Consider the following 110,000-nt stretch of genomic DNA (forward strand, 5'->3'; position numbering starts at 1 on the left):
CGGCCCCCACGCCCGGTCCAATCGTCGAGGGAGAGCGCCCCAAGGACCTCCGCGATGTGAAGGGCCAGGAGCACGCCAAGCGGGCGTTGGAAATCGCCGCCGCGGGCGGGCACAACCTCCTTTTCTGTGGCCCGCCGGGCTCGGGCAAGTCGATGCTGGCTCAGCGCCTTCCCGGCCTGTTGCCGCCCCTGACCTCGGCCGAGTTGCTGGAGACCTCGATGGTCCATTCGGTGGCCGGGCTGATCGCTCGTGGGACGCTGAGTCGGTCCCGGCCTTTCCGCTCTCCTCATCATAGCGCCAGCATGGCCGCCCTAACGGGTGGCGGCCATCGCGCCAAGCCTGGCGAGGTCTCGCTCGCCCACAACGGCGTGCTGTTCCTGGACGAATTGCCAGAGTTCGGCGTCCAGGCGCTGGACAGCCTGCGCGCGCCTCTGGAAACCGGCGAGGTCATGGTCGCCCGCGCCAACGCCCACATCCGTTATCCGGCCCGGGTCCAGTTGGTCGCGGCGATGAACCCCTGTGGCCGTGTTGCCCTATGTGGATCACTTCCGCGAAGCGGGAGATGGAGCAGAGCTATCTCGACGTCTTCGGTTCCGATGGTGATGCGGTCGGTTATGGCTTCCACCATGAGCCGCTTCTCTTCCGAAGGAAGATCGTTCCAACGGGAGGTTAGGTCTCTCGCTTCAACCACCGCCTCCTCTCGGGAGAGAGTGCTTATGCGCAGCACATCAAGGGAGGCCTGGAGGCGCGGCAACTCGTCTTCGAGCTGGGCGCGGCGCTCCGAGAGCGGCGTGTGCCGGCGGCTGAAATCTTCCTGCGTGATGGCCTTCTGAACGTAGAGCTGAAAGGCGGTCTCATCCTCGGTCTCGATGCGCTTGAGTTCCGCCTCGGCGCTTTTGATGAGGCGCTCCTTCTCCTGCATCGCATCCTCGGCCGCGCGGTTGTGCGCACTGATCTCCTCTGGAGAGATGAGGAAATGGCGGAGCTGCTCTCGATAGACGGCTTCGAGATCCTCCACGGGGATCTTGTTGCGGCAACCCTCGCAGACGTACTTCGGCGACTTCGCGCGGACGTACATTTTCTGCCCGCAGACGCAGTATGCGTACCCAGCAAAGAGATGGATCGCGCGCTTGGTTACGGGCGTCTGACGCTCCTTCTGAGCGGCCAGGATGCGGGCTCCAGCGTCCCACAGCTCTTCGGATAGGATGGGCTCGACGCTGCTGTACACCCACTCGCTTTTGGGCTTCAGGGACCACGCTTTGGCGCTGTCCTCTGTGCGCGTGTAGTTCGCGCGATGGAGGCCCTTGGCCGTAGGGTCTTCGAGGAGGCGCGAGACCGTGGTGTCGGAGAACGGCGAGCCGTTGCGGGTCCGATAGCCGCGCTCGTTGAGGATGCGGGCCACGGTCTTCTTGCGCTGATGCTCGACGAACAGCTCATGCAGCAGGACGCGAACCGGCGCTTCCTTCGGATCGGGGACGAGTTGCTTGTCCTTCCACTGGTAGCCGAACGGAGCCGCGCCCCCGAGAGGCTTGCCGAGCTGCGCGCGGATCGGCACCGACGCCTGGACGCGGCTCGCGATCTCTTCTCGCTCCCAGGCAGCCATAGCCGCGATCATCGTGAAGAAGAGGCGACCGGCGGGACTTGAGGTGTCGATAGTTTCTTGGAGCGAGACGAGGTCCGCGCCTTCCGCGCGGAAGATCTCGGCGAAGTCGAGTAGCTCGCGGGTGTTGCGGGCCAGGCGCGCGAGCTTCGAGAAGACGAGGCCGGTTATGCGGCCGGCGCGGACGTCGGCAAGCATCCGCTGGGCCTCCGGGTGTCCCATGACGGACTTCCCGCTTACGGCGTCGAGGCGATAGACCTCAGCGACGTTCCAGCCCTTGGCCTCAGCATAAGCGCGGGCGCGGCGCTCGTGATGCTCGGGGCTTTCGCCGCGCACCTGGTCTTCAGTTGAAACCCGTATCCAGATGCCAACTTCCTTCAGGGACCGCTCATGCATCGCGCCGTCTCCAAGCTGAGACGAGAGTCTACCTCCGTTGATTCATAAGGTGAATCTCGGCTCGCGTGATCGTGTAGCTATTTTTCCCAGCCCTTACGCTGGATGGCTTCGGTCGTGAGTGCGAGGAGCAGGCAAACGCCATTGTGCTCGACGCCCGTCTTCTTCCGTTCGCGCCCGTCGAGGCCTTCGAGCGCATCGGTCAATGCAGAAATAAGTTCTCGCCCCCGGCCTTCCCGATAGAGGCTCATATCCACATCGTTCGGAAACTGCTGCTCCAGCCACGCAAACAGATTGCCCGAACGGACGGCGGCTTTCACGTCCCCAAACGATACGCCTTGATGGCTTCCCGCATCGATAACGGCAATGAGGTTGAACTGGAGATAGGTTAGGTCGACGAGCGTCATGAACTAGTCTCGAAAGAGGTGGTCGGCGCTCACCGTGAGCCTCGTCCATTCCTCGTGGTTGGTCTGCACTTTGACGTCGCGGCACGCCCTCATCAAGGGCGGTTTTCCATATAGACTCCTTATGGTTGTGATGCTTCTCTTTGTGCAGGGGAGGCAAATCGATGAAACTCTTACTCCGCCGCGAGCAGCGCTCCGGCATGCTCGGCAAGCAGACCTTCAGCCTCGATGTGCGGGCGCAGCTCTCCGACGAGGAACGCGCTAACATCGCTAAATACAAGCTTGGCGAAACCATCCTTTTCCAGCGCTACCCGGACGAGGATCGGCACGGCGAGACGAGGGCAGCAGCCTTCGCGCGATGGCTCCACGATGTGACGATCTACGCGCGCGACCTCGAAGGCGGGCGTCGCTTCGACTGTAGCAGCATCACGGAAATGCTCGGGGTCGAGGCCGCGATCAAGGATGCCGCGCTGAACTTCAAAGCCGTGCTCGACGCCGCCACGACCTTCGGCGGCGAGGAAGTCCTTGAGTTCTAGGCCGTGGGCCTCTTCGACGGCTGGTTTGAGAGCGGACTAGAACGCGAACTGCGGGAAACGCGCGAGGGCTGGGACCTAGCCCAGGCGGCGCTTGCGCGGACACCGGTTGGACGGGATGGGGTAGCACTCATCGCCCTGTCCCTGCTCGGCGATCTGCACACGCTCACCGGCCGGCTCCCGGCCTCGACCGGCATGATGGCGATGCTGAAAGCGACGAGCGACCTCCTCGACCTCGAAGAGATCGGCCCTATCGAGCCGCTCTGGCCTTTGATCGAAAGCGACATGTCGGCGGCCGTCGATTTCCGCCGCATGACGGCACACCGCCTGCGCTGGGCGCGGGAGTTCGATGCGCGGCATATGCTCCTGCGCACGCACCTCCTCCCGGTCTGGCGCTACATCCAAGAGAACCTGCCGGAGCGGTGCTTCGACGAGAACGCGGGCGACGCGCTGTTTGAGATCCCGCTCATAGAGCTCATCGACCGCCCGGCCATCCTCATCGAGCACCTCACCCGGTTTACCTATGCCGCCGACCTTACGCGGGCGGGCCTATTCACGAACCTCCGCCAGCGGCTTGAGCGAAACCTCCTCGTCGCGTCGGGGATGCCCGCGACTGCCTCGCTCACGAGCGCCAAGCAGCGGCTCGTGTGGCCGGGCGCGGCGCGGGATCTCTCGCCTACCGAACTGTCCGAACGCTATCTCGCCGGCACGCCGTTCACACAGCTCCTCGAAATGCCCGTGCCGTTCCAGGTCAACGAGGAGACCCGGTTCGAGCATTGCCACGTGGTCGGGGGCAGCGGGCACGGCAAGACCCAGTTCCTCCAACGTATGATCCACGCGGACTTGCTTGCGGCCCAGCGGGAAAAGCGGTCCGTCGTGGTGATCGACAGCCAGGGCGACATGATCAGCCGGCTCCTGCGGCTCGACCTCTTCAGCCCGGATCATCCCGAGAGCCTCGCCGATCGCCTCGTCCTCATCGACCCGGCCGACGTCGAGTTCCCGGCGTCGCTGAACCTCTTCGACGTCAAGCTTGATCGCCTGGCCGCATACCGGCCCGTAGATCAGGAACGCGTGCTGAACGGGGTCGTCGAGCTGTACGAGACGTTCTTCGGGGCCTTGCTCGGCGCGGAGCTGACACAGAAGCAGGGCGTGATTTTCAAGTACCTAGCCCGCCTCCTCCTCACCGTCCCCAACGCCACGATCCACACGCTCATGCAGCTCATGGAGGACGGGAGGCCCTTCAAGCCGTACATGGAGAAGCTCGACGGCTCCGCTCGCTACTTCTTCCAGACCGAGTTCTTCCAGCCGTCGTTCGCCGCAACTAAAAAGCAGATCCTCCGCCGGCTCTGGGGCGTGCTCGCGACGCCTGCCTTCGAGCGGATGTTCGCGCAGACGAAGAACAAGCTCGACCTCTTCCAGGCGATGCAGGACGGGAAGATCATCCTCGTCTCGACCGCCAAAGATCTCCTGAAGCAGGAGGGCTCGCAGCTCTTCGGCCGGTTCTTCATCGCCATGCTGGCGCAGGCGGCGCTTGAGCGCTCCACCGTCGCCGCGCCCGACCGGACGCCGACGTACGTCTACGTGGACGAAGCGCAGGAGTATTTCGACGACACGGTGGAGACGATCCTCAACCAGGCGCGCAAGTACCGCGTCTCGCTCACCGTAGCGCACCAGGCGCTCGACCAGCTCTCGCCCCGCCTGCGGGCCATCTTCCACGCGAACACGGCCATGAAGTGCGCGGGCGGGGTCTCAGCGAAGGACGCCCGCGCGTTCGCTGACGAACTCCACACCACCGCCGATTTCATCGAAGGCATGAAGCGCGGCCGGGGCCGCACGGAGTTCGCCGCGTGGATACGGCACCAGACGCCCCAGGCGCTTCGCCTCTCCATCCCGCTCGGTCATGTGGAGCGCCAGCCCACCCTCACCGAAGAACAGTTCGACACGCTACTTGCCCGCAACCGCGAGCGGTACTGCGGCACGCTCACGGACATCCCGGTGCTGTCTCCGGCGTCCACGTTCGACGAGCCGCCGCCTACGCCTCGCCCGACACACCCGCCGCCGACGGAGCCGCCCTCAGAGCCCGTGCGTCCTGCCGCGACGGCGGTTCCCGAAACTCCCACGCAACTACCGCCCCCGCCGCCTCCAAGGGAGGCGGGCAAGGGCGGACAGAAGCATCGCTATCTCCAGAGCCTCGTGAAGGAGCTAGGCGAGCAACAGGGGTTCCGCGCCGTTGTTGAGGCACCGCTTCCGGATGGAGGCCAGGTTGACGTCCTGCTCACCCGCGACGGCATGCGGGCCGCCTTCGAGGTGTCGGTCTCGACCCCGGCTGCCTGGGAACAGGAGAACGTGCGCAAATGCCTTGCGGCGGGATACGAGCGCGTAGCGCTCGTGCTCGCGAAGTCACCCCGCACGCAAGGCACCTTCCGCGCCACCATCACCGAGGGTCTCTCTGCTGAGGATCGCGAGCGTGTCTCGTTCCTCGCGCCAGAAGACTTGCCCGACTACATCACGGGGCTCGCACCGCCGCCGGAGCCCACAGAGACAATGGTGAAGGGGTATCGGGTAAGGGTGTCGCAGACCACCGTGTCACCCGAGGAGGCACGGCTGCGGCGAGAACAGCTTGCGGCAGTGATAGCGCGGTCTATGGCGCAAAACTAACTGCGCGCGAGATTGATCGAGAAATACTACGCATCGCACATCATGACGAACTTGAATGCGTTAGCGATCAATATGATCCGTGATCAAGCGACCAAAGAGGTCACCGACTAATGCTAACAGCGGGAATGGTCGGTAGACATGATTGCGCGATCACTTGGCTGGTAATGTTGATCCATTTATCAATGGTCAAATGGAAAGCCGCTCTCAGGTTTAAAACGTTGAGAGCGGCCATCGTATTCGCGCCCGCTGTAGTCATATTTACTAAAAAGTAACCATCTAGGTTGACTATCCGTTAAGAACTCGGTAACATCTTCTTGGAATGTTCCATCCGCGTCATTATGAGCATTGCGGCAAGCGCAAGCACCCCAATCCACGGAGCTAATGGCCCAAGCGCGGCGAGAATGGCGCGGCAAGCTGGTTCAGCCATTTCGTGAAGTAGGGCGTTTACCCACCAGGGAAACGTTATGACTACGATGGTAAGAAGTTGTTGCTTCGTCCAGCGGACGAAGTGCGCACCGGTTCCGGAGCGCGGATGCAGGGGAGACATTGGAGGTTCCTTTCCTTCAGTCGTAGACCACCCCGACATCTAGGACCTGGCGACGGCACATCGCCTGGTCCCCGGAGCACTTATAGCATGACACGGACCACTACCGAGTCAAATGCAAATAGATAACGGCTCGAAACCATGCGTTTCGGGCCGTTTTTCTTAATACATTTTTAATCATCGAGCCGTGTTCTTAATGAGTTTCTTGGTTAATGGATGGTCAATTCACTAATTCTGAAAACCACCCCCCCAATTGCCCTGAAGATCCACCTCAACCTCACAAGAACCTGACTATCTCGTGGATAGTCGGGCAATTGTCTGAACCGAACCGGTAGTGCTAACGCCGTGCTAGACTATCGAGAAAGGTCTGAGCATCCCGCTGAAAGTGGGTTAGCACCGCCGCCACCGCGTTGAAGATACCAAGCCGCTGATCGTCAGCAGCCCAGGCGGACCGCCTCGCCGGCAGGGTCGGGCGGAGCGGCTCGAAGAGCGTGGCAATCACCTGCGCCGTCTCGTAGCGGCTCACCGCGCCCAGATGCGCGAAGGAAGCCCGGATGTCCCCGCGAGAATAGACAGCCACCTCGATCCCGCGCACGGCGGTAGCGGCGACCATCGCGCGGCACAGCCGCACCACCCGAGGCGACCGCATGGCACCACGCCCTTCGAACGCTTCGAACACGACGGTCAACGGCGCGAGGCGATCCAGCAACCGCTCAAATCGTTGAAACGCGACCTCGTTCTTGTTGCCACGGGCGCGAGCGGTCTCCCAATCATAGAGGCTGAGCGGCCCGTCGAACGCGGCCCACCCAAAACCGTGCGCATGGGGATGTACCCCGAGGACAAGCCCCAGGCGCGCCGTCGTGACGGCTGTCATGCGCTTGCTGTATTACCTGCCCGGCTCATCATATCCGCCAGCAGCTCGCGCTTGATCGCACCTTCGGGGTCGCGCGCCGCTTCGATCTCGATGGAAAGCCCTGCCGCCCGCCGCATCACCCGTTCTTCGATCTCTGCATAGATACGAGGGACGAGTGCACGGGCGGAGAGCCCGAAAACGACCTCCAGCGCCAACAGCGTCCGCACGGGCGGCGCGAAGTCGCCCCGCTCCAGTCGCGAGATTGTCGACTTCGAGGTGCCGATAAGGTGGCCGAGTTCAACCTGACTAAGCGCCCAGCGTTTGCGGTGTAGCTTCATGGAAAGGGAGCATGAGGGAATAAGGGCGGGCTCGCGCAAACCACGCCGCTTCATGATGGCGGTGATCGGCGTCCATTGGGAGGCGGCCTTTGGACCAGCCGTGAGAATGACATGGGGATAGTATCGCTCGCGAGATAAGAGAAAGCTGGAGCAGAGATAAAATCTTCCTCAAGCTCGCTGCGCAGGGAGGGCGGCGTGGACGCCACATATTTTCTTCGTCAGCGCACGAGCTTTATTCGCCGCTTCTACGATCAGGCGGCGGAGCCGTTCAGGACGATCAAGGCGCAGATCGAGTGCGAGTTGCCGCCCTTCGACAGCCCTCCCTATAGCGAGAGCGGGGAACCTGCCTACCAGATAGAATGGGAGGAGGCGGATACCTCGCTAGAGATGATCGGGCGCGCATGCGTGTCGATCCTATCCGACACGCTCAAGCTCTACTTCCAAACTCTGGCTGGTCTTGTGATCGGCTTTTCGCTGACCGACAAAGGAAACGCGATCGCGCAGAAGGACGGCTTTGTGACCGCTTATCTCGCCGCGCTGGCGAGCATTTTTGAGGACGACGGGGCGGACGCGGGCGTGCGGTTCGACGTGATTGACCAAGTCGTGCGGGCGCGCAACCGCGTTCAACATGGCGACCACCTGGCAAGCTTCACTGCGACCCATGACCGGGCGACACTGCGCAAGCACCCCCGCCCGATATTCGCGTCAGAGGCCGAGGTCAGGAACTTGCCTGAAGGGGACACGCTCCTGTCGCCCTTTCTCACCGTCAGTCGCGGAAGCCTCTTTGCTGCGCTGGAGGAGACTGAGAAGCTCGCGGACTGGATTGAAAGTCGAATGGATCGGGTTCGAGACTGGCGCATGAAAACGCAGGAGGGCGACGCCATGGATGAACTCACGTTCCGGGGCGTGATCACCGGCGGCATGCACTGCTTCGCGAAGGATATGCGGGTTCCAGGGCGATCGGATATCTCGGATGCTCCCGACGACTGGCCCGAGACGCTCGCTCCCGGCACGCTGAACTTCAGATACCAAAAACTGCCGTCGGCGTTGGCAACGCGCGGTTGGGCCAACATCAGCGAACTTGATCACCGACAGTTCGTCGCGTTGTTCGAAATTCCGCAGGACGCGATCGTCGGCAACACCCTGCGTCCGGGCAGTGCTGGCGGAGAAAAGGGGCGTGCGCAGGTGTGGCGTGCCCGTCTTGAGACCGATAACGGCAGCGTCGACTGCTGGGTGCTTCGCCGGATCGGGTCCGGCTATCTGGAAGTGCTAGAACTCGTGTCTGCCGTCCGTATCCGCGAAGCACTTTCGCTCACGGAGGATCGGCTTTGGCCCGCGACGCTCCATATACAAGGATCGTGGCGATGAGTGGCGCGAGTTAGCGCATAGCTTGGCTAGGGTGTCCGGCAGCGATGGTGTTTACCCGTTCTCGCTCTGTCGCCGGCACGACATAGAGGCCCCGCGTCTTCGTGGTGGCTAGACCAAATCGGGTCCGGAGGTACGCTCCGATCCACTTGTTCGTCATCGGCGTGGCGAAGCGCTCAATCGTCTTGGCGTTGAACCGGTCGGCGATGTCGCGGACCGCCGCGTGCGCGCCGGAGCCGGTGGCAAAGGTCTCCGCGACCGCCTCAATCATCAGGGCGTCAAGCGAGGCCCGAGGCGCGATGGCGCGGGGCGCGGTATCCGCCAAGCGCGCCGCGACTTCGCTGCGCATCTCGGCGTCGTCGATGACGGAGAGGAGAGCAAGCGCGGTCTGATTCGTACGGGCCGAAACGCCTTCAATGAGGCGCGCTGGGTCGGGTGCCACGTCTCCCCAATGCCGGAGGCGATAGGTGAGCAGCAGATTGCGTAGCTCTTGCGCCTCGGCGCGGTAGATGTGGGGCAGGTGTATCGGGATGATCGGGTCAAGCGGACGGCCACCCATCGTCTCGGTGATGAAGCGGGTTTCGAGCGCGTCGTCCGCGAACGGGCCACGCATCCCGACGATCTTCGGCCCGAAGACCCGGAACGCCGTGGGGTTCAGCTCGCGGTGGCGATTAGCCATGGTGCGCAGGACCGGCAGGCCGCGCACGTTGCCGTTGTTCAAGACCTTGGTCAGCTCGGCCGTTGTGTCGCTAAACCGGAAGTCCGCTTCGTCCAGGATGAGCGTCCCCTGGAAGCCGTCGAGGATATGGAAGATCGGGCTGACGGTGGACGCGCCGGAGGCGAAGAAGGGCTTGTAGCAAATGGCTCCGAGCACCAGCAGGAAGCGCGTCTTGCCCGAGCCGGGCGTACCCTGGACCCTGAGGTAAGGCAGCTCGTTGAAGGCGTCATAGACCCACGTGAGCAGCACGTAGTGCGCGGCAATTTCCGCGAAGGTTGGGGACAGGCTGACGTAGCGGCCGAGATACGCGCGTATAGTGCTGAGCAAGTCCCCCTTCTCCACCTCGTCCCCGATGGCCGACGGCAGGAGCACGCAGCCGGAGGTGAGGAGGTTGTTGGTGGGGGAGTACGGGGTCAGCAGGCCCTCGGCCGCGACGACCGTCTCTTCGACCCGGAGGGTGCCGTCAGCGGCGCGCACGGCGAACGCCGTGGTGCGAGCATCCGGATCATAGAGCAGCTCGACCAGGGTGCCGTCGTCGAAGACGCGCGACACCGTAGGCGTGCCTATCGGTCGTTTTTCCTTCTCTGGCGGGGGCATATCCCCACGCTACCGGACCTCGGCTATGCCGCACGGCGGCCTTTGGCCCGACCGTGAGCCAAGGGCCGCCGTGCCGCGCGCCGGCGCTTCGCGCATCCTAACTGCGTATGCCGGCCAAGCGCGGACAGCGGGACACGGGGGACGAGCGGGACATCAGGGACGTGCACAGCGCCCTTGGCGCAGATGCAGAAATCGGCCTGGCGCCCCATACTTGGGATGGCCTCGTTTCCGTCGCCGAGTACCGCGACATGATGAGCGATTTCGTCAGCTCCGACGCGATCATCATCCAGCGCCTCGACTACATTGAGCGGCTCTGCCGCTCGATCGTACGAGCCCGGTTCGAGCGCCTCTACCCCCCTATCCATGACCCCTAGTCAACGCACCATCCAGGGCGCACCGCCTACCTCGCCCTACGCTGGGCGGGTGGGTCTGACCTATTCGCGCGTATCGACGAAGGGGCAGGACGGCGAGGCGCAGGATCTCCGATGCCAGCAGTTCCTGGCGGCCGCACAGGTGCCGTTCGATCGCGCGTTCGCCGACCGGTTCACCGGAGGCGGCGACTTCCTTCAACGGCCGGCCATGCGCGAGATGCTCGCCCACATCGACGCCTCGCCTGGGAAGTCGTTCGTCGTCGTGTTCGACGATCTCAAGCGGTTCGCCCGCGACACCGAATTCCACATTCGGCTGCGCCACTCCTTCCGCGCCCGCGACGTGCAACTTGCCTGTCTCAATTACAATTTCGATGAGAGCCCGGAGGGGCGGTTCGCCGAGGTGGTGATTGCCGCACAAGGCGAGCTAGAGCGGCTCCAGAACCGCCGGCAAGTGATCCAGAAGACCAAGGCCCGCCTGGAGCGCGGATACTGGGCGTTCTCGGGGAAGAAGGGCTATGACATCGTAAGCACGAAGGAGCACGGCAAGCTCTGTGTGCCGAACGCCGAGGGAAAGGTACTCGCCGAGGCGCTGAACGGGTTCGCGAACGGTCGGTTCGCCAGGCCAGCGGACTTCTGCCGCTTCCTCGCGGAGAAATCATTCTGGCGCACGGCCAATCCGAAGAAGTATCTGACGCAAGCCTCGGCGCTGCTGCGCGATCCATTTTACTGCGGCGATCTTGAATACCCGCCGTGGGATGTCTCACGCCGGCGCGGGCACCATAAGCCACTCATCACCCGCCAGACGTTCGCGCGCATCCAGGCGCGCCTAGAGCCGGCCCGCACCTCCCGTATCCGGCAGGATCTCTCCGATGATTTCCCCCTGCGGGGCCTGATCGTGTGTGGCGGCTGTCAGAAGAAGCTCACCGGGGCGTTCTCCCGTGGCCGCAGCCACCACTATCCCTACTATTACTGCTGCAATCGCACGTGCCCGCGCCGCTCGAAAATGTTCCGGAAGGCTGACCTGGAAGAGGCGTTCGCCGACACGCTTAAGCGCAACCGCCTCAAGCGCAGCGTCGGTCGCGTTGTTGTGGCGACCTTCGACCGCGCCTGGCGGGAGGAGCTGACGGATTGGCGCAACTCCGTCGCCGACTGCGTACGCGAGAAGGCAGCGCTGGAATTGGAGATCGGGGAGTACGCGGCGCTCGCACGCGCTGCCACGAGCGCGGCCGTGCGCCAGTCGTACGAGGCGCAGATCGAAAGGGCCGACGCGCGGCTCGCCGAAATCACCCAACAAGCGGCGATCAACGCCGACCTAGAGGTGGACTATCGAACCGCCCTTCATGGGGCCATTCAGATGCTCGAAAGCCCAATATCCATTTGGGTTTCTGCCGATGCTGCCGCCAAGCACCAGCTGTTTTTCCTGCTGTTTGAGGGGCGGCTGGAATACAGCGCCGAAGAGGGCTTTCGAACCGGCAAATCGCTAAGCAGCACAAGGATTTTCGAGGAGTATTCGCACTCGGAACCCAACTCAGTGCACCGAGGCCAAAAAACTTCGAACCATTCCCACCAGCGACCCAAGGCCGGACCTGCTGCTCCCGAGCAGCATCGGGCGGATCGTCTGAAAGCCTATCTCCGGAAGGTCTGGACGCATCGGGACCTACTCCACGGCGGGGAGCTTGCTTCGGGCGAGTACCTCTCTCACTAGAGGCCTACGCTTAAGGGCCAGAGTTTGCGAACTGACGGGCAAGCGCTACCATGGCGGAGAGCTGAGGCATATCGCCCTCACTGGTTGCCCCTATGATCACGAAAATCTACATCGAGAACTTCAAAGGATTTCGAGCCTTTGAAATGGATCTGAACGATGACTTGAACATCATCGTTGGCAATAACGAGGCGGGTAAGTCCTCAATCCTTGAAGCCATAGGCCTGGTACTTACGAAGCGCATCGGTGGCCGCCTCCTTGAGGGAGAGCTTGCAGCGTTCCTATTCAACAAAAAGGTGGTCGATGAGTACCTGGGTCGCATCTGGAAAGGGGAGCGCCCACCGTTACCTCGTATCGCGATTGAGGCGTATCTCGCTGAAACCGAGGCCGTGAGCGCTTTCAGGGGCAGTCACAATCACGAAAAGTCTGATGCCATTGGTGTCCGATTGGAAGTCGCCTTCAACGACGAGTTTGCATCGGATTATGGAGCGCTACTCGCCCATCCGGCTGAGATAAAAGCCCTCCCTACTGAATTCTACACCGTCCACTGGCGCACTTTTGGAGGCGCACCTCTCACCCCAAGGGGTATGCCGCTGGGGCTGTCATATATCGACGCCACGGCAATCCGACTGCAAAGCGGCACCGACTTCTACCTCCAAAGCATTATCAATAGCGGGATGGAGGCGAAGGAACGTGCCGCCCTATCCGTTGCGTATCGCGGCCTGAAAGAGAAGTTCGCCGACGAAGCGGCCATCAAAGCCATCAACGAGAAGCTCACGCAGCGCAAGGGAGCTATAACTGATAAAGATCTCGCCATCGGAATTGATGTCTCCCAGAAGAGTAATTGGGAGGCAAGCCTCATACCACATCTTGACGATCTTCCATTTCACCTCATCGGGAAGGGTGAACAGAGCGCACTGAAGATAATGCTCGCGCTAGAACGACAGGCGAGCGATGCACATATTATTCTGATCGAAGAGCCTGAAAATCATCTCTCGTTTTCCTCGATGCAGAAGCTCATCGCCAAGATCCAGGAGAAGTGCAAAGGCAAGCAGATCATCTTAACGACCCACAGCGCCTACGTGCTCAATAAATTGGGCATGGAAAAGACAATCCTGTTGCACAACGGCTCAACTACATCTCTAAACAGGTTGCCGCCCGAAACTGAGAAGTACTTCAAAAAGCTCTCGGGCTACGACACGCTGAGGATCATCCTCGCGGAGCGCAGCATCCTTGTTGAGGGGCCGTCTGACGAATTGATCGTGCAGCGCGCCTACCGCGCCAAGCACGGGCATCCTCCCGCTGACGACGGCGTCGACATCATCAATGTACGAGGCCTTTCTTTCCCACGCTTCCTCGATATTGCCAAAGAACTAGGGAAGAGCGTCTGCGTCGTCACGGATAACGATGGCGACTATCAGGGCAAGATTGTTGAACGATATCGTCCGTATGACGATTGCAAAACGATCGCGATCCACGCCGATGCTGATGAGGACGCGCGCACACTCGAACTGCAAATTGTGAAGTGCAACAAGCTCGAGATCTTAAACAAGATCCTGGGAACGGCCCATGCTGACAAGACCGCACTAGGGGAGTTCATGGTCAAAAACGAGAACAAGACCGAAAGTGCACTCAAGATATTCGAAAGCGACGAGGAGATAGTTTATCCGAAGTATATTCAGGACGCGCTCTAGACTATGGCCGGCCTCGTACTTATCGCTAGTGCCGGTTCTGGAAAGACCACGCGCTTAGTATCCGAGGCGGCGTCGCTCCCAAAAGCGCGGATCTTGATTACCACGTTCACAAACGAGAACACCGATCATATCCGCAACTGCCTGATTGAGCGGTTCGGCTACGTTCCCACGAACATCACAGTCTCGACATGGTTCAGCTTCTTATTTAGCGAGGGCGTACGACCGTACCAGAACTTGGCCTCAAGGGTTGAGCTCTCTCCTTCGGTGGCCTTGATCGACCTACCTCCTGTTGCTCGCTTCCGCAGGGACGACGGTGGCGGTTACTTCTTTACCTCTGCCGGAGACATCTTTCGTGACCGTGTTTCCGATTTCGTTTGCTTTGCAGACGAGAAGACCGGGGGGCGAGTAGTTCGCCGCCTCGAAGGTATCTACAGCCATATATTTATTGATGAGCTCCAAGATATGGCTGGATACGACCTTATATTGCTGGAAAAACTCTTCCAGTCTCGGATAGACGTTCGCGCGGTGGGCGATCCACGCCAGGCAACTTACAGCACCAACCGTGGCCAGAAAAACAAAGGGGTAGCCCGCGCTAAGATTATTGAGTGGGTCGAAGCTCTAGTGCGTGCCGATAAAGTGCGGATGGAAGAGCTGACAGACACCTGGCGCTCAAACCAGGTCATCTGCAATTTTGCGGATGCTCTGTATCCCCACCTCCCAAAGGCCGTTTCAAAAAACGATGAGGTGACGGACCACGATGGCGTCTTTGAAATAACGCCGAAGGAAGTACCCGACTACTACGCGAAATATAATCCGACCATCCTTCGTTGGAACAGAAACTCCGATACGCTGGGGCTCCCCGCCATGAATATTGGTATTTCGAAAGGGCGAACCTTTGACCGCGTTCTTATTTTCCCCACAAACCCCATGAAGCAATACCTAAAGAAGAAGGATATCGCCGTCGCCGGAGATATATCTAAATTCTACGTAGCCACTACGCGCGCTAGGTATAGCGTAACGTTTGTGGTCTAGTTTTCCCAAGGTCGAACAAAAGGCCGCCGTGCGGTCACACCCGAGGCGGGGGAGCATGGGAACATGCTCGACCCGGACATCTCGTACTTTGGTCAGACCGTCGGGCGCGGCGGTGGACGCCAGTTTGGCATCCGCCAGGCGGATCGCCGGTTCCACATGATGCTGCTGGGCCGGACTGGCGCGGGCAAGAGCAGCCTCATAGAGCTGCTCGCCCGTGGCGACCTCGCTGCCGGCCGCGGCTTCGCCCTTCTCGATCCGCACGGGGACTTGGCCGATCGCGTCTGGCGCGCAACGGCGGGGGAGGCGCGCGAACGCGTCCACTACCTGGACGCCGCCGACCTCTCCCAGCCCTACGGGTACAACCCGCTGCGCCGTGTGCGCGCGGACCGCATCCCGCTGGCCGCCTCCGGTCTCCTCGAGACGCTCCGGAAGCTCTGGCCGGAGGCCTGGGGCGTACGCATGGAGCACGTGCTGCGGAACACCCTGTACGCCCTCCTGGAGCGGGAAGGCTCCACCCTCCCTGACATCCTGCGCCTCTATCGCGATCCGGTCTTCCGGGTGCAGGTCTCCGCACGCCTGGAGAACCAGGTAGTACGCGCGTTCTGGCGTGAGGAATTCGAACGAGCCACGCCGGCCCGACAGGCGGAGCTTACCGGGCCAATCGTGAACAAGGTCGGCGCGCTCCTGTCAGACCCCCGTCTCCTGCGCATTCTGGCCGCACCCCCGATAGACCTGCGGTTCCGCAGCCTCATGGACGAGGGCCGCTCGCTCATCGTGAACCTGGCGAAGGGGCAGATCGGGGAAGACAGCGCGGCGACCCTGGGGAGCATGCTCGTCTCGACCCTCGGCCTCGCCGCGCTCTCGCGGGCAGACCTGCCGCCCGCGTCGCGCCGACCGTTCACTCTCTACGTGGACGAGTTTCCGACCTTCACCACCCAGGCCCTAGCGGGGATGCTGGCCGAACTCCGTAAGACGGGCCTGGCGTTGGTGCTCGCGGCCCAGCATCTCGCGCAGATCGAACCTGCGACCCGTCACGCGGTGCTTGGAAACGTGGGGACCTTGATAGCCTTTCGGCTCGGGGTAGAAGACGCCCCGTTGGTGGCGCGGGAGTTTGTATCGACGTTCAGCGCGGAAGACCTAGTGTCGCTGCCACACCGCCATTTTTATCTGAAGCTCATGATCGACGGGACACCGAGCCGACCGTTCAGCGCGTACACGCTCGATAGTTCGCGCGAGCCTAGCATGGAGAGACTAGCGCCTTATATCTGACCTAGGAGCTTCTGATGCCCAAATTCTTCATTCCGTTTGCTGAAACCGCAGAGATTGCGGACCAGGTATACAGCGAAGTGCGAAAGTATCTTTCGAAAGTCGCTTTCACCCCAACTGACCGCAAAATCTACAGTGTGCACTACCGCCACAATGGTCGCTCATACGTCTCCACTGTTGGAGAAGTGGAGGCAGGTGAGCGCGAGAAAGTGATCGCGATTTTCGAAACTTTCAACCCCGACCCCCTCTATATGATTTGCACGCCGAGTCGCGGAGCGGTCTGGGGCGACCCAATCCTTGCGGGAGATGTTCAGCAAGTGATTGATTTTGACCCAACGCGGGACGCTGAATTTCCGACGAAGCAGTGAGTTCGGCTATCCGAACAATCGACCACCCTGTCCGTCCATTCGATGCGCCTTTTCTAAAACTTCGTCGACCACGGTTCGCAGGGGACCAAACGCGTGCCTCTCGCCAAGCAGCACGAAGATCTCGTCCCGAGGATCAACCAAACGGAAGATGAAGCCCAGAGCATCGTCGTTCAGGCTCGCGTCGTCCACCATCGGGCTTGGGAAGAAGAAGCCCGCCATGTCCTGAAGCAGGAACTCGTCGAGGCGTTCGTCGAAATGTTCCAGAACATTCCGGAGGCTGCGGTCCGCGAGCGGAGAGGCATCGTCGAGCCCGAATGCCTTCCGGAGCGTTTCCGCTCGGGCCTTATGAAGCGGCTTATCACGCCCCGGCCAAAAGAACCGGGACAGGGCGGCGACGTGGGTCAGCGCCTCGTGCGCCGTTGCGACGATTGTCGCCGCGTCCTTCTCTTCCTCGACGGCCTGGTCGAACCGTTCGAAGGCGTCCTTCGCGCGCCCGGCTGAGTACGTCAGCGCCTCAAGATAGAAGACCTCGTACATCGGCTGGATACCGCCGAGCTTGGTCATTTGGGCGGCTCGCTCGCGTTTCTGGTCGTCCGTTAGCTTCATGAAATTGTTCCGATCACCCCTAGCTAAAAGTAGACGGCTTGTAGAAGAAGGTAAGCGGCGACGACCGTATCTGTCGCATCATTATCGCACGCTGCGCGTCACTCGCCGCACAGCTAACGTTCGCACGCGATCTCACGAGGACATGGGGGCTCATGCCGAAGTTCGACGACATGAACGAGACCGACGTGCGCGAGATGATCGTGCGACCGCTGCTAACCAGCCTGGGCTACGCACACGGAACCGAAGCCAGCATCCGAACGGAACAGACCTTCAGGTACGGCAAGGCGTTTCTGGGCCGAAAGAACGCCAAGAAGGACCCCGACCTCGCCGGGCGTGCCGACTATATTCTTGAGGTCGCCTCCTATGGCCGATGGGTTGCCGAAGTCAAAGCACCCTCCGAGGAGATCACCCGCGACGCGGTGGAACAGGCCCACACCTATGCGGCGCATCCCGAGGTCGCGGCGCTGTTCTTCCTGGTAACGAACGGCCGCAAGTTCCACCTCTACCGAACCAGCTCACTCGATGCGCCGCTGATGGCGTGGGCCTTTGAGGAGATGGATGAGATCTTTCTGGCGCTCGGCAACCTCGTCTCGCCCGACGCGATCAAGCGCAAGGTCAAGCTGTTGGTCCCTGACGCCGGCAAACCGCTCGCGGCTGGCGTCGCGTCAAACGTCCAGATTATCGGCGGGTTCGTGCGGTACGAGGACCATGAGAGCAATCATGCCCTCCTCGCCATGGATAGCATCAACGGGCTGGAGTTGCCGATCACCTCCGGCCGGGTAAGCCGAGCGTCAGATGGACGCCTGCACGCCCAGCTCAATATGGCCAAGGCCGCCCCCATGATGGGCGAACTCAATGCGCTCCTCCAACGGGAGGATGATTATGATTTCTATTCGAGCGACGAGTACGTTTCAACGGATCGCGATCGGCCGACCATCTTCCAGAACTTCGTGGAGAACTACACGCCGGCTGGGGCCCTGGTTGCATTTCCTGGTTTCGGGAAAGCGCCGATGCCATTTGGTATCCGCATGGCGGCGCGAACCGAGGCGGTCGGCTACATCGACGGCGACACCTTCAAGGGCACCATGCAGCTGTCCTACGAGTTCGCGTTCGATAGCATCCCGCCGATGGTCCGCCGCGCCCTGGAGGCGCAGATCGGACCGATCCCCGCAACGCCCCGCGCCCAAGGCGGCGGGGTATTCGAAGTGAAGCTACTTAACCTCTAGAAGGGATGCTCCAAGATGGTTCAGACGAAGAGCGTTGAGTTCGGCTATGGACGGGTCAGCTTCAATCTCGAAGTGGAGCCGGTGCCCGCATCGACGCAGCGCAACGGCAATGTGACCATCAACAACGCGGCTATTCCTGGCCGACCCGCCTATTTCGAAATCTCCACGATGATCCGTGTGCAGCACGAAGAGGAGGGTATCGCCTTCGCCAACGTCCTTCATCTGGACGTGGTGTTGACCGGGCTCCCGAAGGATACGCCCTACGCGGAGGTGGACGCACAGGCTGCCAGAAAACTCGCCCCGCTTCTGCGCGAGATCGCTGACCGTATCGAGCAACAGGTGACGGAGTATGATGCCAGCGAAGCCGCGCCGGCCTGAGACATTGCACGCACGATGATCGCCCCTGGTCGCCAATGGTTGAACTCGCATCACAGACTTGCGACGTGTGGCTCGGTTCCAGGGTCCATAGATTCTAGTCGGGCGCGCGTGCCTCCGCCTGAGCCTTCGTCACAGCAGTCCTAATGATCTCCGTCAGCTGATCATTCCGGCTCTGTACCGCAGCGTGCGCCGCCTCGAATTCCGTCCGCAGCGCTTCCATGCGTTCGATCAGATCCGCCGCTGCGGTCGAGAGGTCAACGAGTTCCTGCACGGTAAGGAGCGGGGCTGCCTTTCCCTGAGAAAGCAGCTTCGCGCCAGCCATACGGTGGACGACCCAGCCTTGCTCCTTGGTTTTGCCGATGACGCCATGCGCCGCGTCATTGCGGCCCTTGCCGATTTTCTCGGCCAGGTCCGCGATCTTGCGAATGCGGGCCTTCTCGTTCGGAAATTGCCCTGCAAAGCCCTTCAAAAGCTCGCATTTCCGGTTGTAGTCGAGGGCGCTAATGATCGGGAAGCTCATGCCGTGCCCGTGAACGCCGGCTACCGCTGAGAGCAGCATCGACAGGCCGACTTCGAGCATGTTGTGCAGGACGATCAATTGCCCGAGCTTGTCGTAGGGCACGTCGTTGCCGCTAGGATCTCCCTCTAGGTGCGCGATCACCGTCCGTGGCGCTGGCGTCCACACCACCTGTGGCGCGGGTGTCTCCGAGCTGCGCCGGGTACCCTTAGCCATTCGCCTGCTCCTCCCTGAATATGAGGAACGTGCCCCGCCTGGCGATCGGACGCAAACAGCCGACGCTGAAGATAGCGATCCTCCGCTCGGCGCTCAGGTCACACGCATCCATCCGCGCTCGGTCTTGCGGAGCGGGATCGTGCTGTCGAACTTGACGGTCGCGCCGGCAGGCTGCGGCGGGAGCCCGAAGAGCCCCGCGTTATAGCAATTCCATCCGACGAACCGGCCGCCCGCGCTCACGCACTCCGGCCGGATGCCTTGCGGGAATGTCACCGTCGCCTTGTACGAGACGACATAGAACTCGGTGCCGTAGACGGACTGGATCTGGCCGTTGGTCTTCTCGAACCGCTGTATCCGATACGGCGTCGCGCCCAGCCTCGACTTGAGCTGCTCGTCGAACGCGCGCCGCGCCTGGGACGAGGACGGCTTGTCGCTGCACGCGACGAGCGTGACGGCCATGGCGGCGAGTACGGCGAGCCGAAGGCCCGTTCGAACCGTGCGCGGGCATGAGGTCTGCATGAGCTGTCTCCCGTAGCTAGTCGAGGATGAGTGAGGGCGACGCGCGGGAGGGACGCACATCCTTCCGCTGCGCAGCCACTCGCCGGAAATGAGGAGTGAGGAGGGGCCAGCGGTGCCGAAGGACAGCCACTGGCAGGAACTGGATCGCCCGCACCACGCCCCGGCAACTCGCCGCGCCGCAGCGGCAATCCATGCGCCAGAGCGCCTCGTACTCGGTCAGGGAGTAGTCGAAGGTTAGCTCTTCGCCGGCCGCAACATCCCGGATCGCCACGAACTCGCGCGGCTCGCGGAACGCGAGGTTCGGCTCGCATGAATGGTTCAGGAAGCGCGCGGGACCTATAGGGTCGATCCAGCGATGCTCGCCTATGCAGATCCAGTTCGGGTTCGCGAGGGCGTCATCGTCATCGACACTCTGCCAGATGCGCTCCGCCCCCTCGATCACGAACACCCGCTCCCCAGCCATGAGCGGCCGGAGGGTGTAGACGCCAAGGCCGATACGCCCGGTGTCGATGATGGCGAGAAAGCCGTCCTCCTCACTCCGCAAGCCCGCGCTCATCCGGCCACGTGACCCGCTGCCAACGCGCCGACATTCCGGCGGACGCTCAGCGCTGCCACGAGCGCATGCAGCAGGAGATTGATGCCGGGATAGATGAGCAGGGCCGATGGTGCCGACGCCATAAGCGTCGCGAGGGCGAGCGCGCCATATGCGGCGGTCCATACTATCCACGGCCACGGGCGCTCTTGGTCCGGCGCGCGGTATGTGCCGCGCAGGATCGGTATGAAGGAGGTTATGCTCGTGCCGGCCGCTCCGGCGAGGAGCAGTACCGCCGCAAGCTCGAACAGATCCGGCCGCACCAGACCGCCCGCGCGTGCGGCCCAGACCGCGAGGTATGCGAGCGTACAGCCGACATCGAGCACGAACGCGAGGAAGTCTGCACGGTCCAGGTCGCGCAGCGTCGCCCCACGCAGAAACGCCAGCGCCGCAACGAAGATACTCGATGCTGCGCAGACCGCCGGAAGCAGCAGCATCGGCCACGATGCGCCGGCCGCCGCCTCAAGCACGACGACGAGCGCGGTCCCATACGCGAACATGAGCCAGCTCGCGGGATTGGGGCGAGTTTCGGCGCGGAGCGCGTGGCGGACATACAGGCCATACCCCGCCGCCTGGAGCGCACCCGCCAAAAGGCCCGTCAATGCCGCCGGAGACAGCTCCATCACTGCACGGCGCGAGTGGCTTCCGCCATTGAGGCCCATGTCGAAGCCCGCACTCGGTCCATAGCCGCCCCGCCCTTTTGTCGATCGCCTCAACACCGAAAACACATGTACTGAAAAAGTATGTATCGCAATTTCCGGTATAGCGGAAGGGCTGGTCCAGCGAGTTCCAGCCCATATGTCGAAGTCGGCCTTTACCGACGCCTATGCTTCCGTGGTCGCAGCCGTCCGCGAGCTACGTCTTGAGAAGGGCGTGAGCCAGGTGGAACTCGCTCGCCGCTTGGGGCGGCCTCAGCAGTTCGTCTCGTATTTCGAGACCGGCGTTCGCCGGATTGATCTAGTGGAGTTCGTGGTTATCGTCCGGGCGCTGGGTGGCGACCCCAAAGAGCTGTTCACGGAGCTGGCCGACGCCATGCCGATGGATACGACTATCTGACAAAGCGAAGCTTTGCTTTACAGGCTGTGCGTGAATAGCGCTAAATTCTCGCGAGAAGGTTGGGGGAACCAATGTCGACCGAGAGCTACTCGCGCGAAACGCTCTTTACCTATCGATATGAAGACGGAACCGATCGCCATCTTTTGCCGGCGGATGAGGGTTCGTGGAGCCTCGAAGGCATCGCACATGCTGCCACCCTAGCGACGCATTTCCTGGTCGAAGGAAAGGTGCGACACCGGGCTCCCTACAGCGACAAATTTCGTATCTACATTGCGCCGCCAACTGCGGGGAGTTGGGAGACGCAGTTTGTATTGGCGTTAGCGAGCCCTGAAGCATGGGCCGGGGCTATTGTTGGCGGCGCGATCGGCATTCCAACACTGGCCTTCAAGTTGCTCCGACGCATAGGCAATCGGGCTACCGGCGTTACACCTAAGAACGACGAGACGAAGGCTATCGAAGAAAGGCACCAGGGCAGCTTTGATGCGTTGGTTGAAGCGGCTGAGCCGTCCCTAATACGAGCGCATAGGGTCATAACTTCCGACCGCACGACGCTCGATTTCTCCGCTGGCAGCTTTAAGTTCTCCTTTAACAAAGAGACGAAGACTTACATCGAGACCAATGTCGTTGACGACCAGCCGAGCGCAGCCGTTGGCAACGTCGCCAGCTTCAACGTGAATAGGCGTACTGGCCGAATTTTCATCGACAATCTTGGCCGCAGCGTCCCGTTCCTCGTCCACAAGGACGCTGATCACGGGACTTCGATAGCGCTGGCTCGCAGCTTGGAAAATTATGCTTCGACCCGACTTGCAAATAGCGATCTTCGTTTGAGGTTCCGTGCCACCAGAGCGCCCGATGGGTCCGTCAAACGGGTTGTCATCTACTCGGCACAATTCCTCTTTGGCATTCATCGGCCTTAGCAGCATGTATGCATTTCTGAGCTACCAGACTGCGGACAAGATAGTCGCCGGACACGTACAGAAGCTCTTGGATGGGATCGGGATCAAAGCGTTCCTCGCTCACGAGGACATTCAAGTCTCGCACGAATGGCGCACTACGATCCTCGAGGAGATCGGCAAGGCGGACGTCTTCATTCCCATCCTGAGCAAGCATTATTTCCTGTCTCCCTGGTGCGTACAGGAATCCGGCATCGCGGCGTTTCGGGACGGCCTGTGCATCATCCCGCTATCGCTCGACGGCTCCATCCCGCCGGGGTTCATCTCGAACATTCAATCGACGAAGGTCGATCCCGAGAACATCCTTCTGAAAGACCTCCTTCCAGGACTGGCAAAGAAGGATTTCGCGCTCGTCTTCGACATCCTGACGCGCGCAATTAAAAGCTCTGGCTCGTATCGAGGCGCAGAAGCGAATTTCGAGCGCATCCTCCCCTTCATTCCCAGAGCTACCGATGAGCAGATCGCGGCACTGCTGAAGGCCTCCACGGTGAATGGTGAGGTTATGCATGCAAGCCTGTGCGCCACAAAATACCTGCCGCCGCTACTCGCGAGCCACGGGCACCTGCTCGACGACGAAACTAGGGCCGAGCTGGGGGAAGTTCTCGCTCGATACGCTTAGAGAAGTGCGCAACGCATTCAACGAACCTCGGACAAGAGCTATTCCCGCATTGGTCGGCTGACAGGCTCCAGAAAGCCTTCGACAAGAGTGCCAAAACGCAGCTGAGGCTTCCATACACCACTCTCCCACCGCCCGTACGTCCCCTCATCCACACCCACGGCTTTGGCCGTTTCCTGGATCGTAAGGCCTCTCCGCCGACGCTCCGCGAGGAGCTGTTCCGGAAGCGTCACTGGCTGAGGCCACGGCTCTCTTCCGAGAAACCGGATGATAGCCGGATAGAACCGTGGCAGCGGCTCCCGCGCGTCCTGCTCCCACCACATCAGGCTCTTCCAACTCGTGCCGAGCATTGCCGCCACGTCTATCCGGCGTAAGTGCAGTTCGTGCCGCCGCCGCCGGAGCTGCATGCCGAGGCTCTCACCTTGCAGAGCAAGGATCTCAGGCTTTCTCGCCCGCAGCAGCACCGGAACCCCGGCTAACAATAGGGCAACGCGGCCATGCCGCTGTGGTCACGGCGGCGCGGGTCGCGGCGCGTGCGGAAAGGCCCCTCGCTGCCAGAAGGATTACCAGGGGCGCGTATCTGGCCCGCTGATGGATCGGATCGACCTGGCGGTCGACATGCCGGCCGTGACGGCGGCCGATCTGTCCCTACCGCCCCCTTCCGAAGGGTCCGCCGAGGCCGCCGCGCGGGTGGCCCGCGCCCGCCGCCTGCAGGCGGAGCGCGCCGCGGATCTCGATGGCGGCGAGGCGCTGAATGGCCGGGCGGAAGGCGCCTTTCTTGAAAAGATCACCGCGCTGGACGAGCCTGGTCGCGCGTTACTGGCTCGCGCGGCTGAGGCGGGGCGCATCAGCGCGCGCGGCTGGACCCGTGTCTTGCGGCTAGCCCGCACCATCGCCGACCTCGAGGGCGCCGACGCTGTCCGGCGCGTGCACGTGGCCGAGGCGCTCGCCTACCGCCGGACGGCGAGCGTCGGCGAGGAAGCCTTACAGGGTTGACCCCCCGTTAATTCGCACCGGCTAAGGTCGCGTCTCATGAGCGACCCCAAAGCGACGGTTGGGCGACCCGGCGTCACGCCCGAGCAGCTGGCCACCCTGAGCCATGAATTCCGCACGCCCCTGAACGGCGTGCTGGGCATGGCGCGCCTGCTCGAGAACACCAAGCTGACGGCCGAGCAACGGTCCTATGTCACCGCCCTGCGCGAAAGCGGCGACCATCTGCTCGCCCTGGTCAACGACGTCCTTCACTTCGCGCGCCTCGGGGCCGCCTCCATCGAACTGAGCCTGGCGCCGGTCGATGTCGAAGGCCTGCTGCGCCAGGTCGCCGAACTGATGAGCCCCCGCGCCCACGAAAAGGGCGTGGAGATCGCCTGGGCGCTGACCGCGCCTCTTCCTGTGATCCAGGCCGACGAAGGCCGTTTGCGGCAAATCCTGCTGAACTTCGCCGGAAACGCCGTGAAGTTCACGGAGGCTGGCGGCGTCCTGCTATCCGCCTCGGCCGGCGAGAACGGTCGGCTGCGCTTCTCCGTGGCGGATACGGGGCCGGGTGTCGCGCCCGAAGCCCGCGCCCGCATCTTCGAAGCCTTCGTCCAGACCGATATCACCCATAGCACCCAGCTGGGTGGCGCTGGCCTGGGCCTGGCCATCGTTTCGCGCCTCGCCACGGCCATGGGCGGAGAGGTCGGCGTCGGCGGCGAGTTGGGACATGGCGCCGAGTTTTGGTTTGAAGCCCCCTTCGAGACGGCCGCCCCCGCCCCCCGCGACACCCCTCTTGCTGGCCGCAACGTGGCGATCGCCTCGCCCAACGCCATTGTCCGCATCGCCACGGCTCGCCAGATCGAGGCCGCCGGCGGCCGAGCCTTCACCGCCGTCGACGTCAACGCGGCCCTGACCGGCGCGCCCGCCGACGCCGTACTGCTGATCGACGCGGCGCTGTCTGGTTCGCGCGGCGGGCTCAAGCCGCCGTCCGGTCGCAAGGCCGTGGTGTTGCTGACGCCCGAGCAGCGCGACCGCATCGATCCGCTCAAGGCCGTCGGCTTCAGCGGCTACCTCATCAAACCGCTTCGGACCGCGTCGCTGGTCGCCCAGGTGCTTCAGGCCGACGCCGTCGAGGCCGCGCCCGGCCCAAATCCGCACCATGACGACGACCGCATCGCCGGCGCCGTGGCCCACGGCGTTCGCGTGCTGCTGGCCGAGGACAACCCGATCAACGCCTTGCTGGCCCGCACCCTGCTGGAACGCGAAGGCTGCAAGGTCGACCGTGTCGCCGATGGCGAACAGGCGATCGCCGCCGCCGTGGCCGGATCCTACGACCTGATCCTGATGGACGTGCGCATGCCTGGCATGTCGGGGGTCGACGCCGCCCGCGCGCTCCGCGCCAAGGGCGTGGCCGCTCCCATAGCCGCCCTGACCGCCGACGCCTTCGACGAGGACAAGCGCGCCTGCCTGGCCGCCGGCATGGACGATTTCCTGGTCAAGCCATTGACCCAGGAAGCCCTGCGCGACGTGCTGAGACGTTGGACCACGACGGGCGTCTCGGGCTCCGGCTGGACGAAAGGCGCGACGCGATCCAAGGTCGCCGGCTGAAGCGAGGGCGGTCCCCTCGCCTGGGATTTCGCCGCATGACCGAGCAGACCAAGGACGCCAAGGCCAAGCCCGAGAAGAAGAGCCTGCTTGAGACGCTTGCCTTCTTCGGCGAGCGGCGCAGCCTGGTGATGTTGGGTCTCGGTTTCGCATCCGGCCTGCCCTACATGCTGATCTTCGACACCCTGTCGCTGTGGCTGCGCGACGCGGGCCTGTCGCTGGCGGTGATCGGCTTCTTCAGCCTCGCCACTCTGTCCTTCTCGTTCAAGTTCCTTTGGGCGCCGCTGATCGACCGCGCCAAGGTTCCCGTGCTGCACGGCGTTCTGGGGCACCGCCGAGCCTGGATGCTCGTCTTCCAGACGACGATGATCCTAGGGCTCTGGATGATCTCGGGCCTCAACCCGGCCGCGAATCTGGCTCTGCTCGGCGCCGTCGCCGTCGCCGTGGGCTTCGCGACCGCATCGCACGACATCGTCATCGACGCTTGGCGCATCGAGGTCGCCAACGACGAAGAGCAAGGACCGATGGTCGTCGCCTACCAGTGGGGCTTCCGGGTGGCGATGATCGCGGCCGGCGCCGTCCCGCTTCTGCTCGCGGAACGCTATGGTTGGAACATCTCCTACGCGGTCATGGGCGTGGTGGTCGGTGTCGGCCTGCTGGCCACGCTCTGCGCGCCCCGCGAAGCCGAACACACCATCCGCCCCATTCCCACCGGCGACGTCAAGCAACCCAAGGCGCTGGAAATCGCTGAGTGGCTAGCGCGTCTGGCGATCCTGCTGATCGGCGCCTTGGCGCTGGGATCGGGCCTCGCAGGCGACGCCACCCTTCTTTCCAAGCTCGTCGGAGGCGAAGCGCTGGCGGAGGCCTGGACCGCGAAACCGAACGGCGTCTGGCTGCAGTTGCTCGGCGTGGCCGTGGGCCTGGGCATCGTCGTGATCGCGGCCTGGCCCATTCCCAAGGTGCGCACCAAGCCCGGCGTCTACATGTCGAAGGCGTTCGGCGAACCCCTGGGCGAATTTCTCACCCGATTCAAAGGCGTCGCCGGCCTGATCCTGGCCGCCATCTGCGTCTACCGCGTCTCCGACTTCGTGCTGAACATCATGAACCCATTCTACCGGGACATGGGCTTCTCGCTGACCGAGATCGCCGAGATTCGAAAGGTGTTCGGCATCATCGCGTCGATGGTCGGGGTGTTCCTGGGCGGCGTGGTCGTCGCGAGGCTAGGCCTCATGAAGGCGCTCGTGATTGGCGCTTTCGCCCAGCCGATCAGCAACCTCATGTTCGCCCTGTTGGCCATGAGCGGCCACAACATCCCCATGCTGTTTATCTCGATCTGCCTGGACAACGTGGCCGGCGGCGTCGCCGGCACGGCCCTGATCGCCTACATGTCGAGCCTGACGTCGGCGGGCTTCACGGCGACCCAATACGCCCTGTTCTCGTCCCTCTACGCTCTGCCGGGCAAGCTGGTGGCCTCGCAGTCGGGACGCATCGTCGAAGCTTCGGCCCGGGCGGCCGAACAGGGCGGGCCGATCGGCATGCTGAAGAGCCTGTTCACGCGCCTCCCGCCCGAGAGCTTCACCGCCGCCGGGGCGAAGCTGGGCGTCAGCGCCCCGGCGCTCGCCGCGGGCTACACGGCCTTCTTCATCTACACCGCGTTGATCGGCGTGGTGGCGATCGTGCTGTCGTTCATGGTCGCGTCCCGCCAGAAGCCAGACGAGACGCCGGCTCAGGCCTAGACTCCCAGGCACACCACCTGGGCCACCCGCAGATCGCGGCGAAGGCCGTCGGCCACGCGGCCATAGTTCTCGGTGGTGATCGGCTCGCTCGGCGTGAACTCCGAGGGCGAGGGATGGCGGCGAGGGCCAAGCAGGGTCTTCAGGGTCTCCGGCGCGGTCGTGTAGATACGGCCGCGACGCGGCGCCTCGGCGACGGTGACGCCGATCACCCGACCCGCCGCGTCCAGCGCCGGAGCGCCAGACAGACCCGAGAGCGTGCCCTTCAGGGTGTCGGTGCGCCCGACCTCCGCCCAGACCAGCACCGGCTCGGTGCGGGCGCCGCGACCATGGACCACCAGATTTTCGCGCCCCAGCAGCCGCGACGCCGCCTCGCCCGGATGGCCCTGAGGGAAACCCGGATGGTAGGCCCGAGCGCCCCGACGCAGGGGCTGGTCGATGCCCAAGGGCACGGCGGGCGCGCCACCCTCGGTGGTCAAGATAGCCGCGTCGGCGCGCGGATCGACATGAACCCTGGCCGCGACGCCCCGGCCGTCGGCGACGACGATCGCGGCTTGCTTGCAGCCATCGACGACATGGCGGGCGGTGAGCCAGGCGCCGTCGTCGCCGATCGAGAAGGCCGTACCAGATCCCGGCTCTGGCCGGTCGGGCACCTGCACGACGATGGAAGGATCAAAAGGCGAAGACGGCCCCAAGGGCAGGCCTTCCTCGCCCGGCACCGGCGGCGGCGGCGGCGGCGCGTCGGATCGCTCCTGCCTGCCGACAGCGACGATCAGCAGAGCGCTGACCACCGCCGCGTAGACCAGCCAGTCGGGGAGCTTGGGGAAATGCACCAGGACGCTCCGCGCCCGCTCAGCCCGCCACGGCGGCGGCTAGGATCAGGGCCGTGCTCAGCTTCGCCCCGACCAGCAAGGCGGCGGCCGAGATTTCACCGTCGTTGATGCGCTCGGGAAGGCCCTTCAGCACCATGTCAGTGCAGCGGAAGACGAGCAGTTGCACGGCCGTCGTCGCCGCGCCCCAGATCACGATCTCGACGACCGACGTGGCGGCGCTCAGGGACACGGCCAGCGGGATCGCCAGACCCACCATCACCCCGCCGAGGGACAGGGCGGCCGCCGAGTTGCCTTCGCGGATCAGGGTGATCTCCTTGTGCGGCGTCATGAGCGCGTAGAGCGTCGCGCCCAGGATCAGCATGATCAGCGTCACGCCCGCGTGCAGCAGGGTGATCGGGAAGCCCGTGGCGAAAGCCTGGACCTCGGGCGACTGGAGCTGGGACGGCATGGACGCGAACTACCCCCGGAAAGGTGCGGCTCACTGACTAACACGGCAGGCCAAGGCTTGCGTAGGGGGCGCGTGCATCGACGAACTACTTGTAGAATCCGTCGCGGAGATTCAGGCCGTGCTCGACGAAGACCTTCAGGGCGCAGAGCATGCCAGTCCAGCCCTCGCAATTGCCGAACGCGGCCTTTTCGCCCTCCGTCGTCTCCCGCCAGCCTGTCTCATGGATGCGGACGAGGGTCCGACCATCGCCGGTATCGGAGAAGGTCATGGTGACGGTCGTCGTGTCGCCCGTTGGAGACCCCCAGCGGAGCACGATCCTCTCGTTCTGGACGACCTCCACCACATCGACCGGAAAGGCGCCGGGAAAGTCGTGGAAATCCCAAGTGACGACGGCGCCGGTTTCAAGCCGGCCCTTCGCGCCGCCCGTGGTGAAGTAGCCCGAGAGCTTCCTGGGGTCGGCCACGGCCTCGAACACCTCGGCCACCGGGCGGGCGATGCGGCCGCCAACCGTGAATTCGTGCGCCATGGGACGCCTCCATCCTTGCTGCCGAGGACAATATGTTATAATTTTATAACATGTCAAACGAAGACGAGGCCGACCTGATCTTCAAGGCGCTGGGACATCGCGTCCGTCGCGCCATGCTGGATCTGTTGAAGGCCGAGTCCCTGACCACCGGGATGCTGTGCGCCCGCTTCCCCACGCTGGACCGTTGCACGGTGATGCAGCACCTCGGCGTATTGGAAGAAGCCGGCCTGGTTGTCGCCGACCGCCGCGGGCGAGAGCGGTGGAACCACCTGGACGCCCTGCCGATCCACGCCATCCACGAGCGCTGGATTGGTCCCTACGCGGCCTATGCGGCGAGCATGCTCAGCCGACTGAAGAAGAGGGTCGAGGAAGGCGAAGAGGCTTAAGCCGCCTCGTCGTCATCCTCGCTGAGCACGCCGGCCATCGCCGCGAGCGACAGCTTGCGCAGCGCCGACGCGCGGACCTTCTCGCTCTCGCTCTTCAGCTGGCCGCAGGCGGCGAGAATGTCGCGGCCACGCGGAGTGCGGATCGGCGAGGAATAGCCGGCCTTGTTCAAGATGGCGGCGAAGGCCTCGATCGTCGCCCAGTCCGAGCACTGATAGTCGCTGCCAGGCCACGGATTGAACGGGATCAGGTTGATCTTGGCCGGGATGCCCTTGATCAGCTTGACGAGGGCGCGGGCTTCCTCGGGGCTGTCGTTGACGCCCTTCAGCATCACGTACTCGAACGTGACGCGACGGGCGTTCGACAGGCCCGGATAGGCGCGGATACCGGCCATAAGCTCGGCGATCGGATACTTCTTGTTCAGAGGCACCAGCACGTCGCGCAGGGCGTCGTTGGTGGCGTGCAGGCTGATCGCCAGCATGGCCTGGGTCGTCGAGCCCAGCTTCTCCAGCATCGGCACGACGCCCGAGGTCGAGACGGTGATCCGACGACGCGAGATGCCGATGCCCTCGTTGTCGCTGATGATCTCGATCGCGTCGGCGACCTGGCCCAGATTGTAGAGCGGCTCGCCCATGCCCATGAACACGATGTTCGAGAGCTTGCGGTCTTCCTTGTCCGAAGGCCATTCGTCCAGATCGTCCTTGGCGACCTGCACCTGGGCGACGATCTCGGCCGTGGTCAGGTTGCGGACCAGCGGCTGGGTGCCGGTATGGCAGAAGCTGCAGTTCAGGGTGCAGCCGACCTGGCTGGAGACGCACAGGGCGCCGGCGCGGCCGACGCCCGGAATGAAGACGCTCTCGACCTCGATGCCCGGCGCCATGCGGATCAGCCATTTACGGGTGCCGTCCTGGCTGACCTGACGCTCGACGATCTCAGGCCGGGCGATCGTGAAGGCCTCGGCCAAACGCGCGCGGGTTTCCTTGGCGACATCGCTCATGGCCGCGAAATCGGTGACGCCGCGATGGTGAATCCAGCGGAAGATCTGGGTCGCCCGCATCTTGGCCTTGCCGTGCTCGACCACGCCGCTCTCGACCAGGGCGGCGACCAGCTGCGGGCGCGTGAGGCCCGACAGGTTGACCAGCGGCTTGGTGACGGAGGTTGCGGGCGCGGCGTCGGACGAGACGCGCGACAGGTCGAGGGTGACGCTCAAGGGGATGTCCGGATCTTCGGGGTGCGGGCGGACATATAGCAGGTCCGAGCCGGTTTTCCAAAAGGACCAGGCGCCGCGGCGCGTCAGACCTTGCGGAACCGGCCGCCCTGGTTGGCCATCAGCGCCAGGGCCCAATCGTCCGGCAGCAGCTTGGCGACGGCGGCGATGGCCTTGTTCGGCGAGCCCGGCACGCAGATCGGACGGTTGGCCTCGGCCGCCTCGTACCCCGCCGCCGCGACCTCGTCCGCGCCCAGCCACATCCACTCCGGCACGCCCTGACTGACCTGGGCGCGGGTGCCGTTGACGTCGTGGAATTCCGAATAGGTGAAGCCCGGGCAGAGCGCGCTGACATGCACGCCCGTCGACAGGTTCTCCAGATGCAAGCTCTGGGAGAACTTCACGAGGAACCCCTTGGTCGCCGCGTACAGCGTGTGCCCCGCCGCGCCAGGGACCAGACCCGCCAGCGAGGCGACATTGGTGATCCGGCCAAACCGCCGCTCGACCATGCCCGGCAGCACCTTGTGGGTCATTTCGCAGACGGAGGTCAGCATCACCCGCAGGAAGGTCGCCTGGTCCGCCCAGCTCGTCGCCGCATAGGTTCCCGGCAAGCCATAGCCGGCATTGTTGATCAGCGCGTCCACCACCCGCCCTTGCTCGGCCACCGCGGCGAGCACCGTGTCGACACCGGTCGGTTCGGCGAGGTCGGCGGCGACCACATAGGCTTCGCCGCCAGACCGTAGCTTGATCTCGGCCGCCAGGGCCTCGAGACGGTCGGCGCGACGCGCGGTCAGAACCACGTCATAGCCATGGCTGGCGTAGATGCGGGCGGAGGCGGCGCCGATGCCGGCGGAGGCGCCGGTGATCAAGGCGAGACGGCGGGCCATGCGATCGATCCGTTAAGAGCCAAAACTTCGCCGGACAGCAGCACGGCCAATGATTTGGTTCAAGCCGCGCCGCCGCGCGCCACGAACCAACCATTACGGAACCCCTGATCCGCCTTGCCATAGGTGAAGGGCGAGCCGTCGGGTTGGGTGAAGCTTCCGCCGGCCGCGACCAGCACCGCGTGGGCGGCGGCGGTGTCCCATTCGGACGTCGGGCCATGGCGCGGATAGATGTCGGCCGAACCTTCGGCGATCCGGCACATCTTGATCGAGGAATCCATCGCCGTGCGGAGGTCGAACCCATATTCCGCGGCCAGCTCGGTGGCCTTTTCCTCGCGCATCGTGTGACTGATCAAGCCCAAGGCTTGACCGGTCGGCCAGGGCCTGACGCGAGCCGGCGCTTCCGGGGCGTCGGGACCCGTGCGCTTCATCGCGCCCTCGGCGGTGGTGTACCAGATCTCGCCCGTGGCCGGGGCGCAGACCGCGCCGGCGACTGGAAGCCCGTTCTCGATTAGGCCGATATTCACCGTGAAGTTCAGGTCGCCGCGTACGAAGGCCTTGGTGCCGTCGACGGGGTCAACGAGGAAGAAACGCGACCCGATGGCGTCGGGCGTCCCGAACTCGCTGGCGTGCTCCTCCGAGATGACGGTGACATCTGGAAACGCCTCGGCCAGGCGTCGCAGGATCAGGCGCTCGCCGGCCCGATCGGCCTCGGTGACAGGACTCTCGTCGGCCTTTTGGGCCACGGCGAGCTCGGTTCTCCAGAATGGCAGGATGACCGTCGCGGCCTCTTCGGTGATCCGGGCCAGGGCGCGACCCCAGTCGGCCAGATTTTCGGTCGTCGCGGTATCGCTCATGCCTGTCCTCGAGGGTCGTCGCCGACGAACTCCAGCCGGACACGCCGACCGTCGATCGTCCGCTTGCCCGCCTCTTCGAAATTGACGGTGACCCGATGTCCGATCACGGACTGAACCTGCCCCAAGCCCCAGTCGGGCTGGTCGGGGTGGCGCACCAGGACGCCCGGCTCTAGAAACGGATCCATAACGGCCTTCCTGTAGAGGCTTGGGCCAGTTTGCCAAAGCCTCAAATCACGGCAAAGTCCGCCGCCATGACCGATATCGTCCCCGAGACCGTCTCCGCGCCCCCGACGTCCCCCCAAGCGGACGTGCAGGGCCCAGACTTCGCCGCCATGCTGGCCGCGCGGCTGTGCCACGACTTCATCAGCCCGGCCAGCGCCATCGTCTCGGGCCTGGATTTACTGGAAGATCCGTCCGCTCAGGACATGCGCGACGACGCCATGAACCTGATCGCCTCCTCCGCGCGCAAGCTGGCGGACCTCCTGCAGTTCACGCGCGTGGCTTTTGGCGCCTCGGCCTCGGCCGAGAACTTCGACAGCCGCGAACTGGAGAAGCTGGCGCAGGGCGTCTTCGCCCACGTGCGTCCGACCTTGAACTGGGCGATCGAGTCTCAGGCGATGAACAAGCCGTCCGCTCGGGCCGTGCTCAACATCGCCCAGATCGCCGCCAGCGCCCTGCCCGCCGGCGGCGTGGCGACGGTCAAGGGCGTGGCCGCCGATGGCCGCTTCTCGATCATCGCCGAGGCGATCGGTCCTCGCGCCCGCCTTCGCCCCGAGGTGCTCGCTGGCCTGAAGGGCGAGCCGTTGGCCGAGGGCCTGGGCGGCCCGTGGGTCCAGGCGGCCTATCTGAACGCCCTTGTCCGCGCCGCGGGCGGGCAGATCGCGTGCGAGGTGGGCGAGGACCGCGCCTCGATCGCCGCCTGGGTGCCGGCCTAGATCTTCATCTCCCGTCGAAATGCGGCAAACCGCTCCTTAACCAGAAGCCCTCATGGTGGTCCTCTGGATTGGAGCACGCCGTGAAGACCTGCCTGGTGGTCGACGACAGCCGGGTGATCCGCAAGGTCGCCCGCCGAGTCCTCGAGGACATCGGCTTCGACATCGCCGAGGCTTCCGATGGCATGGAGGCTCTGGCCTGGTGTCGCGCGGCCATGCCCGACGCCGTGCTGCTGGACTGGAACATGCCGGTGATGAACGGCCTGGAATTCCTGCGCCACCTCCGCAAGGAGCGCGGGGGTGATACGCCGAAGGTCATCTTCTGCACGGTTGAAAACAGCATCGACCGCATCCGCGAGGCGCTCGACGCCGGCGCGGACGAGTACATCATGAAGCCGTTCGACGGCGACATCATCCAGGCGAAGTTCGCCGAGGCGGGTCTTCTGTGACCCCCGAACACATCGACCTCCTAGCGGCGCTTGGACGCGCCCGCGCCGGCGTGCGGGTCGAGGTCGAAAAGCCCTACCTCGTCGAGAGCCGCCTGACTCCGCTGACGCGGCGCGAGGGCTTCGAGAGCATCGAGGCCCTGATCGACGAACTGCGCGCCAAACGAGAGGAAAGGCTGATCTGGGCGGTCGTGGAATCGCTTTGCCGCACCGAGACGACCTTCTTCCGGGGACGGGAGGCTTTCGCGGCCCTTCGTGATGGCGTGTTGCCATCGCTCTCCCACCGTCGCGAGGCGCCGCTGCGGATATGGAGCGCCGCCTGCGCCACCGGGCAGGAAGTCTATTCCGTCGCCATGGCGGCCGCCGAGGCGACCGGACTCGCCCCGGGCGCGCGGTTCGAGTTCTTCGGTTCGGACCTCTCCGAACGGTGTCTGGAGAAGGCCCAGAGCGGCCTCTACACCCAGTTCGAGGTCCAGCGAGGGCTGCCGATACGCATGCTCGTCAAGTATTTCGAGAACCAGGACGACACCTGGACGATCTCGCCCCGCATCCGCCAGATGGTGCGCTGGCGGCGGATCAATCTGCTGTCCGACCTGTCGGCGCTCGGCGTCTTCGACGTGATCCTGCTGCGCAACGTCCTGCGCAACATGGTCCCGGCGCTGCGTGGCAAGGTCGTCCGCGGTCTGGCGGCCCGACTGGCGACGGACGGCGTTCTGGTTCTGGATCCCGAGGACGACGTCTCCGAACTCAACGATATCCTCGTCGCCGCCCCCGGCGGGGCCGGCCTCTATCTGCGCGACCCGAGCATCGGAAGCGCCGTCGCGGCCTAGAACCTAGGCCTTTCGGAGCTTACCCCGCGGGCGCGCCAGGGCCACGCCCCCGGTCAAGCTGGCAAGGATCTCGATCATCCGCGCCATGATCCCGACCTTGGTCGGCGGAAGCGCCGCGAAGGCGGGCGCGAGCTTGCGAAACAGGATCGGCGGCGCTCCGGGGCCGACAATGGCTTCGCGCAGGCCCATGACTTCCACCACCGCGCGCGCCGCCCTCCGCCATTCGATGGGCGGGGCCGCCCAGTGCGGCGCCGGGGCGCGACAGTCGGAAAAATCGGGCGCCAGCCCGCAGCCCTCCGCGATGGCGGCCTCGATCTCACGCGCATAGGCCTGGTCGCGCGCCAGCCGATCGACATCGATCACGAGATCGGCGTGCGGCAAGGCCTTGAGGAGCGACGCCAGCCAGACGGCGAGGAAGGCTTGGAAGGACAGGCTGGCCGGACGGCGCTTGAACGCCCGACGCACGGCCGACAAGCGCTGGGATAGCGGTCCGACGCCATCGAAACGCCGGCCAAGAATCCGCTCGGCGGCGTCTCGCCATCCGTCCATTTCGGAAAGCAACACGTAGTGGCACAGCTCGAAATAGGTGGGTCTAGGACGGCGGCGGAGCGAGTAGAACGACAGCCATTGCTGCACGGGGTCGCGCACCAGCACGATATGGAATCCGCCAAACCGCTTCCTGAGCCATCCCGCGCGCCCAAGCGTGCGGCAGCAAGCCAGCAAGGGCGTTTCCCCTCGACTCCGCGCCGCGTCGATCAAGCCTTCGACATAAGCCTGCTGGGCCAGGTCGCTGGCCTCGGGCTCGATCCAGAAGCGGTCCAGCGCGAAACCGGCGTCAAAGCCTCGGACACCGCCCGCCGGGTCGAGGACAACCGCGAACTCCTTTAGGTAGGGTTCGCTCCCGCCGGGATGCCGCAGGCCGCTATTGTCAGGTGTTTCAGCCCCGATCGTCTCAGCGGTCAGACGCGCCAACTGCTCGTGCCAAGGCTCGTAATAGGCTCGAACGTCCGGCACGGCTCGAAAGCGATGCCATATGTAGGTGCTGGAACACCGCCAGCCGCTATGAATGAAAACAGCGCCGCTCGACAAACGCCACATCCCTCTATCAGAGGGACTACGATCCACCGGCTGTTTTTCAGGCGTGTCTCTGGCCAGCGGTTCAGGATTTCGCCGCGGAAATACTCCGAGATGATTGAAAGAAAAAGGCCCGCTGTTTCCAGCGGGCCTCCAACTCCATCGCTCCAGGAACGTCAGTTGTTCTTGACGTCCTTGGCCGTGTCCGTCACGGCCCGCCCCGCCGACGAGACGTCCTTGCCGGCGCCTTCGACCGTATTGCAGGCCGCGACCGACAGGCTGGCGGCGAGGGCGGCCAGGATCACCAGTTTACGCATGGTCTTCTCCGCTGTTCGCCTTCCAGCATCGTGGGAAGGCTGTGAAACAATCGCCCCGAAAGAACGTCAGCGGCGAAGCTCGGTTCCGGTCTAGATTTCAGGTTTCAGATTCAGGCGAGACCGCCCGCCTGAGGCGTGGGAAAGACAAGACGCACCGTCAGGCCGCGGGGCTCTCGCGTTTCGAACGCGACCTGTCCTCGCAACTGCCTGGCGAACGCGGTCATCAGCGTTCGGCCGACGCCGCCGCCCAGGCTTTCGGCCGCGCCGGGGCCATCGTCGCTGATCGAAAGCTCGGCCTCTTCGCCGCGAACATGGAAGCCCACCCGTAGGGTTCCGCCCGCCGGCCCAAAGGCGTGCTTCTGAGCGTTCGTGATCGCCTCGACCGCGAAGAGGGCGATGGGCGCCAGGCGATCGGGATCGATGACCAGCGGGTCGGCGTGGACCTCGGTGCGAACGAGGCTGGACGTTCCCATGTCGTTCGCCAGCAGTTGAGCGGTGAGCTCCTCGAGGAACGGACGCAGATCCACCCGCTTCAGATCGGGGCCCTGATAGAGCGCCCGATAGATCTGGGCCAGGGCCGTGATCCGTTGGCGCGTGTCGTTCATCGCCGCCTTCGCCGCGGGGTCGGCCAGGGCGCGTTGCTGCATGTTCAACAGCGACGTGATGATCTGCAGGTTGTTCTTCACGCGGTGATGGATCTCGCGCATGAGCGCGTCCTTCTCCGCCAGGCTGTCCATCAGCGAGGCGTCCCGGGCCACGATCGCGCCCGCCATGGCGTCGAGGGTGGCGGCCAACTCCCGGATTTCCGGCGGGGCGCGTTCGGCTTGCAGAGGCCGCACCGTGAAGCGCCCACGGGCGTAGATCGCCGCCACGCGTTGCAGATAGACGATCCAGCGGATGACGCCTCGCTCCGCGGTGAACCAGACGGCGCCCAAGCCGAGCACGAACGCCAGGAGCGGCAGGAAGAGGCGTGAGATCGGGTTGATCCAGGCCCAAGACAGCAGTCGCGGCGCCGGCGCCGACAGGATGACGAACACGTCGTCATTGACCAAGGGCGCGGCCGAAAAGGTCCTGTCCCGGCGCTGCCCGTCGCGCGCGGTCCACAACGCCGCGCCGCGCCGCGCGGCCTCCTCGCGCCAGCCGCTCGGCGGCGCGCCAAAAGCCGCTGGATCGGTGGCGGCGAAGACGCGGCCGTTCGAGTCGGCCAGCGCCACTTCCGCTCCGCCGGGCAGGAAACGGTTCGCGGTCTCCACCTTTAAATCGTCAAGCGTCAGGACCGCGGCCATGGCGCCTTCGAACTCTTCCGGAGAGCCCGCGCGAACCGCCGCCAGGACCGACGGCTCGTTGGCGTAGGTCGCCCCTGGATTGGCGGCCACGACGAGAGTCGCCCCGCCCCTCAAGGACTGGAACCAAGTCCGCGCGCCGCGTTGCGGATCATAGGGCGTCGTAGCGGCGGCGCAGGCCACGCGACCGCGAGAGTCAAAGCGGATCAGATTGGCGTAGCCTGGCAATCTCGCCCGGACATCGGCCAAGCGCTGGGCGCACTCCAGGCCCACCGAACGAGGGCCCAGGGTCTGCAGAAGCACGCCAGCGGCCTCGATGCGCGCGCGCGCGATCGCCGCGCTGCGCCCCGCCGCCAGTTCCAAGCTCTGGCGGCGAGAGTCGGCTTCCGCGCGAAACGCGAAAATCGACTGCATGCCGCCGAGGATGAGCACAGGCAAGAGCGCCACGCACAGGGCGATGGCGAGGCGAACGCGGATGGACGTGACGGCCCGCGCGGCGTGGCCGGCGAACACATTCACCGCAGAGAGCTCAACCGCTCCGCGTCGGCCAGGATGGCGTGCATCGCATCTCCGGCGGCCGCGCCATCGCGGTCATAAGCGCCCGCCTCTAGAATGGCCTGCAGGGCGCGACGAGCGCGGCTGACGCGGCTCTTCACCGTGCCGACGGCGCAGCCGCAGATGTCAGCCGCCTCTTCGTAAGCGAAACCGCCAGCGCCCACGAGTATCAGCGCTTCCCGCTGCTCGGCGGGCAGCATGGCCAGACCCAGGCGGAGCTCGTCCAACGCGACGGGCGCCTCCGGGTCGTCCACGGCGACCAGGGTCCGCTCGGCGGCCTCCTGATCGAGCTGACTTTGGCGCCAGCTACGACGCTTCTCGGAATAAAACTGATTGCGCAGGATCATGAAGGTCCAGGCCTTCATGTTGGTGCCCAACTGGAAGCTGGCGCGCGCGTCCCACGCCTTCATCATGGCGTCCTGCGCCAGATCGTCGGCGGCGGTCGGATCGCCCGTCAGGGTGCGGGCGAAGGCGCGCAGATGCGGGATGAGGGTGACCAGCTCGCGCTTGAACAGAGCGTCGCGCGCCGGATCGGGCGCCGAACGCCCCACTTTTTCCTCGGCCATCGTTATTGGCCTCCCGCCGGCGGCTCTGCCTTGCGCAGAATATCGAGGAATTCGTCAGGAACAGGTTCGTTGACGACCTCGTCGAACATCTGGCGCAGCTTCACGCCGATGGCCTGTTGGCGCAGACGCGCCTCGTCAAGCGCCGCGGCGCTCTTGCGTTTGTCTTCCATGGGTACGTGTTCGATCATGTCCTCGACACCGAAGTGCATCGGCGTCCGCCCCCTTTGGCCGAATGTCTTTCCGCCGAATGACAACGTGCTTTTCCGTATCGGGTTCCATAAGCTTGGGCATAAGATGGCAAAAATCCTCGACCGGCGGAACCGGTCTGTTGAGGAGGCGTTATCGAGCTTCGACGGAACGGCGCAGCTTGACTGTGCGTTCTAACGTTTTCGAGACACCGCATCGGGAGGGGTCATGAGTCTTCTTGCTCGGCTGGCGCCGCATCTGCCTTACATCCGCCGTTACGCTCGCGCCCTGACCGGCGACCAAACCACCGGGGATCATTATGTCCGCGTGGCCTTGGAAGCGCTGGCGGCCGGAGAGCGCTCGCTGGACGACGACCTGTCGCCCCGCGTGGCGCTGTACCGTGTGTTCCACGCCATTTGGCTAAGCTCCGGCGCTCAGCTCGAGGCTCGGCGCGATGAAAGCGTGAGCTCCGCGGATGACGCGGCGCAGCGCCTGATGCGCATCGCGCCCCGGTCGCGCCAGGCTTTTCTTTTGACGGCTCTGGAGGGCTTCACCCCGACCGAAGCCGCGCAGATCCTGGGCTGCGACTTCGGCGAGATCGAGCGACTTATCGCCGACGCCCAAGCCGAGATCGACGCTGAACTGGCCACCGAAGTGCTCATCATCGAGGACGAACCTGTGATCGCGGCCGACATCGAGGCGCTCGTTCGCGAACTGGGTCATGACGTCACCGATATCGCCGCCACGCGTGGCGAAGCCGTGGAGGCGGTCGCTCGCCGCACGCCCGGTCTCGTGCTCGCCGACATTCAGCTGGCGGACGGCTCCTCGGGCATCGACGCGGTGAAGGACATCCTTGGCCGCCTGGACGTTCCGGTCATCTTCATCACGGCCTTCCCGGAGCGGCTGCTGACGGGGGAGCGTCCCGAGCCCACGTTCCTGATCACCAAGCCGTTCCAGCCGGAAACGGTGAAGGCGGCGATCGGTCAGGCCCTGTTCTTCCACCCTCGGCGTACGCGCAAGGCCGCCTGACGCTCGCGGATCGAATGATGAGAACGGCCTCCCGATTGGGAGGCCGTTTTTATTTGGCCGCGAGCACGCGCGACCCATGGCGCTTTAGGGTGTCTGGTTAGGGGGTCTGGCGCGCCGGCTGTTGCGGCGTGGTGCCCGCGCGAGCTTCCGCCGGCGTGTTCGCGCCCGTGTTGTCATCCACGGCCGCGAGGTCACCGGCGCGGAAACTCCAGGCGCCGAACAAGGCCAGGGCGGCCAGCACCGTCGAGACGATGAGGATCCAGAAGATGTGGCGCCCAAAGCGCCCCTGGCGAGCGCGCGTCGCGTTGATCGAAGACGTGGGCGGCGCCTGATCGGCCGTGTTGTGGATGTCGGTGGGCATGGGGTCCTACCTCCTGAAAAGTCCTAGGGAGCCCAGGACGTGGTGACATCGGCGCGCGCCAACGCGGCGGCGCGATGATTGAAGCTCATCACCGTGGCGGTGGAGATCGCGGTCACGGCGATGACGACCAGGGCCAGGAGCCGATCGCGCCGACGGCGCTGACGCTCGGTGAGCGCCTGGACAAAAGCCGTTCCGCCATGTTCGGCCTGATAGGTCCGGATCACGACGCATCTCCCCTCGTACGACGGCTTTCGCGCCGCCTGGGAAATCAACGTCCCGTCAACTCCGCCGTTCCCTCTTGAGCGCGCTCACGACGTTCGCGAAAAAAAATCGCGCCTAGCGGGAACTCTTCCAGGGGAGCGTCGTTTCTATCTTCGCGAAGGCGGCGACGCCCCCCCCGACTTGAGGCTGGCGAGAGCCAGCCTGCCGCCTTCGCACCCCCCTTTGTTGATGCGAACTCTTAGGCGGACCGGTTATCCGGCCCGCCTTTCTTCGTTTTCTCAACGGGCCTTGGGCGTTAGATCGAAAATGATGTCCGCGCGTCGGCGCAGGGGCGCGGCGGCGCCTGACACCGTCGTCGCGCCAGCGTCTCCGACGGCCGTCAAATCGAAATCGGCCTTGCCTAGTCCATGCGCCGCGAGCGCGCCGGACACCGCGTCGGCCCTTCGTTTTGAAAGCGCGAGATTGGCGGGCGAGGCTCCAACCGCGTCAGCCAGGCCTATGACCCTCACGGACCTAACCTGGCACCCACGGGCCTGAGCTCGCGCGTTCGCGAGCACCATCCTCGCCTCGGGCGTCAAGGCGGCGCTGTCCTGATCGAAATAGATCGACGAGGTGAAGCCCGCGCAGTTGGCGCCAGCCGCGGCGACCGGTCTCTTCAAGGTTCTCCACGGCCCGCCGGTCTCGGCGCAGGCCGTCAGCGCCAGAACAGCGCCGATCAGGATCGTGACTCTCGTCGTCTTCATGGCTTCCCTCCTCCATTTGCGCGAATACGAAAAAGGCGACCGGCACCGCCGATCGCCTTTCGAAATGAGCGTGACGTCCACCGCCTAGTAGCGGGGAGCGCCGTCTTCCCAATAGTAACGACCGCTGCGGGAGTCATAGTAATAATAGCGACCCGCGCGCTCGTCGTAATACTGGCGGCGATTGACCGAGTTCGCGCCGCAGCCGCCGTCCTCGCGACAGCCCTTGACCGCGCCCACGGTGCCGCCCAGCGCCGCGCCAACGGCCGCGCCGGTGCTAGCGCTGCCGCCGCCGACGTTGTTGCCGATCACCGCGCCGGCGAGCGCGCCGAGCGCCGCGCCGCCGGCGGCGTTGCGTTCCACATTGCCGGTCGAGGTGCACGCCGCGGCGAGCACACCCACGCCCATCAGGGCGATCATGGTCATCTTCATCTTGGCTCTCCGTTCCGAGCTTGTCCCCTGCGCAGCAAACGGCCACCGTCCGGGAGGGTTCCGCGAGAAGCGGAACCATGGCTGGCTTAGGACCGTTGCCTCGGCGAGTTCTGAAGACAGGGGGCGCCCGTGCGGCGGATCGATATCGTCGTCAACACCGCCTCGGGATCGGTCGGTCCCGATGCGCCAGCCATCGCCGAGCGCTTGCTCGCCGAATATGGCGTCGCTGGGCGGGTGCACGCGCCAACCACCGGTGAACTCGAGATGCGCCTTCGAGAGGTCATCGACGCCGCGCCGGACGCCGTCCTGGTTCTGGCCGGCGACGGCACGGCGCGAGCGGCGGCGGAGCTCGCGGGCCCCCAGGGTCCGATGATCGCCCCCCTGCCCGGCGGCACGATGAACATGTTGCCTCACGCCATCTACGGTGAACGCCCCTGGCAAGAGGTGATGAGCGACTGCCTCCAAGCCGGCGAAGCGCGGATGATCTCCGGCGGCGAGGTGGGCGGCCGCCTGTTCTTCGTCGCCGCCATCCTCGGCAGCCCCGCCCTGTGGGCGACAGCGCGCGAGGCCGCTCGGGACGGTCGCTTCGACCTGGCGATCGCGCGAGCCCGGCGGGCGTTCCAACGCGCCTTCTCGGGCCGACTGCGTTTTGTCCTGGACGGGCGTCCCAAGCAGAGAGCCGAGGCGCTGACTCTGATGTGTCCGCTGGTCTCGACGGCGCTGGACGCCGAGGAGCGCGCCCTGGAAGCGGCCGCGCTGGATCCGTCGAGCGCCCTGGACGTCTTCCGCCTCGGCTTTAACGCCGCGCGCGGCCAGTGGCGCGACGACCCATCCGTGTCCGTCGGCAGATGCCGAACGGGGAGCGTCTGGGCGGGCGGACGCATTCCGGCGATCCTCGATGGCGAACCCGCCCGTTTCGACTCGAACGTTTCGATCCGTTTCCGCCCCAAAGCCTTCCGCGCCCTGGTCCCCCCCGCATGAAGCTGGTCCAGATTTCGGACATCCATTTCGGTGGCGAGAACCGCGAGGCCATGGAGGCCGCCGCGCATCGCATCGAGGACGAGGCGCCGGATCTCGTCGTGGTGGCTGGCGACCTGACCTTGGACGGCAAGACGCCGGAGTTCGACGCGGCGGCGGCTTGGCTTTCACGGTTTTCCAGCCCGAGGCTTGTCGTCCCCGGCAATCACGACACGCCTTTCGTGGGGCCCCGCGAGCTTTACACCCGCTTTAGCCGGCCATGGCGGCGGTTCAGAGACCGGTTTGGCCCGGAGGACGGCGCCGCATGGCGAGGACCGGGGATCACCATTACCTCGCTCAACACGGCCCGCGCCGCGCAGCTGCGTTGGAACTGGTCGAAGGGCGCGGTGTCTCGGAGCCAGATCCGCCGAGTCCGCGGCGACCTGGAAGCCGCTCCCGCGTCGGACCTCAAGGTTGTGGTTTGCCATCATCCGCTGATGGAGGTGCTGGGGGGACCGATGACCGCCAGGGTTCGCGGCGGCGTCGACGCCGCCAACCAATTTGTTCAGGCTGGCGCCGACGTCGTGCTGTCGGGGCACATCCACCTGCCGTTCGTCACCGCCATTCCATTCGGCGATGGCAAGACTCAGATCGTCGGTTCCGGCACCCTATCCCTGCGCGAACGCGGCGCGGCGCCGGGCTTCAACTTGGTCGAAGTGGATCCAGGCTGCGTCCGCGTGAAGGCGCTCGCCTATGAGCGCGGCCGCTTCGACGTCTGGCGCAGCTGGGCGTTCGACCGGCGCTGAAACGAAAAACGGCGCGGCCGAAGCCGCGCCGTCTGGATCGTCCTGGCGTCTCGATTAGGGAGCGCGGCGTCCCCTGAACAGGTGGCTTACCAGCGACACCAGGAACAGGATCAGGAAGACATAGAACAGGATCTTGGCGATCCCCATCGCCGCGCCCGCGATACTGGTGAAGCCCAGCAGGGCGGCGATCAGGGCGATCACCAGGAAGGTCAGGGCCCAATTCAGCATTGGCCTCTCCGGATTGGTCCGGCGGATCGCCGGGACGGTTTGTCCATTATCAAGACCCTATGGCCTCGCTTGGGGACAACGCGTCCGGCGCGCCGGACGTTCCGGATGGCCGAGCTATTCGGGAGCCGGGTAGGCCCAGCCCTGGGCGCCGGCCTTGGCGGCGGCGTATTGGCTGTCGGCCAGGGTCCAGTTGGCCAGGTTGTCGAAGAAGGCTTCGAGGAAGGCCTTCCGCAGGTTCTGGTAGTCCAGATAGTAGGCGTGCTCCCACACGTCGGCGACCAGGAGGGCCGTCAGGTCTTGGGTGACGGGGCTCTCGGCGTCGTGGGTCGAGATGATCTTCAGCGCGCCCGAAGCGTCCGAGACGAGCCACACCCAGCCCGAACCGAAGTGGCCGATACCTTCGGCGACGAACTTTTCCTTCAGTTCGGCCAGGCCGCCGAAGGTGCTGTCGATGGCGGCGGCGAGCTCGGCGCCCGGAGCGGTCTTGGTCGGGCTCATGCCGTCCCAGAAGAACGCGTGGTTCCAGGCTTGAGCCGCGTTGTTGAACACCTTGCCCGGACCAGCGGACTTGATGACCGCTTCCAGCGAGCCCTTGTCGTCGCCATTCAGCAGCCCGTTCAGAGCCGTGACGTAGGCCGCGTGGTGCTTGTCATGGTGGAAGTGGAGCGTGTTGGCCGAGATGGTCGGTTCCAGCGCGTCATAGGCGTAGGGCAGGTCCGGCAGCTTGTACATGTTCACTCCATGGGAAGGCGTTCCCATGAAGGGAGGAGCGGGAACGCGAGGTGGCATCTAGAGGCGTCGGCGCGAAAGTGTAAGTCGCCACACGCATGATCTTGGTCAAATTTTAGAGATAGATTCCCTTTGAAATTTGGGGTTTCCCGCCCCTTACAAGACATCGCCGCCACCAGACCTCCCTGGCGGCGGCACCTTGTTTCTCATCGGGCTTCAGCGCTGGGGGGGCTTGGGGTCCAAGAAGGCCTTGGCCAGCGAGGCGGTGAGGGTGGGATTTTTGAGCGCGATGATCCCCGCCGCCAAGCCGATGCCCAACGACATCAGCGGGCGCTCCCGCACGATATCGACCACCTTGCCGGTGAGGTCGAAGCCGCCCTGTGGGATCTCTTGATAGCTCGTTCGGCGGTTCTCGGCCTTGCGAGCGGCGATCATGCCGGCGACGGCGACGATCAAGGCGGCGACCGCGGCGACAATGGCCGAGGCGCCCGCCGCGCCGACAAGCGGTAGGAGGATCGCATACACCGCGAAGGCGGCGGATACGACACTGACCGCGGCGGCCGCGGCGATCGCCGCGGCCGCCGCCAGGGTCATGAGGGTTTTCTCGAACATCACCGGTTGTTGCTACGGCCGCCGGCGATCAGAAGACCGATCAGGAGGCCAACGCCGACGCCGGCCAGCGTGGCGGCGATCGGACGTTCACGAACCCGCTCGGACACATAGCGCTGAGCTTCTTCGATCTGTTGGCCGGCGGTGTCGGTATACGCCCGGCTTTGAGCGCGCAGGGTGTCGAAACCCTCGGCCACGGACTTTTCCACGCGCTTGGCGGCCTCGGTCAAGGAAATCCGAGCGGCGTGGGCGGCCTCGGCGAAGCTGCGTTCGGCGTGCTCCACGGCTTCCAGCGTGGCGCCCTTGGCCTTGTCGGCTTCCTTGGCGGCGGGGTTCAGGGAATTGGCGGGCATGGTCATCTCCTGGTTCGCGACGCGACCGACCGGGACGCGGGAAGCGACGTCCCGACAACGCCGCACTCGTCGCAGCGGTTCCAAGATACCCAAGGACCCCAAGCTTCACCACTCGGAATCCATGGCGAAGCGGCGCCTGATTCAAAGGCGCTCGCGCCGGAGGCGAACCAAGTTTAAGGTCGAATCATGGACGACGCCCCAATCGTCAACGACGACCGTCAGGAAACCGCCCGCCTCAAGGCATTGCGCGCGCTTGGAGTTCTGGACGGCGAGGTCAACGAGCCACGTTTGCTGCGAGTGGCGCGACTGGCGGCTCGAATGTTCGACGCTCCGAAAGCCGCCGTCGCCCTGGTCGACGAGGATCGCATCTGGCGTAAGGCCTTCGTCGGTTATTCTGGCCCGGAAGCGCCAAGACGCGGCGACGTGGCCGACCGGGTCGTGGCGGCCGGACACGGCGTCGATCTCGCCGCGCCCATTCGTGACGGCCAGGGCTGCATTCTCGGCGCCTTGGTGATCGAAGGACCAGGCGCGAGCGCGCCCCTTCAACCGGAAGATTCGCGGGCGCTCGAGGATCTGGCCGATCTCGCGGCCGAGATCCTGACCTCGAAGCCTGAAGCCGATCGCACGCTCGAGGGCGAGCGCCTCAACCTCGCCATAACCGCCGCCGCGCTCGGCGAGTTCGAATGGGACATCAAGCGAGATGTCTTCAAGATCAGCCCTCGCCTGGCCAAGGTCGCCGGCATCGCGCCAGGCGTGATCCCGTCCGAAAACGGCGCGGCGCTGTTTCCCTACATCCATCCCGATGATCGCGAAGCCGCGCGGGAGACGATCAACAAACAGCTGGCCGAAACAGGCCGCTACAGCCTCGAATATCGCCGCCTTCCCGACGCGGATGGAAACGCGGTCTGGTATCACGGTTCGGGCGTCATGCTGTTCGACCCGGACCACCAGCCGACCCATCTGATCGGTGTCGTTCAGGACATCAGCGAACGAAAGGCGGAAGAAGAACAGCGCGAGAATCTGGTCGCCGAGCTTGATCATAGGATCAAGAATCTTTTGGCGGTCGTGCAATCCGTCGCCGCCCAATCGGCGCGGAAGTCCGCCTCGCTCGACGTGTTCCTAAAAACCTTCGCCGCGCGCCTGAAGTCGATGAGCTCGGCGCACGATTTGCTGACCGCCGCCCGTTGGCGCGGCGCGACCCTGGCGCGGATCGCCGCCGCCGAGCTTGGGGGCCTCGCGCCCACGCAGACGCGCTGGGATGGCCCTGAACTTTTCCTGACCCCCCGCGCGGCGTCGGCTCTATCGCTGGCCTTGCACGAGCTGGCGGTCAACGCCGTGCGCTACGGCTCGCTATCGACCGAGAATGGCAAGGTGGAGGTCGTCTGGCGGCGCTCGCCAGAGGGCGGCTTCGCGCTCGAATGGCTCGAGACCGGCGGTCCGCCGGCGGTCGCGCCCCTAACCAAGGGCTTCGGCGCGACCTTGATCGAGGAAGTGGCCGGCCGTGAGTTGGGCGGCTCGGCCAAGATCAACTACCGCTCGAGCGGCGTCACCGCCATGATCGTGGGCGCGGCCGAGGCCCTGGCCGACGCCCCGCCCATGGAGCCGGTCAGCGCCGAGCCCGAGCGCATCGTCGAGACCGTGGTCGCCGCCGATGAAACCGTGAGGCCCGGCGCCATCGCGGGGTTGAAGGTCCTGATCGTCGAGGACTCCCTGCTCCTGGCGTTGGAGTTGGAGGCGGGCCTGGAAGACGCCGGCGTCGAGGTCGTGGGCTGCGCCGCCGAACTCGGCGAGGCCTTGGCGATGGTCGAGAAGGACTTCGACGTCGCGGTCCTGGACGCCGACCTCAACGGTCAGTCGGTCGCCCCGGTGGCGGAAATCCTGCGCGGCATGGGCCGCCCGTTCGTGTTCGCCACCGGTTATGCCGACAAAGCCGCCCCCATGGGCTTCGACGCCCCGATCGTCCGCAAGCCCTACAACGTGCACCAGATCGCTCGCGCCGTGGCGGGAGTGACCGGCCGAGCATAGCGCTCGCGAACTGGCCTACGGCGCCTTGGCGGACAATCGGGAAAGCCATGCCTTCCACCAGGCCGTCGGCTCCGAGGAAACCGAGCGGGTCGTTTATTTCCGCGAGGCGCTCTGACGCCTAGATCACGTTCCGCGTTCTCAAATCCGCCAGGGCCTCGACACCGACACCCGCCAGTTCGGTCAGCACCGCGTCGGTATGCTCGCCGAGAGTCGGTCCTGGCCAGCGCACGCCGCCCGGGGTGTCGGTCAGGCGCGGGAACGCGTTCTGCATCTTCAGCTCGCCAAAGACCGGGTGGGAAACCGTGACGATGGATTCGCGCGCCTGGAACTGCGGGTCCTTCAGCATGTCGGGCGCGCGATAGATCCGTCCCGTCGCCAGGCCCGCGGCCTCTAGCTTCGGCAGCAGATCCTCGATGTCCTGATCGGCGGTCCACGCGGCGATCCGGGCGTCCAGTTCGGCCTGGTGAGCGCCCCGGGCGGCATGGTCGCGATAGCGCGGATCGTCGGCGAGGTCGGGACGGCCCATCAGGTCGCAAAGGCGCTTGAAAAGCGTGTCTTGGTTCGCCCCGATCAACACCAGCTCGCCGGACTTGGTCGGATAGACGTTCGACGGCGCGATGCCGGGCAGCACGGCGCCGGAACGCTCGCGGATGTAGCCGGTCAGGTCATACTCGGTGATCAGGTTTTCCATCACCGTCAGCACGCTCTCATAGATCGCCGCGTCGACCACCTGGCCCCGTCCGGTCCGTTGGCGAGCGTGCAGGGCCATCATGACGCCCAGCGCGGCGTTCAGGCCTGAAAGGCTGTCGCCGATGGAGATGCCGGCGCGGGCCGGCGGGCGGTCGGGCTCGCCGGTGATGTGGCGCAGACCGCCCATGGCTTCGCCCACCAGCGCGTAGCCGGCGCGCTTGGCGTACGGTCCGGTCTGACCGAAGCCAGAAACCCGCGCCATCACGAGACCAGGATTGGTCTTGGCCAAGGCCTCGTAGCCCATGCCCCACTTTTCCAGGGTGCCCGGCCGGAAGTTCTCGACCACGACGTCGGCCTTGGCGATCAGCGCGCGGGCGATATCGCGGCCCTCATCGGTGCGCAGGTCGATCGTGACCGACTTCTTGTTGCGGCCAATCACCGGCCACCAGGGCGACAGCCCCTTGGGCTTGGACCGCCCCCATTGACGCATGGGGTCGCCGACCTTGGGATCCTCGAGCTTGATCACCTCCGCACCGAAGTCGCCCAACACCTGGCCGCAGAAGGGGCCGGCGATCAGCGAGCCCATCTCGATCACGCGCAATCCAGAAAGCGGGCCCTCGGCCATCGGCATGTTTCCCAGCTTCACGGGAACCGATCACGGCCCCGTGATGTTCTTTGTGGCACGACGGCGAACCGCGGCGCCGAAGTTTGATCCCTCTCTAACAAAAAAGAACCCAGGGAAAGACAGAGCCATGAACCGTCACATCATGATTGTCGGCGCCGCCGTTGCAGCGCTGAGCCTGGCCGCTTGCGGCCAAAAGACCGACGAAACCAAGGGCGCCGCGACGCCGGCCGAGCAAGCCGCCACGCCGGACGCCAACCCCGCCGCGACCGTGCCGACCATGGCCGACGAGACCAAGGCCGACGTCTTCGTCGCCAAGGCCGCCGCCACCGACATGTTCGAGATCGAGGCCGCCAAGATCGCGGCCAAGCGCTCCACGAACCCGTCGGTCAAGACGTTCGCGGCCAATATGCAAAAGGCGCACATGAAGACGACCGAGGAGCTGAAGGCCGCCATCGCCGCCTCGGGCGCTTCGATCACGCCGCCGACGATGCTGCCGCAAGACCTTCAGGAGGACCTGGACGACCTGAACAAGGCCGACGCCAAGGACTTCGACAAGAAGTACGCCGACAGCCAAGTCGACGCCCACCAGGCGGCTCTGAACCTGCTGCAGCGCTACGCTCAGGACGGCGACACCGCGGCCCTGAAGTCGTTCGCCGCCGCCACGGCGCCGAAGGTCCAGGAGCACCTGAACATGGCCGAGGGCCTGAAGAAGGGCTTCGACACCGGCGAAGAGGTCGCCAAGGACAACGCCAACCGCTAAGTCGGCGCCGTCTTGAAGACATGGCCCGCCGCCCCAATGGGACGGCGGGCTTCTTCTTATCAGTTGCCGACCGCGACCGTGTTATCGTCGCCGTTGCGGTCGATCACGGTGTTGTACGGATCGATCCCGGCGAATTTCGGCTTCCTGGCCACCGTGAAGGTGAAGGTCTGCACGCCGGAACGGATCGGACGCCGGGCGTAGATCAGGACGTCCTTGGCGGCGAAACCCTTGTCGCCCGGCTTGGCGCCGAAGAGGCCGATCTCCATGGTCTCGTTCAGGGAGGCCGGGGTCTCCTTGCCCTTGCCGTCGGCGTACTTCTTTTGGGCGTCCACCGTGACCGTGACGTCGAACTTGCCATCGGGCCTGGCCTTCGCCGAGGCGCTCTTCGTCTTCAGGTCGTAGAGGGTGATCTTCTCGAACAGATCCGTGATCAGAGCCTGCTTGTCCGCCGGCGCCTCGGCGCGGAGGGTCGTCAGGAAATCAGTGGTGATCGGATAGGGCGCGCCCTTGAAGGCATATTGGGCGATCAGCTTGCGCAGCGCCCGATTGACCACCTCCTCGCCCACCTCGTTCTGCAGGCGATACATCACCAGCGAGCCCTTCCGGTAGTAGACGTAGGGCTGGCCCTCGACCTTGGCCAAGGGCTGTTCGTCGATCACATCGCCGCCGCGGGCGCGCAGATAGCTGTCGAGCTCGAACTTCAGGAACTTGCGGATCTGGTCCTCGCCGTAGGCGTGCTTCATGACCATCAAGGCCGAGTACTGGGCGAAGGTCTCGCTCAGCATCGCCCCGCCCTGCTGGTCGGCGCCAATCACCTGGTGCGCCCACCATTGGTGGCCGATCTCATGGGCGCCGACATAGGTGACCATGTCGATCTTGGACGGGTCGCGATAGTCGGAGATGAAGAACAGGCCCTCCGACCACGGAATGGTGTTGGCGAAGGACTGAGCGAACTGCGCGTAGTCCGGGAATTCCTGGAAGCGCAGCTGGCGGAACTGGTAGGGGCTGAAATTGGCCTGGAAGTAGTCCAGAGACCGCTTCATCCCCGTCTTCATGCGCTCGATGTTCCAGGGGTGCTGGGCGTCGTAATAGACCGCCAGCTCGACGCCCTTGTAGGTCTCGCGGGAGACTTGGTAGCGCGCCGACTGGATGGACACGAACGGCATGATCGGCGCCTCGGTGACGAAGCGGGCGACACGGCGTCCGTTCTTCACCGTGTCCGAGACCTTATAGCCGGGCGCGATCGGGGTCTGGTCCGCCTCGGTCGAGACCGTGATGTCGGAGCTGATGAAGTCGGCGTCCTTGCGAAGACCGTTGAACTGGCGAGAAGGGATATCTCCCAACTTGGCCATTCGTTGCTCGGGCGGCAGACCGTACTTGCGCCGCTTGGCGCGGTCCTGCAGCAGGCCGTCACGCGCCATGCCCAAAAGCGGCGCGATCTCAAGGTTGTTCACGAATGTGCCGTTATCGACGACGCGGCGTTCCTGGTCGCTGTTGGGGAAACCGCGCTGGGCGCGCAGGGTAATGAAGCTCATCTTGCGACGCTCGCCCGGCCGCATCGGCGTATCGAAGGCGAAGATCCGGTAGTTGAAGGCCTCGAACGTCTTCTTGGGCCTCGCCCCTTGGATCGACAGCCCCCTGACCTGGAGATCGCGATCGAAGCGCACATGGATCTCTTTCAACGGCGCGCCGGTCTTGTTCTCGAGGACGTAAGAGCCCTTGGTCTCGACGCTGGGCGCGTGCGGACGCAGATCCACATCCAACGTCATCGCCACGATCTTCGGCTGCGGCGTGTTCTCGAACGGCAGCAGGGTCTTCTCGTAATCGGCCTGCCATTTCTCGTTGTCGATGCTGGTTCGATAGGTGTTCCAGACGTTGGTGTTCACATAGATATAGCCGCCGACGGTCGCGAAGACCGCCAGAGACAGACCCATCAGCACGCCGGCGCCCCCGTTCAGGCGCAGCGGCAGACGACGTAGGCGCGGCAGGAGCCGGCTCTCGGTCCCCCGACGCCACAAGGCGTGGGCGAGCACCAACAGCGCGAGGGCGAAGGCGCTCCAGTATAGGCGGAGCCACCAGGCTCCGATCCAGAACTTGCCCTGACCGTTCATGTCGGAGAACGGCGTCGAGGTCACCGCGCCGAAGTTGTAGAGCTTGTGCTCGAAACCCAAGTTCACGAACGTAATGGTCGTGATCAGATAGAGCACCATCAGACCCCAGCCGATGAACTTGTGGGGGCTCAGCGCCTGCAGGAACACGGCCAGCGCCGCCAGAAGGATCCAATCGACCGACTGCGGCAGCAGGTACCAGAGCAGGTACTTCTGAAGCTCGAAATTGAAGTATCCGTGCAGCGCTTGGCTCAGCACGCCCGCCAGCACGCTGACAAAGAGCGTCGAGATCAGCACCAAGCTGATCGCCAGGGTCTTGGGCGCGACGAAAGCCCAGTCGGGCACGGGCGTGGCGTCGATGATCTCGTGAGTTTTGCGCTCCCGCTCGCGCCAGACCAGCTCGCCCGAATAGTAGATGGCGATGATGATCGGGATCAGGCTGAAGGACCCCATCAACGGCTCGAGCAGAACCCGGGTGACAGGATAGATCACCCCGCCGTAGGTCCCGGCCTCGGTCGCGAACCACAGGGAGCCCATCGCGTTCGCAAGGCCCAGGAACAGCAGAACGAAATAGGCGGGGCTCTTGAACACTTGGCCCATGTCGAGCCGGGTGCGGACCACCAACTGCGCCCAGGCGGTTCGCCGATCGAACCTTGGCGTGGGCAGGGGGCCGGCCAACGCGGGGGGCGCCGCGTCTTCGTTTTTGCCCTTCGCCACCTTCACCTTCCGCCGCCCCGAAAGGTCCGCCGACTGGAACCGGAAGAGACCGTAGGCCAGCGCCAGGAAGCCCGCCGTCAGGGCGAGGGCGAGGCCGCGATTGAAGAGAAGCGCCCCGGTCAGCGCTGGAACGAGGCTGTTGCGCTCGCTGGCGGTCCAATAGCGCGTGGCCTGACCGAAGGCGGAGGCTCCCAACGGCTCCCAATAGGCGGCGATCTTGGCGTATTCCGGCCGGCGCAGGGCGATGCCAGCGACGATCCAGAGCACGAGGAAAGCGATCACGCCCACATACGTCCACATCATCGATCGCGTGACCGTGGCCAGGGCGAAGAACAGCGCCGAGGTCAGCAGGATCGTGGGCAGCGCCAGGACGAAATACGAGAAAAGATAGGCGTGCAGGTCGTTGGGGCCGAGGCGCTCTGGATCGATCCAGGGCATGAACGAGCCCAGCCAGATGGCCAGGGGCACGACCAAGAACGAGATCGCCGCCGCCAGGAACGCGCCTATGAAGCGACCGTAGAGGTAGTCGAACTTGCGCACCCGCGTGGAGCGCAGGATCGGCCCGAAACCGGTCTCGTCGTCGCGGACCACCACGTTGGCCACGAAGGCCGTGGTCACGAACATGTAGAAGATGGACAGGATGATGTGCGTCTGCGCGATGGCGAACGGCGCGTTCTTGTGGATGTTGCCACCACCGCCGATGCGGATCTGGTCGATCGTCGCCGCCCCGAAGGTCAGCAGGAAGAAGACGGTCGCCACCACCCAGAAGACAGGCGACTTCAGTTGGTAGCGGAGCTCGAAGCCCGCGATCTTGCGAAACATCGTCCGCCCCCCGTCAGGCCGCGCGCCGGGTCGTCGAGAGGGTGGAGAAATAGACATCCTCCAGACCTCCTTCGACCGGCGTGAAGCCGTCGCCTGGATTGTCGTCGGACTCGATATGGATGACGGTGCGCCCCGCCAGCAGGCGGGTGGAGATGACCTTGTAGCGGGCCTTGGCGGCTTCGAGCTCGCTCTTGTCGATGATCTTCTTCCAGATCCGGCCCTTCAGCTTGGCGACCAGGTCGGCTGGCGCGCCTTCGCTGACGATGCGGCCATCGCAGATGATCGCCATGGCGGGGCAAAGGTCGGAAACATCCTCGACGATATGGGTCGAGAGGATCACCACCACGTTCTCGCCGATCTCGGCGAGCAGATTCAGGAAGCGATTACGCTCTTCCGGGTCGAGGCCGGCCGTGGGCTCGTCGACGATGATCAGGCGCGGATCGCCGATCAGGGCCTGGGCGATGCCGAAGCGCTGGCGCATGCCGCCGGAGAAGCCGGCGATGGCTTTCTTCCGCACGTTCCAGAGATTGACCTGATTGAGCAGGTGCTCGACCGTTTCCTTACGGTCCTTGGCGTTGGCGATCCCCTTGAGGACGGCCATGTGGTCGAGCATGTCGTAGGCCGAGACCCGCGGATAGACGCCGAAGTCCTGCGGCAGGTAGCCGAGCGTGCGCCGGAGCAACTCCGGGGTCTTCAGGACGTCGATGTCGCCAAAGCGGATATGCCCGGACGTCGGCGCCTGCAGCGTGGCGATCGTCCTCATCAAGGTCGACTTGCCCGCGCCGTTGGGCCCAAGAAGGCCATACATCCCGCGCGGAATCGTCAGGCTGACCTCGTCCAAGGCTTTGACGCCGTTGCCGTAGACGTGGGTCAAGTTCTCGATGATCAGCATGAACGTTCCGATGCCCCCGAATGCCGCCCAAATATCCCCACATCCTCATGACTCGGCGGCGCGGATAGGGGCAAGTGAAAGAACGTTTAGGCGCGCCCTTCAACCAAGCGATTCTGAAAAGCCATCAACTCGATGGCTGGCCGCACCGATGGCGTGACGAGGGTTTTTGCGAGCGCGGTTTGGGTCTACAGGAGGCGCCATGACGACTTACGCCTTTCACCCGCACACCCTTCCGACGGTCCCGGTGGAGGGCTCGGAGGCGGTTTTCCCGGTTCGTCGGATCCTTTGCGTCGGCCGAAACTACGCCGCGCACCGGCGGGAGATGGGCGGCGACGAGCGCGATCCGCCGTTCTTCTTCGCCAAGCCCGCCGACGCCGTGACGACGGGCGCGGAAATTCCCTATCCGCCCGCGACCAGCGATCTGCACCACGAGATCGAGCTGGTGGTGGCGCTGAAGGCTGGGGGCGCGAACCTCTCGCCGGAGCGGGCGATCGCTTGTGTCTACGGCTACGCGGTGGGCGTGGATCTAACGCGGCGCGACTTGCAGGGCGCCGCCAAGGCCAAGGGCCAACCCTGGGAGGCCGGCAAGGCCTTCGACGCCAGCGCGCCCATCAGCGCCATCCGCGTCATGGACGCGCCGGCGCCCGAGGCGGCCGTCACCCTATCCGTCAATGGAACAGAGCGTCAGCGCGGCCAGATCGGCGACATGATCTGGAATGTGGGCGAGATTATCGCCAAGGCCAGCGCGCTCTGGACGCTCGCCGCGGGCGACCTGATCTTCACCGGCACGCCAGAGGGCGTCGCCGCCATCGTCCGGGGCGACAGGGTGGTTGGCGAGGTCGAGGGCGTGGGCCGCCTGGAATTCACCGTGGTCTGAGGCTGGAATGAAACTTGTCCTGCATAGCGCCAAGCGCGCCAGCGCGCCCTATCGGGTGAGGATCGGCCTGAATCTCAAAGGCCTCGCCTTCGAACTGCGTCCGGTCGATCTCGTGACGAACGCCCACCAATCGGACACCTATCGCGGCCTGAACGCTCAGGGGCTGGTGCCCACGCTGGAGGTCGATGGCCGCCCGCTGACCCAGAGCCTGGCGATCTTGGAGTGGCTGGACGAGACTTTCCCCGAGCCGCGCCTTCTGCCGGCCGATCCCTTCGACCGCGCCATGGTCCGCGCCATGGCCGAGATCATCGCCTGCGACATCCACCCGCTGAACAACCTGCGGATCCTGCGCGCCCTCACGGCCCTGGAGATCGACGAGGATCAACGCAACGCCTGGGTCGCGCGCTGGATCTCCGAGGGCTTTTCCGCGTTGGAGCCGATGGTCGCCCGTCATGGCGGCGCTTTCGCCTTCGGTGATGCGCCAGGCCTGGTTGATTGCCTTCTGGTTCCCCAAGTGTTCAACGCCGGCCGCTTCAACGTGGACCTTTCCCCGTTCCCCGCGATCCAAGCCGCCGCCGCCCACGCGGCGTCGCACCCGGCCATCGCGGCCGCCAACCCCGATCATCATCCGGAGCGCTAGATGCTTGAGGATCTGAAAGCCAAGAACGCCGCCTGGTCGAAGAGCAAGACCCAGGTGGATCCCGACTTCTTCAAGCGTCTGGAGGGCCAGCAGAGCCCGGAATATCTCTGGATCGGATGCAGCGACAGCCGCGTGCCGGCCAATGAGATCGTCGGCCTGGACCCAGGCGAACTCTTCGTCCACCGCAACGTCGCCAACCTGGCCCCCCCGCAGGACGCCAACTATCTCAGCGTGCTCCAGTTCGCGGTGGACGTGCTGAAGGTGAAACACATCATGGTCGTCGGCCACTACGGCTGCGGCGGCGTGGCCGCGGCCATCGACGGCCAGCGCCGCGGTCTGGTGGACCACTGGCTTCATCCGATCCGCGAAGTGTGCGCGGAGCACAAGCACGAGCTGGAGCGGATTCCCGAAAAGCGCGCGATGCTCGACCGGCTCACCGAGCTAAACGTCGCGCGCCAGGTCCGCAACGTCGCCGCCGACGTGTTCGTCCAGGACGCCTGGACCCGAGGCCAGTCCCTGGCCGTGCACGGCTGGGTCTATTCGCTGCATGACGGCCTGGTCACCGACCTCGATATCGGCATCGCCAGCGTGGCCGACTACGAGCGCGTCGTGGCGGAATCGATGGCTGGCTGAGGCCCGCGGCGCTTGGAGATCAAGCGTCGAAGGCCACGGCTCCCGTGGTCAGGTCATAACAGGCCGAGACGATCTTGAGCCGCCCCTCTTCCACGCGCTCGGCGAGCATCCCATCGGATACTTTCAGGCGACGGGCGATGTCGCGGACGTTCTGACGGATAGCGGCGTCCTGAAGATCGGCCGGATGCCGCTCCTCGGCTTCCAGAACCGCCGGCAGGATCGGCAGCACCATGTCGTGCAGGGCGCCATGCAGCTCGGCGTGCTTGGTGGCGACGTCAACCGCCGCGCCGACGGCGCCGCATTTGGTGTGGCCCAGGACGACAACCAACGGCGCGCCCAGATGCTCGACCGCGTAAACGATCGAGCCCAGGCCCTCGCGGCTGACCGTCGAGCCGGCGACCCGCACCACGAACAGTTCGCCCAGATTGCAGTCGAAGATCAGCTCCGGCGCCGCGCGACTGTCAGAGCAGCCGATAATCACCGCGAACGGCTTCTGGCCTTTCGAGAGTTCAGCCACGCGCGTCATCGAGGGCAGGGAGATGTTGGCGCCGCCGCGGGCGAAGATGGCGTTGCCCTGCTTCAGCCGGCCCAACGCCTCGTCCGGGCTGATGGCCATGGCGGCCTCGGCGACGTGAGGCGCATGGGCCGGTTCCGCTTCCATGGGCTTGACCGTCGCCAGCGCCTTGTCGAGCGCGGCCTTGTCGGTAGCCTGATGCTGCAGCGCGCGCGAGGTGCGGCGCCCCTTTTTGGTCAGGGGGTTGGGCGACCCGCCGTCTCCTTCCGCGAACGCCAAGGCTGGCGCGGCCACCCCAATCAGAGCGCCTAGCAGAAGTCGTCTCGAAACCATCTCGTCCCCCGACGTCGATCGATGCGGGGGAATAGCTAGACCACAACGACTCTAAGGAACGTTAATCCGGGGCCTACAGCGGCAATTCAACGCGCTTGACCACGGTGCGCATGGCGATGCTGGAGCTGACCCGCACGACGCCGGGAATGCGCGTCAGCTCTTGGGCGTGAACCCGTTCAAGGTCGTCGACGTCCCGTACCACCAAGCGCAACAGATAGTCGGACCCTCCTGTCATCAGGTAGCACTCGGCGACTTCCCGCACGCCGGTAATCGCCTTCTCAAAGGCGCTCAGGGCCGACTCGGCCTGGGATGACAGGGTGACGGTGACGAAGACGCTGAGCGGCAAGCCAACGGCCCGCTCGTCGATCACCGCCGCGTACCGGCTGATCACGCCCGCCTCTTCCAGCGCCCTTACGCGGCGAAGGCACGCGGACTCGGAAAGATTCACCGCTTCGCCCATTTCCACATAGCTGGCTCTTCCTCGCCTCTGAAGCAGATGAAGAAGCTTCCGGTCGAAACCATCGAGATTGGCGGCGCGTTTCGTCATTCAAATGCCGTTTCGTGCAAGTATCCTGCGACAGCGTAGGCTCTCCGCATGAAATCGCCAAGGAACCTGCGCGCGCGGAGGCGCACAATTTGGCGAAAATGGCTTTGGAGGAAGCATTATGCGGGTTGGCGTCCCATCGGAGATTAAACCGGGCGAACACCGGGTCGGGCTGACGCCCACGGCTGTCCGCGAATATGTTGGCCACGGCCATGCTGTCCTGGTCCAATCGGGCGCAGGCCTCGGCGCCGGCTATGCCGACGAGGCGTATGTGAAGGCCGGCGCGACCATCGCTCCCGACGCCGCGGCGGTCTTCGCCGGCGCGGATATGATCGTGAAGGTCAAGGAGCCGCAGAAGGTCGAGTGGGAAAAGCTCGAACCGCGCCACATCCTCTTCACCTACCTGCACCTAGCCCCCGATCCCGCCCAGACCGAAGGCCTGCTGAAGAGCGGCTGCGCGGCCATCGCCTATGAGACCGTCACGGACGCGCGCGGCGGCCTGCCGTTGCTGGCGCCGATGTCCGAGGTCGCCGGCCGGATCGCGGTCTTCTCGGCCGCCGAGACCTTGCTCAAGCACAATGGCGGCATGGGCTTGCTGCTCAGCGGCGTGCCGGGCGTGCCGCCGGCGCGCGTGGCCGTCCTGGGCGGCGGCGTGGTGGGCAGCAACGCCGCGCGCATGGCCGCCGGCCTCGGCGCCGAGGTCGTGGTGCTGGAGCGCTCGATCCCGCGCATGCGTGAACTGGACGATCTGTATCAGGGTCGCATCCTGACCCGCTACTCGACCATCGCCGCCGTCGAGGACGAGATCCTCAAGGCGGACGTGGTGATCGGCGCCGTTCTCACCGCCGGCGCCGCCGCGCCGAAGTTGGTGCGCCGCGAGCATCTTAAGCAGATGAAACCGGGCTCGGTGCTGGTGGACGTCTCGATCGACCAGGGCGGCTGCTTCGAAACCAGCAAGCCGACCACCCACGCCGAGCCGACCTACACGGTCGACGGCGTGGTCCACTACTGCGTGGCCAACATGCCGGGCGCTGCGCCGCGCACCTCGTCGGAAGCGCTGGGCAACGCGACCCTGCCATTCGGCCTGGCTCTGGCCGACAAGGGCCTCGACGCGCTGAAGACCAATCTCCACCTCGCGCGCGGCCTTAACGTGCTGAAGGGCGAGCTCACCCACCCCGCCGTCGCCGAAGCGCTCGGCAAGGCGTCGATCGATCCCTACGGGGCCTGGAAGTAAGAATCGGAGCCGCTCCTGGGTCTAGGCCCGGGAGCGGCGTCGGATCACGCCGCGTAGCGGGCGATGTCCTGGCGGCTGCCGATCAGATCCAGCACGTCGTTCATGCGGAAACCCGGATCGACGGCATGAAGCGCGTCGTAGACCGAGCGCGCGAAGGCGAGATCGGCCGCGGTCTTGACCCGCCAATCCAATCGCGACCAATCTCGCGACGCCGTCAGATGCGCCTGGCTCCAGCGGTTCGGCTGATTGCGGATCGCCGCCGTCGGCGAGACGCGCGCCATCGGATCGCGTTCCTCGGCGGCGGCGGCTTGCAACGCGCCGGCCTTGATCACCTCGACCTCGAGCCCCGCGGGATAGGTCTGCCGGACACGGTTGGAGGTGTAGTCGGCGCCGCTGGCCAAGGCCAGGCGGACAGCCTCATCGATGACACCCGGATCGACGAACGGCGCGTCGCCCTTGAGACGAACGACGTGACTCACCGAACTGATCGTCTCGGCGCAGCGGGCGATGCGGGCCAGGATGTCGGCGCCAGCGCCCCGATGGACGGTATAGCCCCGCGAGACCAGGAAGCCGGCCAGGGGATCATCAACCGTGTCGGCGCTGGTCGCGACGATGATCTTGGAAAGGCAACGCGCGCCGCGCAGACGCTCCAGCTGACGGATGATCATCGGCTCGCCGCGAAGCGTGGCCATCGACTTGCCCGGCAGTCGAGTGGACCCCATGCGGGCCTGCAGCACGGCGAGGATCATATCGCGTCTCTCCCTCAGTTGGGATCAAGCTAGGCTCTAAGTCTTAAAATCCAAGCGAACCATAGGGTTAATAGGCGTTAGCGAGCGTCGCCGCGGATCCCGTCCGAGATCCTCGGCCTTGGACATTGTCGAAGGTGATTCTAGCGACGCGCCAGAGGATGAAGCGCGTCGACCGGGCATGTCTCAGGCGACCCAACGTCGCGGGTCGAGCGCGACGGGATCGTCGATCGCCATCTCGTCCCAGTCGAGATCAGGCGGAGGGCTCGAAGCGGCCGCCACCACCGCCGACAGTTCCGCGGCGGAGTTCACGCCGACCAGCACGGCCGAACCTTCCGGGCGCGACAGGGCGAAGCCCAGCGCGGCCTGTAGAGGATCCGAGCGCCCTTCGGCGATCATGCGACGCACGCGCGACAGCCGACCCGAGGCGCCCTTCAACTGGGCGGGGACGCGGTCCGGCGGAAGAAAGAGCAGGCCGTTTAGGAAGATCGAGCGCAGGTGCACCTCGACCCCCATGCCGGCGATGCGCTGCAGCGAGCCATCGGCGAGCAGCCGCTGATCGAGCAGGCTAGCGGGCGCCTGCAAGATATCCGGCTTGAAGCGCTTGGCGACGCCGACCGGATCGTCGGAGGCATGGGCGGCGACGCCGACCTTGGCGAACAGCCCCTGATCCTTCAGGCGCTGAAGGCGCTCCCAAAGCGCGGCGCCATGCGCGCCGAACAACTCCGACGGGGAATGGACGATGATCGCATCGGCGCGCTCGAGACCCAGCCTGCGCAGCGTGGCGCGAGCCTCGGCCTCGATATAGTCGGGACCGCGATCCGCGCGGCCGGCGGCGAGCGTGACACGAAACGGCGTCGGACGCGGCAGAAGCTCGCCCAGAAGGTTTTCGGCGCGGCCGAATAGGCCGGAAGCATCCAGAACCGACAGGCGCGCGCGAGCGGCGATGTTCAGGATCTCTCGCGTCTCGGCTTCGGGCGCGCGGCCGCGCGGAGCGGAGCCACTGCTTCCGTCGAGGCCGAACTGCGCGGCCGCGAGACCCAATTTTGAGACCGAAATGGACATGCCATCCGTGCGAGAAATCACTGATCGAACACCGACGCTACGCGCCAAGGTTTGAACATCAGGTTTCTGGAACCTTGCCGAGGCGTTAAAGTTGGTCCCGATGATGAACCACCGCTCCGACGCCGCTTGGCCGATTCACGGCATGGCCGACGACGCCCGCCCGGCCTTGTCCCAGGCGCTTTCGCGGGGGCCGGCCGCCCTCGCGACAATCATTTCGCTGGACGGCGGAGGCCCTCGTCCCGTCGGAACACAGATGGTGTTCGGCGAACAAATTGTTTCGGGTTTCCTGTCCGGCGGCTGCATCGAGGCCGATGTCGAGGGCCATGCGCGGGAATGCCTCGCCGATGGACGCCCGCGCCGCCTCATCTATGGCGAAGGCAGTCCCTGGCCGGACATTCGCCTTTTGTGCGGCGCGCGGGTCGAAATCCTCGTGGAGCGGATCACCCCCGGCGACACCGCGGTCGGGACGCTGCTCGACCTCGCCCAGCGAAGACTCCCGGCCTTTTGGGTCAGCGACGGCGCGCGTCGCCTGTGCGCCGAGGAGCCACACGCGCCTTGGAGCGGCGCTTTCGAGAGGGCTTACGACCCCCAGCCGCGCTTGATCATCGTCGGCGGCGACCCGACGGCCCTGGCTGTCGCGAGCTTGGGCGCCCAGTCGGGTTTCGAGACCACGCTCTTGAGGCCCAAGGGGCCCGTGTCGCCGCCGCCGCTCCCCGGGGTGGCCTATCGCCGCGACAGCGTCGAGACGGCCTTGTCGGAGATCGGCCTGGACGCCTGGACAGCGGTGGCGGTCTGTGGCCACGAACCCGAGCAGGACCACGCCGTGCTATTGGCCGCCTTGCCGTCCCAAGCGCCTTATGTCGGCCTGCTCGGCGCGCGCCGCCGGCTCCCCGAGCGGCTGGCGCGCCTTGGATCGGAGGGCCTGTCGGAAACCGATCTCGCCAAGCTGCGCGCGCCGATCGGGCTCGATCTTGGGGGCAAGGCGCCGTTCGAGGTGGCGGTTGCGGTGATCGGCGAGATCATGGCCGCGCGTCACCTTCCAACGACCTTGGCGCGACAACGCACGAACGACTAGGCCGGCGCCTTTTCCGCCGAGAACGCCTCGAGATCCTCAATCAACGACCTGGCGGCCAGATCCACGAGCGCGCCACCCTTCTCCGGCGTGGCCTGAGCCGGGTCCGAGCCCATCCGGCCATCCGCGTAGCGCGCGCGGAAATCCAGCGCCTCGCGGATCGGGCCCGTCGGGGCGATCTTGGGCTCGTATGCCGCCGTCTTGATCGTTTCCGGATAGGCCCATTGGGTCACGGCGATCTCGGACGGGGTGGCGTGGCTGCCGTGGCCTGTCGGAAACTGGCTGTTGGCCAGAGCGTTGACGCCGGCCAGATCCCACCAGTTCTTCAGCTTCAGCGCGAACGGCGCTCGCTCCTTGCGGAAGCTGTACTCGGCGTAGATCTCGGAGAACGCCGCCTCGATCGAGGCGACGTTGCCGCCGTGGCCGTTCAGGAAATAGATGCGCTTGAAACCGTGGGCCCCCAGCGACCGAACCCAGTCGCCGATCGCGGCGATGAAGGTCGATGGCCGCAGGAAGATGGTGCCCGGGAAGGCCAGATGATGCTGGGCCATGCCGATATTGAAGGTTGGGGCCACCAGCACCCGGTCGGCGCGCTTGTGGGCTTCATGGGCGATGATCTCGGGGCATAGCCAGTCGGTGCCCAGGAGACCGGTCGGGCCATGCTGTTCGTTCGAGCCAATCGGCACGACCACGGTCTGGCTGGTGTTGAGAAAGGCTTCGATCTCGGCCCAGGTGGACAACGCGAGCAGCATGAGAGGACTCCGGAGGAACGCCGCGTCCGTTTAAGCCCAAACGGGGGACGGGGCACGTAAAATGCCGTATTGCGCGATCGCCGGACGTGGCGTCATGCTCAAGGCCTGGATGGGGGGACACTCGTCCGCGGAGGAAACGCTATGGCCGAAGGCCATGCCGAAAGGGTTCTTTCGGTGCTGCGCGACGGCGCCGCGCCGGCCCTGTCGCCGATCGCCGCATCGTGGCGACGGTGCCTGACCCAGCATCATCTGGATCCAGAAAACCGAAGGCCGCCAGAGACCCTTTCGGGCTTGGAGCTGCGCTTGGCGCAGGAGCGCATGGGCCCGCTGCTGGCCGCGGCCCAGGACAATCTCGACGCCCTGTTCCAGGCGGTTGGAGACGCAGGCTGCTGCGTACTGCTGACCGACGCCGATGGAGTGCCCGTGGATCGCCGGGGCGCGGACAGCGACGACCCGGTCTTTCGACGCTGGGGCCTCTGGCAAGGGGCGGTGTGGAGCGAGGCGCGCGAGGGCACGAACGGTATCGGCACCTGCCTGACCGAACAGCGCGTGCTGACGGTCCACCGGGACCAGCATTTCCACACCCGCAATATCGGCCTCTCCTGCACCGTCGCGCCCCTATTCGATCCGACCGGACGTCTGGCGGGGGCTCTCGATGTCTCCTCCTGCCGTCCAGGCATCGAGGCCCTGACCGGCATGGTCGAGCGCATCGTCACCGACGCCGCCAGACGGATCGAGGTCAAGGCTTTCCGCGAGGCCTTCCCAACCGCTCGGATCGTTCTGCTGCCGGAAACGGGCGTGGAGCGCGCCTCTGTGCCGATGCTGGCGGTCGATGGCGACGATGTCGTGATCGGCGCGACCCGGGCGGCCCGCCAAGCGCTGAAATTGACCGACGAGACATTGCGACGCGGCCTTGCGTCGCCCGACCGTTCGACCGACCTGGACGAGGCCGAGCGCTCCGCCGTCCGCCGGGCCCTCAGCCAAGTCGGCGGCAACGTCTCCGCGGCCGCCGGCCTTCTGGGCCTGTCGCGCGCGACGCTGAACCGCAAGCTCCAGAGGCTCGGCCTGAAACGCGGTCGGGAATTTCACTGAACGTGTCTCAGATCTGAGACACATCGCCCTCCAGCCTTCGTGGGATGGCTTCGCCGAGAGCCATGGCAAGCCGCAGACTTCCTCCAGAGCCCGCCGGAAAGGCGGCGTGGAGGAAACCATGACCAAGCCCGAATTCATCGAGTCGCTGTCGCGCCCGCCGTTCAAGGCCCGCTACGACAATTTCATCGGCGGCCAGTGGGTGGCCCCGGCCGACGGTCGCTATTTCGACAACGGCTCGCCGATCCACGGCAAGAAGATCTGCGAGATCGCCCGCTCGGGGGAGGTCGATATCGAGCGCGCCCTGGACGCGGCCCACGCCGCCAAGGCCGCGTGGGGCAAGACAAGCCCGGCCGACCGCTCTCGCGTCCTGCTGCGGATCGCCGATCGCATGGAGGAAAACCTCGAGGTCCTGGCCACGGCGGAAACGTGGGACAACGGCAAGCCGATCCGCGAGACCCTGGCCGCCGACATCCCGCTAGCGATCGACCACTTCCGCTACTTCGCCGGCTGCCTGCGCTCGCAGGAGGGCTCGATCTCAGAGATCGATCACGACACCATCGCCTATCACTTCCACGAACCCCTGGGCGTGGTCGGACAGATCATTCCCTGGAACTTCCCGCTGCTGATGGCCTGCTGGAAACTCGCCCCGGCCCTGGCGGCCGGCAACTGCGTGGTGCTGAAGCCGGCGGAGCAGACCCCCGCCTCGATCATGGTCTGGGCCGAGCTGATCGGCGACCTGCTGCCGGCCGGCGTGCTCAACATCGTCAACGGCTTCGGAATCGAGGCCGGCAAGCCGCTGGCCTCCAGCCCGCGCATCGCCAAGATCGCCTTCACCGGCGAGACTTCCACCGGGCGGCTGATCATGCAGTACGCCAGCCAGAACCTGATCCCGGTGACGCTGGAGCTGGGCGGCAAGTCGCCGAACATCTTCTTCGACGATGTCGCGCGCGAGGATGACGACTATTTCGACAAGGCCCTCGAAGGCTTCACCATGTTCGCTCTGAACCAGGGCGAGGTCTGCACCTGTCCGAGCCGGGCCCTGGTCCATGAGTCGATCTACGAGAAGTTCATGGAGCGCGCCCTCGAGCGCGTGAACGCCGTGGTCCAAGGCAGCCCGCTCGACCCCGCCACCATGATCGGGGCCCAGGCGTCCGAGGAGCAACTGAACAAGATCCTGGGCTACATGGACATCGGCCGCCAGGAAGGCGCCAAGCTGCTGACCGGCGGTCACCGTAAGGTCCTGCCCGGTCAGCTTGCCGACGGCTATTACGTCGAGCCGACGGTCTTCGAGGGCCACAACAAGATGCGGATCTTCCAGGAGGAGATCTTCGGCCCCGTTCTGGCCGTGACCACGTTCAAGACCGAGGATGAGGCTCTGGCGATCGCCAATGACACGGCCTTCGGCCTCGGGGCGGGCGTGTGGAGCCGCGACGCCAACCGCTGCTACCGCTTTGGCCGGGGGATCGAGGCGGGGCGGGTGTGGACCAACTGCTATCACGCCTATCCGGCCCACGCGGCCTTCGGCGGCTACAAGCAGTCCGGGGTCGGCCGCGAGACCCACAAGATGATGCTGGACCACTATCAGCAGACCAAGAACCTGCTGGTTAGCTACAGCCCGAAAGCCCTGGGCTTCTTCTAATCCGACCTTGATCTCCAGGCGGCCGGACCGGGCGCGAGAAACCTCAATGGTCTTCTTGCGCCCGGCGCTTGGCTTCGCCTATTCCGGCGGCAATAATGATAAGGGAGTAAGCGGGTGAGCGACGGCATGCTGTTTCCGGTTCCGAAGGCCTGGGGCGAGCGCGCCCACCTGAACGCCGACGCCTTGGCGGTCGCGCGGCGACGCGCGAAGGAAGACCCGCACGGCTACTGGAAGGACCTCGCCGGGCGCCTCGACTGGATCACGCCCCCAACCAAGATCAAGGACGTCTCCTTTCACGAGGAGGACTTCCGGATCCGCTGGTACGAGGACGGCGTCCTCAACGTCTCGGCCAACTGCATCGACCGCCACCTGCGCCATCGCGCCAACGACGTGGCGCTGATCTGGGAAGGCGACGATCCCGCCGCCTCGCGCAAGATCACCTATGCCGAACTGCACGAACAGGTTTGCCGTATGGCCAACGTGTTCAAGGCCCAGGGCGTCACCAAGGGCGACCGGGTGACCATCTATCTGCCGATGATCCCCGAGGCCGCTTTCGCCATGCTGGCCTGCGCGCGGATCGGCGCGGTCCATTCGGTGGTGTTCGCCGGCTTCTCGCCCGACAGCCTCGCCGGCCGCATCAACGACTGCGACTCCAAGCTGGTGATCACGGCCGACGAGGGCGTGCGCGGCGGCAAACGCATTCCTCTCAAGACCAATGTCGACACCGCGCTGGCGCACTGCCCGGGCGTTGAGAAGGTCGTGGTCGTCACCCGCACGGGCGCCAGCGTGCCCCTGACCGCCGGCCGCGACGTCATCTACGAACACGCCGCTGCCAAGGCCTCGATCCATTGCGCCCCCGAGCCGATGAACGCCGAGGATCCGCTGTTCATCCTCTACACCTCGGGCTCGACGGGAAAACCCAAGGGCGTGCTGCACACCACGGGCGGCTATCTGGTCTGGGCCAGCTGGACCCACGAGGTGGTGTTCGACTACCGCCCCGGCGAGATCTATTGGTGCACGGCCGACGTGGGCTGGGTCACCGGCCACACCTACATCGTCTATGGTCCGCTCGCGAACGGCGCCACCAGCCTGATGTTCGAGGGCGTGCCGAACTATCCCTGCAACAGCCGCTTCTGGCAGGTGATCGACAAGCACAAGGTCGAGATCTTCTACACCGCTCCGACAGCCCTGCGCGCCTTGATGCGCGAAGGCGAGGCGCCGGTGGAACGCACCTCGCGCGCCTCTCTGCGCCTGTTGGGCAGCGTGGGCGAGCCGATCAATCCCGAGGCTTGGCTCTGGTACCACCGCGTGGTCGGCGAGAGCCGCTGCCCGATCGTCGATACCTGGTGGCAGACCGAAACGGGCGGGACCCTGATGACGCCGCTGCCGGGCGCCGACGCGCTGAAGCCGGGCTCGGCCTGCGGTCCCATGCCCGGCGTGGAGCCGGAGCTGGTCGACGCCGAGGGCGGTGTGCTCGAAGGCGCGACCGAGGGCAACCTCGTCATTACCGATAGCTGGCCGGGCCAGATGCGCACGGTCTATGGCGACCACCGCCGCTTCTTCGAGACCTACTTCTCGACCTATCCCGGCAAGTACTTCACGGGCGACGGCTGCCGTCGCGACGCGGACGGATACTACTGGATCACCGGCCGGGTGGACGACGTGCTGAACGTCTCCGGCCACCGCCTGGGCACCGCCGAGGTCGAGAGCGCCCTGGTCGCCCACCCGCGCGTCGCCGAGGCGGCGGTCGTCGGCTACCCCCACCAAATCAAGGGCCAGGGCATCTATTGCTACGTGACCCTGAACGCCGGCGTCACCCCTAGCGAAGCGCTGCGCAAGGAGCTGACCGACTGGGTGCGTCGCGAAATCGGCCCTATCGCCACGCCCGATGTCATCCAATGGGCGCCTGGCCTGCCCAAGACCCGCTCGGGCAAGATCATGCGCCGCATCCTGCGCAAGATCGCCGAGAACGAGCTGGAAAGCCTGGGTGACACCTCGACCCTGGCCGATCCGTCGGTGGTGGACGACCTCGTCCAGAACCGCGCCGGGGCGTGAGGCCTGACGAAAATCACGCCGAAGCGTTAGCTTCGGCGTGATGCGCTCGATCGTTCTCGCTCTGAGTCTTTCCGTCGTCCTGGCCACATCGGCCCTGGGCGCGGATGGCGACGAGCAGGAGAGCGATGTCGCCGTGTCGATGCGGCAAGACGAGCAAGGCCACGGCGTCGTTCGCGCCCATACCGAAATCGCCGCTCCGCCCGAAGTGGTCTATCGCGCCTTGCTCGACTGCGATCGCGCCGCCCGGATCATGCCGGGGGTCCGCCGGTGCAAGGTGTTGTCGTCCAGCGCCGAAGGCGAGATCCGGGAGCACGTGGTGCGGTTCAGCTTCTTCCTGCCGCCCGTTCGCTCCACCTCCCGCGTGACGCTGGAGCAAGACCGGCTGATCCGCTTCACCTGTATTCGGGGCGACATCCGCGCCTGCGACGGAGCCTGGCGGCTGACGCCCATCGATGGCGGGCGGCGCACCCGAGTGGTCTACGATTTCTGGGCCAGCCCGCCGTTTGGCCTGCCCCTTGATCTCGTCGGCCGAATGATGCGCCGCGACGCGCCCGCCGCGCTGAGGGCGCTGCGACGGGAATGCGAGCGCCCATGACGCCCGGTCCAGTTCGAGAGCCCGACGGCCTGATGCTGTTCGACGGCGTGTGCAATCTCTGCGACGGCGCCGTGCGGGCGGTCATGGCGATCGACCGCGACGGCGCGATCCATTTCACGCCCCTTCAGACGCCCTATGGCCAGAAACTCGCCACGCTTTACGGCGTTGACCCCGCCTCGCCCGAAAGCCTCGTCTTCCTCGACCAGGGTCGAGCGCTCACCAAGACGGCGGCGGTCGCCGCGATCCTGCGACGCGCGCGCGCCCCCTGGCGCTGGCTGGCGATCATCGACCGATTGCCGCGCGGGCTGACGGACCGCGTCTATGACGGGATCGCTCGAAACCGCTACCGCCTGTTCGGGCGTCGCGAGCGGTGCGTGGTGGCGACGGAAAGCCAGCGCGCCCGGTTCCTGACCGAGGAACCCTAGAACAGAGCCGCCACGCTTTCGGCGCTGTAGGGCTTCTGCAGAACCGGCATGTCACGGAAGCGGTCGGGAAAGGCGGCGCTGTCGCCAAAGCCCGTGCCGAACGCGAACGGCACGCCCGCCTCTTGCAACGCCTCGGCCACTGGAAAGCTCGTCTCGGCCCCCAGATTGACGTCGAGGATCGCGAAAGGCGGCAGGTCTTCGGCGAGGACTTCCAGCGCCTGCCCAACGCTGGAGACGACCGTCACCTGCTTGACCCCCAGACGCGTCAGCATGTCCTCGAGGTCGAGAGCGATGATCATGTTGTCTTCCAGCACGAGCATCCGCTCCGGCGCGCGGACGGGCGTCTCGGCGCGCTTGGCCTTGGCCGCCGTCACCTCGACGCCTTCGGTGGTCACATAGCGGGCGGGAATCCGGATCCGCGCCTGAAAGCCCTCGGGGTGATAGGCCAGGGCCACCTCGCCATCCAGGTCATGCGGAATGGAATGCTCGATGATCGTGGAGCCGAATCCCCGGCGAGTAGGCGGCTTCACGAGCGGTCCATCCAGCTCGCGCCATTCGATGATCAGGTCACCCTTCGCGTCGCGGCGCCAGTCGACCGTCACATAGCCGCGCTGATCGCACAGGGCGCCGTACTTGGCCGAGTTCGTCATCAGTTCATGGATGACCAGCGACAGAAGCGAGAACGCGTCCGGCGCCAAGGCCGTGGGCGCGCCGGTCAGGCGCACGCGGTCAGCCTTGTCGCTGAGGTAGGCTTCCGCCTCCGCGGTGATCAGGTCGCTCAGCGCGCCGGGTCCCCATTGATGCCGCGTGATCTGGTCGTGCGCCCGCGCAAGGGCCTGGACGCGCCCGCCCACCACCTCGGCGAACTGCTCCACCGTCGACACGCCCGCGCGGCTTTGGCTGATCAGGCCTCGGATCAGACCCAGGATGTTGCGGACCCGGTGGTTCAGCTCGGCGATCAGCAGTTCCTGCCGCTGGTTGGCGCGTTGGCGCTCCTCGCCGGCGAGGTCCGTCAGCCTAAAGACGATCTCCAGAAGGCTGACGCGCATGCTCTCGGCCAGGAAGCGCTCGACCTGCGTCCAGGGGCGGCTTTGCCCGCGCACGGTCTCTTCCCAAGCCTCGAAGCTTTTCCGCGGCGTCAGACGCTCGCCCAGCGGGCCGACCTGGGCCAGCTTCGCGGGCTTACCGGCCCACACAACGGTCTGGGCCTCCTCCTTGCGGAAGAAGATGAGATAGTCGCGAGGCGCGCGGGACAACGGGACCGCCATCATCCCCGCCGCCTTGGCGGCCCAGGACGCGGCCGACGGCGATAGCGAAGCGATCTCGTTGGTGGCGAAGACGGTATGGGTGTCCTTCTCGCGCAGCAGCCGGATCAGGGCATGGACATTGCTGGCGTCGGGCGTGGAGTCCCGCAACGTCAGCCGACCTTCCAGCCACAGCGCCAGGCCGTCGCACTGCACCAGCCGGCACAGGTCATCGAGATACGGGCTGAGCGTGTCCGCGCCCTGGGGAGCGCCGACCACCGTCGCCATCATCCGATCATGCAGCGCTCGGGCCTCGGCGTGACGACGTGTCTCCATCTCGCGTTCGCGGCTTTCCAGCGTCAGCGAGAACAGCTGTCCGAACAGTTCCGCGGCCGTTCGGCGCTCATAGCTGATGTGCTTTGGCGCGTAATGATGGCAAGCGAACAGACCCCAGAGCTTCCCGTCGCGCAGGATGGAGATGGATAGGGACGCGGCCACGCCCATGTTGCGCAGATACTCGATATGGATCGGAGAGACCGCCCGCAGCATGCTCATGGACAGATCGACCGGCTCGCCGGTGGCGCTGGCTCGCGGCACGATCGGCGAGACCCGCGCGTCGATGTCGGCGATGATCCGCAGCCAATTACGCTCGTACAAGGCGCGCGCTTGGACCGGGATGTCCGACGCCGGATAGCGCTGCCCTAGGAACGATCCTATGCCGGGCCGCACGGACTCGGCGATCACCTCGCCCGCGCCATCGTGGCTGAAGCGATAGACCATGACGCGATCGAATTCCGTCAGCGCCCTGACCTGTCGCGCCGCCTCGTGGCAGAACTCCTCGAAGCTGGGCCGCGCGGCGATCCGCATGGTCATCGACCGCACCGCCGAGGCCGCCTCGATCAAGGCGTCGGCCTGGGTGGGCTCGCCCTCGATGATCAGCATGCGCCCGGAATAGTGCAGCGCCAGGTCGAAGTCCTCGCCTCCATCGACCAAGGGCGCGCCGAACATGCGCTCGACCGCGTCGGCCCCGCGCATGATTTGCAGACGGCCCCGGATGGCGTGAATGGCGTGGCCGCTCATCACCTGGGTCAACGGTTTGCCGATCAAGGTTTCGGCCGCGGCGCCCAGGAACCGCAACGTCGTGGTCGAGGCGTGGACGATCACCCAGTCGGTGTCGACGGCGAGCAGAAAGCCGAACGGCTGAACCGCGCCCAGAATGTGGATCGGCTCGCGATCGCAATTGGTCAGATCGACCTCAAATCCGGGCATGGGCGCCGGCTCGGACATTCAGGACTCCAGGCGAGGCGACGGCCTCGAAAGCGGCCGAGAAACACTGAAACCCATATCGCGCACCCGCTACGGCCTCGTCTGTCCGCAAGCCGACTTTCGGCTCCGCTTCCAGCCACGTCAGGAACGACCGCCAGGGATGAGCCTCGCCGCCATGTGTGAGATAGGCGATCGGCAGGTCCGCCTGGGCGCCGCGCACGCGTTTCGCCAGGACCCGGGCGCCCAGGCGAGAGCCTTCCAACACGTAGAGAAGGCCCGCGCCGAACGCGCGGGTTGGTGTCGGCTGGGGCTTCGAAACGGGGGCCGAAACGCCCAGATCGGCCAGATCGAGCGCGAGAGCGGCGCGTCTGCTTCTTAGCGGCCAATCTTCCAACCAGCCCTCGACCCCAGCGCGTTCCAGAGCCAGCTCCAGGGGGATCAGCGCCGCGGCGGAGGCCCATAGAAAGCCGGCGTAGCCAAAGGCGGTTTCGAAGTCCAAGGCCGAAACGATCGCGTCGAGCGCCGCGTGATCCTTGGAAGTGGCCGCGCGCAGGCGATCCCGAAGCATATTTTCAGACAAGCTCACCCCCGACGCTCGACGACCCACGGAAAGCGGTAGGCGAGGCAACCGGTCTTAACGAACATTTGGCGCTTGGGTTCCCATCGGATGACAGCTCGGTAAGGTTTATCTCGAAATCCACGGTGATAGGGTCGAACCCAATTGTTCTGGAGATCCTCCCGCATGATCCGCACCGCCCAGTTGGCCTTCGTCGCCGCCGCCCTTTCGACCACGGCCCTGTCGCCCATGGCCGTGGCGGCGACAAAGGCGGCCGCGAAGCCAAAGGCCGCCGCCGTCACACCCTCGGTCGCCAGCGCCGGCGCGATTAAGGCGCCGCCGATCGTCTACCAGCAACGCGTCCTGCCGAATGGGATGAAGGTCTTCACCTCGCGCGACGCCACGACTCCGAATGTCTCCGTGCAAGTCTGGTACGGCGTGGGCTCCAAGGACGATCCGCGCGGCCGCTCGGGCTTCGCGCACCTCTTCGAGCACCTGATGTTCAAGGCCACGCGAAACATGCCCAGCGAGACGCTGGACCGCCTGACCGAGGACGTCGGAGGCTTCAACAACGCCTCCACCTGGGACGATTTCACCAACTACTACGAGGTCGCGCCGGCCAATCACCTGGAGCGACTGCTGTGGGCGGAATCCGACCGCCTGAAGTCGCTCGTGATCGACGAGAGCGTGTTCGCCTCCGAGCGCGACGTCGTGAAGGAAGAACTGCGTCAGCGAGTCCTGGCCGACCCTTATGGCCGCTTCTTCGCGCTTTCGATCCCGCAGCAGTCGTTCACCACTCACCCCTACCAGCGTCCAGGCATCGGCTCGATCGAAGAGCTGGACGCCGCGACGGTCGATGACGTCCGCGCCTTCCACCAGACCTATTATCGCCCCGACAACGCCGCCCTGATCGTCGTGGGCAATTTCGATCAGGCCAAGCTGGACGCGATGATCGACCAGTATTTCGGTGGTCTCGCCAAGCCGGCCGGCGACATTCCCAAGGTGAACGTCATCGAGCCGGCGCGCTCGGGCCCCAAAACGGTGAGCACCTATGGGCCGAACGTGCCGCTGCCAGCTCTCGCGATCACCTGGCTCGCGCCCGCCGCAGCGGACAAGGACGCCCCCGCCCTGACCGTGCTGGACGCCATCCTGTCGGCCGGCAAATCCTCGCGCCTCTACGACAGCCTCGTCTATGAGCAGAAGATCGCCCAGTCGGTGTTCTCCAGCGCGCCGAACAACGCCCAGCCGGGCCTGTTCTACGTCGGCGCCATCATGGCGGGCGGCAAGACGGTCCAGCAGGGCGAGACCGCCCTCCGCGCCCAGGTCGCGCGCCTTCGCGACGGCCTCGTCACGCCGGCCGAACTGTCGGAAGCCAAGGCCGGCTTGCTGGCCGACGCCGTGCGTCGCCGCGAGGAGATCGACGGCCGCGGCTTCGCCATCGGCTACGCCCTGATGACCGAGGGTGACGCCGCCCGGGCCAACGCCAACCTCGCCGCTCTGCAGGCGGTCACCGTCACCGACGTCCAGCGGGTGGCGCGCAAGTACCTCGCCGACGACAAGCGCACGGTGATCCGCTACCTGCCCGAGAAAGACCGTCCGGCGGGCGAGAAGGACGCCACGCCGCCGATCCCGAAGGTGGCCTCGGTGAAGTACGACGGCCCGGTCACCACGCTCGCGCCGGAGGGCGAGCGCCAGCCGCCGCCGCCGATCGCCGCCCCCGTTCCGGCGACCCTGCCCACGCCGGCGGAGAAGACCCTGGCCAATGGCCTGCGGGTCATCGTCGCCAAATCCAGCGACCTTCCGCTGATCACCGCCGACCTGACCGTGCGCGGCGGCGCGAGTTCCGACCCCAAGGGCCTGGCGGGCGTCTCCAGCCTGACCGCCGAGTTGCTGACCGAAGGCACGGCCACCCGCTCGGCCACTCAGGTCGCGCGCGAGACCGAGGCCCTGGGCGCCAACCTCGAGGCCGGTTCGGGCTGGGAGGCCGCCTCCCTGACCCTGAGCGTGACCCAGAACAACGCCGCGCCCGCCATGGCCATCATGGCCGACGTGGCCGAGAACCCCGCCTTCGCCGCGGCGGAGCTCGATCGGGTCCGCGCGGAGACCCTCGACGGCCTGTCGGTCGCTTATCAGCGGCCGGGAAGCCTGGCTGGCTTCGCCACGGCGCCGGTGCTCTACACCGGTTCCGCCTACGGCCATGTCGCCGGGGGCACGCCAGGCTCCCTGCCGAAGATCAAGCGGACCGACCTGGCCAAGACCCACGCGGCCTATTGGCGTCCGGACAACGCGGTGCTGGTCCTGACGGGCAACCTGACGCCGGAGGCCGGCTTCGCCTTGGCGGAGAAGGCCTTCGGCGGCTGGAAGAAGCCCGCCTCCCCGGCGCCCGCGGCGCCCGCGGCGCCGACCGGCTACCGGCCGCGCAACGTGATCATCGACCTACCCGGCACGGGCCAGGCGGCGGTGGTCCTGGCCAAGCCGGCCATAACGCGCACCGACCCGAACTACTATCAGGGCATCGTGGCCAACACGGTCCTGGGCGTCGGCTTCTCGTCGCGCCTGAACCAGGAGATCCGCATCAAGCGCGGCCTCTCGTACGGCGCTGGCTCCAGCCTGACGCCGCAGGGACGCTTTGGTGGCTTCTCCGCTCGGGTGCAGACGAAGAACCCGTCCGCTGGCGAGGTCGTCTCCTTGACCCGCGCCGAACTGACCCGCCTGGCTTCCGAACCGGCCGCCGCCAGCGAACTGACGGCGCGCAAGTCGGTGCTGGTCGGAAGCTTCGGCCGCGATCTCGGCACCTCGGAAGGGTTGGCCAACATCCTGGGCAATCTGGCCGTCTATGGCGTGCCCCTGACTGAAATTCAGGCCTACGCCAACAAGGTCGAGGCGGTGACGCCGGACCAGGTCCAGGCCTTCGCCAAGGCCCAACTGGATCCGAGCCAGATGAGCGTGATCGTGGCGGGCGACGCCAAGGCCATGGGCGAGGACCTGACGCGGGTCGCGCCCAACGCCACGGTGATCCCGGCTGCCAAGCTCGATCTCGACAGCCCGACCTTGGGCAAGTGAAGAAAGACCCCGGAGCGTCCCGACCAAAGGGGCGCTCCGGCCGGATCGACGGCCTACTTCGACTTGGCGAGCAGGTCGCGGATCTCCGTCAGGAGCTTTTCCTCGGGCGTCGGTGCCGGGGGCGCGGATGGCGCGGGGGTTTCGGCGTCCTTGCGTCGGATGCCGTTCACCAGCTTGACCAGCAGGAAGACGACCGCCGCGACGATCAGGAACTGGATCACGGTGTTGATGAAGGCGCCGTACTGGATCGCCACCTTCTCGACGGCCTCCGTCGCGGGATCTTCCGCCCGCAGCACCCATTCCAGCTTTGAAAAGTCCAGGCCGCCGGTCAGCAGCCCTATCGGTGGCATGACCACCTGATCGACCAAACTCTTGACGATGCCGTTGAACGCCGCGCCGATGATCACGCCGACGGCCAGGTCGATGACGTTGCCGCGGGCGATGAACTCGCGGAACTCCTTGACGACGCTCATGACGGTCTCCTCGCCTGTTCAGGACTGAGCGGGAGGCTGGCCGCGTTCGCGACGTCAGGTCAAGCCCAACAGATCGCGAGCCTTATTCATCGCCATCGGCGTTGAGGCGAGCGCGAAGCTCCTTGCCGCTCTTGAAGAAGGGCACGTGCTTGGCCCGCACATCAACCGCTTCCCCGGTGCGCGGATTGCGGCCAGTGCGAGCCGGACGGGAGCGCACCGACAGGGCGCCAAAGCCGCGAAGCTCCACGCGGCCACCGTCCTCGAGAGCGCCGATCATGCGTTCCAGGATCACGCTAACGACGCGCTCGACATCCTTCTGCGTCAGGTGCGGATTTTCATTCGCGAGCCTGGCGATGAGTTCAGACTTGATCATCGATATCCCCGAACGCCCTAGGACTAACAAGGCGCGATCGGACCTTTGCCCAACGATGGCTGAGTCTTCAAGGGGTTGCGTACGATTCCCGAACGAGGTTCGGTTAATGGCTTAGCGAGCGGGCCGCGGCTTGCGCCTCGCCATATCTGGGTTTCAGCCAAAGAAAACGGCGGCCGGATCGCTCCGGCCGCCGTCGACTTCAACTCCGATGGAGCGGAAGCCTATTCCTTGCTGGCGCGCTCGCGCAGGGCGGCGCCCAGGATGTCGCCCAGCGAAGCGCCGGAGTCCGACGAGCCGAACTGCTCGATCGCTTCCTTCTCTTCGGCCATTTCCAGCGACTTGATCGACAGCGAGACGCGGCGCGCGGCCTTGTCCAGGTTGGTGATCTGAGCGTCGATGCGATCGCCGACGGCGAAGCGCTCCGGACGTTGCTCTTGACGGTCGCGCGACAGGTCCGACTTGCGGATGAAGGCCGACATCGGAGCGTCGTCTTCACCGAAGCGGACTTCGATACCGCCCGAGGTCACTTCCGTGACGGTGACGGTCACGGTCTGGCCCTTGCGGTAGGTGTCGCCCGACATCGGGTCGCCGGCCAGCTGCTTGATGCCCAGCGAGATGCGTTCCTTCTCGACGTCGACGTCGAGAACCTTCGCCTTGACCATGTCGCCCTTCTTGTAGCGGGCCATGGCTTCTTCGCCCGGGACGCTCCAGTCGATGTCCGACAGGTGCACCATGCCGTCGATGTCGTTGTCGAGGCCGACGAACAGACCAAATTCGGTCGCGTTCTTGACTTCGCCTTCGACGGTCGAGCCGACCGGGTGAGCTTCCAGGAAAGCTTCCCACGGGTTGGCCAGAGCCTGCTTCAGGCCCAGCGAGACGCGACGCTTGGACGGATCGACGTCCAGCACCACCACGTCGACTTCCTGCGAGGTCGAGACGATCTTGCCGGGGTGGACGTTCTTCTTGGTCCAGGACATTTCCGAGACGTGCACCAGGCCTTCAACGCCGGCTTCCAGCTCCACGAAGGCGCCGTAGTCGGTGATGTTGGTGATGCGGCCCGTGAACTTGGCGCCGACCGGGTACTTGGCTTCAACGCCATCCCACGGATCCGACTGCAGCTGCTTCATGCCGAGGCTGATGCGCTGGGTGTCCGGGTTGATCTTGACGATCTGGACCTTCACGGTGTCGCCCACGGCGAGCACTTGGCTCGGGTGGTTGACGCGCTTCCAGCTCATGTCGGTGACGTGCAGCAGGCCGTCGATGCCGCCCAGGTCGACGAACGCGCCGTAGTCGGTGATATTCTTGACGACGCCTTCGCGGATTTCACCCTCTTGCAGCTGCGACACCAGTTCGGTGCGCTGCTCGGCGCGGGCTTCTTCCAGGATGGCGCGACGCGAGACGACGATGTTGCCGCGCGGACGGTCCATCTTCAGGATGGCGAAGGGCTGTTCCTTGCCCATCAGCGGACCGACGTCGCGGACCGGACGGATGTCGACTTGCGAGCCCGGCAGGAAGGCCGAAGCACCGCCCAGGTCGACGGTGAAGCCACCCTTCACGCGGCCGACGATGGCGCCCATGACGGGCTCGTTGCGGGCGTAGACGCCTTCCAGACGGGTCCAGGCTTCTTCGCGCTTGGCCTTTTCGCGGCTGATGACCGCTTCGCCCATCGCGTTTTCGAGGCGTTCCAGGAAGACTTCGACGGTGTCGCCGGTCTTGATGGTGGCCTTGCCGTTTTCGTCGACGCCGAATTCCTTCAGCTGAACGCGGCCCTCGGTCTTCAGACCGACGTCGATGATGGCGAAGTCCTTTTCGATCCCGACGACCTTGCCTTTGACGACGGTGCCTTCGGCGAAGTCACGGCCGCCCATCGAGTCGTTGAGGAGCGCTTCGAAATCGTCGCGCGTCGGGTTGAAGCTCATATCGTCAGCCATGCTGATCTTTGGTCTCTAGGTTGGGGGAACCCCTGAAACGAGCCCCGTCGCGAGACGGTTCTCGGGATTCCGGATGAAGTGGGTTTGATAAGACGGCCCGCGATGGTCTTGATCGCGGCGAGAACGGCGGTGGATTTGCCCTCCGGCTAGAGCCGGTGATGGGCGCGCGCGTCCTCGACGATACGGCGGGCCGCATCGAAGGCCTGCTCTATAGTCATTTCCGACGTATCGAGCAAGACGGCGTCGGGCGCCTGCGTCATCGGGGCGTCCTTGCGCCCGCCGTCGCGGGCGTCGCGCTTGTGGATGTCGGCCAGGATGTCCTCGAAATCCACGGCTTCGCCCTGGCCCGCCAGCTGCTTCCAGCGGCGCTCGGCGCGGACCTCCGGACGGGCGGTGACATAGAGCTTGGCCGGCGCGTGGGGCGCGATGACCGTGCCGATGTCGCGACCATCCAGCACGGAGCCAGGCTCGCGCCTGGTGAAGTCGCGCTGAAGGTCGAACAGGGCGGCGCGGACGCCGGGATGCACGGCCACGCGGCTAGCGGCCTCGCCGGCCGCCCGGGCGCGCACCTCGGCGCGATCCAGGTCCGAGAGATCTAGGGCCCGAGCCACGGCTTCGGCCGCGATCGGATCGTCCAGATCTCCCGATCCAGCCAGAACGCCAAGCCCCACCGCGCGGTACAGCAAGCCAGTGTCCAGCAGCGGATAGTCGTAGAGCGCCGCCAGGCGCCCGGCGATCGTCCCCTTGCCGGACGCGGCCGGCCCATCGACGGCGATCACGAAACCCATGGCTCAGGCTTCCGCCAGGGTCGCGCCAAGGCCGCGCATCAGATCGGCGAAGCCCGGGAAGCTGGTGGCGATCATGCCCGGCTCGTCGACGGCGACCGGCGCCTGGGCGGCCATGCCCAGGATCAGGTGGCTCATGGCGATCCGGTGGTCGCCGTGGGTCTCGACCGTCGCGCCGCCGCGCGGCGGCTGGCCCGTGCCGTGCACGATGAAGCCCTCGGACTCCTCCTCGACATCGACGCCGCAGGCTTCGAGGCCGGCGGCGGTCAGGGCGATGCGGTCGCTTTCCTTGACGCGCATCTCGCCGACGCCGCGCATGACGGTGTCGCCCTCGGCGAAGGCGGCCGCGATGGCCAGGATCGGATACTCGTCGATCATCGACGGCGCGCGTTCGGGGGGCACGACAATGCCCTTGAGCTTGGAGTAGCGGGCCGTGATGTCGCCAACCTCCTCGCCGCTCGACATCCTGCGGTTCGAGATCACGAGGTCCGCGCCCATCTCCTGCAGCGTCGTGAAGAGGCCGGCGCGAAGCTCGTTGAGCATCACGCCCTCGACCGTCACTTCCGAGCCCGGAACGATCAGGCCGGCCACCAGCGGGAAGGCGGCCGACGAGGGATCCCCCGGCACGGCGACGTGGGTTCCCGTCAGCTTCTGGCCCTCGGGCAGACGGATGTGGCGGATGGTCTTGTCGCCGACGATACGGTCCTCGACGATCACTTCGGCCCCGAAGGCGCGCAGCATGCGCTCGGTGTGATCACGGGTGGCTTCGGGCTCGATGACCTCGACGCCGCCTTCGGCGTGCAGACCGGCCAGCAGAACGGCCGACTTCACCTGGGCCGACGCCATCGGCAGGGTGTAGTTGAGGCCGCGAAGGTTCCCGCCTTTCAGCGTCAGCGGCAGACGCCCCTTGTCGCGGCCGAGCCACGTCGCGCCCATGCGGGCCAGCGGATCCAGAACCCGGCCCATCGGGCGGCCGCGCAGCGAGCTGTCGCCAGTGAAGGTGGCGCACATCGGGAAACCCGCCGCCGCGCCCATGATCAGACGAACGCCCGTGCCGGCGTTGCCGCAGTCGATCACGTCCGAGGGCTCGGAGAAGCCGCCCTGGCCCTCGATGCGCCAGCGGCCGACCCCCTCCTGCTCGACCCGCGCGCCAAAGGCCCGCATGGCCCGCGCGGTGGCGAGGACGTCGTCGCCCTCGAGCAGCCCTTCCACCGTCGTGGTCCCGGTCGCGAGCGCGCCCAGGATCATCGAACGGTGGGAAATGGACTTGTCTCCCGGAGCGCGCACGATCCCTCGCAGAGCGCTTCCGGGGGCGCTCTTCAATCCAGCCGACGACATGCCGAAACCGGCTCCTTAGTATTTGGTGGTTTTCGCGAAGGGGATTGCTTTTGACAGCGGCCTCTCGTCATGGCAAGTGACCCGCCGCTTTTCCCATCCGGATCAAAGGGTCGCCACCTTGGCCAATCCCGACCTGGGCGCAAAACAAATCTGCCCCAACTGCCAGTCGAAGTTCTATGATCTCAACCGCCGTCCAGCCGTTTGCCCTAAGTGCGGCGAACAGTTCGATCCGGAAGAGGCTCTGAAGTCGCGCCGCGTCCGCGCCCGCGCCATCACGCCGGACTACGAGTCCGACGAGGAAAAGGAGCCCGTCGCCCCGAAGGAGGAGGACGGCTTCGAGGATGAGGTCGACGAGACCCCGGAAATCGACGAGGCGGCCGAGGCCGACGTCGTCGAGACCGACGACGAGGACGCCGAACCCGGCGCCGCGCCCGCCGGCGACGCCGACCTGGGCGTCGACTTCGCCGAGGACGACGATCTCGCCGAGGACGAGGCCGACGACGTGCCGTTCCTGGAGGACGAGGACGACGACGACATTCTCGACGAGGAGATCGAAGGTCTCCCCGGCGAAGGCGACGACGACTGATCCAGCGGAAAGCCGGTCGCGGGTTCGTCGCGACTGGCTTTCCACAGGCGTTTTCGGGCCCGCGACATTTTTCTCGAAAAAAGTTCGCGGGAAGGGTTGATCCCCGGAAAATCCCGGACTAGGTTCCGCGCCTCTTCGGGGAGCGACCTCGGTCGAAACGCCGAAGAGACTAAGGATTTCCGAGAGTTACCGTCAGGTGTTCTCCGAAAACTTGGGGCTATAGCTCAGCTGGTAGAGCGCTTGAATGGCATTCAAGAGGTCAGCGGTTCGACTCCGCTTAGCTCCACCATCAAGGCCCGGACGGAAACGTCCGGGCCTTGTCCATTTCCAGCCCCAAAATTCTCGGCTTAAGCAAAGCGGGTCCCGCTCGACTTCTTGCCCCCTTGAACCCTCCGTCGGTGCTCGCCATGTCTAGCGGCGTGTCGTGGGGAGAAGCGCCGATCCTCGGGTTTGTCGCCGCGAACGAAGTCGCTTGAGCGAGGACTTCGCGATGACCCGGACGATCCTGTTCGACAGCCCTTTCCTGCTGGGCTTCGAGCACACCAGAGACCTGATCGAACGCGCCGCCAAGGCCGCGTCCGAGAGCTATCCGCCCTACAATGTCGAGCAGGCCGAGAACGGCGGCGTGAGGATCACTCTGGCCGTGGCCGGGTTCTCGCCCGAGCAGCTTCAGGTGACCGTCGAGGGCGGCCAGTTGATCGTGGCGGGCAAGCGAGACGCCGATGGCCGCGGCGAGGCCGAGCGGGCCTTCCTGCATCGCGGAATCGCCGCCCGAGGTTTCGTGCGCACCTTCGTGCTCGCCGAGGGCATGGAAGTCCAGGCCGCGACCCTGGAGCATGGCCTCCTGCATATCGACCTCGCGCGCCCCGAGCCCGAGCGTCTGGTCAAGCGCATCCCAATCCGCGGCGCCGGCTGAGGCGCTCCCAAGGCAATCCCAGCGCGGGCCAAAGGGCCGCGCGGAACGAGCTCCTACCGGCGCGGGCTGAACCGGCCGGTGGAAGGCGCGTTCCCTAATCGAAGGAGGTGGTCATCATGACGCCCAACACCCATCACGCCCCGCTCTTCACGAGCGAAGCTTTCGCGGCCCTCGGCGCCCCTGACCTTGTCTATGTGCGGCCGATCAAGGCCGCTGAACTCCTTGCCGATGCGCCTGACGGCGTGGAGGATTTCAACCTATCGCCGGATCAGACGCTCTACGCCGTTTGCCGCGCCGATGGCGCGCGACTGGCTGTCATGATCGACCGGGACACCGCGATCGCGGCCGCTCTGGCGCACGAACTCGCTCCGGTCTCGGTTCACTAGACGGAGTGAGGTCAAGCCGCCGTGCTGGCGGCTTCGTGGGTCAGCAACACATGGATCGCGTCCGCAGACTTGGCCTGGCGCAAGGCGGAGCGGATTTCCGGTTGACGCAGAACCCGCGCCACGCGGGCCAGCGCGCGGAGATGCTGTGCGCTGGCGTCCAGGGGCGCGAATAGCGCCACCATCAAATCGACCGGCTTGTCGTCCAGAGCGTCGAAGATCACCGGCGTGTCCAGACGGACGACGACCGCGCGCACGCGATCCACGCCTTCAATGCGAGCGTGGGGAATGGCGACGCCGTCGCCGACGCCGGTCGATCCAGCGGCTTCCCGCTCGAGAAGGCCGTCTAGCGTCGTGTCGGGATCGACGCCCAAGACCCGCGACGCCACATCCGCGACCAGCGAGAGCGCTTGGCGCTTGCCGGGCGCGCCGGCGCGCAACGCCACCGCCCCCGGATCCAAAAGGTCGCCAATGGTCATGGACTTCTAACGCTCGCTCGTTGTCGACCGCCTTGGCGCCGTCGCCGCGAATCCGCCGACGGCGCCACCGGCCGTGGCACGGTCCGGTTAGCTCGCGGTTGACCCGTGCCCGTTCAGCGACTTCGTGCGTTCGGGATCGATCCAGCCGATATTCCCGTCTGGACGCCTATAGACCACGGACAATCCGCCGTGGGCGGCGTTCCTAAACACGATTGCTGGGTAGCCGGTCAAGTCCAGTTCCATGACAGCCATGGAAACGGTCATTGTCTTCAAAGCGGCTTGGGTTTCCGCGATGACCATCGCCGCGGGCGCGCCCGTCGGGTGGTCGACATCCACATCCCAATCATGATCCTCGCCGCCCTCGGCGTCGGGCGCCCTGAGGACGAACATGGCCGCGTTCTCGACCTGCTTGGCCGTCGCCGCCGCGGAATGGCTCTTGAGGCGTCGCTTGTATCGTCGAATCCGCGTGTCGATCTTGGCCAGGGCCGCGTCGAAGGCAGCGTGGGCGTCGCCTCCCGACCCGTGGCTGATCAATTGCTGACCAGAGGCCAGCTTGACCGAACAATCGACACGGAAGGCGTAACCCTCCTTGCTGACCACGACCTCGGCGGCGCCGCCGCGGTCGAAGTATTTGCCGATGCTTAGGGCGATTTCGTCGGAGACTCGCGCTCGCAGAGCCTCGCCAACGTCGACATGCTTGCCGGAAACTTGGACTTGCATATCGATACAACGCGCCTGTCTCGAACAGGTGTCAAGCGGTCGAGAAGGTCCTTAAGGAGCCGTCAGATCAGGCCCAGAAACACGGCCATGAGCTTCCGCGCGGCCATGATCACAACGTGGGCGCTAACGAACAAAAGCCCCCCGCTGAACAGAGCCATCAGATAGCCCCCCAGAGCCAGGATTCCGTCCCGTTGCAGCAGGGCCAGAGCCAGAATCGCCACCGTCGCGCCCGGCGCCAGGTTGCCCAGGGGAATCGGAAGAACCAGCACCAGGGCGAGCAAGGTGCAGACCACGCCGATAGCTCGCTCGCCGATCGGTGCGAACATTGGCCGCAGCCTGGGCCGGGTGATCAACTCCATGCTCCGCACGATCGGCGCGAGGCGACGGAAGAGGCCACGCATGTCGTCGCGCTTCAGCGGCTTTTCGGTGAGCTTCCTGGGCAACCAGGGATGATCGGCCCCCAAGGCGATCTGTGGGGCCAGGAGCAGGATGGGCAGGGACAGGATCGTCGATGATCCTGGCGGCAGCGGCAGGGTGTTCAACAGGCCGAAGACGAGCAGCATGGCCCCGAACGCTCGACTGTCGAAGGCGTCCAGCATCTCGCCGACGGTCAGGGTCGGACTTGCGTCCTCGCCAAACCCCTCGATCACCTCCGCCAGACTCTTCTCGCTCATCGGTTCCTCGCCAAGCCCGCACGGGAACGCGCGGGAGCCGATTAGGCCACCCGTCCCAGGAACGCGAGCGGTGTTCCCACTTCATATAGGGCGCTCAGGCCATTTCCTTCATCAGTCGCCGGCGCTCGACGGACGAGGGGATGCGCATGGCTTCCCGATACTTGGCGACGGTGCGACGCGCGATGTCGACGCCCGCCGCCTTGAGGATCTCGACGATTCGATCGTCCGAATGGACGTCGGCCTCGGTTTTCTCGGCGTCGACCAGGCCCTTGATCTTGTGACGAACGCTGGCGGCGGAGTGGGCCTCGCCCCCTTCCGACGACTGGATGGCGGCGGTGAAGAAAAACTTCAGCTCGAACACGCCGCGCGGCGTGGCGATATATTTGTTCGAAGTGACCCGGCTGACCGTGCTTTCGTGCATGCCGATCGCGTCGGCGACCGTTTTCAGGTTCAGCGGGCGCAGATGCTCGACGCCATAGGCCAGGAAACCGTCCTGCTGGCGAACGATCTCGCTGGAGACCTTCAGGATGGTCTTGGCCCGCTGATCCAGGCTCTTCACCAGCCAGTTGGCCGAGGCCATGCAGTCGGCGACGAAGGTCTTTTCCTGGTCGCTGCGCGCGCCCTTGGCGACGCGGGCGTGATAGCGCTGATCGACCAGCACGCGGGGCAGGGTGTCGGTGTTCAGCTCGACATGCCACATGCCGCCCAGGCCCTCGCGGACCATGACGTCGGGCACGAGGGTCTCGGCCGGCTCGCTGTGATAGGCGGCGCCGGGGCGAGGATTCAGCGCGCGAACCTCGGCGATCATGTCGCGCAGGTCCTCGTCGTCGACACCGCACACGCGGCGCAGGCCGGCCATGTCGCGCTTGGCCAGCAACTCGAGATGATCGAGCATGGCGGCCATGGCCGGGTCGTAGCGATTCAGGTCCTTGAGCTGCAGCGCCAGACATTCACGGACGTCGCGCGCGAAGACCCCGACGGGCTCGAAGCCCTGGAGAACCGTCAGGACCGCCTCGACCATCTCCAGCTCGCAGCCCAGGCGCGCGGCGAGTTCGACCACGTCGAGGCGCAGATAGCCGCCCTCGTCGACCGCATCGATCAGGATCTCGGCGATGGCGTTGCGAGCGGGCGACAGCGCCGCTTGCACGAGCTGCGTCCGCAAGTGGGCCGAGAGGGTCGGAACGTCGACTAGAGCGCTCTCGTATCCCTCTTCGCCATCGAAGGAGCCACCCGAGCCGGCGCGCGACCAGTCGATCTGTCCGCCAGCATGCTCGGCCTCGGCGCCATCGCCGGTGGCGCGCTCGCCGGGTGAAACGTCTTCGGTGGGAGCGTCCATTTCACGGCCAGCAGCCGTGTCCGCCACGATATCGACCTGGGTCAGGCTGGGATCGCGCTCGGTCTCGCCATCCGAAGCCGGCTCGGGCTCGCCTTCATCGCGCAGCAACAGCGGATTGCGTTCGAGCTCGGCCTCGACGAAGGCGTCGAGCTCGATGTTCGACAACTGCAGAAGCTTGATCGCTTGCTGCAGCTGGGGGGTGATGACGAGGCCCTGGCCTTGCCGGAGCTCTAGTCGATGGCTGAGCGCCAATGCGCCCTCCTGACGAACGAACCAATCTCGACCGTCATTGAAGGGCTGGTTTGGTTAACGGGTTGCGAACGCCTGCAAATATCGGGCCGGTGCGACCTTCCGTCTCGGGAAAATATCGTGCCAGAGGCTAAATATTTGCCACGAAACGCCTTTTCTTCCGAAAAAGCTGATTGGACGACCTCTTTTGGCCAATCAAGACCCCGATCAGGCCCCCAACCTGGGTTCGGAGAAGCTGTCGCCCAGATACACGCGCTTAACTTCCGGGTTGTCGACGATCTCGCGGGGCGAGCCTTCGAACAGCACCTCGCCAGCGTGGATGATCGACGCCCGGTCGATGATGTCGAGCGTTTCGCGCACGTTGTGGTCGGTGATCAGAATGCCGATGCCGCGGCTCTTCAGGTAGCCGATCACCTCGCGGATGTCGGCGATGGCCAAGGGATCGATACCCGCGAACGGCTCGTCGAGCAGCATGAACGAGGGTTCGCTGGCCAGGGCCCGAGCGATTTCGACACGACGCCGTTCACCGCCCGACAAAGCGACGGCCGGCGACTTCCGGATGTGGGTGATGCGCAGCTCTTCGAGAATGCTGGTCACCTGCTCGCGCGCCTTCCGGGCGTCCTTCTGGCGCATCTCGACCACCGCCATGACGTTCTGTTCGACCGTCATGCCTCGGAAGATCGAGGCTTCCTGAGGAAGGTAGCCCACGCCAAGCCTGGCGCGCTGGAACATCGGCTGGGCGGTGATGTTCTCGCCGTCCAGATAGATCGCGCCGTAGTCGGCGGCGATCAGACCCGTGACCATGTAGAAGCAGGTCGTCTTGCCGGCGCCGTTCGGGCCCAGCAGGCCCGCGACTTCACCGCGCTTGAGGCGCAGGGAGACGTTCTTGACGACCGGACGGTCGCCGAACGACTTGCCCACGGAATCGACGAACAGGCCGTCCATGTCGCTGGAGGTCAGGGTCATGGAACGGTCCTAACGTTGGGCCGGCTGGTCGGCCGCGGCCGACGCATCGCTCTTCTTGCTGTCGTCCTGGTAGAACACCGCCCGAACCCGACGCGACGCGCCGCGCCCAGTGGCGCTGGACTCAAGGCGAGCGTCGTTGGTCTTGGTGTTGACGGTCAGACGGTCGCCGCGCGCCACGTCCTTGCCCTTGGTCAGGACGACGTCGCCGGTCAGCACGGCGATGCTGTCGCTGAACGTGTAGACGGCCCGATCGCCGCGGGCCTTCTGGTTCTCGCTGACGACATAGACGTCGCCCTCGGCCTCGAGGCGTTGCGCATTGCCGCACCCGCTCTCCGAACCCGCGCGTTTGGCGCTGTACACCGTCACCTGCTGGGCGCGCATCCGCGAGCGATCCTGCAGAATCTCCACGTTGCCGCGGAAGATGGTGATGCACTTGCTGTTGATCGTTTCCTGCTGATTGGCGGAAACGTCGATCGGCGCGCTCGAGTCGCCTTGTTGAGCGTGGGCCGCGCCTGCGGCTCCAAACCCAGACAGGACCAACGCGGTCGCCGCGGCAGCCGTCCATCGCTTCATCAGAACCATGTCCTCATCCGTCGCGGCCGCCTCAGCGAACCTGCGCCATTTACGTTCTTTACTGCCGTTCTAGCCGCGCGCGAACCCCGCCCCGGAAAACGATGCGGTCGCCCTTGTCATATACGGAGTAACCGCTCGATTGCACCTGTCCGCTGGGCCCTTCGCCATTGAGCGTGCTCTCGCCAGTCACATCCCCGGTCCGGGTGTCGACGAACGACTCCTCGGAGGCGAAGCGATAGCCCGTGCCGTCGTCCAGCCGCACGTCGTCCTTCAACGCAAGGCCGAAGTCGTCTTGCCGATAGACGCCGCTCTTGGCGGTCATGCGGGTGGGCGTCGGCGAACCGAGATCCAGCGTCAAGGCCGGTGCGTCCAACAGGATTCGCCGGGGGTCGGCGTCATCGCGGATCGCGGATCGCGCTGTGATCATGAAGCTTCGCCCGTCGGTGGACTGACCGTAGAAGCGCGGCGTGATCAGCCGGATTTCGGTCTTGGCTTCCACCGGCGGATGCGTCGCGGCCATATAGGTGCGCCAGCCGACCTGCGAGACCACCACCAAAAGCAACGCTCCGATGGCGATCGGCAGGACGATACGGGCCAGCAGGACGCGGCGCGAGCGGCGACGCCAGCGCGCGAGATCCGCGCTGAACGAACGTCCGGTCATGACCGCGGTGGGGTGCATCGTCCGCCCGTCAGCTGTGGGCGAAGATATCGACGTCTTCCCACCCGGCCAGGTCCAGCGAGGCGCGGTGGGGAAGGTAGTCGAAGGCGGCCTGGGCCAAGGCCATGCGGCCCTCGCGCTCGAGCATGGCGTTGAGCCTCTCGCGCAGCCCATGCAGGTGCAGCACATCCGAAGCCGCGTAGGCGACCTGATCCGCGCTCAGCGCCGGCGAGCCCCAGTCCGAGGACTGCTGCGCCTTTGAAAGCTCGATACCCAGCAGTTCCCGCGTCACGTCCTTCAGGCCGTGACGGTCGGTATAGGTGCGGGCCAGCTTCGAGGCGATCTTGGTGCAATAGACGGGCGCGGTCACCACGCCTAGATGGAGCTCGAACATGGCGATATCAAACCGGCCGAAGTGAAAAAGCTTCAGAACGGTCGGATCGGTCAGCAGAGCCTTGAGGTTGGGGCAGTCGTAGTCGGGGCGAGCCAGTCGAACGACATGGGCGTCGCCGTCGCCGGCCGACAGTTGCACCACGCATAGCGGATCGCGACCCAGGCGCAGGCCCATGGTCTCGGAATCGATCGCGACGATGCTCGCGCCCGCGAACACGTCATTGGGCAGGTCGCCCTCGTGAACGAAATTAGCCAAGTCTCAGACGTCTCCGGCGAAAATCTAGTTTTGGCGCGCGCGGACGCCGAAACCGAGATCCGCTTTCGATCGCCACGTTCCGTCACGCCACGCGGGCGCGTCGGATCACACGCCCCATTTTGAGCGTGCGTCACTTATACCCACGATGAACGGATTAGCTATCCAGAGGATCATTTGGCGCCACCCCGGGCCTCGTAAAGAAGCCTTTGGAAGGGGTGGTGCCCAGGAGAGGACTCGAACCTCCACGACCTTTCGGTCACTGGCACCTGAAGCCAGCGCGTCTACCAATTCCGCCACCTGGGCCCGCGGAAGCAACCGGTTAGGTCGCCGCGAGGCCGGGACGTTTAGGGAAAGCGTTCGGCCGCGTCAACAGCGAAAAAACGACAAATCGTGATTTCATTGCGTCGCCGCTCGCGGTCGTCTAATTCCCGCCTCATCGCATGCGACGAGGAATGAAGATGCAGGGTCTTGTCACGGTGTTCGGCGGCTCCGGTTTCGTGGGCGGCCAGGTCGTGCGGGCGCTCGCCAAGGCGGGCTACCGGGTTCGGGTGGCCGTACGCCAGCCAAACCTCGCCTACCGCATGCGCATGCTGGGCGATGTCGGCCAGATCGAGGTGGTCCAGGCCAACGTCCGGGTTCCCAGCTCGGTGGCCCGGGCGCTGGACGGCGCCGAGGCCTGCGTGAACCTGGTGGGCGTGCTCTGGGAGAGCGGCCGCCAGAAATTCCAATCCATCCACGCCATGGGCGCGCGTAACGTCGCCGAAGCCGCCGCCAAGGCCGGGCTGAAGCGCCTGGTGCACGTCAGCGCCATCGGCGCCAACGTCGACGCCGCGGCCAAGTACGCCCGCTCCAAGGGCGAAGGCGAAGCCGCCGTCCGCGCGGCCTTCCCTGGCGCGACCATCGTGCGCCCCTCGATCGTGTTCGGCCCCGAGGACGACTTCTTCAACCGCTTCGCCCAGATGGCCGCCTTGGCGCCCGTCCTGCCCCTGGTCGGCGGCGACACGCGCTTCCAGCCGGTGTTCGTCGGCGATGTGGCCGCGGTGATCGCCAACGCCGTCGCCAGCCCGGCGGCCGTCGGCGTGACCTATGAGCTCGGCGGCCCGACCGTCTACACGATGCGCGAGATCCTGGAGCTGATCCTGACCGAGACCGGTCGCGACCGTCCGCTGCTCCCCGTCCCGTGGCCGCTGGCCAGGTTGATCGGTTCGCTGGGCGACCTGCAGGCCTCGATCCTACCGCTGGCCCCGCCGCTGACGACCGATCAGGTCGAAATGCTGAAGAGCGACAACGTGGCGGAGAGCGGCCTGCCGGGCCTTGCCGAGGCTGGCGTGGTTCCGACCGCCGTCGAGGCCGTGGTCCCGACCTATCTCTACCGCTACCGCAAGGGCGGCCAGTACGCCGAGACGCCGGCTGGCGCCTTCTAAGCTTCGATCCACGATCAGCCGCGAAAAAGCCGACGCCACGTAGCGTCGGCTTTTTTGTCACCCGCGCCGATCAGCGCGGAACGTAGAGCAAGGCCAGACCGATAAAGCCCACGGCGATGCGCCAATAGGCGAACGGCGCGAAACCGTGGCGCGTGATGAAGTTCAGCACCGTCTTAACGACAAAGACGCCCGAAACCAGCGCCGCGACGAAACCCACGCCGATCAAGCCTAGGTCGTTCGTGCTGAGCTGGTCGATATTCTTGTAGAGATCATAGGCGAAGGCGCCGGCCATGGTCGGCATGGCCAGGAAAAAGCTGAACTCGGCCGCCGACCGCTTGTCGCATTTCAAGAGCAGGGCGCCCGCGATGGTCGCGCCCGAGCGTGACACGCCGGGAACCAGGGCCAGGCACTGAAAAAGGCCGATGATGAAGGCGGTCTTCAACGGATAGTCGGCGACGTCGGTGTAGCGCGGTTCGAACTTCATGCGGTCCAGCGCCAGCAGAATGAAGCCGCCGATGATCAGAGTCGCGCAGACCAAGGCCGGCGTTTCGTAAAGCACGCTCTTGATGAAGTCGTGCGCGGCGACGCCGACGAACACCGCCGGCAGAAACGCCAGCAGAATGCCGATCACGAACCGACGCGAGCCCGGGTTGGTCGGCAGGGTGGTCAGCAAGCCCCACAGACGGCCGAAATACACGCTGGTGATCGCCAGGATGGCGCCCAGCTGGATCAGCACCTGAAAGGTGTTGCCCGGACTATGGAAGCCCAGGAAATGGCCAACCAGCAGCAAGTGACCGGTCGAGGAAACGGGGATGAATTCGGTCAGACCTTCGATCAGCCCGAGAATAAGTGCGATGAGCCAATCCGGCATGAAGGTCCCCTACGGCGCTATCCCCTGGGCGTGCGCCAAACATCGTAAACACGGCGTTAATCCACAAAATAGACCAAATAGCCCGCCCGTTGCGACACGCTCGCAATAACTGCGCCCCAGGCAGGGATATAATTGTCTATTATTTTTACCAACACATTCTTATTGCGCCAAAGAGTCCTTATTACGCCCGGCAGAGCAATTTTTCTCCCGCAACGGAGACGAGGGAAGTCGCATGGCCGAGCGCATGCTGAAATTCATCACGGTGCCCCGCAAGACGCCTGAAAAGCGCTCGGCCGCCGAACGTTCTGGCGACTTCCACGAGATCTACGCCGACTTCATCGACGCCAAGGCGACCGAGCAGGCCTCGCGTTGCTCGCAATGCGGCGTGCCATTCTGTCAGACCCACTGTCCTCTGCACAACAACATCCCCGACTGGCTGCGGATGACGGCCGAAGGCCGTCTAGAAGAAGCCTACGCCCTGTCGCAGGCCACCAATTCCATGCCCGAGGTCTGCGGCAGAATCTGCCCTCAAGACCGTCTGTGCGAAGGTAACTGCGTCATAGAGCAGTCAGGTCACGGCACCGTGACGATCGGTTCGGTCGAACGCTACCTGACCGACAAGGCCTGGGAACAGGGCTGGGTGAAGCCGCTGGTCGCCGGTGAAGCGCGCGGCCAGTCGGTTGGCGTCATCGGCGCGGGTCCCGCGGGCCTGGCAGCCGCCGAAAAGCTGCGCGAGGCTGGCTATGACGTCACCGTCTATGACCGCCACGACCGCGCTGGCGGCCTGCTGATCTACGGCATCCCCGGCTTCAAGCTGGAAAAAGACGTCGTCGAGCGCCGCACCCAGCGCCTGGCCGACGGCGGTGTCGAGTTCAAGCTAGGCTTCGAGGTCGGCAAGGACGCCACGCTCGAGGACCTGCGCGCCAAGCACGACGCGGTGCTGGTCGCTGTCGGCGTCTACGCCGCGCGCGACCTGACCGTCCCCGGCGGCGGCAGCAAGGGCGTGGTGCCCGCGCTGGACTATCTGATCACCTCGAACCGCCTGTCCCTGGGCGACAGCGTTCCGGCCTACGACTCCGGCGAGCTGAACGCCGAGGGCAAGGACGTCGTCGTGGTTGGCGGCGGCGACACCGCCATGGACTGCGTGCGCACGGCGATCCGCCAGGGCGCGGCCTCGGTCACCTGCCTCTATCGCCGCGACAAAGCGAACATGCCGGGCTCGATGCGCGAAGTGGCCAACGCCGAGGAAGAAGGCGTCACCTTCGAATGGCTGGCCGCGCCGCGCGCCCTGTCGGGCGAAGCCGAAGCCGTCACCGGCGTGCGCGCCATCCGCATGCGCCTGGGCGCGCCGGACGCCTCGGGTCGCCAGAGCCCCGAGGAAATTCCCGGCGGCGATTTCGATCGTCCCGCTCAACTGGTCGTGAAGGCCCTGGGTTTCGAGCCCGAGAACCTGCCCGAACTGTGGTCGGCGCCGGACCTGAAGGTGACCCGCTGGGGCACCGTGAAGGCCGACGTCCGCAATCAGATGACCAATCTCGACGGCGTATTCGCCGCCGGCGACATCGTCCGCGGCGCCTCGCTGGTCGTCTGGGCGATCAAGGACGGCCGCGACGCCGCCGACGCCATCCACCGCTACCTGCAGGCCAAGGTCGGCGCGCCCGCGCTGATCGCGGCGGAATAAGAAAGAGGACCCCGAGACCATGACCGCGATGGACCTCTATCTGAAGAACCGCCAGGCCCTGATCGACGGCCACGCCTATGACCCGTCGACCGAGCGCGACGCTTGCGGCGTGGGCCTGGTCTGCGCCATCGACGGCCAGCCGCGCCGCGAGGTCGTCGAACTGGCGATCAAGGCTCTGAAGGCCCTCTGGCACCGTGGGGCGGTCGACGCCGACGGCAAGACCGGCGACGGCGCCGGCGTGCTGGTCAGCGTCCCGCAGGACTTCTTCGTCGACCAGGTGCGCCGCACCGGCCACGCCCTGCGTCAGGGTCCGATCGCCGTCGGCCAGGTCTTCCTGCCCCGCACCGACCTCGGCGCGCAGGAGCTATGCCGGACCATCGTCGAGGCCGAGGCCCTCCGGTTCGGCTTCTACATATACGGCTGGCGTCAGGTGCCGGTCGACACCTCGGTGATCGGCGAGAAGGCCAACGCCACGCGCCCCGAGATCGAGCAGATCATGCTGGCCGCCCCCGCCGGCCTGGAGGGCGAGGCGCTGGAGCGCGCTCTGTTCCTGTGCCGCAAGCGCATCGAAAAGCGCGTCCACGCCCAGAACGTCACCGACTTCTACATCTGCTCGTTCTCGGCCAAGTCGCTGATCTACAAGGGCATGTTCCTCGCCGAACACATCGACGAGTTCTATCCCGACCTGAAGGACGAGCGCTTCGCCGCGGCCGTGGCGATCTTCCACCAGCGCTATTCGACCAACACCTTCCCGCAGTGGCGCCTGGCCCAGCCCTTCCGGATGCTCGCCCACAACGGCGAGATCAACACGATCAAGGGCAACATCAACTGGATGAAGTCCCACGAGATCAAGATGGCCGCCCAGGCCTTCGGCGAGTTCGGGGACGACGTGAAGCCGGTGATCCAGCCGGGGGCCTCCGATAGCGCCAACCTCGACAACACCTTCGAGGTGCTGGTGCGCGCCGGTCGCGACGCGCCGATGGCCAAGGCCCTGCTGGTGCCAGAAGCCGCCAACCCGAAGATGAAAGAGTCGCACAAGGCGCTCTATTCCTACTGCAACGCCGTCATGGAGCCATGGGACGGTCCGGCCGCCCTGTGCGCCACCGACGGTCGCTGGGTCGTGGCCGGCAAGGACCGCTCGGGCCTGCGCCCGCTGCGCGTGGCCTATACCGACGACGGCCTGGTCATCATGGGCTCGGAAGCCGGTATGTGCGGCGTCGAGGAATCCCGCATCACCCGCAAGCTGGCCATCTCGCCCGGCCGGATGATCGCCATCGATCTCGCCGAAGGCCGTCTCTACGGCGAGGACGAGATCATCGATGAACTGGCCGGCCGCCACCCCTACACCGAGTGGCTGGGCAACATGGTCGATCTCGAGAAGGAGATCGGTCCCGGTCCCGAGCCGCGCAAGTTTGGCCGCGAGGAACTGACCCGTCGTCAGGCCGCCGCCGGCTACAGCCTCGAGGACCTGGAGATGGTCCTCGCCCCCATGGTCGAGGAAGGCAAGGAAGCCGTCGGCTCGATGGGCGACGACACCCCGCTGGCGGTGCTGTCGGAGAAGTACCGCCCCCTCAGCCACTACTTCCGCCAGAACTTCAGCCAGGTGACCAACCCGCCGATCGACCCCCTGCGGGAGACCGGCGTCATGAGCCTGAAGACCCGCTTCAAGAACCTCGGCAATATCCTGGCCCAGGACGCGGCCCAGGCGGACGTCTACGTGCTGGAAAGCCCCGTGCTGACCACCGGCATGTACGAACGCGTCCATGCGCTGCTGGGCGAGAAGAACGTCGCGGTCATTGACTGCACCATGCCGCTGCCCGCCGCCGAGGCCCGCGCTGGCGACGCCCTGCGCGCCAACCTCGACCGCATCCGCGCCGAGGCGGAGGACGCCGTCCTGCGCGGCTGCGGCGCCATCGTCCTGACCGACGAGGCCAGCGACGCCGAGCGCGTGGCCCTGCCCATGATCCTGGCCACCGGCGGCGTTCACGCCCACTTGGTCGCCAAGGGTCTGCGGTCGTACGTCTCGATCATCGTCCGCTCGGCCGAATGCCTGGACACGCACTATTTCGCGGTGCTGGTCGGCGTCGGCGCCACGGCCGTGAACGCTTATCTGGCCCAGGAGAGCTTCCAGGACCGCCTGGAGCGCGGCCTGATCGGCGACAAGTCGCTGCGCGACGTCTGCATCAACTTCAAGACGGCCATCGAGGGCGGCCTGCTGAAGATCATCTCCAAGATGGGCATCAGCGTCATCTCCTCGTACCGCGGCGGCTACAACTTCGAAGCCGTCGGCCTGTCGCGCGCCCTGGCCGCCGAGTTTTTCCCCGGCATGCCTTCGCGCATCTCGGGCATCGGTCTCGCCGGCATCGAGAGCAAGGCGGTCGAGCTGCACCGCAAGGCCTGGGGGACGCCCGCCGTCACCCTGCCGGTCGGCGGCCTCTACAAGGCCCGCCGCTCGGGCGAGGCCCACGCCTTCGAGGCGCGCCTGATGCACACCCTGCAAACGGCCTGCGACACAGGCGATTACGAGCTCTATCGCCGCTGGTCCAACGGCCTGCGCACGCAGAAGCCGATCCAGTTGCGCGACCTTCTGGACTGGCGCTCGGACCGCAACCCGATCTCGACCGACGACGTCGAGAGCGTCAACGAGATCCGCAAGCGCTTCGTCACGCCGGGCATGAGCCTCGGGGCCCTCAGCCCCGAGGCGCACGGCGCCCTGAACATCGCCATGAACCGCATCGGCGCCCGCTCGGTCTCGGGCGAGGGCGGCGAGGATAGCGCGCGCTACAAGCCGCTGCCGAACGGCGACAACCCCAACAGCGCCATCAAGCAGGTAGCCTCGGGGCGCTTTGGCGTCACGGCCGAATATCTGAACCAGTGCGTCGAGCTGGAGATCAAGGTCGCCCAGGGCGCCAAGCCCGGCGAAGGCGGTCAGCTGCCCGGCTTCAAGGTCACCGAGATGATCGCCCGCCTGCGTCACTCCACCCCTGGAGTGATGCTGATCAGCCCGCCGCCGCACCACGACATCTACTCGATCGAGGACCTGGCTCAGCTCATCTATGACCTGAAGCAGATCAACCCGATCGCCCGCGTTACGGTGAAGCTGGTGGCCGCCACCGGCATCGGCGCGATCGCGGCGGGCGTGGCCAAGGCCAAGGCCGACGTGATCCTGGTCGCCGGCGGTGTCGGCGGCACGGGCGCCTCGCCGCAGACCTCGGTGAAGTACGCCGGTGGTCCGTGGGAGATGGGCCTATCGGAAGCCAACCAGGTGCTGACGCTGAACAACCTGCGCCACTCCGTCGTCCTGCGGGCCGACGGCGGCATGCGCACGGGTCGCGATATCGTCATCGCCGCCATGATGGGCGCCGAGGAGTTCGGCATCGGCACCGCCTCGCTGGTGGCGATGGGCTGCATCATGGTGCGCCAGTGCCACTCCAACACCTGCCCGGTCGGCGTCTGCACCCAGGACGAGGCCCTGCGCGCCAAGTTCACCGGCACGCCCGACAAGGTCATCAACCTTTTCACGTTCGTCGCCGAAGAGGTGCGCGAGATCCTGGCGGGCCTGGGCTTCAGGAGCCTGCAGGAGATCGTCGGCCGGACCGACCTCTTGGCCCAGGTCAGCCGCGGCGGCGAGCACCTCGACGACCTTGATTTGAACCCGCTGCTGGTCCGCGCCGATCCGGGCGCGAACAAGCCCTACTGCACGGTCGAGGGCCGCAACGCGGTGCCGGACACGCTGGACGCCCAGATCGTCCGCGACGCCGCTCCGCTGCTGGAACGCGGCGAGAAGATGCAGCTAACCTATACGGTCCGCAGCACCGCCCGCACCATCGGCACCCGCACCTCCAGCCACATCGTCCGCAAGTTCGGCATGAAGGGCCTGCCGTCGGGCCACCTGACCGTTCAGCTGAAGGGCTCGGCGGGCCAGAGCCTGGGCGCCTTCGCCGTCCAGGGCCTGCGCATCGAACTGACCGGCGAGGCCAACGACTATGTCGGCAAGGGTCTGTCGGGCGCGACGATCGTGATCAAGCCCGCGCGCGGTCTGGCCGCCCCGGAGACCAACACCCTGATCGGCAACACCGTGCTGTTCGGCGCCACCTCGGGCCGACTGTTCGCGGCCGGCCAGGCGGGCGAGCGCTTCGCGGTTCGTAACTCCGGCGCCGTGACGGTGGTCGAGGGCTGCGGCGCCAACGGCTGCGAGTACATGACCGGCGGCCAGGTGGTGATCCTGGGCCCGACGGGGAACAACTTCGGGGCCGGCATGACCGGCGGCATGGCCTTCGTGCTCGACCAGCACGACCGGTTCCAGTCCAACATCAACCCGGACAGCATCCTCGTTCAGCGCCTAGCCTCGCCCTACTGGGAAGGCGTGCTTCGCTCGCTGATCGCCGAGCACGCCCGCGAGACCGACTCGGTGTTCGCCGCGACCCTGCTGCGCGACTGGGACCGCGTCCGCGACCAGTTCTGGCAGGTCTGCCCGAAGGAGATGGTCAACCGCCTGCCCCAACCGCTGGCGGCCGAAGAGGCGGTTCACGAGCGGGCCTGATCGCCCCGAAACCTTGAGGACTGGAGCCGCCGCGAGAGCCTCACCGCTTTCGCGGCGGTTTCGTTTCCGGGCGGAGCGCCGGTCCCTTGCCCCCGCGCGAAGGAGCTGTGCGTATTGGCTTGAGCTGAACGAAGGGAGCCGTCCGACATTCCATGTCCATGCGCGCCTTCGCCCACCTGCTCGACCGGCTGTCCCTGACCAGCTCGCGCAACGCCAAGGTGACTCTGATCGAGGACCACCTGCGGCGGACGCCCGATCCTGATCGCGGCTACGCCCTGGCGGCGCTGACGGGCGCGCTGTCGTTCAACGCCGCCAAGCCGGCCTTCATCCGCAAGGCCGTCGAAGCGCGGATGGACGCCCAGCTGTTCGGCTGGTCCTATGATTATGTGGGCGACCTCGCCGAGACCGTCGCCCTGGTCTGGCCGGCCAAGCCCGGCGCGAACCGGCCGCCGGAGCTTTCCGAGGTGATCGACGCCCTGCACTCGGCCTCGCGCGCCGAGGTCCAGCGGCTGATCGAGGGCTGGCTCGACGCTCTGGATCCCGACGGCCGCTGGGCGCTCTTGAAGCTGATGACGGGCGGCCTGCGGGTCGGTGTCTCGTCGCGCCTGGCCAAACAGGCCTGCGCCAATTTCGGCGGGGTCGAGATCGGCGAGATCGAAGAGGTCTGGCACGCGATGAGCCCGCCCTACGGCGACCTTTTCGCCTGGTTGGAGGGCCGTTCCGAACGTCCCTCCCCAGATGCGCCGGGACGCTTCAGGCCGGTCATGCTGGCCCAGCCGATCGACGAGGCCGTCGACTTCGCCAAGCTCGATCCCGCCGACTACGTCGCCGAGTGGAAGTGGGACGGCATCCGCGTCCAGGCCGTCAGCGAGCGGGGGATGCGCAAGCTGTACACGCGCACGGGCGACGACATCTCGGCCAGCTTTCCCGACGTGATCGACGCCCTGGATTTCGAAGGCGCGATCGACGGCGAGTTGCTCGTGCTGCGCGAAGGCGCGCTGGCCGCGTTCGGCGACCTGCAGCAGCGCCTGAACCGCAAGACCGTCGACGGCAAGCAGCTGGCGAACTTTCCGGCCGGGATCCGGGCCTACGACCTGATGCTGGACGGCGAGGAGGACCTGCGGGCCCTACCCTTCGTCGAGCGGCGCGCCCGGTTGGAAGCCTTCGTCGGCCGCTTGAAGACCACCCGCATCGACCTTTCGCCCCTCCAGCCCTTCTCGACCTGGGAAGAGCTGGCCGCCCTGCGCCTCGATCCCCCCGAGGGTGACGCTCGCCTGTCTGAAGGGCTGATGCTCAAGCGCCGCGACAGCGTCTACGAGCCGGGTCGGCCGAAGGGTCCGTGGTTCAAATGGAAGCGCGACCCACACCTGATCGACGCGGTGCTGATGTACGCGCAACGCGGCCACGGCAAGCGATCCAGTTTCTATTCCGACTACACCTTCGGCGTCTGGCGCGAGGACGAGGAGGAGCGTCGAAACCTCACCCCTGTCGGCAAGGCCTATTTCGGCTTCACCGACGAAGAGCTGAAACAGATCGACAAGTTCGTGCGCGACCACACGATCGAGCGGTTCGGCCCCGTACGCTCGGTGCGCGCCGATCTGGAGTTCGGCCTGGTGTTCGAGGTGGCCTTCGAAGGCCTGCAACGCTCGACCCGCCATAAGTCGGGCGTCGCCATGCGATTTCCGCGCATAAATCGCATCCGCTGGGACAAACCCGCGCGCGAAGCCGACGAACTGGCCACGCTGGAAGCGATGCTCGACTAGGCGACGCGGCCCGGGCGCCTATATAGGCCGCCAAGCGTCGCCTCGACGTCGCGGCCCGCTCGGTCGCCGGCGGTCGCCCGGAGTCTCGCATGATCCAAACCTCGGAAGCCGGCGGACTGAGCCGTGGCCTGACCCTCGCCATGGCGACCGCCACGGGGATCGGCGTCGCCAACATCTACTACAACCAGCCGATGCTGGGCCTGATGCTGCGCGACGTGCCCAGCGGCCTGACCGCCATGGTTCCGACCGCCACGCAGCTGGGCTACGCCGCCGGTCTGTTTCTGCTGGTCCCGTTGGGCGACCTGGTCGAGCGACGCCGGCTGATCGTGCTTCAGTTCCTAGCCCTGGCGGCGGCGCTCGTCGCGGCGGCCGTCGCGCCGACGGCCGGGCTGATGATCCTGACTTCGCTACTGGTCGGCGCCGCGTCGACCGTAGCCCAGCAGATCGTGCCGTTCGCCGCGCATCTCTCGTCTCCAGAGCGGCGCGGGGCGACGGTCGGAACGGTCATGGCGGGCCTGCTATGCGGTATCCTGTTGAGCCGGACACTCGCCGGCTTCGTCGCCGAGCACGCCGGCTGGCGGGCGATGTTCTGGCTCGGCGCGCCGATGGCCCTCGCCGCCGGCGCCTGGATGGCCTTGAAACTGCCGCGCAGCCATCCCCAAGCGGGTCTGTCCTACGGCGCCTTGCTGGCCTCGCTGGGGCGGCTTTGGACCGAGTTTGGCGCCCTGCGCCTGGCGGTGGTCACCCAGGCCCTGTTGTTCGCGACCTTCACGGCCTTCTGGACAACCCTGGCTCTGCATCTGCAAGAGCCGCGCTTCCATCTCGGCGCCGACGTCGCGGGTCTGTTCGGGGTGATCGGCGCCGTGGGCATCCTGGCCGCGCCCTTGGCGGGCCGCATCGCCGACAAGCGCGGTCCGCGGCCGATCATCGCCCTGGGCGCCGGCCTGGCGCTGGTTTCTTGGCTGGTCTTCGGCTTTTGGACCGCCATCCCAGGCCTGATCATCGGCGTGATCCTGCTGGACTTCGCGGTGCAGAGCGCCCTCGTCTCGAACCAGCACGTCGTCTATGCGCTGCGGCCCGAAGCCCGCTCGCGGATCAACACCGTCTTCATGGGCGGCATGTTCCTGGGCGGGGCGGCCGGTTCGGCGGCGGCGGCCTTCGCCTGGAAGAGCGCCGGCTGGACCGGCGTCTGCGCTCTAGGCGTTGGCCTAACGGCGGCGGCGACCGCGCTTCAAGTGTTCAACCTGGCCCGTCGGCGCGCGCTGAAGGCCGCTTAGGCCCCGAACGACCGGATCGCGTCGATGATCTTCCGCTGGTCGGCCTCGCCCAGGTAGGGATGCATGGGCAGGGCCAGCACGGTCTCGGCCTTGGCCTCGGTGACCGGCAGGCCGCCCGCGCCGCGCGGGAAGGCCGCGTATGGCGCCTGCACGTGCATGGGGACCGGATAGTAGACGGCGGTCGGGATGCCTTGCGCCTTCAGATGGGCCGCGAGGCCGTCACGGTCGCGGTGCTCGATCACGTACTGAGCCCAGACCGAAACGCCGCCTTCGATCACCGCTGGCGTCGAGATCACCGCGCCCTTCAGGCCCTCGGCATAGCGATCGGCCACGACCTGCCGCAGCGCGATCTCCTCGGCGAAGATCGCCAGCTTCTCGATCAGGATCGCCGCCTGGATCGTGTCGAGGCGCGAATTCATGCCGATGCGGGTGTTGAGGTACTTGGGGTCGTGGTCGAAGGTCTTGCCCGCCAGGTCCGGGCCGACGGCCTTGCCATGGACGCGATAGCTGTCCATCAGGTCCCACAGCGTGGCGTCGTTCGTCAGCACCGCGCCGCCGTCGCCGTAGCAGCCCAGGGGCTTGGCCGGGAAGAAGCTGGTGGTGGCCACGTCCGCCCAGTGCAGGGGGTGCTTGCCGTCCAGCGTGCAGCCAAAGCCCTGGGCGCTATCGGCGATCAGCTTCAGACCTTCGCGGTCGCAGATCGCCTTGATCGCGGGATAGTCGGCGGGCTGGCCGAACAGATCGACGGCGATGACCACCTTGGGCGTGAGCTTGCCCTCGGCCTTCACGCCCGCGATGGCGGCGTCCAACTTGGCGGGGTCGATGTTGTAGGTGTCGGGCAGCACGTCGACGAACACGGGCGTCGCGCCGACCCACGGCACGACTTCCGGCGTCGCGGCGAAGGTGAACGACGGGCAGAACACCGCGTCACCCGGACCGACATCCCAGGCCATCAGCGGCAGGGCGATGGCGTCGGTGCCGTTGGCGCAAGACAAGGCGAGCTTGGCCTGGCCGAATTCCGCGAGCTTTGCCTCGAACTCCCGCACCTGCGGGCCCATGACATAGGCGCCGCTGTCCAGCACCTTGGCGATGGCGGCGTCGATCTTGTCGCGGATTCGGCGCTGCTGCGCGGCGAGGTCGATGAAGGGCATGCTCATGGGCGGCGCTCTTAGTCTTCGTTCATGACGAATTCGAGCCAATTGATGTAACCGACTGTTTCCACTTGCTCGACCGGCGAGCCTTAAGCGGAACCATGGACGCGCCCTGCCGTTGACGTGGACGCGCGGGGGCGCCTATCGAGATTTCCATGCAGACGAAGCCTAACCCGATCCCAGCGAACACGCCGCTGCCGTCGTTGATGAACGTGCGCGCGGATGAGACGATGTTCGGCCACTTCCTGAGTTGGCTGGGCGGAGTTGCCGTCAATCTGGTGGTCGCCGGCCTGACCCTGGCGGTCACCTTCTGGGCGGCCGGCTGGGCCGCCCGGTTCATGCGGCGCACCCTGAACCGCGTCCACCGCAGCGCGCCGGACCCGACGCTGGAGAGCTTCAGCGCCTCGCTGGCGCGCTACGCCGTAATCGCCGTGGGCCTGGTGGCCGTCCTGCAGCAGCTAGGCGTGCAGACCACCTCGATCCTCGCCGTGCTGGGCGCCGCCTCGCTGGCCATCGGCTTGGCCCTGCAAGGCGCTTTGTCGAACGTCGCCGCGGGGGTGATGATCTTGTTGTTCCGGCCTTACCGCGTCGGAGACGTGATCGAGACCGCGACGCGCCAAGGCACGGTCAAGTCTCTGGACCTGCTGTTCACCGAAATCGCCACCCCTGACAACGTCAAGGTGATGATCCCCAACAGCAAGGTGTTCGGGGATGTCATCCTGAACTACTCCACCCATCGCTATCGTCGGGCCGACGTGCTGTTCAAGGTGCCGTTGAAGACCGATCTCGTCCTGGTGCTCAAGCGCCTCCGCGAACGGGCCGAGAGCGATCCGCGCATTCGGAAGGACCCCGCGCCGATGATCGAGGTGACCGACCTGTCGGAAGCCTTCGCCCAGGCGGCGATCCGCGTCTGGACCGCGGCGGCCGACTTCGGTCCCGTGAAGACGGACATGATGCTGTCGGCGCACCTTTTGGCCGAGAACCCCGCGCGCGAAGACCTGCCGCCGCCGCGCCCGTCCAAGGCGGCCGACCCCTCTCCCGCCATGCCGGGCGAGGGCGAGCACCACCTGCTGGATCTGATCAAGGTTCGCCGCAAGAGCGCCTCGAGACGCCGCGTGGCGGCAAAAGACGCTTGAAGGAATAAAGCCGCCTAGAGAGCGCCCTGGCCCTGGGTCCATTCCCGCGCGAACTTCAAGCTGAGGCCGATCTCCTCGAACGCCACGCGCCGAAGCTGGCCCAGGCGTTCGGGCGCGTCGTGGATGATAACGAACGGAAACCCGTTCTCGGACAGGAAGTCGTGCAGGAAGCGCGAAAACCGATCGGCCTCTTCGGGACCCGTGAGGCGGACTTCGGTCTCGGCGATCTGGGGAACCATGGTCGTGGCCCTCTGTGAACGGACCACCTTTAACGCGCGAGCTCGCCTTTGCGAACCAGCTTCGCCATTGCGAAATAAACTGTGATCACTTGGTCGCCTCTCGGGCGAGCGAAACGCCCGCCCGAAAGCGCCGAGACCCTTACAGGATGGACTGACCCGTCGAGGCCCAGTCCTTCAGGAACTGCTCCAACCCCTTGTCCGTCAGCGGGTGCTTGTAAAGATCCGTGAAGACGGCGGGCGGGATCGTCACGACGTCGGCGCCGACGATGGCGGCTTCCTTGACGTGAGCGGCGTTACGCACCGAGGCGGCCAGGATTTCCGTCTCATAGCCGTAGTTGTCGTAGATCACGCGGATGTCGCGGATCAGGTCCATGCCATCGAAGCCGTAGTCATCCAGGCGGCCAATGAACGGCGAGACGAAGGTCGCGCCAGCCTTGGCGGCCAGCAGGGCCTGGGTCGGCGAGAAGCACAGCGTGACGTTGGTCTTGATCTCTTCGTCGGCGAAGGCCGCGCAGGCGATCAGGCCATCGCGGGTCAGCGGAATCTTCACGACGACGTTTGGCGCGATCGCCGCCAGCTTCTTGCCCTCGGCGATCATGGCGTCGGCGGTGGTCGCGGCGACCTCGGCGCTGATCGGGCCCGGCACGATGTCGCAGATCTCGGCGATCACCTCGAGCATCGGTCGGCCCGACTTGGCGATCAGGGTCGGGTTGGTGGTCACGCCGTCGATCAGGCCGGTGGAGGCCAGATCGGCGATGACCTTGGTGTCGGTGCTGTCGAGGAAGATCTGCATGGTCGCTCGCGCTGAATTTTTCTTGGAAAGTCCCGCCGGTTTATCGCGCGGGCGCGCGAGGCGCCAGCCGCTAGCCGATGGCTCCCGTCGCGACGAGCCGATCAGCCGCCCGTTCAACCGCGGAGCGCCAGGGTTCCGGCGCGAAACCGAACACCTCACGCAGCTTGGCGGTGTCGAGCGGCGAGCGCGGCGGCCGAGGCGCGGGTTCCGCGAAGGCGGCCTGGGTCGTCGGCTCGAGGCTAGCGCGCGTTAGCGGATCGCGATCAATGGCGGTCTTGGCGAAATCGAAACGGCTGGTCTCGCCGGCGTTAGCGAAATGGAAGAGGCCAAACGTCGGATCGCCCGACGGCGCGGCCGCCCAGCGCGGCGCGGTCGCGACCAGGAACGCGGCCAAGGCCTCCCCGTCGGTCGGCGTCCCGAACTGGTCGGCGACAACCTTCAGCACCTCCCGCTCCCGCGCCAAACGCAGCATGAAGCTGACATAGTTGCGGCCGTAACGCGAAAAGACCCAGGAGACGCGCAGCACGACCGCGCGGGGATGGGCCAGCACCGCCCGCTCGCCGGCCAGCTTGGAACGGCCGTACACGTTGAGCGGCTTCGCCTCGTCGGTCTCGACATAGGCGCGGTCGGTCAGGCCGTCGAACACGGCGTCCGTTGAGAGATGGACCAACGGCAGATCGCGCGCGACGCAGGCTTCCGCCATCACGCCCGGCGCGGTCGCGTTGACGGCGAAGGCTTCGTCCGGGCAAGACTCGGCCGGATCGACATGGGTGAAAGCCGCGGCGTTCAATACAAGATCGCAGTTCGCCGCTTGGATCGCCCCGCGAATGGCGTCGGGGTTTCGAAGGTCGCATTCGGCGCGCGAGAGGGCGACGACTTCGACGCCTTCTCGAGCGGCCGCCTGAACGGCGGTAGCGACCTGGCCGCTCCTGCCGAATTGCAGGATCCTCATTTCAGTTCGGGGACGCGATCGCCTAGCACCTGGGCGACGAAAGCCCGCAGATTGCCGCCCTTGAAGAGATAGCCGGGCATGCCGGCGCGGTTGCCGGCCTCCACGTCGATGTGACGATCGCCGATGATCACGGCTTCTTCCGGCTTCAGGTTCCACTCGGCCAAGCCCCGCAAAATCATACCGGGATTGGGTTTCCGATCCGGATGATCGGCCACGCGATAGGCGTCCACGATCGCCGATTCATGAAAGGGGGAATAATAGAAGGCGTTGATCTGCCCCCCGAACTCCGCCAACTGGTCCTGCATGGCGTCGTGGAAGCGGTCCATGGCCGCCTCGTCGAAATAGCCTCGGCCAATGCCCGACTGGTTGGTGACAACCAAGACCTTCAAGCCCGCCTTGCTTATCGCCGCCACGGCTTCGCGGGCGCCGTCGATCCACTCCAGCCGCGCTGGGTCGAAGACATAGCCGTGATCGATGTTGAGCACGCCATCCCGATCCAGGAAGACGGCCTTTAGGGGCGGAAGATCAGAGGCGCCGGTCATGACTTGAGCAGTACCGCGCGCGGCGCGATTTCGCCAGACCACTGTCTTGGCCTCGACACGGGTTGCGCTCTAGAAGAGCTCATCTCCGAGGAGCCCCCGATGACCAACGCCTTCGCCGACGCCACCCGTTTGCGCGACCGCCTCAAGACCTGGGCGACAGACGCGGCCTATCCCCTGTGGTGGACGGTCGGCGCGGATCACAAGAAGGGCGGCTTCTTCGAGAAGCTTGATCTGGATGGCGCGCCGGTCGACGGCCCTCGCCGCGGCCGGGTTCTGCCGCGCCAGATTTTCTCGTTCGCGATCGCCGGCGACCTGGGCTGGCCAGGTCCCTGGCGCGAAGCGGTCGAGCACGGGCTGAACTTCTATCTCGCGGCCTATCGCCGGCCCGATGGCCTGTTCCGCGCGCTGATCGGTCCAAACGGCGAGAGTCTCGATGAAACGGCGGAGCTCTACGACCAAGCCTTCGCCATCTTCGCCCTCGCGGCCGTCGCCACCGCGCTGCCGACCCGAGCGGCCGAGGCCAAGGCGATCGCCGTCGAGGTGCGCGAAAAGCTGATCGCGGAGCGCAAGCATCCGGTTGCGGGCTTCCACCAGTCCAATCCCCCGAGCGCGCCGCTGCAGTCAAACCCGCACATGCACCTGTTCGAAGCCATGCTGGCCTGGACCGCGATCGACGACGATCCGGCCTGGCGCGCCCTCGCCGATGAGATCGCCGAGCTGGCGCTCGCCAAGTTCATCGACGCCAAGAGCGGCCAACTGCGGGAATTCTTCGATCTAGACTGGAACGCCGCGCCGGGTGTCGAAGGCCGCATTTGCGAGCCGGGGCATCAGTTCGAGTGGGGTTGGCTGCTCATGCGTTGGGGCAGGCTCTCGGGACGCGCCGACGCGACCAAGGCGGCCCTGCGCATGATCGACGACGCCGAGACGCGCGGGATCGATCTGGCTCGCGGAGTGGCGATCAACGCTCTGCTCGACGATTTCTCGATCCACGACAACGGCGCGCGCCTTTGGCCTCAGACCGAGCGGATCAAGGCGGGGGTGCTGGCCGCCGAGATCACCGGCGAGACCAAGTATTGGGAAATGGCCGCGGCCGGCGCGGATGGGCTGCTGGCCTATCTGCGCACGCCGATCCCCGGGCTGTGGCGTGACAAATATCAGCCCGACGAGACCTTCGTGGAGGAGCCGGCGCCCGCCAGCTCCTTCTACCATATCGTTCTGGCGATCCTGGAACTGGACCGGACGGTCAGCGCTCGCGCCGCCAAGACGTGAGCCAGACCTATCGCGGGCGGGTGACCAGGAGGGTCGCCGCCCCGATGGCGCGGGCGCGGAACTCCGTCTCCAGGGGAATGACCGCCCCGGCGGCGTAGACATCGCCGTCCATCTCCAAAACGCCTTCGAGCAATTGGACCGTCGAGGGCGGCAAGATGAAGGCCTGACCGGCCGAGACGCGCCGCAGTTCGACGTCGAAACCGTCGGTGGAGACGAGGGTCTCGGTTCCGTCGGGCGAGGCGCCGCGGCGGGAGGCGATCGAGCGGCCCTTGGCCTTCAGGCCGTCGACCAGGGTCTTGACCGCCTGGCTGTCCTTGCGATGGCAGACCAGAACCGCGTCCGGCTCGACAACGACGACGATGTCGCTGACGCCGATGACGCCGACATAGGGCCCTGTGGAACGCACCAGCACGCCGGAGGCGCCATGCAGCTCGACGTCGCCGGCCTGGGCGTTGCCCTCGTCGTCGCGGGTCGAGGCCTCCCAAATCGCGTCCCAAGCGCCGAGGTCCGACCAGGCGAAGGCGGCGGGCACGACAGCCGCCTTCCGCGTCCGCTCCATCACCGCGTAGTCCAGAGAGATTTTCTTGGCCTGGGCGAAGGACTCGCGGTCGAGACGGCCAATGCCAGCCTCGATCTCCATGCCGCTGACGCAAGCCTTCGCCGCCGCCGCCACCGAGGGTTCGAAGGCCTCGAACTCGCCAAGAAGAGTCTCCGCCCGGAACGCGAAGTTGCCGCTGTTCCAGAGATAGCCCTCAAGGAGGTAGCGCTCGGCCGTGGCCTGGTCAGGCTTCTCGACGAAGGCCGCGACCTCACGAACCAAACCATCCAGCAAGGCTCCGCCTGGACGGATGTACCCAAAGCCCGTGGCGGGAACGGTTGGCTGAACGCCGAAGGTGACGATCAGGCCTTGCTCGGCGGCTTGAGCCGCGGCCAGCGCCGCCTGTTGAAACACCTCGGGTTCGGAAATGTGGTGGTCGGCCGCCAGCATCAGCACGACGCCATCCGGATCCTGGCGCTCGACATAGGCGGCGGCGGCGGCCACGGCCGGCGCGGAATCTCGCGCTTCCGGCTCGACCAGGATCGTGGTCCAGGCGCCGATCTCGGCGGTCTGTTCGGCGACGAAGCCCACCATGGCCTCGCCGGTGACCACCACCACCTCGGCGACGCCGGGGATGTCCTTGACCCGCAGCACCGTCTCCTGGAACGAGGAGCGATCGCCGACCAGCTTCAGGAACTGTTTGGGTTGATCGCTTCGCGATGCGGGCCATAGACGCGTGCCCGAACCGCCGCATAAGATCACCGGATATATCGCGGCCAAGACTCATCCCCACACATCTAGTCTTTGCCCCTGATAGGGCGTTATTGCGAAGGGTGCTTAAAGGGAAAGTCGCCGGTAACGAAGAGTTTTCGTCAGGCTGGAACGCCGGCGTGCAGTTCGGCCAGCCAGGCGTCAGCCGTGGCGTCCGAGGGCATCCGCCAGTCGCCGCGCGGCGACAAGGCGCCGCCCGACGAGATCTTGGGACCGTTGGGCACGGCCGAGCGCTTGAACTGGTTGGCGAAGAAGCGCTTCAGGAAAAGCTCCAGCCAGCGCTTGATCTCGGGCAGGTCATAGGCGCGGCGGGCGCTGTCGGGCAGGCCGACCGGCCAGCCGCCCTTGTCCGCGTCATGCCAGGCGCTCCAGGCCAGGAAGGCGATCTTGGACGGCGCCATGCCGTAGCGCGTCATGTAGTAGAGATTGAAGTCCTGCAACGCGTAGGGACCAACGAAGCTCTCGGTCGCCTGCACCTCTTCTCCCGGGATCAGCTCGGGCGAGATCTCGGTGGCCAGGATGTCTTCCAGCAGGGCCGTCGTGCTGGCGTCCACATCGCCGGAATGGGCCACGAAGCGGATCAGATGCTGGATCAGTGTCTTGGGCGCCCCGCAATTGGGGTTGTAGTGGCTCATGTGGTCGCCGACGCCATAGGTGCACCAGCCTAGGGCCAGCTCCGACAGGTCGCCCGTGCCCACGACGAGCGCGCCGTTATGGTTCGCCAGACGGAACAGATAGTCAGTGCGCAGGCCCGCCTGCACGTTCTCGAATGTCACGTCATAGACCGCCTCGCCCCGCCCGAACGGGTGGTCAAGGTCCTTCAGCATCTGGGTCGCGGCCGGGCGAATGTCGAGTTCGGCGGCGGTCACCCCCATGGCCTTCATCAGGGCCCAGGCGTTCGACTTGGTGCGATCGGACGTGGCGAAGCCGGGCAGGGTGTAGGCCAGGATGTTCCCGCGCGGCAGGGAGAGCTGATCGATGGCCTTGGCGGCCACCAGCAGCGCCTGGGTTGAGTCGAGACCGCCCGAGATGCCGATCACCAGCTTCTTGAGGCCCGAAGCCTCCAGCCGGCGCGCCAGGCCCTGAACCTGGATGTTGTAGGCCTCGTAGCAGTTCTCGCGCAGCTTGGCGGGATCGGACGGCGTGAACGGGAAGCGCTCGACGCCGCGCGCCAGGGCTAGGTCGCCGGCCGGGGGCTGGAAGTCGAACGAGACCACCCGGAACGGGACCTTGGGCGGGGCCAGCGCCATGGAGTCGCCGAAGCTGCCGACCCGCATCCGCTCCTGGCGGATCCGCTCGACATCGACGTCGGCGAAGGTCCAGGCCGGACCGGTCGAGAACCGCGCGGTCTCGGCCAGCAGTTGGCCCATCTCGTGGATATCGACGTGACCGTCCCAGGCGAGGTCCGTCGAGCTCTCGCCCGCCCCGGCCGCGGAATAGACATAGGCCGCGATCGCCCGTTCCGACTGGCTGGCGCACAGCAGGCGGCGAGTCTCGGACTTGCCGATGGTGATGTTGCTGGCCGAGAGGTTCAGCAGAATCTCGGCGCCGGCCAAGGCCTGCGCCGTGCTCGGCGGATTGGGCGTCCAGACGTCCTCGCAAATCTCGACGCCGATGGTGAAGGGCGTCGGGCCATTCGCGCGGAAAAGGACATCGGTCCCGAAGGGGACGGCCTGGCCCCCGAGGCTCAAGCTCTTGCCGACGACACCGGCGCCGGCCGTGAACCAGCGCCGCTCGTAGAACTCGCGGTAGTTGGGCAGGAAGCTCTTGGGAACGACGCCCAGCACCTTGCCGCCCTGGATCGCGACGCCCGTGTTGTAGAGCCGGCCGGCGTCTCGGAGAGGCGCCCCGACCACGATCATCGGCGAGAGGTCGCGGCTCGCTTCGGCCAGGGTCGCGATCGCCGCCTCGGCGGCGTCCAGCAGGACCTCCTGCTGCAGCAGGTCGTCGATCGTGTAGCCGGTCAGGCCCAGCTCGGGAAAGACGATGACGGCGACGCCCGCGTCGTGAGCCTCGCGCGCCAGGGCCAGCACGCTCTTCGCGTTCGCGGCGGGATCGGCCAGCTTCACCTTCGGCACGGCGGTCGCCACCCGGACGAAGCCGTGGCGGTAGGGCGAGAAGAACGACGGACTACCCAAACGACCGGCCTTTCCCATCTGGTGAGCGCCTTATGCTGAAAGTGAGCATAAGGCGCGTTTCAGCTATAACGCCTGCGAAGCATGTTGCATAGCGCCCACGGCGGGCGTTCGGCGCCCGTCTTAGGCCCCTGTCGCGGGTTGACCCCTCCGGGTTCCCATGCGACTGCGCCCCTCGCGCAGCCCCGCAAAACAACGACAAGACGGAACTTCCATGCCCGTTTCGCCCATCAAGATGGCCGACGCGATCCGCGTCCTTTCCATGGACGCCGTGCACAAGGCCAAGTCGGGACACCAAGGCATGCCGATGGGCATGGCGGACGTGGCGACGGTGCTGTGGAGCAAGTTCCTGAAGTTCGACGCGAGCCAGCCCAACTGGGCGGATCGCGACCGTTTCGTGCTGTCGGCCGGCCACGGGTCGATGCTGCTCTATTCCCTGCTTCACCTGACCGGCTTCAAGGCCGTGACGATGAAGGAGATCGAGAACTTCCGTCAGTGGGGTTCGCTGACCCCCGGCCACCCGGAAGTCCACCACACGCCTGGCGTCGAGACCACGACCGGTCCGCTGGGCCAGGGCCTGGCCACCGCCGTCGGCATGGCGATGGCCGAGGCGCATCTGTCCGCCCGCTTTGGCCATGACCTCGTCGATCACCGCACCTGGGTGATCGCCGGCGACGGCTGCCTGATGGAAGGCGTCAGCCACGAGGCCATCAGCATCGCCGGCCGTCTGCGTCTGAAGAAGCTGACGGTGCTGTTCGACGACAACAACACCACGATCGACGGCGAGGCCACGATCTCCGAGACCGGCGACCAGGTCACCCGCTTCAAGGCCGCCGGCTGGGCCGTGAAGGTCGTGGACGGCCACGACCACGGCAAGATCGCCGCCGCCCTGCGCTGGGCCACCAAGCAGGACCGCCCGGCCATGATCGCGTGCAAGACGCTGATCTCGAAGGGCGCGGGCCCCAAGGAAGGCGACCCTCACAGCCACGGCTACACCCTGTTCGACGATCAGATCAAAGCCGCCCGCGAGGCGATGGGGTGGGACGCCGCGCCGTTCACCGTGCCCGACGACATCGCCAAGGCCTGGAAGAGCGTCGGCCGTCGCGGCGGCAAGGTCCGCAAGGCTTGGGAGACCAAGCTGGCCGCCTCGATCAACGCCAGCGACTTCAAGCGCGCCATGGCGGGCGAACTGCCGGCCAACGCCTTCGAGGCCCTGGACGCCCACATCGCCAAGGCGCTGGAGACCAAGCCGGTCAACGCCACCCGCGTCCACTCCGGCTCGGCGCTGGATCACTTGATCCCGGCCATCCCCGAGATGATCGGCGGCTCGGCCGACCTGACCGGCTCGAACAACACCCTGGTCAAGGGCATGGGCGCGTTCGACACGCCCGACTACAAAGGCCGCTACGTCCATTACGGCGTGCGGGAGTTCGGCATGGCCGCTGCCATGAACGGCATGTCGCTGCACGGCGGCGTGATCCCGTATTCGGGCACCTTCCTGGCCTTCGCCGACTACAGCCGCGCGGCCATCCGCCTGGGCGCCCTGATGGAAGCCCGCGTCATCCACGTGATGACCCACGACTCCATCGGCCTGGGCGAGGACGGTCCCACCCACCAGCC

The 110,000-nt window shown here is 65.7% G+C and carries 107 protein-coding genes, 2 tRNA genes and 4 pseudogenes (1 of these 113 cut by a window edge); 50 read left to right on the forward strand and 63 right to left on the reverse strand.

The annotated features are described in order from the left end of the window. Positions 1–554, forward strand: a pseudogene (locus tag J2728_RS05770) (ATP-binding protein) (its annotated part extends 52 nt beyond the left edge of the window); the annotation flags it as partial. Here J2728_RS05770 and J2728_RS05775 read toward each other — a convergent pair. Next, positions 479–1,996, reverse strand: coding sequence for a recombinase family protein (locus tag J2728_RS05775; RefSeq protein WP_309997387.1), 1,518 nt, complete (start codon positions 1,994–1,996; stop codon positions 479–481). The pseudogene J2728_RS05770 and the gene J2728_RS05775 overlap by 76 nt on opposite strands. Positions 1,997–2,073: 77 nt before the next feature. Continuing rightward, positions 2,074–2,400: a hypothetical protein gene (locus J2728_RS05780; protein WP_309997388.1), complete on the reverse strand. Its 327-nt coding sequence runs from the start codon at positions 2,398–2,400 to the stop codon at positions 2,074–2,076. A 161-nt stretch (positions 2,401–2,561) separates the two neighbouring features. Between J2728_RS05780 and J2728_RS05785 the strand changes: the two genes are divergently transcribed. Beyond that, on the forward strand, positions 2,562–2,933 hold the full coding sequence (locus J2728_RS05785; protein WP_309997389.1) for a hypothetical protein: 372 nt from the start codon (positions 2,562–2,564) through the stop codon (positions 2,931–2,933). 3 nt (positions 2,934–2,936) lie between these two features. Next, complete coding sequence (locus tag J2728_RS05790; RefSeq protein WP_309997390.1) at positions 2,937–5,588, forward strand: type IV secretory system conjugative DNA transfer family protein; 2,652 nt, start codon at positions 2,937–2,939, stop codon at positions 5,586–5,588. A gap of 881 nt (positions 5,589–6,469) precedes the next feature. Here J2728_RS05790 and J2728_RS05795 read toward each other — a convergent pair. Beyond that, positions 6,470–7,006, reverse strand: coding sequence for a hypothetical protein (locus tag J2728_RS05795; RefSeq protein WP_309997391.1), 537 nt, complete (start codon positions 7,004–7,006; stop codon positions 6,470–6,472). Further along, positions 7,003–7,362 carry a helix-turn-helix transcriptional regulator gene (locus tag J2728_RS05800; protein WP_309997393.1) on the reverse strand — a complete coding sequence of 120 codons (360 nt, stop codon included), beginning with the start codon at positions 7,360–7,362 and terminating at the stop codon, positions 7,003–7,005. Before J2728_RS05800 ends, J2728_RS05795 begins: the two co-directional genes overlap by 4 nt. 156 nt (positions 7,363–7,518) lie before the next feature. Here J2728_RS05800 and J2728_RS05805 point away from each other — a divergent pair, with 156 nt between their 5' ends. Further along, positions 7,519–8,691, forward strand: a complete 1,173-nt coding sequence (locus J2728_RS05805; RefSeq protein WP_309997395.1) for a hypothetical protein — start codon at positions 7,519–7,521, stop codon at positions 8,689–8,691. A gap of 10 nt (positions 8,692–8,701) precedes the next feature. Here J2728_RS05805 and J2728_RS05810 read toward each other — a convergent pair whose 3' ends face one another. Continuing rightward, a complete protein-coding gene (locus J2728_RS05810) occupies positions 8,702–9,958 on the reverse strand; it encodes a hypothetical protein (protein WP_309997397.1) in 1,257 nt (418 codons plus the stop codon). 206 nt (positions 9,959–10,164) lie between these two features. Between J2728_RS05810 and J2728_RS05815 the strand changes: the two genes are divergently transcribed. The 6 genes from J2728_RS05815 (at position 10,165) to J2728_RS05840 (ending at position 16,436) form a co-directional block, all read left to right on the forward strand. After that, entirely contained in the window at positions 10,165–10,377 is a 213-nt protein-coding gene (locus tag J2728_RS05815) for a hypothetical protein (protein ID WP_309997399.1), read from the forward strand. A gap of 49 nt (positions 10,378–10,426) precedes the next feature. Then, the gene (locus J2728_RS05820) at positions 10,427–12,079 is read left to right on the forward strand and encodes a recombinase family protein (RefSeq protein WP_309997400.1); all 1,653 of its coding nucleotides are present in this window, start codon (positions 10,427–10,429) and stop codon (positions 12,077–12,079) included. 92 nt (positions 12,080–12,171) lie between these two features. Next, positions 12,172–13,770 carry an ATP-dependent nuclease gene (locus J2728_RS05825; RefSeq protein ID WP_309997402.1) on the forward strand — a complete coding sequence of 533 codons (1,599 nt, stop codon included), beginning with the start codon at positions 12,172–12,174 and terminating at the stop codon, positions 13,768–13,770. A 3-nt stretch (positions 13,771–13,773) separates the two neighbouring features. Further along, positions 13,774–14,802, forward strand: a complete 1,029-nt coding sequence (locus J2728_RS05830) for a UvrD-helicase domain-containing protein (RefSeq protein WP_309997404.1) — start codon at positions 13,774–13,776, stop codon at positions 14,800–14,802. Between the two features lie 63 nt (positions 14,803–14,865). Continuing rightward, positions 14,866–16,071: a type IV secretory system conjugative DNA transfer family protein gene (locus tag J2728_RS05835; protein WP_309997405.1), complete on the forward strand. Its 1,206-nt coding sequence runs from the start codon at positions 14,866–14,868 to the stop codon at positions 16,069–16,071. Between the two features lie 14 nt (positions 16,072–16,085). Further along, positions 16,086–16,436, forward strand: coding sequence for a hypothetical protein (locus tag J2728_RS05840; RefSeq protein WP_309997406.1), 351 nt, complete (start codon positions 16,086–16,088; stop codon positions 16,434–16,436). Positions 16,437–16,442: 6 nt separating this feature from the next. Here J2728_RS05840 and J2728_RS05845 read toward each other — a convergent pair whose 3' ends face one another. After that, the gene (locus J2728_RS05845) at positions 16,443–17,000 is read right to left on the reverse strand and encodes a hypothetical protein (protein ID WP_309997409.1); all 558 of its coding nucleotides are present in this window, start codon (positions 16,998–17,000) and stop codon (positions 16,443–16,445) included. Positions 17,001–17,194: 194 nt separating this feature from the next. On the opposite strand from J2728_RS05845, the gene J2728_RS05850 reads away from it, so the two are divergent. Next, a complete protein-coding gene (locus J2728_RS05850) occupies positions 17,195–18,268 on the forward strand; it encodes a type I restriction enzyme HsdR N-terminal domain-containing protein (protein ID WP_309997411.1) in 1,074 nt (357 codons plus the stop codon). 15 nt (positions 18,269–18,283) lie between these two features. Further along, on the forward strand, positions 18,284–18,646 hold the full coding sequence (locus J2728_RS05855; protein ID WP_309997413.1) for a hypothetical protein: 363 nt from the start codon (positions 18,284–18,286) through the stop codon (positions 18,644–18,646). 94 nt (positions 18,647–18,740) lie between these two features. Here J2728_RS05855 and J2728_RS05860 read toward each other — a convergent pair whose 3' ends face one another. The 4 genes from J2728_RS05860 to J2728_RS05875 all read right to left on the reverse strand — a co-directional run bounded on the left by J2728_RS05860 (position 18,741) and on the right by J2728_RS05875 (position 21,152). Continuing rightward, positions 18,741–19,379: a hypothetical protein gene (locus tag J2728_RS05860; protein WP_309997415.1), complete on the reverse strand. Its 639-nt coding sequence runs from the start codon at positions 19,377–19,379 to the stop codon at positions 18,741–18,743. Between the two features lie 93 nt (positions 19,380–19,472). Further along, positions 19,473–19,898 (reverse strand): hypothetical protein, encoded by a 426-nt coding sequence (locus J2728_RS05865; protein ID WP_309997416.1) that lies wholly within the window; start codon positions 19,896–19,898, stop codon positions 19,473–19,475. A gap of 16 nt (positions 19,899–19,914) precedes the next feature. After that, on the reverse strand, positions 19,915–20,454 hold the full coding sequence (locus tag J2728_RS05870; RefSeq protein WP_309997418.1) for an SET domain-containing protein: 540 nt from the start codon (positions 20,452–20,454) through the stop codon (positions 19,915–19,917). Next, the gene (locus tag J2728_RS05875; protein WP_309997419.1) at positions 20,451–21,152 is read right to left on the reverse strand and encodes a hypothetical protein; all 702 of its coding nucleotides are present in this window, start codon (positions 21,150–21,152) and stop codon (positions 20,451–20,453) included. The genes J2728_RS05870 and J2728_RS05875 overlap by 4 nt, the downstream gene beginning before the upstream one ends. 136 nt (positions 21,153–21,288) lie before the next feature. Here J2728_RS05875 and J2728_RS05880 point away from each other — a divergent pair, with 136 nt between their 5' ends. From J2728_RS05880 to J2728_RS05890, 3 genes are all read left to right on the forward strand, one after another. Further along, complete coding sequence (locus tag J2728_RS05880; protein ID WP_309997420.1) at positions 21,289–21,546, forward strand: helix-turn-helix domain-containing protein; 258 nt, start codon at positions 21,289–21,291, stop codon at positions 21,544–21,546. Positions 21,547–21,617: 71 nt separating this feature from the next. Further along, entirely contained in the window at positions 21,618–22,463 is an 846-nt protein-coding gene (locus J2728_RS05885; RefSeq protein ID WP_309997422.1) for a DUF7946 domain-containing protein, read from the forward strand. After that, the gene (locus tag J2728_RS05890) at positions 22,444–23,118 is read left to right on the forward strand and encodes a toll/interleukin-1 receptor domain-containing protein (RefSeq protein WP_309997423.1); all 675 of its coding nucleotides are present in this window, start codon (positions 22,444–22,446) and stop codon (positions 23,116–23,118) included. Before J2728_RS05885 ends, J2728_RS05890 begins: the two co-directional genes overlap by 20 nt. A 38-nt stretch (positions 23,119–23,156) precedes the next feature. On the opposite strand, the gene J2728_RS22250 is transcribed toward J2728_RS05890, so the two are convergent. Continuing rightward, complete coding sequence (locus J2728_RS22250) at positions 23,157–23,522, reverse strand: helix-turn-helix domain-containing protein (RefSeq protein ID WP_404979710.1); 366 nt, start codon at positions 23,520–23,522, stop codon at positions 23,157–23,159. A 79-nt stretch (positions 23,523–23,601) separates the two neighbouring features. Here J2728_RS22250 and J2728_RS05895 point away from each other — a divergent pair. The 3 genes and pseudogenes from J2728_RS05895 to J2728_RS05905 all read left to right on the forward strand — a co-directional run. Next, positions 23,602–24,111 (forward strand): annotated as a pseudogene (locus J2728_RS05895) (magnesium chelatase subunit ChlI family protein); the annotation flags it as partial. A 36-nt stretch (positions 24,112–24,147) separates the two neighbouring features. Then, entirely contained in the window at positions 24,148–25,698 is a 1,551-nt protein-coding gene (locus J2728_RS05900) for a response regulator (RefSeq protein WP_309997425.1), read from the forward strand. 35 nt (positions 25,699–25,733) lie between these two features. Next, entirely contained in the window at positions 25,734–27,431 is a 1,698-nt protein-coding gene (locus J2728_RS05905; RefSeq protein WP_309997426.1) for an AmpG family muropeptide MFS transporter, read from the forward strand. Here the strand turns inward: J2728_RS05905 and J2728_RS05910 are convergent. The 3 genes from J2728_RS05910 to J2728_RS05920 all read right to left on the reverse strand — a co-directional run bounded on the left by J2728_RS05910 (position 27,428) and on the right by J2728_RS05920 (position 29,235). After that, a complete protein-coding gene (locus J2728_RS05910) occupies positions 27,428–28,261 on the reverse strand; it encodes a S1 family peptidase (RefSeq protein ID WP_309997428.1) in 834 nt (277 codons plus the stop codon). The genes J2728_RS05905 and J2728_RS05910 overlap by 4 nt on opposite strands. A gap of 19 nt (positions 28,262–28,280) precedes the next feature. Further along, entirely contained in the window at positions 28,281–28,709 is a 429-nt protein-coding gene (locus J2728_RS05915; protein WP_309997429.1) for a DUF350 domain-containing protein, read from the reverse strand. An 85-nt stretch (positions 28,710–28,794) separates the two neighbouring features. Then, the gene (locus J2728_RS05920) at positions 28,795–29,235 is read right to left on the reverse strand and encodes an SRPBCC domain-containing protein (protein ID WP_309997431.1); all 441 of its coding nucleotides are present in this window, start codon (positions 29,233–29,235) and stop codon (positions 28,795–28,797) included. A gap of 50 nt (positions 29,236–29,285) precedes the next feature. Here J2728_RS05920 and J2728_RS05925 point away from each other — a divergent pair, with 50 nt between their 5' ends. Beyond that, positions 29,286–29,621 carry an ArsR/SmtB family transcription factor gene (locus J2728_RS05925; protein ID WP_309997432.1) on the forward strand — a complete coding sequence of 112 codons (336 nt, stop codon included), beginning with the start codon at positions 29,286–29,288 and terminating at the stop codon, positions 29,619–29,621. On the opposite strand, the gene rlmN is transcribed toward J2728_RS05925, so the two are convergent. The 4 genes from rlmN to J2728_RS05945 all read right to left on the reverse strand — a co-directional run bounded on the left by rlmN (position 29,618) and on the right by J2728_RS05945 (position 32,752). After that, positions 29,618–30,829, reverse strand: a complete 1,212-nt coding sequence (rlmN, locus tag J2728_RS05930) for a dual-specificity RNA methyltransferase RlmN (RefSeq protein ID WP_309997434.1) — start codon at positions 30,827–30,829, stop codon at positions 29,618–29,620. The two genes, J2728_RS05925 and rlmN, sit on opposite strands and share 4 nt — an antisense overlap. Positions 30,830–30,912: 83 nt before the next feature. Then, on the reverse strand, positions 30,913–31,713 hold the full coding sequence (locus J2728_RS05935; RefSeq protein WP_309997435.1) for an SDR family NAD(P)-dependent oxidoreductase: 801 nt from the start codon (positions 31,711–31,713) through the stop codon (positions 30,913–30,915). Between the two features lie 59 nt (positions 31,714–31,772). Beyond that, a complete protein-coding gene (gene cysQ / locus J2728_RS05940; RefSeq protein WP_309997436.1) occupies positions 31,773–32,567 on the reverse strand; it encodes a 3'(2'),5'-bisphosphate nucleotidase CysQ in 795 nt (264 codons plus the stop codon). After that, positions 32,564–32,752: a DUF3553 domain-containing protein gene (locus tag J2728_RS05945; protein ID WP_309997437.1), complete on the reverse strand. Its 189-nt coding sequence runs from the start codon at positions 32,750–32,752 to the stop codon at positions 32,564–32,566. Before J2728_RS05945 ends, cysQ begins: the two co-directional genes overlap by 4 nt. 66 nt (positions 32,753–32,818) lie before the next feature. Here J2728_RS05945 and chpT point away from each other — a divergent pair, with 66 nt between their 5' ends. From chpT to J2728_RS05960, 3 genes are all read left to right on the forward strand, one after another. Beyond that, positions 32,819–33,502, forward strand: a complete 684-nt coding sequence (chpT, locus tag J2728_RS05950; RefSeq protein ID WP_309997439.1) for a histidine phosphotransferase ChpT — start codon at positions 32,819–32,821, stop codon at positions 33,500–33,502. Positions 33,503–33,570: 68 nt separating this feature from the next. Next, positions 33,571–33,948 carry a response regulator gene (locus tag J2728_RS05955; RefSeq protein ID WP_201723009.1) on the forward strand — a complete coding sequence of 126 codons (378 nt, stop codon included), beginning with the start codon at positions 33,571–33,573 and terminating at the stop codon, positions 33,946–33,948. Next, on the forward strand, positions 33,945–34,775 hold the full coding sequence (locus J2728_RS05960; protein WP_309997441.1) for a CheR family methyltransferase: 831 nt from the start codon (positions 33,945–33,947) through the stop codon (positions 34,773–34,775). Before J2728_RS05955 ends, J2728_RS05960 begins: the two co-directional genes overlap by 4 nt. Positions 34,776–34,778: 3 nt before the next feature. On the opposite strand, the gene J2728_RS05965 is transcribed toward J2728_RS05960, so the two are convergent. From J2728_RS05965 to nepR, 5 genes are all read right to left on the reverse strand, one after another. Further along, positions 34,779–35,789 carry a hypothetical protein gene (locus tag J2728_RS05965; RefSeq protein WP_309997442.1) on the reverse strand — a complete coding sequence of 337 codons (1,011 nt, stop codon included), beginning with the start codon at positions 35,787–35,789 and terminating at the stop codon, positions 34,779–34,781. Positions 35,790–36,025: 236 nt separating this feature from the next. Further along, positions 36,026–36,166 carry an entericidin A/B family lipoprotein gene (locus J2728_RS05970; RefSeq protein WP_013081087.1) on the reverse strand — a complete coding sequence of 47 codons (141 nt, stop codon included), beginning with the start codon at positions 36,164–36,166 and terminating at the stop codon, positions 36,026–36,028. A 110-nt stretch (positions 36,167–36,276) separates the two neighbouring features. Further along, positions 36,277–37,968: a sensor histidine kinase PhyK gene (phyK, locus tag J2728_RS05975; RefSeq protein ID WP_309997444.1), complete on the reverse strand. Its 1,692-nt coding sequence runs from the start codon at positions 37,966–37,968 to the stop codon at positions 36,277–36,279. Next, positions 37,965–38,570 (reverse strand): sigma-70 family RNA polymerase sigma factor, encoded by a 606-nt coding sequence (locus tag J2728_RS05980; RefSeq protein WP_099537139.1) that lies wholly within the window; start codon positions 38,568–38,570, stop codon positions 37,965–37,967. Before J2728_RS05980 ends, phyK begins: the two co-directional genes overlap by 4 nt. Before the next feature lie 2 nt (positions 38,571–38,572). Beyond that, a complete protein-coding gene (nepR, locus tag J2728_RS05985) occupies positions 38,573–38,758 on the reverse strand; it encodes an anti-sigma T factor NepR (protein ID WP_297512500.1) in 186 nt (61 codons plus the stop codon). Between the two features lie 226 nt (positions 38,759–38,984). Between nepR and phyR the strand changes: the two genes are divergently transcribed. Continuing rightward, positions 38,985–39,785, forward strand: a complete 801-nt coding sequence (gene phyR, locus J2728_RS05990) for an anti-anti sigma factor/receiver protein PhyR (protein WP_309997447.1) — start codon at positions 38,985–38,987, stop codon at positions 39,783–39,785. Between the two features lie 97 nt (positions 39,786–39,882). Here the strand turns inward: phyR and J2728_RS05995 are convergent, their stop codons facing one another. The 4 genes from J2728_RS05995 to J2728_RS06010 form a co-directional block, all read right to left on the reverse strand. Then, positions 39,883–40,146 (reverse strand): hypothetical protein, encoded by a 264-nt coding sequence (locus J2728_RS05995; protein ID WP_309997449.1) that lies wholly within the window; start codon positions 40,144–40,146, stop codon positions 39,883–39,885. A gap of 23 nt (positions 40,147–40,169) precedes the next feature. Further along, positions 40,170–40,370, reverse strand: a complete 201-nt coding sequence (locus J2728_RS06000) for a hypothetical protein (protein ID WP_309997451.1) — start codon at positions 40,368–40,370, stop codon at positions 40,170–40,172. A gap of 276 nt (positions 40,371–40,646) precedes the next feature. Beyond that, a complete protein-coding gene (locus J2728_RS06005) occupies positions 40,647–41,111 on the reverse strand; it encodes an OmpA family protein (RefSeq protein ID WP_309997452.1) in 465 nt (154 codons plus the stop codon). Positions 41,112–41,195: 84 nt separating this feature from the next. Further along, positions 41,196–41,540: a YMGG-like glycine zipper-containing protein gene (locus J2728_RS06010; RefSeq protein WP_309997453.1), complete on the reverse strand. Its 345-nt coding sequence runs from the start codon at positions 41,538–41,540 to the stop codon at positions 41,196–41,198. 129 nt (positions 41,541–41,669) lie between these two features. Between J2728_RS06010 and J2728_RS06015 the strand changes: the two genes are divergently transcribed. After that, on the forward strand, positions 41,670–42,521 hold the full coding sequence (locus tag J2728_RS06015) for a diacylglycerol/lipid kinase family protein (RefSeq protein ID WP_309997454.1): 852 nt from the start codon (positions 41,670–41,672) through the stop codon (positions 42,519–42,521). Next, a complete protein-coding gene (locus tag J2728_RS06020; protein WP_309997456.1) occupies positions 42,518–43,303 on the forward strand; it encodes a metallophosphoesterase family protein in 786 nt (261 codons plus the stop codon). Before J2728_RS06015 ends, J2728_RS06020 begins: the two co-directional genes overlap by 4 nt. A 54-nt stretch (positions 43,304–43,357) precedes the next feature. Here J2728_RS06020 and J2728_RS06025 read toward each other — a convergent pair whose 3' ends face one another. The 4 genes from J2728_RS06025 to J2728_RS06040 form a co-directional block, all read right to left on the reverse strand. Further along, on the reverse strand, positions 43,358–43,531 hold the full coding sequence (locus tag J2728_RS06025; protein WP_013081098.1) for a DUF1328 domain-containing protein: 174 nt from the start codon (positions 43,529–43,531) through the stop codon (positions 43,358–43,360). 114 nt (positions 43,532–43,645) lie between these two features. Next, positions 43,646–44,263 (reverse strand): superoxide dismutase, encoded by a 618-nt coding sequence (locus J2728_RS06030; RefSeq protein ID WP_309997457.1) that lies wholly within the window; start codon positions 44,261–44,263, stop codon positions 43,646–43,648. Between the two features lie 213 nt (positions 44,264–44,476). Then, complete coding sequence (locus tag J2728_RS06035; RefSeq protein ID WP_309997459.1) at positions 44,477–44,875, reverse strand: hypothetical protein; 399 nt, start codon at positions 44,873–44,875, stop codon at positions 44,477–44,479. Further along, positions 44,872–45,222: a hypothetical protein gene (locus J2728_RS06040; protein WP_309997460.1), complete on the reverse strand. Its 351-nt coding sequence runs from the start codon at positions 45,220–45,222 to the stop codon at positions 44,872–44,874. Before J2728_RS06040 ends, J2728_RS06035 begins: the two co-directional genes overlap by 4 nt. Positions 45,223–45,408: 186 nt before the next feature. Between J2728_RS06040 and J2728_RS06045 the strand changes: the two genes are divergently transcribed. Further along, on the forward strand, positions 45,409–47,247 hold the full coding sequence (locus tag J2728_RS06045; RefSeq protein ID WP_309997462.1) for an HWE histidine kinase domain-containing protein: 1,839 nt from the start codon (positions 45,409–45,411) through the stop codon (positions 47,245–47,247). A 118-nt stretch (positions 47,248–47,365) separates the two neighbouring features. On the opposite strand, the gene J2728_RS06055 is transcribed toward J2728_RS06045, so the two are convergent. Then, the gene (locus J2728_RS06055) at positions 47,366–48,568 is read right to left on the reverse strand and encodes a CaiB/BaiF CoA transferase family protein (RefSeq protein ID WP_309997464.1); all 1,203 of its coding nucleotides are present in this window, start codon (positions 48,566–48,568) and stop codon (positions 47,366–47,368) included. A gap of 121 nt (positions 48,569–48,689) precedes the next feature. Here J2728_RS06055 and J2728_RS06060 point away from each other — a divergent pair, with 121 nt between their 5' ends. Next, a complete protein-coding gene (locus tag J2728_RS06060) occupies positions 48,690–49,322 on the forward strand; it encodes a DUF4142 domain-containing protein (RefSeq protein WP_309997466.1) in 633 nt (210 codons plus the stop codon). Positions 49,323–49,381: 59 nt separating this feature from the next. On the opposite strand, the gene J2728_RS06065 is transcribed toward J2728_RS06060, so the two are convergent. Further along, on the reverse strand, positions 49,382–52,969 hold the full coding sequence (locus J2728_RS06065) for an ABC transporter permease/M1 family aminopeptidase (RefSeq protein WP_309997468.1): 3,588 nt from the start codon (positions 52,967–52,969) through the stop codon (positions 49,382–49,384). Between the two features lie 13 nt (positions 52,970–52,982). Next, on the reverse strand, positions 52,983–53,861 hold the full coding sequence (locus tag J2728_RS06070) for an ABC transporter ATP-binding protein (protein ID WP_309997470.1): 879 nt from the start codon (positions 53,859–53,861) through the stop codon (positions 52,983–52,985). A 199-nt stretch (positions 53,862–54,060) separates the two neighbouring features. Between J2728_RS06070 and J2728_RS06075 the strand changes: the two genes are divergently transcribed. Genes J2728_RS06075 through J2728_RS06085 form a run of 3 tightly spaced genes read left to right on the forward strand, consistent with a single transcriptional unit; the run spans position 54,061 to position 56,011 of the window. Next, positions 54,061–54,738, forward strand: a complete 678-nt coding sequence (locus tag J2728_RS06075) for a fumarylacetoacetate hydrolase family protein (protein WP_309997472.1) — start codon at positions 54,061–54,063, stop codon at positions 54,736–54,738. 7 nt (positions 54,739–54,745) lie between these two features. Continuing rightward, complete coding sequence (maiA, locus tag J2728_RS06080) at positions 54,746–55,378, forward strand: maleylacetoacetate isomerase (protein WP_309997475.1); 633 nt, start codon at positions 54,746–54,748, stop codon at positions 55,376–55,378. After that, on the forward strand, positions 55,379–56,011 hold the full coding sequence (locus J2728_RS06085; RefSeq protein ID WP_309997476.1) for a carbonic anhydrase: 633 nt from the start codon (positions 55,379–55,381) through the stop codon (positions 56,009–56,011). 19 nt (positions 56,012–56,030) lie between these two features. Here J2728_RS06085 and J2728_RS06090 read toward each other — a convergent pair whose 3' ends face one another. Both J2728_RS06090 and J2728_RS06095 read right to left on the reverse strand, forming a co-directional pair. Beyond that, positions 56,031–56,858: a carbonic anhydrase gene (locus J2728_RS06090; RefSeq protein ID WP_309997479.1), complete on the reverse strand. Its 828-nt coding sequence runs from the start codon at positions 56,856–56,858 to the stop codon at positions 56,031–56,033. Positions 56,859–56,931: 73 nt separating this feature from the next. Beyond that, a complete protein-coding gene (locus J2728_RS06095; RefSeq protein WP_309997480.1) occupies positions 56,932–57,405 on the reverse strand; it encodes an Lrp/AsnC family transcriptional regulator in 474 nt (157 codons plus the stop codon). A 118-nt stretch (positions 57,406–57,523) separates the two neighbouring features. On the opposite strand from J2728_RS06095, the gene ald reads away from it, so the two are divergent. Beyond that, the gene (ald, locus tag J2728_RS06100) at positions 57,524–58,636 is read left to right on the forward strand and encodes an alanine dehydrogenase (protein ID WP_309997482.1); all 1,113 of its coding nucleotides are present in this window, start codon (positions 57,524–57,526) and stop codon (positions 58,634–58,636) included. 44 nt (positions 58,637–58,680) lie between these two features. Here ald and J2728_RS06105 read toward each other — a convergent pair whose 3' ends face one another. Continuing rightward, a complete protein-coding gene (locus J2728_RS06105) occupies positions 58,681–59,385 on the reverse strand; it encodes a glycosyltransferase family protein (protein WP_309997484.1) in 705 nt (234 codons plus the stop codon). A 183-nt stretch (positions 59,386–59,568) separates the two neighbouring features. Then, positions 59,569–60,447: a bifunctional regulator KidO gene (locus J2728_RS06110; RefSeq protein ID WP_309997485.1), complete on the reverse strand. Its 879-nt coding sequence runs from the start codon at positions 60,445–60,447 to the stop codon at positions 59,569–59,571. Positions 60,448–60,498: 51 nt separating this feature from the next. On the opposite strand from J2728_RS06110, the pseudogene J2728_RS06115 reads away from it, so the two are divergent. Next, a pseudogene (locus J2728_RS06115) lies at positions 60,499–61,522 on the forward strand (XdhC family protein). Here J2728_RS06115 and J2728_RS06120 read toward each other — a convergent pair. Continuing rightward, positions 61,519–62,271, reverse strand: coding sequence for a creatininase family protein (locus J2728_RS06120; protein ID WP_309997487.1), 753 nt, complete (start codon positions 62,269–62,271; stop codon positions 61,519–61,521). The pseudogene J2728_RS06115 and the gene J2728_RS06120 overlap by 4 nt on opposite strands. Positions 62,272–62,412: 141 nt before the next feature. On the opposite strand from J2728_RS06120, the gene J2728_RS06125 reads away from it, so the two are divergent. The 5 genes from J2728_RS06125 (at position 62,413) to J2728_RS06145 (ending at position 68,077) form a co-directional block, all read left to right on the forward strand. Next, on the forward strand, positions 62,413–63,363 hold the full coding sequence (locus tag J2728_RS06125) for a GAF domain-containing protein (RefSeq protein WP_309997488.1): 951 nt from the start codon (positions 62,413–62,415) through the stop codon (positions 63,361–63,363). A 118-nt stretch (positions 63,364–63,481) separates the two neighbouring features. Then, on the forward strand, positions 63,482–65,002 hold the full coding sequence (gene adh / locus J2728_RS06130) for an aldehyde dehydrogenase (RefSeq protein ID WP_309997489.1): 1,521 nt from the start codon (positions 63,482–63,484) through the stop codon (positions 65,000–65,002). A 126-nt stretch (positions 65,003–65,128) separates the two neighbouring features. Further along, the gene (gene acs / locus J2728_RS06135; RefSeq protein ID WP_309997594.1) at positions 65,129–67,057 is read left to right on the forward strand and encodes an acetate--CoA ligase; all 1,929 of its coding nucleotides are present in this window, start codon (positions 65,129–65,131) and stop codon (positions 67,055–67,057) included. 40 nt (positions 67,058–67,097) lie between these two features. Beyond that, positions 67,098–67,652 (forward strand): SRPBCC family protein, encoded by a 555-nt coding sequence (locus J2728_RS06140; protein ID WP_309997491.1) that lies wholly within the window; start codon positions 67,098–67,100, stop codon positions 67,650–67,652. Next, positions 67,649–68,077 carry a thiol-disulfide oxidoreductase DCC family protein gene (locus tag J2728_RS06145; RefSeq protein ID WP_309997493.1) on the forward strand — a complete coding sequence of 143 codons (429 nt, stop codon included), beginning with the start codon at positions 67,649–67,651 and terminating at the stop codon, positions 68,075–68,077. Before J2728_RS06140 ends, J2728_RS06145 begins: the two co-directional genes overlap by 4 nt. Here the strand turns inward: J2728_RS06145 and J2728_RS06150 are convergent. Then, positions 68,074–70,608 carry an HWE histidine kinase domain-containing protein gene (locus tag J2728_RS06150; RefSeq protein ID WP_309997495.1) on the reverse strand — a complete coding sequence of 845 codons (2,535 nt, stop codon included), beginning with the start codon at positions 70,606–70,608 and terminating at the stop codon, positions 68,074–68,076. The two genes, J2728_RS06145 and J2728_RS06150, sit on opposite strands and share 4 nt — an antisense overlap. Continuing rightward, a complete protein-coding gene (locus J2728_RS06155; RefSeq protein WP_309997496.1) occupies positions 70,577–71,155 on the reverse strand; it encodes a biliverdin-producing heme oxygenase in 579 nt (192 codons plus the stop codon). The genes J2728_RS06150 and J2728_RS06155 overlap by 32 nt, the downstream gene beginning before the upstream one ends. Positions 71,156–71,329: 174 nt before the next feature. Here J2728_RS06155 and J2728_RS06160 point away from each other — a divergent pair, with 174 nt between their 5' ends. Next, positions 71,330–74,206, forward strand: coding sequence for a M16 family metallopeptidase (locus J2728_RS06160; protein WP_309997498.1), 2,877 nt, complete (start codon positions 71,330–71,332; stop codon positions 74,204–74,206). A gap of 53 nt (positions 74,207–74,259) precedes the next feature. Here J2728_RS06160 and mscL read toward each other — a convergent pair whose 3' ends face one another. The 5 genes from mscL to aroA all read right to left on the reverse strand — a co-directional run bounded on the left by mscL (position 74,260) and on the right by aroA (position 79,106). Next, entirely contained in the window at positions 74,260–74,679 is a 420-nt protein-coding gene (gene mscL / locus J2728_RS06165; RefSeq protein ID WP_309997499.1) for a large-conductance mechanosensitive channel protein MscL, read from the reverse strand. 82 nt (positions 74,680–74,761) lie between these two features. Next, positions 74,762–75,052, reverse strand: a complete 291-nt coding sequence (locus J2728_RS06170) for an integration host factor subunit beta (RefSeq protein ID WP_304281599.1) — start codon at positions 75,050–75,052, stop codon at positions 74,762–74,764. Positions 75,053–75,273: 221 nt separating this feature from the next. Further along, positions 75,274–76,983: a 30S ribosomal protein S1 gene (gene rpsA / locus J2728_RS06175; protein ID WP_309997502.1), complete on the reverse strand. Its 1,710-nt coding sequence runs from the start codon at positions 76,981–76,983 to the stop codon at positions 75,274–75,276. A gap of 146 nt (positions 76,984–77,129) precedes the next feature. Next, a complete protein-coding gene (cmk, locus tag J2728_RS06180) occupies positions 77,130–77,771 on the reverse strand; it encodes a (d)CMP kinase (protein ID WP_309997504.1) in 642 nt (213 codons plus the stop codon). 3 nt (positions 77,772–77,774) lie between these two features. Then, complete coding sequence (aroA, locus tag J2728_RS06185; RefSeq protein ID WP_309997506.1) at positions 77,775–79,106, reverse strand: 3-phosphoshikimate 1-carboxyvinyltransferase; 1,332 nt, start codon at positions 79,104–79,106, stop codon at positions 77,775–77,777. A gap of 118 nt (positions 79,107–79,224) precedes the next feature. Here aroA and J2728_RS06190 point away from each other — a divergent pair, with 118 nt between their 5' ends. The 4 genes from J2728_RS06190 (at position 79,225) to J2728_RS06205 (ending at position 80,994) form a co-directional block, all read left to right on the forward strand. Then, positions 79,225–79,692: a TIGR02300 family protein gene (locus J2728_RS06190; RefSeq protein ID WP_013081130.1), complete on the forward strand. Its 468-nt coding sequence runs from the start codon at positions 79,225–79,227 to the stop codon at positions 79,690–79,692. A gap of 213 nt (positions 79,693–79,905) precedes the next feature. After that, positions 79,906–79,981: transfer RNA gene (locus J2728_RS06195), tRNA-Ala, on the forward strand. A gap of 201 nt (positions 79,982–80,182) precedes the next feature. Continuing rightward, positions 80,183–80,608: an Hsp20 family protein gene (locus J2728_RS06200; protein WP_309997507.1), complete on the forward strand. Its 426-nt coding sequence runs from the start codon at positions 80,183–80,185 to the stop codon at positions 80,606–80,608. 116 nt (positions 80,609–80,724) lie between these two features. Next, positions 80,725–80,994: a DUF1150 family protein gene (locus J2728_RS06205; RefSeq protein ID WP_309997509.1), complete on the forward strand. Its 270-nt coding sequence runs from the start codon at positions 80,725–80,727 to the stop codon at positions 80,992–80,994. 11 nt (positions 80,995–81,005) lie between these two features. Here J2728_RS06205 and ptsN read toward each other — a convergent pair whose 3' ends face one another. The 9 genes and pseudogenes from ptsN to J2728_RS06250 all read right to left on the reverse strand — a co-directional run bounded on the left by ptsN (position 81,006) and on the right by J2728_RS06250 (position 87,598). Continuing rightward, on the reverse strand, positions 81,006–81,470 hold the full coding sequence (gene ptsN, locus J2728_RS06210; RefSeq protein ID WP_309997511.1) for a PTS IIA-like nitrogen regulatory protein PtsN: 465 nt from the start codon (positions 81,468–81,470) through the stop codon (positions 81,006–81,008). 87 nt (positions 81,471–81,557) lie between these two features. After that, the gene (hpf, locus tag J2728_RS06215) at positions 81,558–82,190 is read right to left on the reverse strand and encodes a ribosome hibernation-promoting factor, HPF/YfiA family (protein WP_309997513.1); all 633 of its coding nucleotides are present in this window, start codon (positions 82,188–82,190) and stop codon (positions 81,558–81,560) included. Positions 82,191–82,252: 62 nt separating this feature from the next. Further along, entirely contained in the window at positions 82,253–82,864 is a 612-nt protein-coding gene (locus J2728_RS06220) for an exopolysaccharide biosynthesis protein (RefSeq protein WP_309997514.1), read from the reverse strand. Positions 82,865–82,958: 94 nt separating this feature from the next. After that, entirely contained in the window at positions 82,959–84,452 is a 1,494-nt protein-coding gene (gene rpoN / locus J2728_RS06225; protein ID WP_309997515.1) for an RNA polymerase factor sigma-54, read from the reverse strand. 204 nt (positions 84,453–84,656) lie between these two features. Continuing rightward, on the reverse strand, positions 84,657–85,415 hold the full coding sequence (lptB, locus tag J2728_RS06230; protein WP_099444257.1) for an LPS export ABC transporter ATP-binding protein: 759 nt from the start codon (positions 85,413–85,415) through the stop codon (positions 84,657–84,659). A gap of 9 nt (positions 85,416–85,424) precedes the next feature. Continuing rightward, complete coding sequence (locus J2728_RS06235; RefSeq protein ID WP_309997596.1) at positions 85,425–85,988, reverse strand: LptA/OstA family protein; 564 nt, start codon at positions 85,986–85,988, stop codon at positions 85,425–85,427. A 58-nt stretch (positions 85,989–86,046) separates the two neighbouring features. Continuing rightward, positions 86,047–86,711 (reverse strand): annotated as a pseudogene (gene lptC, locus J2728_RS06240) (LPS export ABC transporter periplasmic protein LptC). Further along, positions 86,678–87,295, reverse strand: coding sequence for a ribonuclease D (locus tag J2728_RS06245; protein ID WP_309997519.1), 618 nt, complete (start codon positions 87,293–87,295; stop codon positions 86,678–86,680). Before J2728_RS06245 ends, lptC begins: the two are co-directional and overlap by 34 nt. Before the next feature lie 216 nt (positions 87,296–87,511). Then, positions 87,512–87,598: transfer RNA gene (locus tag J2728_RS06250), tRNA-Leu, on the reverse strand. Between the two features lie 155 nt (positions 87,599–87,753). Here J2728_RS06250 and J2728_RS06255 point away from each other — a divergent pair. Further along, the gene (locus J2728_RS06255) at positions 87,754–88,719 is read left to right on the forward strand and encodes a complex I NDUFA9 subunit family protein (protein ID WP_309997521.1); all 966 of its coding nucleotides are present in this window, start codon (positions 87,754–87,756) and stop codon (positions 88,717–88,719) included. Between the two features lie 70 nt (positions 88,720–88,789). Here the strand turns inward: J2728_RS06255 and J2728_RS06260 are convergent, their stop codons facing one another. Beyond that, entirely contained in the window at positions 88,790–89,590 is an 801-nt protein-coding gene (locus J2728_RS06260) for an undecaprenyl-diphosphate phosphatase (RefSeq protein WP_309997523.1), read from the reverse strand. A gap of 232 nt (positions 89,591–89,822) precedes the next feature. On the opposite strand from J2728_RS06260, the gene J2728_RS06265 reads away from it, so the two are divergent. The 4 genes from J2728_RS06265 (at position 89,823) to J2728_RS06280 (ending at position 98,854) form a co-directional block, all read left to right on the forward strand. After that, complete coding sequence (locus tag J2728_RS06265; RefSeq protein WP_309997524.1) at positions 89,823–91,271, forward strand: NAD(P)-dependent oxidoreductase; 1,449 nt, start codon at positions 89,823–89,825, stop codon at positions 91,269–91,271. 19 nt (positions 91,272–91,290) lie between these two features. Continuing rightward, positions 91,291–95,814 (forward strand): glutamate synthase large subunit, encoded by a 4,524-nt coding sequence (gene gltB / locus J2728_RS06270; protein ID WP_309997526.1) that lies wholly within the window; start codon positions 91,291–91,293, stop codon positions 95,812–95,814. A gap of 152 nt (positions 95,815–95,966) precedes the next feature. Then, positions 95,967–97,577: a cisplatin damage response ATP-dependent DNA ligase gene (locus J2728_RS06275; RefSeq protein ID WP_309997527.1), complete on the forward strand. Its 1,611-nt coding sequence runs from the start codon at positions 95,967–95,969 to the stop codon at positions 97,575–97,577. Positions 97,578–97,666: 89 nt separating this feature from the next. Then, positions 97,667–98,854 carry an MFS transporter gene (locus J2728_RS06280; RefSeq protein ID WP_309997529.1) on the forward strand — a complete coding sequence of 396 codons (1,188 nt, stop codon included), beginning with the start codon at positions 97,667–97,669 and terminating at the stop codon, positions 98,852–98,854. Here J2728_RS06280 and J2728_RS06285 read toward each other — a convergent pair. Further along, positions 98,851–100,011, reverse strand: a complete 1,161-nt coding sequence (locus J2728_RS06285) for a DegT/DnrJ/EryC1/StrS family aminotransferase (RefSeq protein ID WP_309997531.1) — start codon at positions 100,009–100,011, stop codon at positions 98,851–98,853. The two genes, J2728_RS06280 and J2728_RS06285, sit on opposite strands and share 4 nt — an antisense overlap. Positions 100,012–100,160: 149 nt before the next feature. On the opposite strand from J2728_RS06285, the gene J2728_RS06290 reads away from it, so the two are divergent. Beyond that, a complete protein-coding gene (locus tag J2728_RS06290; RefSeq protein WP_309997532.1) occupies positions 100,161–101,141 on the forward strand; it encodes a mechanosensitive ion channel family protein in 981 nt (326 codons plus the stop codon). A gap of 14 nt (positions 101,142–101,155) precedes the next feature. Here the strand turns inward: J2728_RS06290 and J2728_RS06295 are convergent, their stop codons facing one another. From J2728_RS06295 to J2728_RS06310, 4 genes are all read right to left on the reverse strand, one after another. After that, entirely contained in the window at positions 101,156–101,380 is a 225-nt protein-coding gene (locus J2728_RS06295) for a hypothetical protein (protein ID WP_309997534.1), read from the reverse strand. Between the two features lie 139 nt (positions 101,381–101,519). Then, entirely contained in the window at positions 101,520–102,173 is a 654-nt protein-coding gene (fsa, locus tag J2728_RS06300) for a fructose-6-phosphate aldolase (protein WP_309997535.1), read from the reverse strand. 70 nt (positions 102,174–102,243) lie between these two features. Then, positions 102,244–103,125 carry a dTDP-4-dehydrorhamnose reductase gene (gene rfbD, locus J2728_RS06305; protein ID WP_309997536.1) on the reverse strand — a complete coding sequence of 294 codons (882 nt, stop codon included), beginning with the start codon at positions 103,123–103,125 and terminating at the stop codon, positions 102,244–102,246. Then, positions 103,122–103,667 (reverse strand): D-glycero-alpha-D-manno-heptose-1,7-bisphosphate 7-phosphatase, encoded by a 546-nt coding sequence (locus J2728_RS06310; protein WP_309997537.1) that lies wholly within the window; start codon positions 103,665–103,667, stop codon positions 103,122–103,124. The genes rfbD and J2728_RS06310 overlap by 4 nt, the downstream gene beginning before the upstream one ends. A 99-nt stretch (positions 103,668–103,766) precedes the next feature. Here J2728_RS06310 and J2728_RS06315 point away from each other — a divergent pair, with 99 nt between their 5' ends. Next, positions 103,767–104,936 (forward strand): AGE family epimerase/isomerase, encoded by a 1,170-nt coding sequence (locus J2728_RS06315; protein WP_309997539.1) that lies wholly within the window; start codon positions 103,767–103,769, stop codon positions 104,934–104,936. 7 nt (positions 104,937–104,943) lie between these two features. On the opposite strand, the gene J2728_RS06320 is transcribed toward J2728_RS06315, so the two are convergent. Then, positions 104,944–106,254, reverse strand: coding sequence for a mannose-1-phosphate guanylyltransferase/mannose-6-phosphate isomerase (locus tag J2728_RS06320; RefSeq protein ID WP_309997541.1), 1,311 nt, complete (start codon positions 106,252–106,254; stop codon positions 104,944–104,946). A 92-nt stretch (positions 106,255–106,346) separates the two neighbouring features. Further along, positions 106,347–108,383 (reverse strand): NAD(+) synthase, encoded by a 2,037-nt coding sequence (locus J2728_RS06325; RefSeq protein WP_309997598.1) that lies wholly within the window; start codon positions 108,381–108,383, stop codon positions 106,347–106,349. 211 nt (positions 108,384–108,594) lie between these two features. On the opposite strand from J2728_RS06325, the gene J2728_RS06330 reads away from it, so the two are divergent. After that, a partial coding sequence (locus J2728_RS06330; protein WP_309997542.1) for a transketolase family protein occupies positions 108,595–110,000 on the forward strand: 1,406 nt, incomplete at its 3' end.

The organism is Caulobacter segnis, from assembly GCF_031454995.1.
GTDB lineage: Bacteria > Pseudomonadota > Alphaproteobacteria > Caulobacterales > Caulobacteraceae > Caulobacter > Caulobacter segnis_E.

What these genes read in the sequence shown, in the direction of transcription:
- J2728_RS05775 (WP_309997387.1), bottom strand. Translation starts at nt 1,996, where the DNA reads ATGCATGAGCGGTCCCTGAAGGAAGTTGGCATCTGGATACGGGTTTCA.
- J2728_RS05780 (WP_309997388.1), bottom strand. Translation starts at nt 2,400, where the DNA reads ATGACGCTCGTCGACCTAACCTATCTCCAGTTCAACCTCATTGCCGTT.
- J2728_RS05785 (WP_309997389.1), top strand. Translation starts at nt 2,562, where the DNA reads ATGAAACTCTTACTCCGCCGCGAGCAGCGCTCCGGCATGCTCGGCAAG.
- J2728_RS05795 (WP_309997391.1), bottom strand. Translation starts at nt 7,006, where the DNA reads ATGACAGCCGTCACGACGGCGCGCCTGGGGCTTGTCCTCGGGGTACAT.
- J2728_RS05825 (WP_309997402.1), top strand. Translation starts at nt 12,172, where the DNA reads ATGATCACGAAAATCTACATCGAGAACTTCAAAGGATTTCGAGCCTTT.
- J2728_RS05830 (WP_309997404.1), top strand. Translation starts at nt 13,774, where the DNA reads ATGGCCGGCCTCGTACTTATCGCTAGTGCCGGTTCTGGAAAGACCACG.
- J2728_RS05835 (WP_309997405.1), top strand. Translation starts at nt 14,866, where the DNA reads ATGCTCGACCCGGACATCTCGTACTTTGGTCAGACCGTCGGGCGCGGC.
- J2728_RS05840 (WP_309997406.1), top strand. Translation starts at nt 16,086, where the DNA reads ATGCCCAAATTCTTCATTCCGTTTGCTGAAACCGCAGAGATTGCGGAC.
- J2728_RS05845 (WP_309997409.1), bottom strand. Translation starts at nt 17,000, where the DNA reads ATGACCAAGCTCGGCGGTATCCAGCCGATGTACGAGGTCTTCTATCTT.
- J2728_RS05850 (WP_309997411.1), top strand. Translation starts at nt 17,195, where the DNA reads ATGCCGAAGTTCGACGACATGAACGAGACCGACGTGCGCGAGATGATC.
- J2728_RS05855 (WP_309997413.1), top strand. Translation starts at nt 18,284, where the DNA reads ATGGTTCAGACGAAGAGCGTTGAGTTCGGCTATGGACGGGTCAGCTTC.
- J2728_RS05860 (WP_309997415.1), bottom strand. Translation starts at nt 19,379, where the DNA reads ATGGCTAAGGGTACCCGGCGCAGCTCGGAGACACCCGCGCCACAGGTG.
- J2728_RS05865 (WP_309997416.1), bottom strand. Translation starts at nt 19,898, where the DNA reads ATGCAGACCTCATGCCCGCGCACGGTTCGAACGGGCCTTCGGCTCGCC.
- J2728_RS05870 (WP_309997418.1), bottom strand. Translation starts at nt 20,454, where the DNA reads ATGAGCGCGGGCTTGCGGAGTGAGGAGGACGGCTTTCTCGCCATCATC.
- J2728_RS05875 (WP_309997419.1), bottom strand. Translation starts at nt 21,152, where the DNA reads ATGGGCCTCAATGGCGGAAGCCACTCGCGCCGTGCAGTGATGGAGCTG.
- J2728_RS05880 (WP_309997420.1), top strand. Translation starts at nt 21,289, where the DNA reads ATGTCGAAGTCGGCCTTTACCGACGCCTATGCTTCCGTGGTCGCAGCC.
- J2728_RS05885 (WP_309997422.1), top strand. Translation starts at nt 21,618, where the DNA reads ATGTCGACCGAGAGCTACTCGCGCGAAACGCTCTTTACCTATCGATAT.
- J2728_RS22250 (WP_404979710.1), bottom strand. Translation starts at nt 23,522, where the DNA reads ATGCAGCTCCGGCGGCGGCGGCACGAACTGCACTTACGCCGGATAGAC.
- J2728_RS05900 (WP_309997425.1), top strand. Translation starts at nt 24,148, where the DNA reads ATGAGCGACCCCAAAGCGACGGTTGGGCGACCCGGCGTCACGCCCGAG.
- J2728_RS05905 (WP_309997426.1), top strand. Translation starts at nt 25,734, where the DNA reads ATGACCGAGCAGACCAAGGACGCCAAGGCCAAGCCCGAGAAGAAGAGC.
- J2728_RS05915 (WP_309997429.1), bottom strand. Translation starts at nt 28,709, where the DNA reads ATGCCGTCCCAGCTCCAGTCGCCCGAGGTCCAGGCTTTCGCCACGGGC.
- J2728_RS05920 (WP_309997431.1), bottom strand. Translation starts at nt 29,235, where the DNA reads ATGGCGCACGAATTCACGGTTGGCGGCCGCATCGCCCGCCCGGTGGCC.
- J2728_RS05925 (WP_309997432.1), top strand. Translation starts at nt 29,286, where the DNA reads ATGTCAAACGAAGACGAGGCCGACCTGATCTTCAAGGCGCTGGGACAT.
- J2728_RS05935 (WP_309997435.1), bottom strand. Translation starts at nt 31,713, where the DNA reads ATGGCCCGCCGTCTCGCCTTGATCACCGGCGCCTCCGCCGGCATCGGC.
- cysQ (WP_309997436.1), bottom strand. Translation starts at nt 32,567, where the DNA reads ATGAGCGATACCGCGACGACCGAAAATCTGGCCGACTGGGGTCGCGCC.
- J2728_RS05945 (WP_309997437.1), bottom strand. Translation starts at nt 32,752, where the DNA reads ATGGATCCGTTTCTAGAGCCGGGCGTCCTGGTGCGCCACCCCGACCAG.
- chpT (WP_309997439.1), top strand. Translation starts at nt 32,819, where the DNA reads ATGACCGATATCGTCCCCGAGACCGTCTCCGCGCCCCCGACGTCCCCC.
- J2728_RS05970 (WP_013081087.1), bottom strand. Translation starts at nt 36,166, where the DNA reads ATGCGTAAACTGGTGATCCTGGCCGCCCTCGCCGCCAGCCTGTCGGTC.
- J2728_RS05980 (WP_099537139.1), bottom strand. Translation starts at nt 38,570, where the DNA reads ATGGCCGAGGAAAAAGTGGGGCGTTCGGCGCCCGATCCGGCGCGCGAC.
- nepR (WP_297512500.1), bottom strand. Translation starts at nt 38,758, where the DNA reads ATGATCGAACACGTACCCATGGAAGACAAACGCAAGAGCGCCGCGGCG.
- phyR (WP_309997447.1), top strand. Translation starts at nt 38,985, where the DNA reads ATGAGTCTTCTTGCTCGGCTGGCGCCGCATCTGCCTTACATCCGCCGT.
- J2728_RS05995 (WP_309997449.1), bottom strand. Translation starts at nt 40,146, where the DNA reads ATGCCCACCGACATCCACAACACGGCCGATCAGGCGCCGCCCACGTCT.
- J2728_RS06005 (WP_309997452.1), bottom strand. Translation starts at nt 41,111, where the DNA reads ATGAAGACGACGAGAGTCACGATCCTGATCGGCGCTGTTCTGGCGCTG.
- J2728_RS06010 (WP_309997453.1), bottom strand. Translation starts at nt 41,540, where the DNA reads ATGAAGATGACCATGATCGCCCTGATGGGCGTGGGTGTGCTCGCCGCG.
- J2728_RS06020 (WP_309997456.1), top strand. Translation starts at nt 42,518, where the DNA reads ATGAAGCTGGTCCAGATTTCGGACATCCATTTCGGTGGCGAGAACCGC.
- J2728_RS06025 (WP_013081098.1), bottom strand. Translation starts at nt 43,531, where the DNA reads ATGCTGAATTGGGCCCTGACCTTCCTGGTGATCGCCCTGATCGCCGCC.
- J2728_RS06030 (WP_309997457.1), bottom strand. Translation starts at nt 44,263, where the DNA reads ATGTACAAGCTGCCGGACCTGCCCTACGCCTATGACGCGCTGGAACCG.
- J2728_RS06040 (WP_309997460.1), bottom strand. Translation starts at nt 45,222, where the DNA reads ATGCCCGCCAATTCCCTGAACCCCGCCGCCAAGGAAGCCGACAAGGCC.
- J2728_RS06045 (WP_309997462.1), top strand. Translation starts at nt 45,409, where the DNA reads ATGGACGACGCCCCAATCGTCAACGACGACCGTCAGGAAACCGCCCGC.
- J2728_RS06055 (WP_309997464.1), bottom strand. Translation starts at nt 48,568, where the DNA reads ATGCCGATGGCCGAGGGCCCGCTTTCTGGATTGCGCGTGATCGAGATG.
- J2728_RS06060 (WP_309997466.1), top strand. Translation starts at nt 48,690, where the DNA reads ATGAACCGTCACATCATGATTGTCGGCGCCGCCGTTGCAGCGCTGAGC.
- J2728_RS06065 (WP_309997468.1), bottom strand. Translation starts at nt 52,969, where the DNA reads ATGTTTCGCAAGATCGCGGGCTTCGAGCTCCGCTACCAACTGAAGTCG.
- J2728_RS06070 (WP_309997470.1), bottom strand. Translation starts at nt 53,861, where the DNA reads ATGCTGATCATCGAGAACTTGACCCACGTCTACGGCAACGGCGTCAAA.
- J2728_RS06075 (WP_309997472.1), top strand. Translation starts at nt 54,061, where the DNA reads ATGACGACTTACGCCTTTCACCCGCACACCCTTCCGACGGTCCCGGTG.
- maiA (WP_309997475.1), top strand. Translation starts at nt 54,746, where the DNA reads ATGAAACTTGTCCTGCATAGCGCCAAGCGCGCCAGCGCGCCCTATCGG.
- J2728_RS06085 (WP_309997476.1), top strand. Translation starts at nt 55,379, where the DNA reads ATGCTTGAGGATCTGAAAGCCAAGAACGCCGCCTGGTCGAAGAGCAAG.
- J2728_RS06090 (WP_309997479.1), bottom strand. Translation starts at nt 56,858, where the DNA reads ATGGTTTCGAGACGACTTCTGCTAGGCGCTCTGATTGGGGTGGCCGCG.
- J2728_RS06095 (WP_309997480.1), bottom strand. Translation starts at nt 57,405, where the DNA reads ATGACGAAACGCGCCGCCAATCTCGATGGTTTCGACCGGAAGCTTCTT.
- ald (WP_309997482.1), top strand. Translation starts at nt 57,524, where the DNA reads ATGCGGGTTGGCGTCCCATCGGAGATTAAACCGGGCGAACACCGGGTC.
- J2728_RS06105 (WP_309997484.1), bottom strand. Translation starts at nt 59,385, where the DNA reads ATGATCCTCGCCGTGCTGCAGGCCCGCATGGGGTCCACTCGACTGCCG.
- J2728_RS06110 (WP_309997485.1), bottom strand. Translation starts at nt 60,447, where the DNA reads ATGTCCATTTCGGTCTCAAAATTGGGTCTCGCGGCCGCGCAGTTCGGC.
- J2728_RS06120 (WP_309997487.1), bottom strand. Translation starts at nt 62,271, where the DNA reads ATGCTGCTCGCGTTGTCCACCTGGGCCGAGATCGAAGCCTTTCTCAAC.
- J2728_RS06125 (WP_309997488.1), top strand. Translation starts at nt 62,413, where the DNA reads ATGGCCGAAGGCCATGCCGAAAGGGTTCTTTCGGTGCTGCGCGACGGC.
- adh (WP_309997489.1), top strand. Translation starts at nt 63,482, where the DNA reads ATGACCAAGCCCGAATTCATCGAGTCGCTGTCGCGCCCGCCGTTCAAG.
- acs (WP_309997594.1), top strand. Translation starts at nt 65,129, where the DNA reads ATGCTGTTTCCGGTTCCGAAGGCCTGGGGCGAGCGCGCCCACCTGAAC.
- J2728_RS06140 (WP_309997491.1), top strand. Translation starts at nt 67,098, where the DNA reads ATGCGCTCGATCGTTCTCGCTCTGAGTCTTTCCGTCGTCCTGGCCACA.
- J2728_RS06145 (WP_309997493.1), top strand. Translation starts at nt 67,649, where the DNA reads ATGACGCCCGGTCCAGTTCGAGAGCCCGACGGCCTGATGCTGTTCGAC.
- J2728_RS06150 (WP_309997495.1), bottom strand. Translation starts at nt 70,608, where the DNA reads ATGTCCGAGCCGGCGCCCATGCCCGGATTTGAGGTCGATCTGACCAAT.
- J2728_RS06155 (WP_309997496.1), bottom strand. Translation starts at nt 71,155, where the DNA reads ATGCTTCGGGATCGCCTGCGCGCGGCCACTTCCAAGGATCACGCGGCG.
- J2728_RS06160 (WP_309997498.1), top strand. Translation starts at nt 71,330, where the DNA reads ATGATCCGCACCGCCCAGTTGGCCTTCGTCGCCGCCGCCCTTTCGACC.
- mscL (WP_309997499.1), bottom strand. Translation starts at nt 74,679, where the DNA reads ATGAGCGTCGTCAAGGAGTTCCGCGAGTTCATCGCCCGCGGCAACGTC.
- J2728_RS06170 (WP_304281599.1), bottom strand. Translation starts at nt 75,052, where the DNA reads ATGATCAAGTCTGAACTCATCGCCAGGCTCGCGAATGAAAATCCGCAC.
- rpsA (WP_309997502.1), bottom strand. Translation starts at nt 76,983, where the DNA reads ATGGCTGACGATATGAGCTTCAACCCGACGCGCGACGATTTCGAAGCG.
- cmk (WP_309997504.1), bottom strand. Translation starts at nt 77,771, where the DNA reads ATGGGTTTCGTGATCGCCGTCGATGGGCCGGCCGCGTCCGGCAAGGGG.
- aroA (WP_309997506.1), bottom strand. Translation starts at nt 79,106, where the DNA reads ATGTCGTCGGCTGGATTGAAGAGCGCCCCCGGAAGCGCTCTGCGAGGG.
- J2728_RS06200 (WP_309997507.1), top strand. Translation starts at nt 80,183, where the DNA reads ATGACCCGGACGATCCTGTTCGACAGCCCTTTCCTGCTGGGCTTCGAG.
- J2728_RS06205 (WP_309997509.1), top strand. Translation starts at nt 80,725, where the DNA reads ATGACGCCCAACACCCATCACGCCCCGCTCTTCACGAGCGAAGCTTTC.
- ptsN (WP_309997511.1), bottom strand. Translation starts at nt 81,470, where the DNA reads ATGACCATTGGCGACCTTTTGGATCCGGGGGCGGTGGCGTTGCGCGCC.
- hpf (WP_309997513.1), bottom strand. Translation starts at nt 82,190, where the DNA reads ATGCAAGTCCAAGTTTCCGGCAAGCATGTCGACGTTGGCGAGGCTCTG.
- J2728_RS06220 (WP_309997514.1), bottom strand. Translation starts at nt 82,864, where the DNA reads ATGAGCGAGAAGAGTCTGGCGGAGGTGATCGAGGGGTTTGGCGAGGAC.
- lptB (WP_099444257.1), bottom strand. Translation starts at nt 85,415, where the DNA reads ATGACCCTGACCTCCAGCGACATGGACGGCCTGTTCGTCGATTCCGTG.
- J2728_RS06235 (WP_309997596.1), bottom strand. Translation starts at nt 85,988, where the DNA reads ATGAAGCGATGGACGGCTGCCGCGGCGACCGCGTTGGTCCTGTCTGGG.
- J2728_RS06255 (WP_309997521.1), top strand. Translation starts at nt 87,754, where the DNA reads ATGCAGGGTCTTGTCACGGTGTTCGGCGGCTCCGGTTTCGTGGGCGGC.
- J2728_RS06260 (WP_309997523.1), bottom strand. Translation starts at nt 89,590, where the DNA reads ATGCCGGATTGGCTCATCGCACTTATTCTCGGGCTGATCGAAGGTCTG.
- J2728_RS06265 (WP_309997524.1), top strand. Translation starts at nt 89,823, where the DNA reads ATGGCCGAGCGCATGCTGAAATTCATCACGGTGCCCCGCAAGACGCCT.
- gltB (WP_309997526.1), top strand. Translation starts at nt 91,291, where the DNA reads ATGACCGCGATGGACCTCTATCTGAAGAACCGCCAGGCCCTGATCGAC.
- J2728_RS06275 (WP_309997527.1), top strand. Translation starts at nt 95,967, where the DNA reads ATGTCCATGCGCGCCTTCGCCCACCTGCTCGACCGGCTGTCCCTGACC.
- J2728_RS06280 (WP_309997529.1), top strand. Translation starts at nt 97,667, where the DNA reads ATGATCCAAACCTCGGAAGCCGGCGGACTGAGCCGTGGCCTGACCCTC.
- J2728_RS06285 (WP_309997531.1), bottom strand. Translation starts at nt 100,011, where the DNA reads ATGAGCATGCCCTTCATCGACCTCGCCGCGCAGCAGCGCCGAATCCGC.
- J2728_RS06290 (WP_309997532.1), top strand. Translation starts at nt 100,161, where the DNA reads ATGCAGACGAAGCCTAACCCGATCCCAGCGAACACGCCGCTGCCGTCG.
- J2728_RS06295 (WP_309997534.1), bottom strand. Translation starts at nt 101,380, where the DNA reads ATGGTTCCCCAGATCGCCGAGACCGAAGTCCGCCTCACGGGTCCCGAA.
- fsa (WP_309997535.1), bottom strand. Translation starts at nt 102,173, where the DNA reads ATGCAGATCTTCCTCGACAGCACCGACACCAAGGTCATCGCCGATCTG.
- rfbD (WP_309997536.1), bottom strand. Translation starts at nt 103,125, where the DNA reads ATGAGGATCCTGCAATTCGGCAGGAGCGGCCAGGTCGCTACCGCCGTT.
- J2728_RS06310 (WP_309997537.1), bottom strand. Translation starts at nt 103,667, where the DNA reads ATGACCGGCGCCTCTGATCTTCCGCCCCTAAAGGCCGTCTTCCTGGAT.
- J2728_RS06315 (WP_309997539.1), top strand. Translation starts at nt 103,767, where the DNA reads ATGACCAACGCCTTCGCCGACGCCACCCGTTTGCGCGACCGCCTCAAG.